Annotated in this window: 98 protein-coding genes, 7 tRNA genes, 3 rRNA genes, 1 other RNA gene and 1 pseudogene (2 of these 110 only partly in view); 22 read left to right on the top strand and 88 right to left on the bottom strand. The window is 40.1% G+C overall.

From position 1 onward, the window contains the following. On the bottom strand, positions 1 to 48 hold the beginning of the coding sequence (gene trhA / locus BQ5903_RS04390) for a PAQR family membrane homeostasis protein TrhA (protein WP_056972500.1). The gene continues 582 nt to the left of window position 1, outside the view; 48 of the gene's 630 nt are visible here — the first part of the coding sequence; its start codon is at positions 46 to 48; the stop codon falls past the left edge of the window. Between the two features lie 134 nt (positions 49 to 182). Between trhA and BQ5903_RS04385 the strand changes: the two genes are divergently transcribed. Next, positions 183 to 704 (top strand): DUF1836 domain-containing protein, encoded by a 522-nt coding sequence (locus tag BQ5903_RS04385; protein WP_035631262.1) that lies wholly within the window; start codon positions 183 to 185, stop codon positions 702 to 704. Positions 705 to 771: 67 nt separating this feature from the next. Here the strand turns inward: BQ5903_RS04385 and BQ5903_RS04380 are convergent, their stop codons facing one another. From BQ5903_RS04380 to BQ5903_RS04335, 10 genes are all read right to left on the bottom strand, one after another. Continuing rightward, a complete protein-coding gene (locus tag BQ5903_RS04380) occupies positions 772 to 2,151 on the bottom strand; it encodes an IS4 family transposase (RefSeq protein WP_010499958.1) in 1,380 nt (459 codons plus the stop codon). Between the two features lie 137 nt (positions 2,152 to 2,288). Further along, entirely contained in the window at positions 2,289 to 3,968 is a 1,680-nt protein-coding gene (locus BQ5903_RS04375; protein ID WP_010498065.1) for an IS1182 family transposase, read from the bottom strand. A 171-nt stretch (positions 3,969 to 4,139) separates the two neighbouring features. Further along, positions 4,140 to 5,003: a class II fructose-1,6-bisphosphate aldolase gene (fba, locus tag BQ5903_RS04370; RefSeq protein WP_010498063.1), complete on the bottom strand. Its 864-nt coding sequence runs from the start codon at positions 5,001 to 5,003 to the stop codon at positions 4,140 to 4,142. 167 nt (positions 5,004 to 5,170) lie between these two features. Continuing rightward, positions 5,171 to 5,836, bottom strand: coding sequence for a phosphate signaling complex protein PhoU (gene phoU, locus BQ5903_RS04365; protein ID WP_010498061.1), 666 nt, complete (start codon positions 5,834 to 5,836; stop codon positions 5,171 to 5,173). Between the two features lie 14 nt (positions 5,837 to 5,850). Then, on the bottom strand, positions 5,851 to 6,606 hold the full coding sequence (gene pstB / locus BQ5903_RS04360) for a phosphate ABC transporter ATP-binding protein PstB (RefSeq protein WP_010498059.1): 756 nt from the start codon (positions 6,604 to 6,606) through the stop codon (positions 5,851 to 5,853). Positions 6,607 to 6,626: 20 nt separating this feature from the next. Then, positions 6,627 to 7,436, bottom strand: coding sequence for a phosphate ABC transporter ATP-binding protein PstB (pstB, locus tag BQ5903_RS04355; protein ID WP_010498057.1), 810 nt, complete (start codon positions 7,434 to 7,436; stop codon positions 6,627 to 6,629). A 97-nt stretch (positions 7,437 to 7,533) separates the two neighbouring features. Next, positions 7,534 to 8,424 (bottom strand): phosphate ABC transporter permease PstA, encoded by an 891-nt coding sequence (pstA, locus tag BQ5903_RS04350; RefSeq protein ID WP_010498056.1) that lies wholly within the window; start codon positions 8,422 to 8,424, stop codon positions 7,534 to 7,536. Next, positions 8,424 to 9,341, bottom strand: coding sequence for a phosphate ABC transporter permease subunit PstC (gene pstC, locus BQ5903_RS04345; RefSeq protein WP_010498055.1), 918 nt, complete (start codon positions 9,339 to 9,341; stop codon positions 8,424 to 8,426). Before pstC ends, pstA begins: the two co-directional genes overlap by 1 nt. Positions 9,342 to 9,387: 46 nt before the next feature. Then, positions 9,388 to 10,251, bottom strand: a complete 864-nt coding sequence (locus tag BQ5903_RS04340; protein WP_010498053.1) for a phosphate ABC transporter substrate-binding protein — start codon at positions 10,249 to 10,251, stop codon at positions 9,388 to 9,390. Between the two features lie 322 nt (positions 10,252 to 10,573). Then, positions 10,574 to 10,882: a hypothetical protein gene (locus BQ5903_RS04335; RefSeq protein ID WP_029605467.1), complete on the bottom strand. Its 309-nt coding sequence runs from the start codon at positions 10,880 to 10,882 to the stop codon at positions 10,574 to 10,576. Positions 10,883 to 11,281: 399 nt separating this feature from the next. Between BQ5903_RS04335 and BQ5903_RS04330 the strand changes: the two genes are divergently transcribed. Next, complete coding sequence (locus BQ5903_RS04330; protein WP_010499933.1) at positions 11,282 to 12,592, top strand: IS1380 family transposase; 1,311 nt, start codon at positions 11,282 to 11,284, stop codon at positions 12,590 to 12,592. 252 nt (positions 12,593 to 12,844) lie between these two features. Here the strand turns inward: BQ5903_RS04330 and BQ5903_RS04325 are convergent, their stop codons facing one another. From BQ5903_RS04325 to cdaA, 4 genes are all read right to left on the bottom strand, one after another. Then, complete coding sequence (locus BQ5903_RS04325; protein ID WP_079578752.1) at positions 12,845 to 13,873, bottom strand: IS30 family transposase; 1,029 nt, start codon at positions 13,871 to 13,873, stop codon at positions 12,845 to 12,847. A gap of 555 nt (positions 13,874 to 14,428) precedes the next feature. After that, positions 14,429 to 15,787: a phosphoglucosamine mutase gene (glmM, locus tag BQ5903_RS04320; protein ID WP_079578954.1), complete on the bottom strand. Its 1,359-nt coding sequence runs from the start codon at positions 15,785 to 15,787 to the stop codon at positions 14,429 to 14,431. A gap of 66 nt (positions 15,788 to 15,853) precedes the next feature. Beyond that, complete coding sequence (locus BQ5903_RS04315; protein ID WP_154022012.1) at positions 15,854 to 17,005, bottom strand: CdaR family protein; 1,152 nt, start codon at positions 17,003 to 17,005, stop codon at positions 15,854 to 15,856. Beyond that, on the bottom strand, positions 17,002 to 17,844 hold the full coding sequence (gene cdaA, locus BQ5903_RS04310; protein ID WP_010498036.1) for a diadenylate cyclase CdaA: 843 nt from the start codon (positions 17,842 to 17,844) through the stop codon (positions 17,002 to 17,004). The genes BQ5903_RS04315 and cdaA overlap by 4 nt, the downstream gene beginning before the upstream one ends. A gap of 324 nt (positions 17,845 to 18,168) precedes the next feature. Here cdaA and BQ5903_RS04305 point away from each other — a divergent pair, with 324 nt between their 5' ends. Next, entirely contained in the window at positions 18,169 to 18,867 is a 699-nt protein-coding gene (locus BQ5903_RS04305) for a DUF1361 domain-containing protein (protein WP_010498034.1), read from the top strand. Positions 18,868 to 18,934: 67 nt separating this feature from the next. Here BQ5903_RS04305 and murB read toward each other — a convergent pair whose 3' ends face one another. Continuing rightward, positions 18,935 to 19,843 (bottom strand): UDP-N-acetylmuramate dehydrogenase, encoded by a 909-nt coding sequence (gene murB, locus BQ5903_RS04300; RefSeq protein WP_079578952.1) that lies wholly within the window; start codon positions 19,841 to 19,843, stop codon positions 18,935 to 18,937. Positions 19,844 to 20,025: 182 nt separating this feature from the next. On the opposite strand from murB, the gene BQ5903_RS04295 reads away from it, so the two are divergent. Further along, positions 20,026 to 20,559 carry a 3'-5' exonuclease gene (locus BQ5903_RS04295; RefSeq protein WP_010498027.1) on the top strand — a complete coding sequence of 178 codons (534 nt, stop codon included), beginning with the start codon at positions 20,026 to 20,028 and terminating at the stop codon, positions 20,557 to 20,559. Positions 20,560 to 20,634: 75 nt separating this feature from the next. On the opposite strand, the gene tsaE is transcribed toward BQ5903_RS04295, so the two are convergent. From tsaE to BQ5903_RS04280, 3 genes are all read right to left on the bottom strand, one after another. Continuing rightward, complete coding sequence (gene tsaE / locus BQ5903_RS04290) at positions 20,635 to 21,099, bottom strand: tRNA (adenosine(37)-N6)-threonylcarbamoyltransferase complex ATPase subunit type 1 TsaE (RefSeq protein ID WP_010498021.1); 465 nt, start codon at positions 21,097 to 21,099, stop codon at positions 20,635 to 20,637. Positions 21,100 to 21,125: 26 nt separating this feature from the next. Continuing rightward, on the bottom strand, positions 21,126 to 22,115 hold the full coding sequence (gene pta / locus BQ5903_RS04285) for a phosphate acetyltransferase (RefSeq protein ID WP_010498019.1): 990 nt from the start codon (positions 22,113 to 22,115) through the stop codon (positions 21,126 to 21,128). Positions 22,116 to 22,250: 135 nt separating this feature from the next. After that, entirely contained in the window at positions 22,251 to 22,946 is a 696-nt protein-coding gene (locus tag BQ5903_RS04280) for a uracil-DNA glycosylase (protein WP_010498017.1), read from the bottom strand. Positions 22,947 to 23,144: 198 nt separating this feature from the next. On the opposite strand from BQ5903_RS04280, the gene BQ5903_RS04275 reads away from it, so the two are divergent. The 3 genes from BQ5903_RS04275 (at position 23,145) to ltrA (BQ5903_RS04265) (ending at position 26,645) form a co-directional block, all read left to right on the top strand. Further along, on the top strand, positions 23,145 to 24,017 hold the full coding sequence (locus BQ5903_RS04275) for a Cof-type HAD-IIB family hydrolase (RefSeq protein ID WP_056971806.1): 873 nt from the start codon (positions 23,145 to 23,147) through the stop codon (positions 24,015 to 24,017). Positions 24,018 to 24,063: 46 nt separating this feature from the next. Next, positions 24,064 to 24,597, top strand: coding sequence for an LURP-one-related/scramblase family protein (locus BQ5903_RS04270; protein WP_010498013.1), 534 nt, complete (start codon positions 24,064 to 24,066; stop codon positions 24,595 to 24,597). A gap of 662 nt (positions 24,598 to 25,259) precedes the next feature. Next, positions 25,260 to 26,645, top strand: a complete 1,386-nt coding sequence (gene ltrA, locus BQ5903_RS04265) for a group II intron reverse transcriptase/maturase (RefSeq protein ID WP_079578950.1) — start codon at positions 25,260 to 25,262, stop codon at positions 26,643 to 26,645. Here the strand turns inward: ltrA (BQ5903_RS04265) and BQ5903_RS04260 are convergent. The 4 genes from BQ5903_RS04260 to secG all read right to left on the bottom strand — a co-directional run bounded on the left by BQ5903_RS04260 (position 26,625) and on the right by secG (position 31,464). Then, complete coding sequence (locus BQ5903_RS04260) at positions 26,625 to 28,022, bottom strand: ISL3 family transposase (protein WP_231920918.1); 1,398 nt, start codon at positions 28,020 to 28,022, stop codon at positions 26,625 to 26,627. The two genes, ltrA (BQ5903_RS04265) and BQ5903_RS04260, sit on opposite strands and share 21 nt — an antisense overlap. Positions 28,023 to 28,176: 154 nt before the next feature. After that, positions 28,177 to 28,641, bottom strand: a complete 465-nt coding sequence (gene smpB, locus BQ5903_RS04255; protein ID WP_010498008.1) for an SsrA-binding protein SmpB — start codon at positions 28,639 to 28,641, stop codon at positions 28,177 to 28,179. Between the two features lie 98 nt (positions 28,642 to 28,739). Beyond that, a complete protein-coding gene (gene rnr / locus BQ5903_RS04250) occupies positions 28,740 to 31,142 on the bottom strand; it encodes a ribonuclease R (RefSeq protein WP_010498006.1) in 2,403 nt (800 codons plus the stop codon). Between the two features lie 85 nt (positions 31,143 to 31,227). After that, entirely contained in the window at positions 31,228 to 31,464 is a 237-nt protein-coding gene (secG, locus tag BQ5903_RS04245; protein ID WP_010498005.1) for a preprotein translocase subunit SecG, read from the bottom strand. A 325-nt stretch (positions 31,465 to 31,789) separates the two neighbouring features. Between secG and BQ5903_RS04240 the strand changes: the two are divergent. Continuing rightward, positions 31,790 to 33,088, top strand: a pseudogene (locus BQ5903_RS04240) (ISL3 family transposase); the annotation flags it as partial. Positions 33,089 to 33,166: 78 nt separating this feature from the next. Here BQ5903_RS04240 and ltrA (BQ5903_RS04235) read toward each other — a convergent pair. The 6 genes from ltrA (BQ5903_RS04235) to rpoN form a co-directional block, all read right to left on the bottom strand. Next, entirely contained in the window at positions 33,167 to 34,552 is a 1,386-nt protein-coding gene (ltrA, locus tag BQ5903_RS04235; protein ID WP_079579652.1) for a group II intron reverse transcriptase/maturase, read from the bottom strand. A gap of 630 nt (positions 34,553 to 35,182) precedes the next feature. Next, on the bottom strand, positions 35,183 to 35,938 hold the full coding sequence (tpiA, locus tag BQ5903_RS04230) for a triose-phosphate isomerase (RefSeq protein ID WP_010498002.1): 756 nt from the start codon (positions 35,936 to 35,938) through the stop codon (positions 35,183 to 35,185). A gap of 80 nt (positions 35,939 to 36,018) precedes the next feature. Continuing rightward, positions 36,019 to 37,212, bottom strand: coding sequence for a phosphoglycerate kinase (locus tag BQ5903_RS04225; RefSeq protein ID WP_056988119.1), 1,194 nt, complete (start codon positions 37,210 to 37,212; stop codon positions 36,019 to 36,021). Positions 37,213 to 37,374: 162 nt separating this feature from the next. After that, the gene (gene gap / locus BQ5903_RS04220; protein ID WP_079578948.1) at positions 37,375 to 38,388 is read right to left on the bottom strand and encodes a type I glyceraldehyde-3-phosphate dehydrogenase; all 1,014 of its coding nucleotides are present in this window, start codon (positions 38,386 to 38,388) and stop codon (positions 37,375 to 37,377) included. 61 nt (positions 38,389 to 38,449) lie between these two features. After that, the gene (locus tag BQ5903_RS04215) at positions 38,450 to 39,478 is read right to left on the bottom strand and encodes a sugar-binding transcriptional regulator (RefSeq protein WP_079578946.1); all 1,029 of its coding nucleotides are present in this window, start codon (positions 39,476 to 39,478) and stop codon (positions 38,450 to 38,452) included. A 292-nt stretch (positions 39,479 to 39,770) separates the two neighbouring features. Further along, on the bottom strand, positions 39,771 to 41,096 hold the full coding sequence (rpoN, locus tag BQ5903_RS04210) for an RNA polymerase factor sigma-54 (protein ID WP_079578944.1): 1,326 nt from the start codon (positions 41,094 to 41,096) through the stop codon (positions 39,771 to 39,773). An 88-nt stretch (positions 41,097 to 41,184) separates the two neighbouring features. Between rpoN and BQ5903_RS04205 the strand changes: the two genes are divergently transcribed. Both BQ5903_RS04205 and BQ5903_RS04200 read left to right on the top strand, forming a co-directional pair. Continuing rightward, positions 41,185 to 41,256: transfer RNA gene (locus tag BQ5903_RS04205), tRNA-Arg, on the top strand. Positions 41,257 to 41,558: 302 nt separating this feature from the next. Continuing rightward, positions 41,559 to 42,152, top strand: a complete 594-nt coding sequence (locus BQ5903_RS04200) for an ATP-dependent Clp protease proteolytic subunit (RefSeq protein WP_010497992.1) — start codon at positions 41,559 to 41,561, stop codon at positions 42,150 to 42,152. A gap of 153 nt (positions 42,153 to 42,305) precedes the next feature. On the opposite strand, the gene whiA is transcribed toward BQ5903_RS04200, so the two are convergent. From whiA to hpf, 23 genes are all read right to left on the bottom strand, one after another. After that, positions 42,306 to 43,250 (bottom strand): DNA-binding protein WhiA, encoded by a 945-nt coding sequence (gene whiA, locus BQ5903_RS04195; protein ID WP_079578942.1) that lies wholly within the window; start codon positions 43,248 to 43,250, stop codon positions 42,306 to 42,308. Positions 43,251 to 43,300: 50 nt separating this feature from the next. Further along, positions 43,301 to 44,320: a gluconeogenesis factor YvcK family protein gene (locus BQ5903_RS04190; protein WP_079578940.1), complete on the bottom strand. Its 1,020-nt coding sequence runs from the start codon at positions 44,318 to 44,320 to the stop codon at positions 43,301 to 43,303. After that, a complete protein-coding gene (rapZ, locus tag BQ5903_RS04185) occupies positions 44,317 to 45,201 on the bottom strand; it encodes an RNase adapter RapZ (RefSeq protein ID WP_079578938.1) in 885 nt (294 codons plus the stop codon). The genes BQ5903_RS04190 and rapZ overlap by 4 nt, the downstream gene beginning before the upstream one ends. A 130-nt stretch (positions 45,202 to 45,331) precedes the next feature. Next, on the bottom strand, positions 45,332 to 46,213 hold the full coding sequence (sdaAA, locus tag BQ5903_RS04180; RefSeq protein ID WP_079578936.1) for an L-serine ammonia-lyase, iron-sulfur-dependent, subunit alpha: 882 nt from the start codon (positions 46,211 to 46,213) through the stop codon (positions 45,332 to 45,334). A 14-nt stretch (positions 46,214 to 46,227) separates the two neighbouring features. After that, entirely contained in the window at positions 46,228 to 46,887 is a 660-nt protein-coding gene (locus BQ5903_RS04175) for a serine dehydratase beta chain (RefSeq protein ID WP_079578934.1), read from the bottom strand. Positions 46,888 to 47,086: 199 nt separating this feature from the next. Further along, on the bottom strand, positions 47,087 to 47,560 hold the full coding sequence (locus tag BQ5903_RS04170; RefSeq protein ID WP_010497972.1) for an S-ribosylhomocysteine lyase: 474 nt from the start codon (positions 47,558 to 47,560) through the stop codon (positions 47,087 to 47,089). 91 nt (positions 47,561 to 47,651) lie between these two features. Next, complete coding sequence (gene uvrA / locus BQ5903_RS04165; RefSeq protein ID WP_079578932.1) at positions 47,652 to 50,486, bottom strand: excinuclease ABC subunit UvrA; 2,835 nt, start codon at positions 50,484 to 50,486, stop codon at positions 47,652 to 47,654. A gap of 52 nt (positions 50,487 to 50,538) precedes the next feature. Beyond that, a complete protein-coding gene (gene uvrB / locus BQ5903_RS04160; RefSeq protein WP_079578930.1) occupies positions 50,539 to 52,536 on the bottom strand; it encodes an excinuclease ABC subunit UvrB in 1,998 nt (665 codons plus the stop codon). A 359-nt stretch (positions 52,537 to 52,895) separates the two neighbouring features. Next, positions 52,896 to 54,623: a phospho-sugar mutase gene (locus BQ5903_RS04155; RefSeq protein ID WP_010497966.1), complete on the bottom strand. Its 1,728-nt coding sequence runs from the start codon at positions 54,621 to 54,623 to the stop codon at positions 52,896 to 52,898. Positions 54,624 to 54,768: 145 nt separating this feature from the next. After that, entirely contained in the window at positions 54,769 to 55,947 is a 1,179-nt protein-coding gene (locus BQ5903_RS04150; RefSeq protein WP_079578928.1) for an IS256 family transposase, read from the bottom strand. Positions 55,948 to 56,869: 922 nt separating this feature from the next. Beyond that, on the bottom strand, positions 56,870 to 57,814 hold the full coding sequence (trxB, locus tag BQ5903_RS04145; protein ID WP_079578926.1) for a thioredoxin-disulfide reductase: 945 nt from the start codon (positions 57,812 to 57,814) through the stop codon (positions 56,870 to 56,872). Between the two features lie 78 nt (positions 57,815 to 57,892). After that, complete coding sequence (gene lgt / locus BQ5903_RS04140; protein ID WP_079578924.1) at positions 57,893 to 58,741, bottom strand: prolipoprotein diacylglyceryl transferase; 849 nt, start codon at positions 58,739 to 58,741, stop codon at positions 57,893 to 57,895. A gap of 98 nt (positions 58,742 to 58,839) precedes the next feature. Next, on the bottom strand, positions 58,840 to 59,775 hold the full coding sequence (gene hprK, locus BQ5903_RS04135; protein WP_079578922.1) for an HPr(Ser) kinase/phosphatase: 936 nt from the start codon (positions 59,773 to 59,775) through the stop codon (positions 58,840 to 58,842). A gap of 109 nt (positions 59,776 to 59,884) precedes the next feature. After that, entirely contained in the window at positions 59,885 to 60,232 is a 348-nt protein-coding gene (locus tag BQ5903_RS04130; protein ID WP_010497945.1) for a phage holin family protein, read from the bottom strand. After that, a complete protein-coding gene (locus BQ5903_RS04125) occupies positions 60,229 to 60,564 on the bottom strand; it encodes a PspC domain-containing protein (protein ID WP_010497943.1) in 336 nt (111 codons plus the stop codon). Before BQ5903_RS04125 ends, BQ5903_RS04130 begins: the two co-directional genes overlap by 4 nt. A 161-nt stretch (positions 60,565 to 60,725) precedes the next feature. Then, complete coding sequence (locus BQ5903_RS04120) at positions 60,726 to 62,117, bottom strand: sensor histidine kinase (RefSeq protein WP_079578920.1); 1,392 nt, start codon at positions 62,115 to 62,117, stop codon at positions 60,726 to 60,728. Beyond that, complete coding sequence (locus tag BQ5903_RS04115) at positions 62,095 to 62,817, bottom strand: response regulator transcription factor (RefSeq protein WP_079578918.1); 723 nt, start codon at positions 62,815 to 62,817, stop codon at positions 62,095 to 62,097. Before BQ5903_RS04115 ends, BQ5903_RS04120 begins: the two co-directional genes overlap by 23 nt. A 14-nt stretch (positions 62,818 to 62,831) precedes the next feature. Then, on the bottom strand, positions 62,832 to 63,977 hold the full coding sequence (locus BQ5903_RS04110) for a PDZ domain-containing protein (protein ID WP_079578916.1): 1,146 nt from the start codon (positions 63,975 to 63,977) through the stop codon (positions 62,832 to 62,834). Positions 63,978 to 64,227: 250 nt separating this feature from the next. Further along, positions 64,228 to 65,121, bottom strand: a complete 894-nt coding sequence (gene ftsX, locus BQ5903_RS04105; protein ID WP_079578914.1) for a permease-like cell division protein FtsX — start codon at positions 65,119 to 65,121, stop codon at positions 64,228 to 64,230. Then, positions 65,114 to 65,797 (bottom strand): cell division ATP-binding protein FtsE, encoded by a 684-nt coding sequence (ftsE, locus tag BQ5903_RS04100; RefSeq protein WP_010497933.1) that lies wholly within the window; start codon positions 65,795 to 65,797, stop codon positions 65,114 to 65,116. The genes ftsX and ftsE overlap by 8 nt, the downstream gene beginning before the upstream one ends. Before the next feature lie 130 nt (positions 65,798 to 65,927). After that, positions 65,928 to 67,047 (bottom strand): peptide chain release factor 2 gene (gene prfB, locus BQ5903_RS04095; RefSeq protein WP_191976421.1). Its coding sequence is split into 2 segments (ribosomal slippage): positions 65,928 to 66,974 and positions 66,976 to 67,047, totalling 1,119 coding nucleotides; the frame shifts between segments, so codons are not numbered across the junction. 130 nt (positions 67,048 to 67,177) lie between these two features. Beyond that, entirely contained in the window at positions 67,178 to 69,541 is a 2,364-nt protein-coding gene (secA, locus tag BQ5903_RS04090; protein WP_010497931.1) for a preprotein translocase subunit SecA, read from the bottom strand. Positions 69,542 to 69,783: 242 nt separating this feature from the next. Continuing rightward, complete coding sequence (gene hpf, locus BQ5903_RS04085) at positions 69,784 to 70,338, bottom strand: ribosome hibernation-promoting factor, HPF/YfiA family (RefSeq protein WP_010497928.1); 555 nt, start codon at positions 70,336 to 70,338, stop codon at positions 69,784 to 69,786. Between the two features lie 384 nt (positions 70,339 to 70,722). On the opposite strand from hpf, the gene BQ5903_RS04080 reads away from it, so the two are divergent. Next, positions 70,723 to 72,033 carry an IS1380 family transposase gene (locus BQ5903_RS04080; RefSeq protein WP_079578780.1) on the top strand — a complete coding sequence of 437 codons (1,311 nt, stop codon included), beginning with the start codon at positions 70,723 to 70,725 and terminating at the stop codon, positions 72,031 to 72,033. A 199-nt stretch (positions 72,034 to 72,232) separates the two neighbouring features. On the opposite strand, the gene BQ5903_RS04075 is transcribed toward BQ5903_RS04080, so the two are convergent. Further along, positions 72,233 to 72,925 (bottom strand): ComF family protein, encoded by a 693-nt coding sequence (locus BQ5903_RS04075; protein WP_010497927.1) that lies wholly within the window; start codon positions 72,923 to 72,925, stop codon positions 72,233 to 72,235. Then, positions 72,918 to 74,252, bottom strand: coding sequence for a DEAD/DEAH box helicase (locus BQ5903_RS04070; protein ID WP_010497926.1), 1,335 nt, complete (start codon positions 74,250 to 74,252; stop codon positions 72,918 to 72,920). Before BQ5903_RS04070 ends, BQ5903_RS04075 begins: the two co-directional genes overlap by 8 nt. 58 nt (positions 74,253 to 74,310) lie before the next feature. Here BQ5903_RS04070 and BQ5903_RS04065 point away from each other — a divergent pair, with 58 nt between their 5' ends. After that, the gene (locus BQ5903_RS04065) at positions 74,311 to 74,967 is read left to right on the top strand and encodes a YigZ family protein (RefSeq protein ID WP_010497925.1); all 657 of its coding nucleotides are present in this window, start codon (positions 74,311 to 74,313) and stop codon (positions 74,965 to 74,967) included. Between the two features lie 59 nt (positions 74,968 to 75,026). Here the strand turns inward: BQ5903_RS04065 and BQ5903_RS04060 are convergent, their stop codons facing one another. From BQ5903_RS04060 to groES, 3 genes are all read right to left on the bottom strand, one after another. Next, positions 75,027 to 76,859, bottom strand: coding sequence for an APC family permease (locus BQ5903_RS04060; RefSeq protein WP_010497924.1), 1,833 nt, complete (start codon positions 76,857 to 76,859; stop codon positions 75,027 to 75,029). 291 nt (positions 76,860 to 77,150) lie between these two features. Beyond that, positions 77,151 to 78,779 carry a chaperonin GroEL gene (groL, locus tag BQ5903_RS04055; RefSeq protein ID WP_010497920.1) on the bottom strand — a complete coding sequence of 543 codons (1,629 nt, stop codon included), beginning with the start codon at positions 78,777 to 78,779 and terminating at the stop codon, positions 77,151 to 77,153. A gap of 48 nt (positions 78,780 to 78,827) precedes the next feature. Continuing rightward, a complete protein-coding gene (gene groES / locus BQ5903_RS04050) occupies positions 78,828 to 79,112 on the bottom strand; it encodes a co-chaperone GroES (protein ID WP_010497918.1) in 285 nt (94 codons plus the stop codon). A 182-nt stretch (positions 79,113 to 79,294) separates the two neighbouring features. On the opposite strand from groES, the gene BQ5903_RS04045 reads away from it, so the two are divergent. From BQ5903_RS04045 to BQ5903_RS04035, 3 genes are all read left to right on the top strand, one after another. Further along, the gene (locus BQ5903_RS04045; RefSeq protein WP_010497916.1) at positions 79,295 to 79,921 is read left to right on the top strand and encodes a CPBP family intramembrane glutamic endopeptidase; all 627 of its coding nucleotides are present in this window, start codon (positions 79,295 to 79,297) and stop codon (positions 79,919 to 79,921) included. A 123-nt stretch (positions 79,922 to 80,044) separates the two neighbouring features. After that, complete coding sequence (locus BQ5903_RS04040) at positions 80,045 to 81,424, top strand: IS4 family transposase (protein WP_010499958.1); 1,380 nt, start codon at positions 80,045 to 80,047, stop codon at positions 81,422 to 81,424. 202 nt (positions 81,425 to 81,626) lie between these two features. Further along, positions 81,627 to 83,006 (top strand): IS4 family transposase, encoded by a 1,380-nt coding sequence (locus tag BQ5903_RS04035; protein WP_010499958.1) that lies wholly within the window; start codon positions 81,627 to 81,629, stop codon positions 83,004 to 83,006. Positions 83,007 to 83,161: 155 nt separating this feature from the next. Here the strand turns inward: BQ5903_RS04035 and BQ5903_RS04030 are convergent, their stop codons facing one another. Next, a complete protein-coding gene (locus BQ5903_RS04030) occupies positions 83,162 to 83,803 on the bottom strand; it encodes a redox-sensing transcriptional repressor Rex (protein ID WP_010497907.1) in 642 nt (213 codons plus the stop codon). A 176-nt stretch (positions 83,804 to 83,979) separates the two neighbouring features. Between BQ5903_RS04030 and BQ5903_RS04025 the strand changes: the two genes are divergently transcribed. Continuing rightward, on the top strand, positions 83,980 to 85,932 hold the full coding sequence (locus tag BQ5903_RS04025; protein WP_056988200.1) for an ABC-F family ATP-binding cassette domain-containing protein: 1,953 nt from the start codon (positions 83,980 to 83,982) through the stop codon (positions 85,930 to 85,932). A gap of 105 nt (positions 85,933 to 86,037) precedes the next feature. Here BQ5903_RS04025 and tsaD read toward each other — a convergent pair whose 3' ends face one another. The 3 genes from tsaD to tsaB are packed head-to-tail and all read right to left on the bottom strand — an operon-like array spanning position 86,038 to position 88,353. Continuing rightward, complete coding sequence (tsaD, locus tag BQ5903_RS04020; RefSeq protein WP_056988204.1) at positions 86,038 to 87,069, bottom strand: tRNA (adenosine(37)-N6)-threonylcarbamoyltransferase complex transferase subunit TsaD; 1,032 nt, start codon at positions 87,067 to 87,069, stop codon at positions 86,038 to 86,040. A 14-nt stretch (positions 87,070 to 87,083) separates the two neighbouring features. After that, positions 87,084 to 87,650, bottom strand: coding sequence for a GNAT family N-acetyltransferase (locus BQ5903_RS04015; protein WP_050955736.1), 567 nt, complete (start codon positions 87,648 to 87,650; stop codon positions 87,084 to 87,086). Next, positions 87,625 to 88,353, bottom strand: a complete 729-nt coding sequence (tsaB, locus tag BQ5903_RS04010) for a tRNA (adenosine(37)-N6)-threonylcarbamoyltransferase complex dimerization subunit type 1 TsaB (protein WP_010497893.1) — start codon at positions 88,351 to 88,353, stop codon at positions 87,625 to 87,627. The genes BQ5903_RS04015 and tsaB overlap by 26 nt, the downstream gene beginning before the upstream one ends. 229 nt (positions 88,354 to 88,582) lie before the next feature. Here tsaB and BQ5903_RS04005 point away from each other — a divergent pair, with 229 nt between their 5' ends. Together BQ5903_RS04005 and BQ5903_RS04000 are read left to right on the top strand one after the other, a co-directional pair. Further along, on the top strand, positions 88,583 to 89,761 hold the full coding sequence (locus tag BQ5903_RS04005; protein WP_057785074.1) for an IS256 family transposase: 1,179 nt from the start codon (positions 88,583 to 88,585) through the stop codon (positions 89,759 to 89,761). 147 nt (positions 89,762 to 89,908) lie between these two features. Next, a complete protein-coding gene (locus BQ5903_RS04000; protein WP_056988218.1) occupies positions 89,909 to 90,883 on the top strand; it encodes an asparaginase in 975 nt (324 codons plus the stop codon). Between the two features lie 88 nt (positions 90,884 to 90,971). Here BQ5903_RS04000 and BQ5903_RS03995 read toward each other — a convergent pair whose 3' ends face one another. The 14 genes from BQ5903_RS03995 to BQ5903_RS03930 all read right to left on the bottom strand — a co-directional run bounded on the left by BQ5903_RS03995 (position 90,972) and on the right by BQ5903_RS03930 (position 100,688). Then, a complete protein-coding gene (locus BQ5903_RS03995; RefSeq protein ID WP_079578910.1) occupies positions 90,972 to 91,931 on the bottom strand; it encodes an IS30 family transposase in 960 nt (319 codons plus the stop codon). Positions 91,932 to 92,066: 135 nt separating this feature from the next. Next, positions 92,067 to 92,807, bottom strand: a complete 741-nt coding sequence (locus tag BQ5903_RS03990; RefSeq protein WP_010497874.1) for an acyl-[acyl-carrier-protein] thioesterase — start codon at positions 92,805 to 92,807, stop codon at positions 92,067 to 92,069. 109 nt (positions 92,808 to 92,916) lie between these two features. Then, positions 92,917 to 93,795 carry a 16S rRNA (cytidine(1402)-2'-O)-methyltransferase gene (gene rsmI / locus BQ5903_RS03985; protein ID WP_079578908.1) on the bottom strand — a complete coding sequence of 293 codons (879 nt, stop codon included), beginning with the start codon at positions 93,793 to 93,795 and terminating at the stop codon, positions 92,917 to 92,919. Then, a complete protein-coding gene (locus BQ5903_RS03980; RefSeq protein ID WP_029605439.1) occupies positions 93,795 to 94,139 on the bottom strand; it encodes a DNA replication initiation control protein YabA in 345 nt (114 codons plus the stop codon). Before BQ5903_RS03980 ends, rsmI begins: the two co-directional genes overlap by 1 nt. A 16-nt stretch (positions 94,140 to 94,155) precedes the next feature. Next, complete coding sequence (holB, locus tag BQ5903_RS03975) at positions 94,156 to 95,142, bottom strand: DNA polymerase III subunit delta' (protein ID WP_010497869.1); 987 nt, start codon at positions 95,140 to 95,142, stop codon at positions 94,156 to 94,158. A 12-nt stretch (positions 95,143 to 95,154) separates the two neighbouring features. Further along, the gene (locus BQ5903_RS03970; RefSeq protein ID WP_010497867.1) at positions 95,155 to 95,484 is read right to left on the bottom strand and encodes a cyclic-di-AMP receptor; all 330 of its coding nucleotides are present in this window, start codon (positions 95,482 to 95,484) and stop codon (positions 95,155 to 95,157) included. Between the two features lie 48 nt (positions 95,485 to 95,532). Continuing rightward, positions 95,533 to 96,162: a dTMP kinase gene (gene tmk, locus BQ5903_RS03965; protein WP_079578906.1), complete on the bottom strand. Its 630-nt coding sequence runs from the start codon at positions 96,160 to 96,162 to the stop codon at positions 95,533 to 95,535. Positions 96,163 to 96,254: 92 nt separating this feature from the next. Further along, the gene (locus BQ5903_RS03960; RefSeq protein ID WP_010497863.1) at positions 96,255 to 96,494 is read right to left on the bottom strand and encodes a YaaL family protein; all 240 of its coding nucleotides are present in this window, start codon (positions 96,492 to 96,494) and stop codon (positions 96,255 to 96,257) included. 17 nt (positions 96,495 to 96,511) lie between these two features. Then, a complete protein-coding gene (gene recR, locus BQ5903_RS03955) occupies positions 96,512 to 97,111 on the bottom strand; it encodes a recombination mediator RecR (RefSeq protein WP_056971745.1) in 600 nt (199 codons plus the stop codon). Between the two features lie 24 nt (positions 97,112 to 97,135). Beyond that, a complete protein-coding gene (locus BQ5903_RS03950; protein WP_172823858.1) occupies positions 97,136 to 97,447 on the bottom strand; it encodes a YbaB/EbfC family nucleoid-associated protein in 312 nt (103 codons plus the stop codon). A 17-nt stretch (positions 97,448 to 97,464) separates the two neighbouring features. Further along, positions 97,465 to 99,255, bottom strand: coding sequence for a DNA polymerase III subunit gamma/tau (gene dnaX / locus BQ5903_RS03945; protein WP_010497856.1), 1,791 nt, complete (start codon positions 99,253 to 99,255; stop codon positions 97,465 to 97,467). A 210-nt stretch (positions 99,256 to 99,465) separates the two neighbouring features. Then, positions 99,466 to 99,563, bottom strand: an RNA gene (gene ffs / locus BQ5903_RS03940) — signal recognition particle sRNA small type. A gap of 35 nt (positions 99,564 to 99,598) precedes the next feature. Beyond that, positions 99,599 to 100,081, bottom strand: a complete 483-nt coding sequence (gene tadA, locus BQ5903_RS03935; RefSeq protein WP_010497854.1) for a tRNA adenosine(34) deaminase TadA — start codon at positions 100,079 to 100,081, stop codon at positions 99,599 to 99,601. A gap of 1 nt (position 100,082) precedes the next feature. Further along, on the bottom strand, positions 100,083 to 100,688 hold the full coding sequence (locus BQ5903_RS03930; protein WP_010497853.1) for a class I SAM-dependent methyltransferase: 606 nt from the start codon (positions 100,686 to 100,688) through the stop codon (positions 100,083 to 100,085). 274 nt (positions 100,689 to 100,962) lie between these two features. Between BQ5903_RS03930 and nrdH the strand changes: the two genes are divergently transcribed. From nrdH to nrdF, 4 genes are all read left to right on the top strand, one after another. Then, positions 100,963 to 101,193 (top strand): glutaredoxin-like protein NrdH, encoded by a 231-nt coding sequence (gene nrdH / locus BQ5903_RS03925; RefSeq protein ID WP_010497851.1) that lies wholly within the window; start codon positions 100,963 to 100,965, stop codon positions 101,191 to 101,193. Then, positions 101,190 to 101,561: a class Ib ribonucleoside-diphosphate reductase assembly flavoprotein NrdI gene (gene nrdI / locus BQ5903_RS03920; RefSeq protein WP_010497849.1), complete on the top strand. Its 372-nt coding sequence runs from the start codon at positions 101,190 to 101,192 to the stop codon at positions 101,559 to 101,561. The genes nrdH and nrdI overlap by 4 nt, the downstream gene beginning before the upstream one ends. After that, on the top strand, positions 101,551 to 103,722 hold the full coding sequence (nrdE, locus tag BQ5903_RS03915; RefSeq protein ID WP_079578902.1) for a class 1b ribonucleoside-diphosphate reductase subunit alpha: 2,172 nt from the start codon (positions 101,551 to 101,553) through the stop codon (positions 103,720 to 103,722). The genes nrdI and nrdE overlap by 11 nt, the downstream gene beginning before the upstream one ends. A gap of 102 nt (positions 103,723 to 103,824) precedes the next feature. Then, entirely contained in the window at positions 103,825 to 104,787 is a 963-nt protein-coding gene (nrdF, locus tag BQ5903_RS03910) for a class 1b ribonucleoside-diphosphate reductase subunit beta (RefSeq protein WP_010497836.1), read from the top strand. A 174-nt stretch (positions 104,788 to 104,961) separates the two neighbouring features. On the opposite strand, the gene BQ5903_RS03905 is transcribed toward nrdF, so the two are convergent. The 13 genes from BQ5903_RS03905 to BQ5903_RS03845 form a co-directional block, all read right to left on the bottom strand. Further along, the gene (locus tag BQ5903_RS03905; RefSeq protein ID WP_010497835.1) at positions 104,962 to 105,663 is read right to left on the bottom strand and encodes a GntR family transcriptional regulator; all 702 of its coding nucleotides are present in this window, start codon (positions 105,661 to 105,663) and stop codon (positions 104,962 to 104,964) included. A gap of 46 nt (positions 105,664 to 105,709) precedes the next feature. Continuing rightward, on the bottom strand, positions 105,710 to 106,846 hold the full coding sequence (gene nagA / locus BQ5903_RS03900) for an N-acetylglucosamine-6-phosphate deacetylase (RefSeq protein WP_056988088.1): 1,137 nt from the start codon (positions 106,844 to 106,846) through the stop codon (positions 105,710 to 105,712). A gap of 94 nt (positions 106,847 to 106,940) precedes the next feature. Then, on the bottom strand, positions 106,941 to 107,738 hold the full coding sequence (gene proC, locus BQ5903_RS03895) for a pyrroline-5-carboxylate reductase (protein WP_079578900.1): 798 nt from the start codon (positions 107,736 to 107,738) through the stop codon (positions 106,941 to 106,943). Between the two features lie 156 nt (positions 107,739 to 107,894). Then, a tRNA-Gln gene (locus BQ5903_RS03890) sits at positions 107,895 to 107,966 on the bottom strand. Positions 107,967 to 107,970: 4 nt separating this feature from the next. Continuing rightward, positions 107,971 to 108,056, bottom strand: a tRNA-Tyr gene (locus BQ5903_RS03885). Positions 108,057 to 108,209: 153 nt separating this feature from the next. Further along, positions 108,210 to 109,676, bottom strand: coding sequence for a peptide MFS transporter (locus tag BQ5903_RS03880; protein ID WP_010497832.1), 1,467 nt, complete (start codon positions 109,674 to 109,676; stop codon positions 108,210 to 108,212). Positions 109,677 to 110,900: 1,224 nt separating this feature from the next. Then, a tRNA-Thr gene (locus BQ5903_RS03875) sits at positions 110,901 to 110,973 on the bottom strand. A gap of 19 nt (positions 110,974 to 110,992) precedes the next feature. After that, positions 110,993 to 111,064, bottom strand: a tRNA-Glu gene (locus BQ5903_RS03870). Positions 111,065 to 111,092: 28 nt separating this feature from the next. Beyond that, positions 111,093 to 111,165 (bottom strand) — tRNA-Asn (locus tag BQ5903_RS03865). 14 nt (positions 111,166 to 111,179) lie between these two features. Continuing rightward, positions 111,180 to 111,296, bottom strand: a 5S ribosomal RNA gene (gene rrf / locus BQ5903_RS03860). Between the two features lie 95 nt (positions 111,297 to 111,391). Continuing rightward, a 23S ribosomal RNA gene (locus tag BQ5903_RS03855) occupies positions 111,392 to 114,314 on the bottom strand. 171 nt (positions 114,315 to 114,485) lie between these two features. After that, a tRNA-Ala gene (locus tag BQ5903_RS03850) sits at positions 114,486 to 114,558 on the bottom strand. 76 nt (positions 114,559 to 114,634) lie between these two features. Then, positions 114,635 to 115,343 (bottom strand): 16S ribosomal RNA (locus BQ5903_RS03845); it runs 855 nt beyond the window's last position. Together the 16S, 23S and 5S rRNA genes with 4 tRNA genes alongside form the textbook arrangement of a ribosomal RNA operon.

Raw genomic sequence — 115,343 nt, 5'->3', positions numbered from 1 at the left:
TGTAATTGCACTCCAAACTTCATTTATGACCTGACTTTTTTTATCCACATGACTCAGTCCTTTCACTATTTAATAGTATAGCATATATGTATTCATTTTCAATATTAACTAGACTTTAATTCTAGATAATCTATGTTAAAATAAGAAGGACTTAGACTAGATCCTTAAAATAAAAATTGGATGTGTTTAAATTGAAAACAATAAAAAACTTAGAGTTGCCTTCCTGGGAAGATTTTCCTGATATCGACTTATATATGGATCAATTAGTTAGCTTGGGGAATCGCTATTTAATTGAATTGTCTACCAATCAAATTACAGCTTCCATGGTAAACAGCTATGTTAAAAAGGGATTGATTACTCGACCAGTTAAAAAGAAATACCAACGACAGCATATCGCCGAATTACTCATGGTTTCCCTTTTTAAAGCTGTCTATTCATTGGAAAGTGTTAAGCAAGTTATTCAGCAAATATTTGCAGAAGAAAGTGCTCAATCAGCATATAATAACTTCGCAGCACTTTTTAACTATGATCTGCGTTTGATTAACGGTGAAAATATCCCTGATGTTACAAAGGTAGCTAATACAGAGCCAGTGATCAATAAGATCGAGGAATACACAATACGAGCTTCTATTTACCAAATGCTTGGTCAAAAAGAAATAGCCTTACAAGCACCACCACGCGCTAAAGAACAAAAGAAACACTGACTAAAGGTTGAAAGTTAATTTTTAGTGCCTTTGCCTGTCAGCTCAAGCTATAAATGTCTTTAATTAGTCAACTGACCAGTTCGTTGCTGTGAAAGATTTCTTGCAGATCATTGGGTAAAGAATTGATAAATCGACTGCATAATCCCGTGATAAAAAAATCAGCGGTTTTTTCACAATGTTCTGCTAAAGCAAAAAGCAACTGTTTTACAGCTTGTAAAAGTGGGATGTCCGCGAGAAACTGATTGGCCGCATAGAAAATGCCGCCTAAGGTTTTCGGATCGTTCTCCTGTCGCTGGATCATAGCCAACAGATCGTAAGCTAAAAATGTCAGCGCCACATGGCCGCACAAGCCATCATAACTTTGCGTTTGGGTCTGGTCATACTGCAGGTATTGTTTTAAAGTCTTGAAACCACACTCGATCTGCCATCTCCGGGCATATAATTGAATGACCGCTTCCGGTGTCAGACTAAGTTTAGAAGTTGCCAAAGCAATGTAGTGTCCCTTGTCCGTGCGATTTTGGATAAAGACTATTTTTAAGCGCAGGTGGTCCTCGTTATCGGTCTCAACGACCGTACTGTAGAGATAGTTATCATGGATCCGATATTTTGAACCTTTAAAGCGTTGAAACAGCATTGGAACACTGTAACGGCGCCCGCGATATTTAAAATAAGTTTTTGAAGTGTTTTTTAACCGACCAACAGCAGCGAGACCTAATTCTTGAAATTGCTTGAAAGCTTTGGGATAGGCGTACCAACTGTCAAAGAGGACATAGCTGGCCTTGACCCCGGTTTTTAGAACTTGAGCTACTAATTCAACGGCGACTTCATTCATGTGCCGTTTAGCCTGAGCATAACGTTGGGCCGCTAAGGTCCGCTGATCAGTTGTTTGTGGTTCACGGCCGATCCGATTCTTAGCTTTGTCTGATGACATCAAAGCGAAATTCAGGGGCAGGAAAGTATTGCCGTCACTCCAACCGATCGTCAAGCCGCGAAAACCCTTGACATAGCGCGGCTGTCCTTGCGGTGCAGCATGATCATAAACATTCGCCAATAGTTCAGTCTTTTTTGAATGAGCTCGTTTGAATAAAGTGTCATCAATGATCAAGGCCGCTTTTCGGCGTAAGTCGATAAAAGGACTGAGTTCCGCGATCTGGTTCCGTCCGGCCAAGCTGACCAGCCGCTGCCAGTTGATATGGCGGTCATTTAAAAAGTTGCGGACCGTTTTCTTCGAAAAAGCAGTCGGAGTTGCGGATCGGTTCAAGGTCAAACGTTGGAACAAAGTCAGTAAGATCCAGCTGACAAGTTTGGTCAGTTTGATCCCACGGACACGATAGGCATTGGACTGACGTAATACCTGGGCGAAATCGATCACCTGCAAGAATTTGTGAAAACGTGCCATTAAAGTGGTTTTATTTTGAGTTGATTGTTGTATACTGGAAGTGGACATAAATTACTCTCCTTTATTAGTTTTTGACGACTCAATTATAGGACGCAGAGTAAATTGTGTCTATTTTATTAACAAAAACCCGTGATACAACAAGCAGCACAAGTATTCTTTAACTTTCAACCTTTAGACACTGATATTTAGATACAAAAAACGGGACTGGGACAAAACGTTTCCAGTTTAATAAAAATAACACGGAATTTTCTGATTTTGGAAAATTTCGTGTTATTTCTTTGTGCTGATTTTTTCTCTGTTTTAAAGAAATAATTTAGCTGCTTAAACTTGGCCATTTTGGTCAAGTTCAGTGCCATTAACATCAATCCAAGTTCGTTTGAAACTGCTGCTTGCCCGCGAACATGAACTCGATGGAATGCAAAATTACCTTTTAGATTTCCGAAAACTGATTCAACATCTATTTTTCGCTGTTCATAACTGTCTTTCAGTTCAGGATCTGAAAGTTTTTCTTTAGTGTAATTTTTAAAGTATTCCCAAGTCGGATTATAGTAGATCTTTCGTTGTCGTCGCGTAGGAGTTTTAGCTAGCTGATCCAGTTCAGCCGTTGGCTGGTTTTTATCAGCTTCATAGATTTTGAATTTACGTTCGAAGCCATATTTGTCATGTCGGATACTATAATTTTTAAAGCTGAAAGAGACACCTTGATGATCAACATAAAAATCATCTGACGCATTATAAGCCCAATTTGCCGACTTGGTCGGATCATTTTTAAATTTCCGCTTTTGTTCTTTAAGCATCATCCCATAAGGAATTAAAGGCGTTTTTTCTAAATCATCTATGATCGTACTGTAGTTGCTTTCACTGCCGTATCCAGCATCAGCTACGACATATGAGAAGTCGTTTAAAACAGCTGTTGCTTTTAAAAACGGGATCAAAGTCCTGGTATCCGTCGGGTTAGGGAAAACTTGATAGTTCAAGACATACTGATTATTGGTGGCGATTTGCAGATTATACCCGGGTTTCAGTTGACCGTTCATCATGGGATCTTCTTTCATCCGCATAAAAGTGGCATCAGGATCTGTTTGGGAAAAGCTGTTTCTACCTTGAAAAGTTGCATCATAAATAGTATATTTTTGCTTTCTCGGTAAGAAGTCTGTGGTGATCTTGTGGCGATACTTTTTAAGTTTGCGCCGCCGGCGCTTACTAAGAGAACCGCCAGGCTGTGGCGTTTTTTCTTGGGCGACTTCCTCGTCCAAATCAGCCGCTAACTGCTGCAGTTGTTGGGTCGAAAGTCCTTCTTCCGCTTTGATTGAAGTATCAACACCTGCTTGAATCATTTCATCATATAAGTCGCTCGTTTTTTGATCCAACTTGGCCTCGTTTTTTTCAGTCGCTTTACGCCAAACAAAAGAATATTTATTGGCATCAGCATTAATTTTAGTGCCATCAACAAAAATTGCTTCATCTGAAACTAAATCTTGTTCTTTCAATTGAGCGTAAAAAGAGAGATACATTTGCTTAATCAAGTCTTGCGTCGAAGAAGCAACGCGAAAACGATTGATAGTCCGATAACTAATTGAGGTGTCTTGAGTTAGCCATTTCATCGGCAAGTTCTCTTCATTCATTTGTGGAATTTTTCGCCCTGAGGTTTGTCCTTGGGAATAGGCAAAAAGCGTCATTTTAAGCAGCATTGCCGGGTGAAAAGCTTTGCGACCAGTTTGAGGAGTGTTTTTTAGTAACATGTCTGATGGCAGACTGTCAATGAAATTACTGATGATCCTCACAATATGATCTGGACGAATAGTATAAGTATATGGGATTTGGACCTCTAAAGATTCCTGATTCATGTTATAATTTTTATACACGGAGTATCTATCCTTTCTGTCTTGGGATTGGACACTTATAGAATAGCAGGGTTAGAGACTCTGTGCTACATAAAAATGAAAAAACAGGCTGAAGAAATCAAAAATCGATTTCTCCAGCCTGTTTTCTCTTTATCAAGACTAGTTTTGTCCCAGCCCCGTTTTTTAATTAAATTATTTGATTGCTGGTGTACCCATCCAGTCAATGATTTCTTTAACTGTATCTGTGATTGCTTCTGTACCAGGTGCAAGAAGTTTACGTGGGTCAAAGCCCTTTCCTTCTTGATCTTTACCTGCTTCAATATATTTACGTGTTGCAGCAGCAAATGCTAATTGACATTCAGTATTGATGTTAAGTTTAGCAATACCCATCTTGATAGCTTTAACAACTTGTTCTTGAGGGATACCTGAACCACCATGCAAAACAAGTGGTGTCTTGATAACGTCAGCTAATTCTTGCAAACGACCGAAATTCAAGCCTTTCCAGTTTGCTGGATATTGACCATGAATATTACCGATACCACATGCAAGGTAATCAACGCCTAAGTCAGCGATCTTCTTTGCTTCTTCAACGTCAGCTAATTCGCCTTCGCCGATAATTCCATCTTCTTCGCCACCAATTGAACCAACTTCTGCTTCAACAGAAATGTTCTTTGAGTGTGCTAATTCAACGATTTCCTTAGTCTTAGCGTAGTTTTCATCAAATGGCAGATCATGACCATCAAACATAACTGAAGTATAACCAGCAGCAATAGCTTCTTTGGCTGCTTCGTAGTTACCATGGTCCAAATGCATGATAACAGGAACTGTGATACCCATAACACGCATTTCTTGTTCAACTAAATTTCTAACCAATTCGTAATCGCCCATGTACTTAGCAGCGCCCATTGATGATTGGATCAAAACTGGCACATTCTTCTCCTGAGCACCCTTCAAAATAGCACGCGTCCATTCAAGGTTGTTAGTGTTGAAAGCACCTACAGCATAATGTCCTTTACGAGCGTCTGCAAAGATTTTATTACCATTAACGAATGACATAAAATAGCCTCCTATAAAGTTTACGTTTAAAATTACTCTTCTTGAGCACAAAATAATTTTAACACATTTTTAGTAAAAAGCGAACTCATTTTGTGGTTTTTTTCACGTTATTTACATAACTTTATGGAAACTGAACGAAAATATCCATGATCACTAAGACATCACGCCTAATAATCGCTATTTCCTAGTTCGGTGATCCGTCCACGTTCAGTGTATACGATCCATTCTGCAATATTTGTTACGTAATCACCAATTCTTTCAAAGTGATTGCCTAACTTCATATAATCCATAGCCTCTAAAGCAAAATCAGGCTGTTCTTTGATTCTCTGAATAATGATTTGGTTAACTTGTTTTAAATATTCATCAGTTTGATGATCTTTTTCAGAAATTTTGACTGCAGCATCGTCATCCAGGTCAGAATAAGCCTGTAAAATATCTGTTAACATTTGTTTATCATTTTCAGCCATTTTTAACAATAAGTCAGTCAGTTCTGAATCGCTTGGCGCCTTTTGTTCTCTTCTTGCTTTTTTAGCAATATGAATAGCGTGATCAGCCAAACGTTCTAGGTCTGAACTAGCTTTTAAGATAGCAACGATTTTGCGTAAGTCACCAGCGACCGGCTGTTGTAAAGCAATTATTTGTGCTGACTTGCCCTCTAAGTGCGTCTCTTGCTCATTGATCTTTTCATCACCATCGATCACGGTTTGTGCTAAAGTCAGATCGTTATTACGCCATGCGTCTACTGCATCACTCAAGGCCGTAGATACATTCAATCCCATTGTAATAAAATTGAGTTTAAGTTTTTGAATCTGTTGGTCAAGTAGTCTACTCATTTATTTCACTCCTCCTATCCGAACCTACCGCTCAGATAATCATCTGTTTGCTGCTTTTTTGGTTCAACAAAAATATCCTTCGTCCGACCAGTTTCAATTAAATCACCTGTCAAGAAAAAAGAAGTTGTATCCGAGATACGTGAGGCTTGCTGTAAATTATGCGTCACGATAATGCAAGTATAGTCTTCTCTTAAGGTCAACAACATCTCTTCGATCAAATTACTGGAAACCGGATCAAGAGCACTAGTGGGTTCGTCTAACAAAATAACCGAGGGCTGCACTGCTAAAACTCTAGCAATACAGACCCGCTGTTGTTGCCCACCAGATAGAGATAAAGCACTTTTACCCAGGTCATCTTTCACTTCATCCCAAACTGCTGCTTGTTTTAAACTCGTTTCGACACGTTCATCGATCAATTCCTTGTCTTTTTTCCCGCTTAGTTTCAATCCATAAGAAACATTATCATAAATCGAAAAAGGAAATGGATTAGGTTGTTGGAAAACCATGCCGACTTGTCGTCTTAATTCAACTGTATCAGTTTTTGGACTATAAATGTTTGAACCGCCAATCTCTATATTACCAGTAATTTTAACATTTGGGATCAAATCATTCATTCGATTTAAACACCGTAAATAAGTGGACTTACCACAGCCCGAAGGACCGATCAAAGCATGGATCCCGTTATCAGGAAAGTTTAAATCGATCCCTTTTAGTGCTTCATTTTCACCGTAATATAAGTGAACATTGCGCGTGGAAATATAATTATTCACCACATTACCCCCTTGTATTATTAACCAAAATTACCGGATACATAATCATCGGTTGCCTTTTTCTGCGGAAAAGTAAAAATATTCTTTGTCTTATCATACTCGATAACATGACCAAGATGAAAGAAAGCAGTATAGTCGCTGACTCTTGATGCTTGCTGCATATTATGGGTAACAATAATGATCGTATAATGTTTTTTTAATTCCATCATTGTTTCCTCAACCTTTAATGTAGAAATTGGGTCAAGTGCACTGGCAGGCTCATCCATCAGCAAAATATCTGGTTGCATAGCGATCGCACGTGCAATACACAGACGCTGTTGTTGTCCCCCGGATAAAGCCAACGCGCTAGAACCCAACTGATCTTTGACTTCTTCCCATAGTGCAGCTCGTTTCAAACTGCTTTCAACTATTTCATCTAACTTTTTCTTGTCTTTAATACCATTTTCTTTGACCGCAAACGTAATATTCTCTCTGATCGATTTAGAAAAGGGGTTGGGCCTTTGAAAAACCATCCCAATATGTTTTCTCATTTCATAGACATTGATCGCAGAAGAATTGATATCCAAACTTCTATACCAAATATTACCATCGACCTTGGCGATTCCATCATTCATCCGATTTAATGAACGCAAAAAGGTTGATTTTCCAGATCCTGACGCGCCGATCAAAGCAGTGATCTTATATCTTTCAAACTGTAGCGAACCGTCATAAAAGGCATGGTTATCGCCATAGTATACCTGTAAATTTTTAGTAGTCAAAGCCATTTCTTTTTCTTTTGGGTCAAACTGCATGATTGCAGTATCATTTAAATCATATTTCCCAACATCCATTTGCGACCCTCCGCTTTCTCAATTTGCTTTTTAGCGGCTGCGTTTGCAGCAACCAAACACTAAGATGTTTAACTTCTTGTTTAAATAGCAAGTTTTTTTATTTACCTGCAGCTGTAAATTTCCGATACAGCTTATTTCCAAGATACCGTGCCGACAAATTAAAAATCAAAACAACAATGATCAGTACGGCAGAGGTCCCAGCTGAAACGGCTGCAGCATCTGGCATAATTCCTTCGGAGTTGATTTTCCAAATATGAACAGCCAATGTTTCCGCGGGACGCGACCAATTCAACGGACTGGCTGCGTTAAACGGATTCCAGTTTGTAAAATCGATCGTAGATGCACTTTGCCCAGCTGTATAAATCAAAGCAGCGGCTTCACCAAATACCCGTCCGGCACCTAAAACGATACCAGTCACGATACCTGGCAAGGCTTCGGGAATAATTACTTTAATAACCGTTCTCCACTTGGAAAGTCCCAATGCCATCCCTGCTTCTCTTTGCAAGTCAGAAACACTATTAAGTGCTTGCTCAACGTTGCTTGTCAGTAATGGTAAGTTAAAGAAAGTTAAAGCAATCGCCCCAGCTATGATCGAGAAACCTAATTTAAACTGGACCACGAATAATAAGAAACCAAATAATCCGACAACAACTGATGGCAGGGAACTCAATATTTCAATTGACATCCGCAATATCTCAGTCAGCCAATTTTTAGGGGCGTATTCGGATAAAAAGATCCCTGCTCCTAATGAGATCGGAAAAGAAATCAACAGTGTCAAGACCAGCAAGTAAAATGAATTAAAGAGCTGGTACGAGATCCCCCCGCCTGAAACAAATTCTTGTGACGGAGATGTTAAAAAGTGCCACGAAATATGCGGAACCCCTTGAATCAAGATGCGACCGATCAGAAACGCTAAAATGATAACTACCAGTCCGGCAATGACTTTAATAGTGTTCAAGGCGAACTTATTTATTGTTTTAGGATTCATTAAAAGCGCCCCTTTCTACCGATCCATTTAACTAGCAAGTTAAAGACTAATGACATCAACAGTAATACCAGAGCCAATGACCATAAAGCATTATTACCAACGGTACCCATAACTGTATTACCGATCCCCATCGTCAAGACACTTGTTAGTGTTGAAGAAGCAGATAACAGGCCTTTAGGCATCAAGGTTGCATTACCGATCACCATTTGAACAGCCAGTGCTTCACCAAATGCACGTGCCATACCAAAGATAATTGCAGTTAAGATACCCGGCAAAGCAGCACGCAAGATAACTTTATAGATAGTTTGCCATTCGGTAGCACCAAGTGCCAGAGAAGCTGATTTATAATATCCAGGTACTGCACGCAAACTATCAACAGTTAAAGAAGTCACAGTCGGTAATACCATGACAAACAAAACAAATGCACCGGATAAGATCCCGTAACCTGAACCGCCAAAGTGAGATCTAACAAATGGGACAACAACATTCAAACCAATAAAGCCATACACAACTGATGGAATTCCAACCAGCAATTCTGTAACACTTTGTAAAAAGTTGCGTCCTCTTTTGCTAGCAATTTCTGTCATGTATAAAGCAGTTCCAACTGCAAATGGGGTCGCAAATAAAACTGCTAAAAAAGTTACCCCAAAAGAACCTGCGATCATAGGCAAGGCTCCAACTAAAGGCCGCCCATCTTTTCCCTTTGCGGTCGGTGACCAATCAGTCGTGAAGAAAAAGTCCTTTAAACTAGCATGATTTTGTGTAAAAGTTGCGACCCCTTTGGAGGCAACAAAAACGAAAATCGATAAAACGACTAATAGGATCAGCAACATTGCAGAGTAACTTAAGACTTTCCCGGTCAGTTCCTGCCTAGTTTCTTTCGATTTGCTTTGAATCTTCTCCTTGATTGGATCCATATTTAACTCCCCTTTTACTTGATTGGATCCATATTTAACTCCCCTTTTACTTGGGCGTAACAAGCCCGTTTTGATCTTTTTTGACTTCCATATCTCTGATCGAAATATAATCTAATCGCGAAAGTAATTTCTCTTGAATCTTGTCAGAAGTAACCAAGTATTTAATAAAAGCATTGGTTTGTTTTGACAGGTCTTTTTTTGTATACATATGTTCATAACCCCAAAGAGTCCATTTATTCGTGGTGACATTTTTAGGAGAGGGTGTTACGCCGTTTATTTTCAAGGCAACAAAAGTATCTTTCAAATAGGGAAACGAAACATAACTAATTGCCCCCGGCGTATCAGCAACCATATGCTGAACAGAACCATTAGAATCTTGCTCTTGTGCTTTCATCCTCTTGCTATTCTTGAGCACTCCTTCATCAAAAATTGCACGAGTTCCACTCCCACTAGCACGATCGATCACCACAATATCTTGGTTAATGCCGCCTAGTTGCTGCCAGTTAGTATATTTTCCCGTAAAAATTTTTTGCAGCTGTGTCATCGTCACATTCGTCACGCCTACATCTTTATTAACTATTGGAGCAACACCGATCACAGCTAATTTGTGATCTTTCAGTTTCTTTTCATCTATCCCTTTCTGCTGTGAAGCAAAGATATCAGAGTTTCCAATATCAACAGCTCCACTTTGCACCTGACTTAGTCCTGTTCCAGAACCGCCGCCTTGCACGGTGATCTTTTGTTCAAGGTTTTCTTTCCGGTATTCATGTGCACCCATTTCAACGATCGGCTGCATTGCGCTAGAACCAACAACCTGGATCGTAGAAGAATGACTTGCTTTACTAGAACTACAACCTGTTAGAACGAAGAACATGGCTACAAAAGCCCAAAGTAAATTATATTTTTTCATAGCTGTTCCTTCCTTTCATAATTATTTTATCTAGATTATGTAAAGACCACTTCCACTTTATGTAAAGAACGTGTAAAGATTTGGCTTTTAAAACAAAAATCTTTAAGTACATCTATTAATAGTTAATTGGCCCAGAACCAAATTTACCCAGATGTTGAACAAGCTACCTGACTTGTTTTGCTGGATATTAAAACTCCCCCTACAGTTGGCTCCGGATTTTATTTCCGTATCTACTGTAAGGGGGGGCATATCATGAGCTAAAAAGTCTTGTTATCCCATAACTTTTGGCATTTAAAACTGTTGTTTGCTGCTGGTCCTGTTTTTAAGCGATATGATTTTCATGCAGGATAGACTGAACGACTTCTTCTATTTCTGGAGTTCTTGTCCATTCTTCAAAGTGATCCATTTGTTCTGTCGGCATTGTAAAATTATCATTGATATACTTTTCATATTTAATAACGCTGGAAGAACGCGGGATATTTAATTGGACTATCCTCACACTTTTAATAAAGTTTCTCGTTGCTGCTAATTCAGCCCGTCCATTTTGAACCATATTAGAAATCTCATAATAACTAGATCCATCATTTCTTGTGATTTCTTCAATTAACGTTAAAACTTCATTACTCAATATACAGACATCCTTTCTCTTTTTAAATTATATACAAGCCCACTCTAAACTGTCAAAAAAACCACCGACAGATGAGCTGTCGGTGGCGGCATAAGAGAGAAAGAGAATTGATTAGAAGGTAAATTACTAAATACCTTACCAATAAAGTATAGTCTAAAATGAAAACGGTGTCAATGAAAATAAAAAAATATTTTTATATTACATGAAATGTTGCAAGATTTAAATATTTTTAACAAAAAGTCTGTAGCCTGAATTATTCATACTTTTCCCTTAAGGACTACTTTTTGTTGTTGTCATGCTAGTTCGCATCTTTTTCGTTTTTCACCTGTTGGGTGTACAAAAAGAGCACATCCTGTGCTATTGTTAAGTCGTTGAAAACCACAAAGAACAGGAGTGCTCCTTATGTCAACTTTACATCATGAAAAACTTTTATTCAATGACCAGATCAACATTTCTAATGACGGTGGTGAGTTAGCGAACGATGCCGGAACTTTATTAATTGCTGAATTTCTGCACCAAATTCACTTTGACCAGCTCTTAGAAGATAACTTGCATTTTAAAGATGACCGTAAATATTGTACCTTTCCCTTGAACAATTTATTTAAGCAGTTGCTGTTGCAATTGCTGGCAGGATACTGCCAAGATCAGTCGGCTAATACCTTGTCACACGCCGTTGATTTTAAGCTGGTCTTGTCTCAAGCGGTCGCTTCCCAGCCGACACTTTCACGCTTTATCAATCACATTTCAGCGTCTGGGCTCTTTTCAGTCAAATCATTGCTCGGCTCGGTAGCTCACTTTGTTCTTGGGCAGCTAAATCAACATCAGCTGATCCTTGATCTAGATTCGACACATGCCGATACGTTTGGTGACCAAGAAAAGAGTGCTTATAACGGTCACTACCAGACCAACGGTTATCATCCTTTACTAGCCTTTGATGCTTTATCGGGCTGCTTGTTGAATGCTCAATTACGCCCCGGCAATCGCTATACTTCCCAAGGTGCGACTAAATTTTTATTACGGAGCTTACGGGCCTATGACGGATCTTCCCTGGATGTCTTAGTGCGGGGAGATTCTGGTTTCGCAGCTCCAGGGATCTACCATGCGTGTGATAAAAAGCAGGCTAAGTTCGTGATTCGTTTAAAAGCGAACTACCAGCTCCAAAGTCGGGCTGAAAACCTGATCCAAGTGGGTGACCAGGACTTCACCGAAGCTGAAGTCCAATGGCATGTCCTGCGAGACTATTGTCCTCAAAGTTGGTCACGACCTTATCGTGTGATTATTAAATCAACGCGGCCGGCGGGCAACTTTCTGTTTGACCATGAGTTTATCGTGACCAACTTGGAAGAATTAAGCGGTCCACAAGTCTTTGCCCTCTATCACCAACGCGGTTCCATGGAAGACTTGATCAAAGAAGTTAAACGTGGCTTTCACTTTGATAAAACGGACAGTTCTAGTTTTGAGGCCAATGAGTTCCGGATGCTGGTAGCTGGGGTCGCTTATAATATACTGCAAGCCATGAAGAACTTAGTTTTACCAACAAAGCTTAAACACGCTCAGGTCGGGACGATCCGTTTTAAATTACTCCATGTGGCAGCTAAGGTCACGCACCATGCGCGTCAAGTCTGGGTCCATTTATCTCAGACCAATGTGTTCGATAAATTATTTTGGCAGACACTGTTCAAGATTCAAAATCTAAAAATATATCCGCTGTGAACTCACAAAAAAAATGTTTTTCTTAGGGAAAGGGTGAAGTCTGTCCTTTTTTAAACAGTCCGACAACAAAACTAACAAAAAGCTGCTTTTTTTACACACTAAAGTAACTTTGCACAAAGTTTTAACTGCAACGAAAAGTATGAATAATTCAGGTGTAGCTTTTCTTTTGAATTTTTCAGTGTTCTCATAATATCCTCAATTGTCAAGTTAAGTGCAACACTAATGGCCTATTCTTATAATTGGTCTAGAAAGTTAAACCAGTTGTGGCATAACATCCGCTGGACAACTATAGCTTAAACAGCGGCGGGGACGGTGATTCAGCGTGTCTTGAACCAACTGCAGATCCACTAATGAGAGGTTTTTAAAGGAATGCCCCTTTGGGAAGAACTCTCTTAATTGACCATTCACATTCTCATTAGTGCCCCGTTCCCAGGGAGAATATGGATGGGCAAAGTAGATTTCCGTTCCTTGAACCTGATTTAAACTAGCGAATTCCGAGCCGTTGTCAAACGTGATAGTCCGAAAGTTTTCTGCACCGTAATCATCAATCGTATCTTGGAGGGCTTGCCGGCAAGTCTCTGCCCGGTAATCAGGCAATTTAACGATAATTTCCATCCGGCTAACTCGCTCGGTTAACGTCATTAAAGCTGGTTCGGACTCAACCCGTTTGGCTTTCACTAAGTCGCCTTCCCAATGGCCCAACTCCTGACGTTTCCGAACCACTGCGGGCCGGTCTTCAATGGACTGTCCAAGCCGTTTTTTATTCAGGCGGGCATGTCGGTGATTCGGGCGTTTAACGCGGCGACGTAGCTTCATGGGTAAATCATAGTTGTGAAGCTCCGGGAGCTTGCCAGCCTCGATGTACCGATAGACCGTAGCCGTTGATGGGCAGGGAAAGCCCGGGTAATGAGCTTTGAAATAGTGGACATACGTATCGACACTGAAAACTCGTGGCTTAGCTTTTAAAGCTTTCGGCAGGGACTTGAAGAACACGGCAGCCCGCTGCAGTAAACCTTTGGGGTGACACTTGGCCCGCTGTTCTCGATAGTAAGCCGCCCCGCGCTCGGCAAAGTAGCTCTGATATGACCGATGTTTCTGGGAATCAATCTGGGTGGTTAACCCGCGTTTTAATTCGCGAGAAATGGTGCTGGGACTCCGGTGAAGCCGGCTGGCGATCTGACGAACGCCAAATCCTAATCGAGTCAGGGACTCAATTTGACCGCGTTCAAAAGATTGGAGTTGTTGGTAATGCTTAGGCATGATATTCTTAGTTTGGGTCATGAAGACACCTATCCTTATCTGTTGATTTTGTCGTTAATAATAAGAATAGGCCTTCATGGCCTTTTAAGCTAGTCTAATTGGTCTAGTTATCAAGTGTTGCACTTCAATTTTAAATCGGGGGTTCTCATAATATAATGAATGCAGCAAGTTTTATTTACATAAACAAGGAGGAATCATATGATCAACAAAAAACAGCTAGTTACTAGCCAGAAAGTTGCGCTTGTCTTCATTCTTGGCCACTTTATACTTAAGCTGATACATTTTTCCTCATTGTCGGCGGGGATCAGTACCCTATTTGCTATTTTTCATATCTGGGCACTCCTAGTGATCCTAATTGGCATACTTTTTTATCATATGCTTTTGACCTGTATTTTCTATCTCAGCTTTCGTATTCTAAACTATACTTTTAATTTGATTTACCGTTAAATAAATTATTTATTTCATGTTTTTGTCCCAAAACATGAACCTGAAAGCAAAGTCTTGTAATTTAAAAAAGGACTCTGAACATGAATTACATGTTTCGGAGCCCTTTTATTTGCTGGGTAAACAACAAAACTATTTGTCTACGCCCACTTCTTCTTTCACAACATTAACGATTTCCATAACATAATCATGAACCAGTTCTGGTGTCGCCGCTTCTGCCATCACACGAAGTAGGTCTTCTGTACCACTAGGACGAACGAGCACACGACCTTCGCCAGCCATATTACCTTCAACTTCTGCGATTTTATCCTTGATATTTTGATTGTTTAAAGCTTCTTTTTTATCTTGAACACGAACATTGACTAACTCCTGCGGATAAGTTTGTACCTCAGCGGCTAATTCAGACAATTTTTTACCAGTTTGTTTCATGACGTTTAACAATTGTAAGGAGATCAACATACCATCGCCAGTAGTGTTAAAATCTAAGAAAACAACATGCCCTGACTGTTCCCCGCCGACATTATAGCCATTCTTAAGCATCTCTTCCACAACATAACGGTCACCAACTTTTGTTTTAACTGAAACTAAACCGTTTTTCTCCATGGCCTTATACAAGCCAAGATTGCTCATCACAGTCGTAACAATCGTATCTTTTTTCAAGCGACCACGTTGATCCATATATTTACCACAGATATACATGATCTTGTCGCCGTCAACGATCTCACCGTTCTCGTCTACTGCAATACAGCGATCTCCATCGCCATCAAATGCCACACCGACTTCAGCACCCTGTTCAACTACAAACTTACTCAAAGCTTCCGGGTGAGTTGAACCAACATTATCATTAATATTCAAACCATCTGGATTAGTTGCCATTGTTTCAAAATCAGCACCCAAATCAGCAAATAAATTAGAAACGATCGCACTGGTTGCACCATTGGCACCATCGATAGCAACGTGCATCCCTTCCAAATCATCTGGGATCGTCTGCTCCAAAAATTGGATATACTTTAATGCACCTTCGTGGTATTCGCTGATCATACCCAATCCTTCAGCAGATGGACGAGGGAGCTCATCAGTATCTTTAACTAACAATTCTTCGATCTCTTCTTCTTTAGCATCGGAAAGCTTGTAACCATCTCCGCCAAAAAACTTGATCCCATTGTCTGCCACAGGATTGTGAGAAGCAGAAATCATTACCCCAGCATCTGCATCTTGCAACCTAACCAAATATGCTACTCCTGGCGTAGTAATTACACCTAAAGGAAAAACCTCGATCCCCACAGAAAGCAGCCCAGCAATCAAAGCTTCCTGTAACATTTCACCAGAAATTCGGGTGTCCCGTGCTACTAAAACACGAGCTGGTTTATTCGGATCTTTTTTATGCTTAGTTAAAATATATCCGCCGCATCTTCCAAGTTTAAATGCCAATTCAGGACTTAAAGTCTCGTTTGCTATACCTCTAACACCATCTGTACCAAAATATTTCATTCTTAATTGCTCCTCACACTTCATTATAATAACTTTTTTTTAAAATCAAGCAGCAGGATCTGGCTTTTACTCAGGACTACTTGTAGAACTCGAAGAAGAAGATGACCCACTCTCGCCTGAACCTTCACTAGAACCTTTATCAGAACTCACTGCATCACTACTGGAACTGTTACTTGGTTCATATCTAGAATCGCTGCTGCTGGTGGTTTCACTCGTTGACGAAGATCCAGAACTGCTTGAAGACTTGGCATCACTTTTGACATCAATATGCACTTGAATCGTTTCCGGTGAAACTGCCGTTATACCGGAACGATCTGAAACCAATGATATTGTCCGATCTTCATCTGCATCTACCCCTGCCAAAGACACTGGGACTTTGAGTTCATCAATTTTTTTTAAAGCATCTTTCGTACCGGTCAAAGTCACATACTTGGTATCGGTCGAAAAATCATATTTTTTCCCATCAACGCCCTGTCCTCCAGAAACTAATCGAAGCGGGACTTTCTTATGGGAAGAAGCTAAATAAATCGGAACATTAACTCGTGCTGTTTCAGGAGAGATAGTAACATCCAGCTGTTTGCCATTTTCATCAATTGCACGTAACAATACATTTCGTGAAACTGATTTTTTGACATTATCACTTAAGTTAACATCCGCCACGACACTTTCGATTTTCTTAATATCAGTCCGTGCCCCAGTCACTTTAACAGATTGTCGATTTGAATTCGCAACTCCCGCGGCATACTCTTTGGCAATTTTGTTAGAATCATAACGAACTTGAACAGGAAAAGAGGCCTGCCCTTTTTTACTGATTTTTACTTTGATTTTTTCAGGGTCAGTACGCGCACTGATCTCGGAACTTAAACCTGAGGTTTTTAAATTGATCGTATGCGTCCCCGGTTTCAAGCCGTTCAAATCAGCAACCACCTGAAAGTTCCCAGTATTTTCAGCAGCCTTCACCAATCCGCTTGGCCCGATCAAAGAAACCTTGACGTTTTGTGGGACACCTGAAACGTAATATTTGTCATTATTATAACTTAAATTAGGTTCTTTTTTGATAGTTGCTCTAGTATTTTTCATCAATGAAGTACTGATTTGCGACTGATCCTCATTGCCTGACAAATGTTCTGAATTAACATATACAAACAAAAATACAGTCAATAATAGGGCAATCAAACTATACATGATCTTAGATCTAAAAATTTGAGATATTTTCAATGTTTAGCTCCCCCCTTGAACAAACCATCAAAGAACTGAGCAATGGGGTTACTCTTTCTCTCATCTTCTTTAGGGATCAGCTCATTCTTCAAGAATTTCAAATAATCTTCTTGTGATAAATCACGGATCAATTCACTGTTTTTGGTGATCGTCACTCCACCTGTTTCTTCCGAAACAACGATCGTTAACGCATCGGTTACTTCACTGATCCCAACTGCAGCACGATGTCTGGTACCTAGCTCTTTAGGGATCAAATTACTTTCTGATAACGGCAAATAAGCCGCAGCAACAGCAATTTTATTATTTCTAATAATAACAGCACCATCATGTAAAGGCGTATTTGGAATAAAGATATTGATCAGTAACTCACCAGTGACTTCAGCATCCAAATCGATCCCGGTTTCAATATAATCCTCTAAACCAGTATTCATTTGAATCGAGATCAACGCACCGATCCTTCTTTTAGACATATACTGAATAGCCTTGTCTAAAGCAGCCACTAATTTCTTTTCATCCTCATTTTGCCTCCGACTCGCCCCGAAAAGCGAACCACGACCCAGATGTTCCAGTCCACGACGGATCTCTGGTTGAAAAACAACGATAGCTCCAATAACTCCCCAATTAATAATTTGATCCATGATCCAAGAAACTGTATGCAGTCCTAGCCAAGCACTTAAAACTTTGATCAAAATAATGATCACAACACCCTTAAACAACTGAACAGCCTTAGTACCACGAATCAACATCAATAACTTGTAAAAAACAAACCAGACCACTAATATATCTAGCAGATCCGTCAAGTTACGCCATGTAATTAAATTACTCCAGTCAAAGGACACTCAGAATTCCCTCCTTTGAAAAAAATTTACCTTTTTATTATAGCACAGCCACCCGACAGTATCGAATAAAACCAAATTTATCAAATTTTTTATATTAGTATCATAAATTCTTCGGCTGTTTAAAAAAGGCAATAACCTCCCACTGCCGATTTCCGGACTAAACAGTCAAGAAATGTAGCTGTTCGAGCTACGAGCTGCATGTTTTTTACTTACTTTAGCTGTAACTTTTTAAAATCATCTAAATATCTTCTTAATTTGCGATTTTTTCGAACAATAACTGTTAGAATATTCTTAATAAATAACTTCAGAAATAAGGTGCATATTATGTCACGAAAAATTAAATGGTTGATCAGGCTTTCTTTTTTAGCCTATATGATATACATCTATTTAACTGTTTTTCGCCAAGGCGGATATTTTAGTTTTCTACTTTTAAACACTTTTTTGGGTTATCTGCCGATCGAAGCAGCAATGCATATCGATCACAAACAACCAACGATCTTCTTTGTTTTACTGATCATTTTATGGTTGCTTTTCTACCCTAATGCTCCTTATTTATTGACTGACCTCTTTCATCTATCTAGTATCGACCCGTACAATCATACGACTGGACTGATGACATTTAATCTGCACATGTGGTTAACTTTTACCAATTTATTAGTCAGTTCATTATCTTGTACGATTTTAGGAACTTGGAGTTTAGAATATGTTGCCGACCAAATCATGCTGAAAATAAAGTTGAACCACACGTGGATGCGCAACATCTTAGTTGTTATTTTCATTACAGCATCTTCCGTTGGCATCTATATTGGCCGTTTCTTACGTTTACACACAGCCTACCTTTTTTTGAGCCCCAACTGGGTCATTAATGACTTGGTTAAAATGTGGAACCCTCGAATGATGATCTTTGTGATATTTATGACGATCATCCAAATGGTAGACTGGATCACTTTACGATGCTATTTAAAAGCAAATTCAAAAATTGAAGAACTGCCGCAAAAAAAGGTTAACAATGATGTTGCCTAATTGCACAAAAAGGAGGGCTTTCAACCAGAAAAGTCCCCCTTTTTTGTGCAATTATTAAAAAATGCTGCTATCGTTCTTCGCCTAAGATCCTGACTTCGGTCTCTAGATCTACGCCAAATTTGTCCTTGATCACAGCTTGTACATGCTGAATAACGTTTAAATAGTCAGTTGCGGTCGCTGTGCCCTTATTTACAATAAAACCTGCGTGCTTAGTTGAAATTTGAGCTCCACCAATACTGTATCCTTGTAAATCTGCATCATGGATCAGTTTGCCCGTATAATATCCTTGTGGTCGTTTAAAAACACTGCCACAAGAGGGGTACTCTAGTGGTTGTTTAGATGCACGTAAAAAATTCAACTGGTCCATTTGCTCCTTGATTTGCTCCTTTGCTTTCGGCTCTAAAGCGAAGGTCGCTTGCACTACGATCGACTTTTCTTCTTGAATTCGACTATGCCGGTATCCAAAAGCCAGTTCTTCGTTAGAATATTTTTTTTCATTTCCTTCATAATCAACGACTACTACATCCTTGACTGCATCTTTGATCTCGCCACCATAAGCACCAGCATTCATAAAGATCGCTCCGCCAACACTTCCAGGGATCCCAGCGGCAAATTCAATACCGCTCAAACCTGCTTTGCAGGCGACTTGAGTTGTTTTGATCATTGGAGCACCCGCCTGTGCGATAACTTGATCACCATCAACAGTGATATCAGCCATACTTGTCAAAATAACCACCAAACCGCGAATCCCACCATCTTTAACGATCAAGTTGCTTGCATTACCCAAAATCGTCAGCGGAATATTTTGTTTGTTTGCCCAATGACACAAAAGTTGCAATTCTGAAAGTTTTTTCGGAAAAGCTAAAAAGTCGGCCGGCCCACCAGTACAGGTATTTGTATAATGTGATAGCGGTTCTTGCTTTAAAATTTGGACGTCTTGCAGTTCCTTTTCTATTATTTTATTTGTTACAGACATTTATTTTTCCTCACTTACTGAATTATACTATCGTCCATTTTAACATTTTTCTGCTATAATGGGTGCGATGTAAAAGTTTTTCTTTTTCAATAAAACCTGCTGCTTGAGACAAAAACTATCTTTCAAGTGATAGGCCATAATATTTTTCTACACTATTTCAGTTTAATACGAGGAGTTTTTAAATGGATTTTATAGCACTCGATTTTGAAACAGCAAGCCCTAAACGCCATAGTGCTTGTTCACTTGCACTCACGGTAGTGCGTAATGACCAAGTGATCGATGAAATGTATTCCTTGATAAAACCGGCAACCAAATTTTCACCTAACAATATCCGGATACACGGGATCACACCGCAAGATGTCGCGAATTCACCGACTTTTCCGCAACTTTGGCCACATATTTCATCTTTTTTTGGACCACAGAAATTAATAGTCGCTCATAATGCATCTTTCGATGTTAGCGTGTTACGGAAAACATTGGGTTTTTATAAGTTGCCCGTTCCTAATTTCATGGTTTTAGATACTTTAAAAACAAGCCGGCAACTATTAAATGATCTGCCAAATTACCAACTAAACACTGTGTGTGATTTTTTATCAATTTTATTAAAACACCATCATAATGCTTTGGCGGACAGCCGGGCTTGTGCACAAATTTTAATTTCCGAAGCACAACAGTACGGAACAGAGGTTTTAAAACCGTTGATTAGAGCTTACTAATTATAATATACAAAAACAGCAATTCGAATTGCAGTGTTGAGCACACTTTTAATTCGAATTGCTGTTTTTATTGTATTACTCAGCTTTTTTCAAGCTATTCAATAATTCAACATACCTAGAACCATGCGCTTCAAATGTCAGGGTCCGCTCATTATCATGGAAATCATTTTTTGCAAATGAGATCGTCAGATATTCCGCTGGTAAGTCTTCCGCTGCAAATTGCGGCCATTCAACGATCGATACACCGTCACCATCAAAATATTCTTCCAAGCCAAGATCGGCAGCTCCAGTATCTTCCAGACGATACACATCCATGTGATAAAGTGGTAAGCGGCCTTCAGTATACTCTCTGATCAACGTAAAGGTTGGACTTTTAACATTGCGTTTGATGCCCAAACCTCGAGCTATTCCCTTAGTGAAAGTCGTCTTCCCCGCACCAAGCTCTCCTTGCAATAAAATCACATCTCCGGCGTGCAACTGTTGTGCAACTTTCAAAGCAATTTGTTGTGTTTCATCTGCATTATGAGCAATAAAGTCCATTTTATTCATCTTCCTATGTCGTATAATTATTCCATCACGGCTTGAGCGGCAGTCATAATAGCAACATTATATACATCCTGCTCGTTACATCCTCGGGACAAGTCTGAAACAGGCTCATTCAAACCTTGCAAAATAGGCCCGATCGCTTCAAAGCCGCCAAAACGTTGGGCGATCTTATAACCGATATTACCAGATTGAAGTTCAGGGAATACAAATACATTTGCATGACCAGCTACGTTAGAACCTGGAGCTTTTTGTTTGGCAACAGTTGGTACAAAAGAAGCATCAAATTGTAACTCGCCATCAAGTGGTAAGGATGGTGCCTTCTTATGTGCTAACTCGGTAGCATGGGCCATCTTATCCACTTGCTCACCCTTAGCAGAACCCTTAGTTGAAAAGCTTAACATTGCAACTTTAGGGTCAATGTCAAACAAACGTGCAGTATCTGCACTAGTTACAGCGATCTCGGCTAAGTCTTCAGCTGTAGGATCAATATTGATCGCGCAATCAGCGAAAACATATGTCTCTGCACCATCGTCACGTGTCATGATAAAAGCACCACTAGTCCGTTTCAAACCTGGTTTGGTTTTAATGATCTGTAAGGCAGGACGAACAGTGTCGCCAGTCGCATGCGCTGCGCCAGAAACAAGCCCGTCAGCTTTATTCATGTAGACCAACATCGTACCAAAATAGTTAACATCTTTCAACCATTCGCGAGCTTGTTCTTCAGTATTTTTACCCTTCCTGCGCTCAACAAACTTAGCAACCATTTCATCAAAATTGCGTTGTGGATACTTCTCTGGGTCGATCAAGGTCACATTAGCCAAAACATCTTTACCTAATTCATGCGCCAATTCTTTAATTTTACTTTCGTTTCCTAAAACGATCGGCCGTAAGATACCTTCTTGCGCCAAACGTAATGCTGCACCTAAGACACGTGCGTCTTCACCTTCAGGAAATACGATTGCCTTATCTTTTCCCTTGATCTTCCCCTTTAAAGTTGTAAATAGATCCATGATAAATCTCCTCCCTATTATTTAAGCATTTTCTGTTACTAACAAATACTCAAAAGAAAAGCAGGTTTACTGCTCACTTTTATGCACTTAAATTCACTGAAAAGCCCAGTATTATTGATTATGAAAAAGTCGCACCTATGATGGAACGTTTTCCACTGTTTCTGGTAACTGCCAATCAATTGGTGTTTCACCCATTGCCTCAAGAGCCGCATTAGTTTTAGAAAACGGTCTTGAGCCGAAAAATCCGCGATGTGCAGACAATGGACTTGGATGCGGTGATTTAATGATCACATTGCGACTCTGGTCGATCAGCTTGATTTTATCCTGTGCAGCTTTACCCCATAATATAAAAATCACTGGCTTTTGACGAGCCGACAATTTTTCGATCGCGACATCAGTCAATCTTTCCCAACCCTTACCACGATGAGAATAAGCTTGACCATCGCGAACAGTTAAAACAGAGTTCAGCAGCAAGACCCCTTGTTTAGCCCATTTTTCCAAATAACCGTGATTAACAGGTTTGACTCCAAGGTCACTTTGTAATTCTTGATAAATGTTCCTTAGTGATGGCGGGATCGCTACCCCTGGCAAAACAGAGAAACTACAGCCGTGTGCCTGGCGGTATCCGTGGTATGGATCTTGTCCTAAGATCACAACCTTCACGTCAGAAAAAGATGTCCATTCAAATGCCTGAAAAATATGAAACATATCCGGATGAATCGTATAATTCCGATATTCTTCCTTTAAAAAATTATGTAACTCTTGGTAATATGCCTTTTCAAACTCTGGACCTAAAATTTCTTGCCAATCATTGTTGATCAACGTTTTCATAAAAACACCTCTCCTTTATTTTACCATATTAAAGCGCTTTAATTAAGGGAGAATAAAAAAGTTTTAGTTGGTTACAATATACTTTCTTTTATTAGTGTCGTTCATAGTTTAGCGGGCCTATTGAACTAAAACTTTCTGACTAATACTGCGATTCATGCTAGAATATAATGGAGAAAAGAAAAGTGAGGTTACACGGATATGCTACAATTAATTGCTTCTGATATGGATGGAACAATGCTAAATGATCATATGGTTATCTCTGACTACAATGTGGCTGCGATCAAGCATGCTCAGGAAAAAGGGATCCACTTTATTGTTTCAACAGGACGTGCCTTTAAAGAAGTTAAACCATTACTTGACCAGGCCGGAGTTTCCTGTCCTTTGATCACTATGAATGGCGCATTAGTGATAGACGAAAATGGCAAAACACTAAGTTCTGCCCCAATTCCAGACCAACTTGCTCAAAAAATCATCATTTTACTCAAAAAAGCAGGTTTATATTTCGAAGTCATCACATCTCAAGGAGTTTGCTCTGATGATAAAGCCGCTCGGATCGAAAACTTCGCCGAACTTTTATCCAGTATTGATGCAACCACACCATTTAAATTAGCTGTCAGTCTGGCTTCTGCTAGAATGGAGTTAATGGACATTAACTATGTCGATGATTATTATGAATTAGTAAATGACCCGCATATTCAAATTTTCAAAATAGTTGCTTTTAGTCCCCACGGACAAGCTGGACTAGAAAAAGTTCGTCAGGAGATCTCTAAATATGACTCATTGGTCATTACCTCTTCAGGTTCTGGAAATATTGAGGTCAATCATATTAAGGCCCAGAAAGGTTTAGCACTCCAATCATACGCAGACCGCTTGAACATCCCGATGGATAACGTCATGTCAATGGGTGACAATAATAATGATCTCTCAATGATAAAAATCGCTGGGATCAGTTACGCTATGGAAAACGCGACTAAAGAGATCAAAATGGCGGCTAATCACTTAACTAGCAAAAATACCGATAACGGGGCTGGAAAAGCTATCGAAGAACAGCTTACACAACTAGGACTATAAAAGTTAACTATCACAGAAGTTTTACCGGATAGGAAGTGAACCAGAAATGCAAGCATTATACGCTCAACGTATTGGTTTTACTAAAAAGGGCGTGACCACGATCAAGGATGAAGATGACAATATCGTGTACTTTATCACCGGCCGCTGGGGGCTCGTACATGATGTTTTATCAGTTTATAATGTATCAGGTACGCTGTTAGCCGAGATCAAGCAAAGCAGTCTTGGATTATTTCCAAAATTTGACTTATATTCACATCATAAAAAAGTTGGTTCACTTCGCCGTTATTATGGCGTTAGCACCGAAATGCTTTTTGTAAAAGGACTCAACTGGTTTTTAATTGGTAACTTAACTAATTTCCGCTATAAAATCTTTGCAGGTCACGAATGGGTCATGAAAACTGGAACCGTCCAAAAGAATGGTCAGGATACCATCAAGTTTGAATTCCGCTATGAAAAAGATGAAGCACTATGCTTGTGTGTCGCAGCGATCTTAGATTACTGGGCCTCTAATACAAAAAACGTTAAAAACAAGCATCATTTATTCAACTTACAAACGCATACCCGTCCTAGCTTCGACTAAAAAACATCATTCGCTTTTGAAACTGCAGTAGCAGTCTTAAAGCGAATGATGTTTTTGTTTTCGGTTCTTTATCAAGTGGTACTGATGAAATGAATTATTAAAAATAATAAGCAATTGGTCTACTTGGTCAAGCTGCTTGTTCCTGAATGGAATGAGCAGCTTTTTTAGGGACTTTGTCAAATAGTGTTGATGGTCCATAGAACTCTATCTTTATGGTAGGGTTCTTTTTTTACGTGCGCCCGGCATGGGCAGTAACTAGGCGGTGTAAGTCCGCTGTGAGCCGTAGTGGCCGGTATCACGAGTCGAAGACAAGGGTGTCTATCGTGAGGTAGAATCTGAAGGAAGTCCTAGACGAAACATCGAATCGATGAACAAGAAGTGGCTAAAAGGCTGGAAACGGTGGGATGAGATTGCTTAACAAATCGAAGTCCCTGACCACTCGAAACCGTCACAGTAAAGCCAACGGTTTGATGCGAAAGCTACTGCTCTTACCCGGGGAGGTCTGTCATGGTAGTTCTCTCAAGCTGGAAGTTATTTCTGGCAGGAACAGGCTCAATAGTAATGTTGAGTTGTCCATGACAGAAGTCAGCCGAGGCCATAGTAGCCAGTAATGGTGAAGGGCTGAACAACAATAATTTTGATTCATCCTGGAGGTGGAAACAATGCGACAATCGCAGAAAACAGAAAATAAAGCTGACTACCTGCGGAGGGTAACCCTGGAAGGGTCAGAGCAAACAGGAGCGCGTAGCGTTGTTTCTGGTGAAAAGAGAACTCAAAATGGCTTATTACGTGAGAAGGTCTTAGACCGGAATAATTTAAATCGGGCCTTTGTCCATGTCAAGCGTAATAAAGGGGCTGGAGGAATTGACGGCATGTCCGTTGAGGAACTTGGCCCATACTTGAAAGAGAATAACGTAAAACTAATCGAGGCCTTGCGAACCGAAAGCTATGAACCCCAACCTGTCAAACGAGTTGAGATTCCTAAGCCAGATGGTTCGAAACGTCAGTTAGGAATCCCAACGGTCGTTGACCGTGTGGTTCAACAGGCGTTACAACAGCAACTGTCTCCTATTTTTGAAAAAGTATTCTCAGATAATAGTTATGGTTTTCGCCCACACCGCAGTGCACAAAGTGCTGTGAAAAAGGTGGTTGCTTATTATAATCAGGGTTATCACTACGTGGTCGACCTTGATTTAAAGTCCTATTTTGACAATGTGAACCATGATTTACTAATTAAATTTGTTGAAAATTACATTAGTGAGCCATGGGTCTTGCATTTGATTCGTAAGTTCTTGACGAGTGGTGTGATGAATGGTCAACTTTTCGAAGAGTCCGTTAAAGGTACACCGCAAGGTGGCAATATTTCACCATTACTGGCAAATATTTATCTGAACGAGCTGGACAAAGAATTGACCAGAAGAGAACATAAATTTGTACGCTATGCGGATGACTGTAATATCTATGTTAAAAGTAAGCGTGCTGGTGAACGGGTTCTCAAAAGCATCACCCAGTTTTTAGAAAAGAAACTCAAAGTTGAAGTGAATGCAGAAAAGACGCAAGTCGGTTCTCCACTAAGACTGAAGTTTCTAGGTTTTTCGCTGGGTGCGGGACGCAAGGGAGCCTATTTGCGCCCACATCAGAAGTCAAAACAAAGAGTTAAGCAGGAACTGAAACGAATTACTAGGAGGAATCGAGGCGTTAGCCTAGACAAAATTCTCAAAGAAATCAAACAGAAAATGCAGGGCTGGGTTCAGTATTATTCCATTGGAAAAATGTCTTCATTCTTAAGGAATCTAGATGCTTGGTTGCGTTCGCGCATCCGTCAGTACATCTGGAAGCAGTGGAAGAATATTGGAACCCGATTCAAAGCGCTGGTCAAATTAGGGATGAGCCACAAACAAGCCAAAACCTACGCAAATACGCGGAAAGGATACTGGCGTAACGCTCACAGTAAAACACTGTTGATGACCATAACCAATAAAAGACTGACACAACGGGGACTATTAAACATGTCTCAGTTGTATCAGTCAATACAAAGTAAAGCTTAAATTGTTGAACCGCCGTATACGGTTCCGTACGTACGGTGGTGTGGGAGGTCGATAGTGTGAACTATCTCCTACCCGATTGTGACTATGAAAATTCAAACTGACATAACTATTCTTTAATTCGATGAGAAGACGTAAACGGAAGTTTTCAAAGTTCCGGAAACCGTAAGCAGTCTTTTTAATGGCTTTGATCTTGTTGTTTGTTCCTTCCACGGGTCCATTAGAAAAGGTCGTCTGAAAGCTGTTCTTGATTTCTTGTAGATGTTTACGCAAGGTACGATTAGTTTTTTTGATGGGCTCAGGCATGCCTGCAGCTGAACGTGTTAGACTTTCTAAGAGCCTTGGATCTCGCTGATGGACAGCTTGTAAAAGTGTTTGATAATAAACGTAAGCTTGTCGCAAAGCGGAGGACATGTTTAATAAACGCTCCACAATATCCTGTTCACATAACTGCATATTACGAAAGTTTCTGCTTTTACGATAGGTTTTAAAATCAAGTTTGGTCGAGTCTTTAGTTAACGATTTCCAATAATGTTTCAAAGCACGTGCGTTGTGCGAACCCTGTCCCGCCTGTTTCATGGTTTGTGTCCGAACTAAGTTTAAGGCCCGATAAGCTTGGGTTACGACATGGAAGCGGTCGGCAATGATCAGCGCTTGCGGAAAGATCTCATGGATCAAGGATCGATAAGGCGAGTACAGATCAACTGTGACCGTTTGGACTGCCCAGCGAGCTTGACGGTCATATTGTAAAAAGTAACTTCGTAAGTATGTATTATGCCGAGAACGCACGATATCTAACGTGCGGCGTGTCGCAATGTCCATGACAATGATACTCATGCCGCTACTAGAAAAGTTGCCCGCTTTAAAGTCGTCAAAAGCGATATTTTGCGGTAAGAAATGATGATTGGGCCTTAAGTAAGTTGAGAGCTCTTGCGCAAAGCGCATCACTGTCATTCCAGAGATCCCAAAATCAGCGGCAATATCTTTTTGTGAGATATTCTGGTCTAATTTAGAAATAGCCTGATATTTAACGGCTTGTGAGATTTGGTCGTTAGCCTTGACGTCCTTGATCTCCGCAAGTTTTGTAATAGTTTTAGGGCAGGCAGCTGAAGCCGGGCAGAGATATTTTTGTTTGCGGATCGAAAAAACATTTGTGATCCCACCCGAAGGCAAACCGAGCATCTCAACGGTTTTAAAACCGTTGTAGCGCATTTTTTGACCACAAACTGGGCAAGCACAAGGATAAGATTGCCGCAAATGGATCTTGCGGACTTTTTTATGTTGGTAAAATCCTGCAGCTATCACTTTATTCTTATATTTTGGATCAAATTCCAGGTGTGAGTCTTTAATTCCCAATAGATCCAGTGTACAATTCTTCATGTAGGACATTCCTTTCAGTGTAGGGATTGTTTCTTTGAGATGAAGTGTGTCTTCATCTCTATTTTTTTATCATAAAACAAAATTGGTACTGAGAGAAGATTTTTCTATCAGTACCAAATATTATAGAACCTTGTTTTCAAACTAATATATTCATTTAATAATTTTTAAGCGTTCGTTGGATCTCGCGCTCTTGATCGCGACGCTTAATAGATTCACGTTTATCATAATCATGCTTACCTTGGGCAATACCGATCAAGACCTTCGCAAAACCATGCTTGATATAGACTTTAAGAGGAACCAGAGTCACGCCCTTTTTGGAAGTTTCTTGTTCCAAACGCATGATTTCTTTTTTATGCAACAAAAGTTTACGGTTACGCAACGGATCATGATTAAATTGATTACCCTGATCATAAGGTGAAATATGCACGTTTTGCAACCATGCTTCGCCATTCCTGATTTGGGCAAATCCATCTTTTAGATTGATCCGTGCAGCACGAACCGATTTAATTTCAGTTCCAGTTAAAGACACACCAGCCTCAACGGTATCCAAAATATAATAATCATGACTGGCTTTACGATTTTGAGCCAAGGGACGTGAATGTTGTTTCTGTTTTGCCATTCAAATCATCTCCGTATTGTACAAATGTCTTAAAAAGAATAGTTTTCTTAAACATAAATGTCAAGAAATTGGAAATAAGTACAATTACACATCAGTGATCATCTATTCTTACGATGCTGCTTGTTTCCTTTGAAATTTTGGTGTGACTGGTGGGAATGTTGTCCAGACGCTTTATTAGGACGCGAACCATTATTACTGTGACGATTCCCACCTTGGTGCTTATACTTTCCTTTGTTATGAAAGTTACCATTGCGTCTTTGTTGGTCATTATGTCGTTTAGGACGACGGTCAGGTAATTCGACCCCATCAAGCAAATCAGTCTTCGGCGCATGACCTGGATCTGCTAAAGTAAAGTCGACTTCTTTTTGTTCGACATTAACATTGATCAACTTAACTCTGACAGGTTGACCGATACGATAGGTCTGCTTAGTCCGACGGCCAACCAATGCCATTTGTTTTTCTAAATACTCATAATAATCATCTTGGATCTGACTGATATGGATCAAGCCTTCAACAGTATTCGGCAAAGCGATGAACATCCCAAACTTAGTCACAGAACTGACCACAGCATCAAATTCCTCACCAACATGATCTGACATAAATTCTGCCTTTTTCATAGCGTCAGTATCACGTTCGGCAGAAATTCCCCGTCTTTCAGCATCAGAACTATGTGTGGTGATCTCATCTAATTGATCCGCATATTTTTCCTGTGCTTCATCACCGATCCCATTTTCCAAGTAAAAATGAATCAAACGATGGACCATTAAATCAGGATACCGGCGGATTGGAGAAGTAAAATGAGTATAATCAGCAGCAGCGATCCCAAAATGGCCTAAAGGTTCTGGTGAATATTTAGCCTGTTGCATGGATCGCAGCAGCATAGTCGAAACCATGGCTTCCTCAGGTTTACCAGCAACTTTTTTCAAAATGTTTTGTAACATCTTGGGTTTGATCTCTGTTTTTTTACCAGTAACTTCGACTCCCAAACCTCCAAGCATTTCAAAGAATGTATCGATTTTTTCGGGTTTAGGACTTTCATGGATCCGATAAACGAATGGTACCTTTAACTTATGAAAATGTGCAGCAACTGTTTCGTTGGCAGCCAACATAAATGACTCGACCATTCTTTCACTGGTTCCACGTTCTCTGAGCTGAATATCCGTTGGGTGCCCCTGCTCATCAACAATAATCTTTGCTTCTGTATCGTCGAATTCGATCGCGCCACGACGTTTACGCATTTTCAACAAGATTTTATGCAATTCCGCCATGTCTTGAAACATCGGTACTAAATCAGCATAACGATCCATCGTTTTTTGGTCATGTGACTCAACGATTTTATTGATGGCAATATAAGTCATCCGTTCAGTTGACTTAATAATACTTGGAAAGATCCTGTGATCAACTACATGACCATCAGGGTCGATCTCCATCTCACAAGTCATCGCACATCTTTCGACGTGTGGATTTAAAGAACAGATGCCATTTGAAAGTTTGGGCGGCAGCATTGGGATCACACGGTCTGTTAAATAAACAGATGTCCCACGCTCAAAGGCTTCACGATTTAAAGCCGTGCCCGGAGTAACATAATGTGAAACATCAGCAATGTGCACACCTAAGTGAAAATTGCCATTGTCCATCTTCCAAACATTAACTGCATCATCCAAGTCTTTTGATTCAATACTATCGATCGTAACTAAATTTTGATCAGTTAAATCTTCGCGACCAGCTTTTTCTTCATCTGTAACATGGTCTGGAATAGCCTCTGCTTCATCCATAACATCTTCGGGAAATTCATGTGGAATTTCATGCTCGTAAACGATCTGTAAAATATCCATTCCAGGATCATTCACATTTCCCAAAATTTTGACGGCTACACCCTTCAATATCCCGGGCAATGCCGCACTTGGATAAGCAGAAATATCTGCCAAAATAACTTCACCGGCCACCGGGTGAAGTCCTTTATCTTCTAGTAAAAACTTGAAATTAGACAACTTCTTGTCTTTTAAGTGAACTGTCCCAATAATACCAGCGGGCAAATTTTCATCTTCAGCAGATTGAAATTCACCAACCACCTGAGACAAGGAATGGTTTAAGATCTCAACGATTTTTCCTTCTGGACGTTTATTGATCGTTGGGTCTCCATCACCGATCTTTTCAATTTTGACTTCATCCCCATTTAAAGCAGAGAGGGTTGCCGTTGGGTTGATGAAAAAATCGGGCTCTTCAGGGTCAACAGTTACAAAACCGTAGCCGCGATCATTTGCATGAAATATTCCCATTAAGTTTTCAGAGTCAGCACTTTGTGCTAATGAAAAATTGCCTTCATCATCTAAATCTACTTTCTTATCATGTTCCATTTGAGTCAGTGCCTGAACAACAAACTTAAACTGTCCTGCACCTTCCATACCGAGTTTTTGAACCAGTTCACCAACTGCAAATTTTTTAGTTGGTTCTGCTTGAAAAAGCTCGGTTAATTTTTCAATAATCTTTTCTTTATTCATCTAAATCCCCGTATCATAACAATTTTGACTTTTACCAAACAAAAAACCCTCCTGTTTCATACTGTGCAGGAGGTTTACTTCAAAGTTAGTGTGAAGAAATATATACCAAAGCCAGCGCCAAAGCGAAAAATAACACTCCTAAAACAACTGTAACTCTCTGCATAAAAGCTTCAAAACCACGTGGCTTTTGTTTACTAAATAGGTCTGTTGCTCCGCCGGACAATGCCGAAGCAGCATTATCATTCTTTGCTGGTTGCATCAAAACAGCGATGATGATCAAGACTGAGTCGATCAGCAATAGGGTCAATAATGTATTGTACAAACAAGTTTCCTCCTTACCTATCTAGGTGTAACCTACATCCATTCTAATTTAGCACAAAACAGCCGATAAAACAACCAGAGTATCACTAATATGGCTATATTCAACTGTCATTATAGCAAAAACTTTATTAGGATGTATACAAAAAACCCGTACCTAAACAGTCGGGCCAAATCGATCTGGTCTGTGTTTAAATACGGTTCTATAATATTTGGTACTGATAGAAAAATCTTCTCTCAGTACCAATTTTGTTTTATGATAAAAAAATAGAGATGAAGACACACTTCATCTCAAAGAAACAATCCCTACACTGAAAGGAATGTCCTACATGAAGAATTGTACACTGGATCTATTGGGAATTAAAGACTCACACCTGGAATTTGATCCAAAATATAAGAATAAAGTGATAGCTGCAGGATTTTACCAACATAAAAAAGTCCGCAAGATCCATTTGCGGCAATCTTATCCTTGTGCTTGCCCAGTTTGTGGTCAAAAAATGCGCTACAACGGTTTTAAAACCGTTGAGATGCTCGGTTTGCCTTCGGGTGGGATCACAAATGTTTTTTCGATCCGCAAACAAAAATATCTCTGCCCGGCTTCAGCTGCCTGCCCTAAAACTATTACAAAACTTGCGGAGATCAAGGACGTCAAGGCTAACGACCAAATCTCACAAGCCGTTAAATATCAGGCTATTTCTAAATTAGACCAGAATATCTCACAAAAAGATATTGCCGCTGATTTTGGGATCTCTGGAATGACAGTGATGCGCTTTGCGCAAGAGCTCTCAACTTACTTAAGGCCCAATCATCATTTCTTACCGCAAAATATCGCTTTTGACGACTTTAAAGCGGGCAACTTTTCTAGTAGCGGCATGAGTATCATTGTCATGGACATTGCGACACGCCGCACGTTAGATATCGTGCGTTCTCGGCATAATACATACTTACGAAGTTACTTTTTACAATATGACCGTCAAGCTCGCTGGGCAGTCCAAACGGTCACAGTTGATCTGTACTCGCCTTATCGATCCTTGATCCATGAGATCTTTCCGCAAGCGCTGATCATTGCCGACCGCTTCCATGTCGTAACCCAAGCTTATCGGGCCTTAAACTTAGTTCGGACACAAACCATGAAACAGGCGGGACAGGGTTCGCACAACGCACGTGCTTTGAAACATTATTGGAAATCGTTAACTAAAGACTCGACCAAACTTGATTTTAAAACCTATCGTAAAAGCAGAAACTTTCGTAATATGCAGTTATGTGAACAGGATATTGTGGAGCGTTTATTAAACATGTCCTCCGCTTTGCGACAAGCTTACGTTTATTATCAAACACTTTTACAAGCTGTCCATCAGCGAGATCCAAGGCTCTTAGAAAGTCTAACACGTTCAGCTGCAGGCATGCCTGAGCCCATCAAAAAAACTAATCGTACCTTGCGTAAACATCTACAAGAAATCAAGAACAGCTTTCAGACGACCTTTTCTAATGGACCCGTGGAAGGAACAAACAACAAGATCAAAGCCATTAAAAAGACTGCTTACGGTTTCCGGAACTTTGAAAACTTCCGTTTACGTCTTCTCATCGAATTAAAGAATAGTTATGTCAGTTTGAATTTTCATAGTCACAATCGGGTAGGAGATAGTTCACACTATCGACCTCCCACACCACCGTACGTACGGAACCGTATACGGCGGTTCAACAACTTAAGCTTTTGCTTGAATAGACTGGTACAGTTTGGACAGATTTATTAGCCCACGCTGTGCCAGTCTTTTATTAGTTATGGTCATCAACAGTGTTTTACTGTGCGCGTTGCGCCAGTATCCCTTACGAGTATTGACGTAGATTTTCGCCTGTTTGGGTGTCAAGCCTAGTTTAATCAATGCTTTATAACGGGTTCCGATATTCTTCCACTGTTTCCAGATATACTGGCGGATGCGCGAGCGCAACCATTTGTCTAGTTGTTGGAGAAAGGTTTTCATCTTCCCAATGGAATAATATTGGATCCAGCCCTGCATTTTCTGCTTAATTTCATGCAGAATCCTATCAAGGCTGACGCCTCGGCTTCTCTTGGTGATTCTTGTCAATTCCTGTTTAATTCTCTGTTTAGGTTTTTGATGAGGACGCGGGTAGGCGCTATTGCGTCCCACACCCAGCGAAAAACCTAGAAACTTCAGTCTTAGTGGAGAACCGACTTGCGTCTTTTCTGCATTCACTTCAACTTTGAGTTCCTTTTCTAAAAACTGGGTGATGCTTTTGAGAACCCGTTCACCCGCACGCTTACTTTTAACATAGATATTACAGTCATCCGCATAGCGTACAAATTTATGTCCTCTTTTGGTCAATTCTTTGTCCAGCTCGTTCAGATAAATATTTGCTAGTAATGGTGAAATATTGCCACCTTGCGGTGTACCTTTAGCGGACTTCTCGAAAAATCGACCATTCATAACACCACTCGTCAAGAACTTACGAATCAAATGCAAGACCCATGGCTCACTAATGTAATTTTCAACAAATTTAATTAGTAAATCATGGTTCACATTGTCAAAATAGGACTTTAAATCAAGGTCGACCACGTAGTGATAACCCTGATTATAATAAGCAACCACCTTTTTCACAGCACTTTGTGCACTGCGGTGTGGTCGAAAACCATAACTATTATCTGAGAATACTTTTTCAAAAATAGGAGACAGTTGCTGTTGTAACGCCTGTTGAACCACACGGTCAACGACCGTTGGGATTCCTAACTGACGTTTCGAACCATCTGGCTTAGGAATCTCAACTCGTTTGACAGGTTGGGGTTCATAGCTTTCGGTTCGCAAGGCCTCGATTAGTTTTACGTTATTCTCTTTCAAGTATGGGCCAAGTTCCTCAACGGACATGTCGTCAATTCCTCCAGCCCCTTTATTACGCTTGACATGGACAAAGGCCCGATTTAAATTATTCCGGTCTAAGACCTTCTCACGTAATAAGCCATTTTGAGTTCTCTTTTCACCAGAAACAACGCTACGCGCTCCTGTTTGCTCTGACCCTTCCAGGGTTACCCTCCGCAGGTAGTCAGCTTTATTTTCTGTTTTCTGCGATTGTCGTATTGTTTCCACCTCCAGGATGAATCAAAATTATTGTTGTTCAGCCCTTCACCATTACTGGCTACTATGGCCTCGGCTGACTTCTGTCATGGACAACTCAACATTACTATTGAGCCTGTTCCTGCCAGAAATAACTTCCAGCTTGAGAGAACTACCATGACAGACCTCCCCGGGTAAGAGCAGTAGCTTTCGCATCAAACCGTTGGCTTTACTGTGACGGTTTCGAGTGGTCAGGGACTTCGATTTGTTAAGCAATCTCATCCCACCGTTTCCAGCCTTTTAGCCACTTCTTGTTCATCGATTCGATGTTTCGTCTAGGACTTCCTTCAGATTCTACCTCACGATAGACACCCTTGTCTTCGACTCGTGATACCGGCCACTACGGCTCACAGCGGACTTACACCGCCTAGTTACTGCCCATGCCGGGCGCACGTAAAAAAAGAACCCTACCATAAAGATAGAGTTCTATGGACCATCAACACTATTTGACAAAGTCCCTAAAAAAGCTGCTCATTCCATTCAGGAACAAGCAGCTTGACCAAGTAGACCAATTGCTTATTATTTTTAATAATTCATTTCATCAGTACCACTTGATAAAGAACCTTAAATACGAGCTTTTTCAGGATCTACTGCTTATTTGTTGAAGTTAACTAATTGCAAGTATGATTCAGGAACTAATGAAGCACCACCGACTAAACCGCCATCGATATCTTCTTTAGACATTAATTCTTTAACGTTAGCAGGTTTAACTGAGCCACCGTACTGAATGCGAACTTTATCAGCAACTGTTTGATCATACAATTTAGCAACTGTTTGCCGAACGATCGCGCAAACTTCTTCAGCTTGGTCGGAACTAGCTGTTTTGCCAGTACCAATAGCCCAGATTGGTTCATAAGCAATAACAAGAGAAGAAACTTGGTCAGCTGTCAAATCTTTCAAAGCAGCTGTAACTTGTCCTTCGACCCATTCTTGATATTTACCAGCTTCACGAGTTTCAAGAGTCTCACCACAGCAAATGATAGGTGTGAGACCATTTCTGAAGATCGCATGAGCTTTTTTGTTGATGTCTTCATCTGTTTCATGGAAATATTCACGACGCTCTGAGTGGCCGATGATCACATAGTCAACGCCCATTTCAGCCAAAACTTTTGGTGAAGTTTCACCAGTAAAGGCACCTTCGTCTTCAAAATAACTGTTTTCAGCAGCCACTTTAAGACTTGAACCCTTAGCATTTTCAAGCAATGCAGGCAAGTCAACAGCCGGTGCGCCGATCACAGCTTCAACGCTGCCGTCAGTAGGCAGTTGATCCTTAACAGCTTTAACGAATTCAGCAGTTTGTTCTGGATTCATGTTTAATTTCCAGTTACCTGCGATAATTGGTGTACGCATAAAATATACCTCTCCTTCAAAAAAATAATTGCGGGCAAAACCAATACTCGCAATTATAATAAATTTTTTATTTTCCTAGATTATTTGTTGGAAACTGCAGCAATACCAGGTAATTCTTTACCTTCAAGATATTCAAGTGATGCACCGCCACCAGTAGAAATATGAGTAAGCTTGTCGCCTACACCAAGTTCCTTAACAGCAGCAGTCGAATCGCCACCACCAACGATAGTAGATGCGTCAGTTAAAGTACCTAAGAATTTACCTACTTCAAGAGTACCTTTAGCAAAGTTGCTCATTTCGAATACACCCATTGGGCCATTCCAAACAACTGTCTTAGCATCTTTCAAAGTATCCTTGAACAATTCGATTGACTTAGGACCGATATCTAAAGCCATTTCACCATCAGGAATGTCTCCTTCTACAACTTCACTAGGAGCGTCATTCTTAAATTCAGGTGCAACAACATTATCAACTGGTAATACTAACTTGTCGCCAGCTTTTTCAATAATTTGCTTAGCAAGATCGATCTTATCTTCTTCAACAAGAGAATTACCGATCTTGATACCTTTAGCAGCATAGAATGTATAAGTCATCCCACCACCGATAACAACTTTGTCAGCTTTTGATAACAAATGATCGATGACACCGATCTTATCTGAAACTTTAGCACCACCCAGGATAGCAACAAATGGATGTTTAGGATCATCCACAGCATTACCCAAGAACTTGATTTCTTTTTCTAACAAGAAACCAGCAGCGACTTGGTCCATGTTACTTGCAATACCAACGTTAGAAGCATGTGAACGGTGAGCAGTACCGAAAGCATCGTTGACATAAACGTCACCAAGTGATGCCCAGTATTTACCAAGTTCAGGATCGTTACCTGATTCTTTTTTGCCGTCTAAATCTTCGAAACGAGTATTTTCAACTAACAAAACATCGCCATCAGATAATTTGTCGATTGCTTCTTCTAATTGAGGTCCACGTGTTACAGGAACGAAAGTAACTGGTTTGTCGAGTAATTCAGCCAAATGCTGTGCAACTGGACGAAGAGTTAATTCTTTCTTGTCTTCTTCCTTCTTAACACGGCCAAGGTGTGAGAACAAGATAGCCTTTCCGCCATTTTCAGTAACATATTTAATGGTTGGAAGTGCAGCTACCATTCGGTTATCATCACCGATTTTGCTGTCTTTCAAAGGGACATTAAAGTCAACACGGATCAAGACTTTTTTTCCTTTAAGATCTTTCAGATCTGAAACTGTTAATTTAGCCATTGAAAACCCTCCATTGATTTTTCTCGGAAACAAGAGTCGCACTGATACTTAAAAAGCTAGCCCTAGTTCCCGTGCTTATTTCAAAGAAAAAGCGGAAGGAGTTTTGCCTCCCCCGCCTTAATTAGCGCCACACAGGCGTAATATTCAATTTAAAATCGAATATTAAAGCATGCTAGCAAATTTTTCAAGTGTACGGATCATTTGAGCTGTAAAGCCAGATTCGTTGTCATACCAAGCAACTGTCTTAACAACTTGGCCTTCACCATCACCAACAACTTGTGTTTGTGTTGGGTCAAAGACTGAACCAAATGTTGTACCGATGATATCTGAAGAAACGATGCCGTCAGCATTGTAACCAAATGATTCGTTACCATCAGTAACTTTCTTAACTGCTTCGTTAACTTCGTCAGCTGTTACAACTTTGTCCAAAGTTGTTACTAATTCTGTCAATGAACCTGTGATAACTGGAACACGTTGTGCATGTCCATCCAATTTACCGTTCAATTCAGGAACAACCAAGCCAAGAGCCTTAGCAGCACCAGTTGAATGAGGAATTGTGTTTTGAGCAGCAGCACGAGCGTTACGAACGTTGCCCTTCTTGTCAGGACCATCTTGTAATAACTGTGTAGCTGTGTAAGCATGAACAGTTGTCATTGTACCTGCTTTGATACCAAATGCATCGTTAACAGCCTTTGCAAGAGGTGCCAAGCAGTTTGTTGTACATGAAGCAGCTGAAACGATCTTGTCGTCTGCTGACATTGTGTCATCATTAACGCCATAAACGATTGTCTTCATGTCGCCAGCTGGTGCAGAAACAAGAACACGTTTTGCGCCTGCATCCAAATGAGCAGTTGCTTTTTCTGTAGAAGTATAGAAACCTGTTGATTCAAGTACTAATTCTACGCCGTCATTCTTAACCCAAGGAATGTTGTGTGCATCTGCTTCAGCATATACAGGGATAGTCTTGCCATTAACAACAAGTGCGTTGTCTGTTGCGGAAACTTCAGCGTCAAATTGACCATGAGCTGTATCGTACTTCAACAAATGAGCGAGCATTGCAGGTGAAGTTAAATCATTAATTGCAACAACTTCCAAGTCCTTTGATGTTGCAGCAATACGACGGAATGCCAAACGGCCGATACGGCCAAAGCCATTAATACCTACTTTAGTAGTCATACTAAAATTTTCCTCCTTTAGGAAATAAAAAATTTATTTTAAAAAGTAATGCGGCTAAACACTACCCTTTTAAAATCATGTTAGCAGCTCCTTGGTCAGTAATCAAATATGTCTGACTGGGAGCAAGTTTCATATATGCTGCGATCGCATGACCTTTAGATGATCCGCCGGCCACGGCAACAACACATTTCATCGAAGCGAGATCCTCTAGTTGCAATCCAATTCGGGAAAGCTTTTGGACCACTTCTCCTTTTTCATTGAAGAAATAACCAAATGCTTCACCGACAGCACCTTTCTGTTTAAGTGAATCAATGGCAGTTTGCGACATCGAACGTCTCTTTGCCATCGGAATCGCCTCACCGATGCTATGGATCACCGCATTACTCTGCCTGATCATCTCGATCACTTCTCGAACGGCAGGTTCGCGCAATAACGGCTCATAAGTTTTCTCGCTAACATGTTCAGGAACATAAAGTGCTCTATGTTGGCCCTTGGTTCTTTCGGCCATCTGAGCAGAAATATTGTTAGCCTGAACATCCACTCTTTCTCCGATCCCGCCACGAGCAGGAACGAACATCAAATCGCGCCCGGTTGTTAGTTCTGAGTCCAGCGACTGTGCAACGGCGGCCATTGTTGTGCCGCCCATCACAGCGATTATATTGTGCCCTTGTGGTAACAAAGCCTGCAAAATCTCATTAACAGTCTGCCCCATCGAACACGTCACTGCTTCATCCTCATCACTATCGCCAAAGACCACCAAACAACGAATACCGCCAAATAAGGCAGTTAACTCTTTCTCAGTTGCTTGTAGTGTCAGCATCTGATCCATAAATTCACCCAGACTACGAACGACCAGTGCACCATTTTCGGTAAGAGTCATCCCTGATTTGCTTGAATCGATCAGGCCCTGCTCTTTCAAAAAATCAGTTTCGGTACGAAGGGCTCGCTCACTTAACTTGAGTTGAGCAGCTAAAGTCCTTCGTCCTACTGGCCGATCTGTCTTAATTTTTTTTAAGATCAAAAACCGGCGACTTAAGACATCGATCATATCGGGAACGACAGTTTGAATCCACTCGAGTTCACGGTTCATCGGTCGTCTCTCCCCTGGGACTGATAATGTCCAACAATCTATTTAAATAAGAATCACAATTAAACTGAAAATCCAGCAAACTGTTTCCTTATTTACAAGTGAATTATAACAACAATATAAAGGTATTGCAAGTTTTGTGAAGCAATTTTTTCAAACTCTTCTCGTTCATTTTCATGAAATTATTGCTTTTATACTCAATTGCAGCAACCATATCAACGATATTTGTGAAAATACGAATTATTATTGTGAAAAGGTGAAGACAACTATGAAATTTGTGAACTTTTATTTTTCACTAATATTTTTTTCTTTTAGAAGAGCTGGGAATATTTAACTGTTCACGATATTTTGCAACTGTTCTGCGGGACAATTCTAGTCCCTCTTTTGCCAAAAGTTGACTAATTTTTTGATCCGATAGTGGTTTAAGCTTATTTTCGGCCATTATTGCGGCCTTTATCCGTGCTTTGACATCACTTGCAGTCAAAACTGCCCCTTCTGTACTATAATTTACAGCTTGTGTGAAGAAATACTTTAATTCATATACACCATGTTTCGTTTGCAGATACTTACCATTTACAGTCCGACTGATCGTCGATTCATGCAACTGTAAAGAATTCGCCACATCCCGTAACAACAAAGGTACCAACGCTTGCTTAGGGTCTAGTAAAAAATTTTTTTGCCGTTTAATTATCTCACGACCTCCCCGCAAAAGAGTCGAGCCTCTTTGCTCAATATCGCGATAGATCTCTGCAAATTCTTTTTTCTTATCTTCAGCGTATTTTTTAACTTGCGGATCGTTAGTCTTTAGCATCTCATTAAAATAATTTTCCCTAAAAACGACTTTCGGCAAGGTCTGTTTAGTAGCCTTAACATCTAACTTGTCATCAGCAGCTTCTTTTAAAACGAGATCTGGTTGGATATACCCGATCTCATCTTGGCTATACTCTGAACCGGGAGTAGGAGAAAGTGTTTGGACATAATCTAAAATATCTTGTACTTGAGTCAAAGTGATCTCATATTTTTGTGTCAGTGCTTTCCAATGACGATCAATAAAATCTGAAAAATCATTTTGCAAAATTTCTTCGGTATGTTTTGGAGCAAAATCGTCGTTTCTAGTTTGCAAGATCAAACATTCTTGTAAGTTTCTGGCCCCTACACCCGGCGGATCTAAATTTTGCAAAAGCGTCAATGCATCGATCAGCATCACCTTATCGATCAATTCACTTTTTACCAAAGTCTCTAGATCCAAGTCTAAATATCCATTTGAATCTAAATGATTTACTAAAAAAATGACCCACCCCCGCAGAGGAGTTTTTCTCATGGTCAAATGCACTTGATCTAGCAGATAGTCAAAAAGCGAGCGGCTTTGTTTAGAAGTTGCGAATTCAGTCCAATCCGTTTCATTGTTGGCCGCCTTAGAAACGCTGACGACATTTGAACTAGCATTTGAATTTCGCGGATTGATCACCATAAATGGGTTTTCCAGTTCCTGTTGTTTCAAAAAATTCTGGAGCTCATCCGAGCTAAACTTTAGCATCCTGATTGACTGCTGCATTCTTTGAGTCATTGCCAGTTTTTGAATTTGATTTTGTTGTTGACCAAGTCCTTGTTGCAGTGTCATGCTGACTTCCCCTTTTAAAATTCAATAAGTGGTTTTCAATAAATTTATCTTGTAATTTAATAACATTTAAGTTACTATATATAAGTACGCGCCGGTAGTGTAATGGATCGCACACAAGATTCCGGTTCTTGTAATCAGGGTTCGACTCCCTGCTGGCGCATGGATACTTGACCTAATGTAGCATACGGTTTAAAGCCTTTGATTTCAAAGGCTTTTTTCTTTGCTTACATTTGACTTTTGCCAAGCCAATAGTCAACTTATCGTCCTTTCTTCATCCATCATTATACATTATATATCCAATTAATATCCACTAACGAAAGCGATAAGAAATTAAAATCCTGCACTAAACAAAAAATAATGCTTCAAGTTTGACCTTTTTTGACCTATAGGGTAAACTATAAATCAAAGTCATGAAAAAAGAATTTCATGCAATCAATTAACGAGCAGGAGGTATTTATTACTATGAATTTAGTACCCACAGTTATTGAACAGTCTCCACAAGGAGAACGTGCTTATGATATCTATTCTCGTCTCTTAAAGGATAGGATCATTATGGTTTCTGGTGAAGTCACAGATGACATGGCAAATGCCGTGATCGCGCAGTTGCTTTTCTTAGATGCACAGGACTCTGAAAAAGACATCTATATGTACATCAACTCACCTGGTGGCTCTGTTTCAGCTGGATTGGCCATTTATGACACGATGAATTTCGTAAATTCCGATGTTCAGACTATCGTCTTGGGCATAGCTGCTTCAATGGCATCTATCTTGTCTACGGCAGGTGCTGATGGCAAGCGTTTTGCTCTACCAAACTCTGAAATATTGATCCATCAGCCATTAGGCGGTGCTCAGGGTCAATCAACTGAAATTCAGATCGCTGCTGAGCATATCTCGAAGACACGTAACTTGATCAACAAGATCTTAGCCGAACGCACAGGCCAAGACATCGAAACGATCAACCGCGATACCGAACGTGATAACTTTATGACCGCTGAAGAAGCCGTTAAATATGGTTTGATCGATGGTATTATGAAGAACAAGAAGAAAGCCGAATAAGCTTTAATTTCTAATAACAAAGAACTGTAACTCTACATTGTGAGCTATGGTTCTTTTTTTGGCTTAAAACATAAAAAAGAGCCCTACCTAAAAGATAGAGTTCTCATGGACTACCGAACATTATTTGAAAAAATACCTTTTTGATCAAGCATTTTAATCAGCAAATGTTCCGGTCTTGATTTTATTAGCATATTCATTTATTTTACGTAGACGGTGATTTACACCTGATTTAGAAATCGGACCGCCTTCCACTAGGTCACCCAATTCTTTCAAACTAACTTCCGGATGGGCAACCCGAGAAATAGCAACTTGTTGCAATTTAACCGGCAACTTGTTTAAACCAACAACATCATCGATCAGCTTAATATTTTCGATCTGCTTAGTGGCTGCGTCAGCAACTTTGTTCATATTAGCATTTTCGCAATTCACGATCCGGTTGACCGAATTACGCATATCACGCATAATGCGAATATCCTCAAACTTTAGCATTGAACTTGTTGCCCCGATCAAAGACAAAAAGTCAGCAATCTTTTCTCCCTCTTTTAAATAAGTGATATAGCCGCTACGCCGTTCAGTTTTGCGTGCATTCAAATGATAGTGATTCATCATTTCGCAAATAGAATCATTATGTTCCTCATAGAGTGAATAAATTTCCAAGTGGTAACGACTCGTTTCGGGATTATTCACGGAACCTGTTGCTAAAAAGGCACCGCGTAAATAAGAACGGACAGGGCCATCCGTAGTCAAGAAATCATTGTTCACAGTTTGTTTGATCTGCAAGCCATCAATTATATTCAAGTCATGTAAAACCTCGCTGCTGCCGGAGCGCAGACGAACAATGTATAAATTATTTTTCTTTAACTTCATTTTACGTCTAACGATCAATTCACTCTTGATACCATAAAATTTTTCTAACAACCAATAGATCCTCCGTGCAGTTGCAGGATTTTCGGTTTGAATACTCAACACAAATTGATGATCGATCAAACTTAACGCACCGTTCATACGGATCAATGCCGTCAATTCAGCCTTACCATTTTTAAGATGATTGACCTCTAAAGTAGTCAACTCTTTTTTTACATCACTAGCATAAGACAATACTCCGACCTCCCTTCATTAAAGTGAATAAACTGACTAACAGATTTACCTTAGTTATATCTATCAACGACCCAGGAATTTGGACGACCTGTCAGTCGTATCAGCTCTTCAACGACTTTTTTTCCATTATGAAAAACGCCATGATCTCTGAGTTTCAAAAAATTATCTGAGATCACACGACAATTTTGCTCGCGCAAGCCGGCAAAGTCATATTTGACCTGGTCTAAGATCTCATTATATTTTTGATAATCCATATAATCTTGCGGGACTTCTTCAGTATTTACCAGTACAGTATCCACGAAGTTATCACCCAAATGATTATTTAAAACGCGGACATGATCAGCATCCGTAAACTTCTCAGTTTCACCCTTTTGCGTCATAATATTGCAGATATAGACAACTTCCGCTTGAGTTTCACAAACAGCACGACCAACATTTTCGATCATTAAATTGGGTAAGATACTCGTGAATAAACTACCTGGACCTAATACGATCTGATCTGCCTCCATAATGGCTTTGATCACTTCAGGGCGAGCTTCAGGTTTAGAGCCGTCATTGCTCGTGACCCAGACTTTTTTTATATTTTTCTCAGCAGCAGTGATCTCGGCTTCTCCAGACAAACAAGTGCCATCGCTGAACTCAGCATTCAAAGCCAAGGGAACGCTGGCTGCCGGATAGACCTTGCCGTCGATACGCATCATCTGTGACAGCTTTTGCACGGCGGAAAATATGTCATCACCATTCATCTCTGATAATGCCGCAATAATCAAATTTCCGATCGCATGCCCCGAAAAAAACTGATCTTTGGTATCAAAACGATATTGAAAAATATCTTTATAAATCTGAGGGATATCAGACAAAGCTACTAGAACATTTCTAATATCTCCAGGTGGGACAACATTGATATAATCCCTGATCACGCCAGATGACCCGCCATCATCAGCCACAGTTACCACCGCAGTAATATCAGCATTTTTCTTACGCAGTCCATGTAATACGACCGGCAAGCCAGTTCCTCCCCCGATCACTACTATTTTAGGGCGCTGACCATTTCTATTACAATTACTCATGACCGGTTAACAGTCTCCTTCCGCTTGTTCATGTCGCGGTGTGAGATCCGCACCGGATATTTTTTCTTTAACCGTTTGCCGATCAAGTTAGTCAGTGCCACTGACCGATGTTGACCGCCTGTACAGCCTATCGCGATAACTACACTTGATTTGCCTTCTTTAACATAACCTGGAAGGATCGATTCAAGTAAGTGCGCAAATTGTTCGTAAAAACTTTGGGCACCGATTGAATTCATGACATAATCCTCAACAGGTTTATCCAAGCCCGTTTTACCCTTTAGTTCTGGTACATAATAAGGATTAGGCAGGAAGCGAACATCCATAACGATATCGGCATCGATCGGCAAACCATATTTAAAGCCGAATGACAAAACTTCAATATGAAAAGGAGTTTCCTTGCCGCTTTCAAACGTATGGAATATTTCTTCACGCAACTGTCGCGGAGACAATTTAGTTGTATCAATCACCAGCTGCGCCTGCGTTTTGATTTCAGCCAGTAGTTCCCTTTCCTTAGCAATCCCATCTAACAACCGACCTTCACGAGCTAAAGGATGTGCTCGTCTGGTTTCTTTATACCGAGAAACCAGTTCTTCATTAGATGCATCAAGAAAAACAATTTTTACATTGACAGCTCTTTGATCCTCAATATTATGCAATATCTCAATGATCTGATCATAAAATGAACGCGAACGTAAATCGATCCCCAAAGCAACTTTTTGAATTTTACCAGTATCTTGCAGCAACTCATAAAACTTTGGAATCAATGTCGGTGGCATATTGTCAATGCAAAAATAACCTAAATCTTCAAAACTTTGCATTGCAACTGTCTTACCAGCACCACTCATCCCTGTTAAAATTACTAGTTCAAATTGTTCACTCATTATCGATCCTCCAATTTCAAACATTCTTTCCTAGAATACCACAACAATCCGGGCGTGTCATTAAATATAATCACTTCTTAAACTATTATTTCTTTGTATTTCGCCCGGCAACACAAATTGCATGATAAAATTAAGCCTCTATACCGAAAATATTGAATTTGATTTGATTTCCCGTCGGGGTTGCAGCCAATCCTCCTAGCCCAGTTTCACGAAGTTCTCGCGGCATTCTTTCACCAACATCTTTCATTGCCATGATAACTTCATCAGCTGGGATCGTGTTAGTCAATCCTGCTAAAGCCATATCAGCGGCAGCCAAAGCATTGACTGCACCAACAACATTTCGATCCACACATGGTACTTCAACCAAACCTGCAACCGGATCACAAACCAAACCCAACAAATTACTTAACGAAAATGCAAAAGCCTCCGCAGACTGTTGCGGTGTCCCACCACTAACTTCAACTGCAGCAGCGGCAGCCATTGCAGAAGCACTGCCGACTTCAGCCTGACAGCCGCCTGTCGCGCCAGCGATCGTGGCATGATTAGCCACGATCAAGCCAAAACCGCTAGCACACAATAAAAAGTCGATTTCATTCCTCCGACTTAAATTCAACTTTTTTTCTAATGCAAACAAAACACCCGGCAAAGTTCCAGAAGATCCCGCTGTTGGAGCAGCACAAACAACTCCCATAGCGGCATTGACCTCATTTGTGGCGATCGCATTTTCCATCGCCGTCAAGACTATGTCGCCAGAAAGAGTTTTCCCTCGTTGATGATACTTGGCCAATTTTGCCGCCTGGTGTCCAGTCAAACCCGTTTTTGACGCAACACCGTTTCCAGTCAAGCCTTTACTTGCTGCCAAGCTCATTGCTGTCAACTGTTCGCTCATTTGCTTTATGATCTCTTCGGCCGTTTTACCAGAATATGTACTTTCTTGTTCGAGCATCAGCTTTGCGATGGTTACACCGCGTTGTTGAGCAGTTTGCACTATTTCAGCAATACTTTGATACATTTTTTTCTCCTTACTCATAAACAAATTAAATTGTCACAATATTTTTGAATTTTTCTTTCGAGATCATTAACTGGCATTTCTTTTAAATTAAGGGCATATAAATTTTCCCATTCCGCAAAATGACAAAAGTTTTGTGCAGTGACGATCGATCCCATATCAGATAACTTTTCTAAGATCTTGACTAGTGATCGAGGAGAACACTTAAACAAGATGACTGGAAGTGAACCAGGCAATTCAATGTTATATCCATCAAGTTCGATCTGCTTGACCTCGATTTTTCCTCCCCCAATAGAACAACCACAAAGAAAAATCTTGTTTTTGCCGTCACTCAATGTAATTGCAGCCGTGTTCGGGTGGCCGATCGGACTTGGTTCACTTAATTCATTGATCTGCAAAGAGATGGCTTGTGCTTTGATTATTTCTAGGGAGTTCGCAAGTGCCGGATTATCTGCATCCATTCCAAGGATCCCTCCCACTATTGCAAGATCAGTTCCGTGGCCGACATGTGTTTTGGCAAAAGATTCATAGTAATCAATTCTTATTTTTTGTGGTCTATTCTTTAAAAGCTGCCCTGCTTTCTTGCCAAGTTTAGCCGCTCCTGCTGTATGCGAACTTGACGGTCCGACCATGACCGGCCCCACTATATCAAAAATACTCTGATATTTTTCCTCCATTTTTACACCTCTGGCAACAATTATATTCATGGTATATTTTGTTCATGATGAGCTCAGTTACTCAAGCTCCGAAAACGAACTTTTTCACAGCTTGAACGTTCTTCTCAATTATATATTTTTTGCGTTCATTAGAAAACCTTCGCTGCAAAATCAGAAATAAAAAAAGACTCAGGAGATCCCTTGAGTCAAATTTTACTTGTTATTCAACAACTTTACGTTCATATGGATCTGAAGAAATGCCTTCAGATAAGATTTTTTTAGCCCACTCTTGAGCTGAGAACAAGGAATGGTCACGATAGTTCCCACAGCTCTTAATATCAGTTCCTTGAACATCATCCCATGATGCTTGAGAAATATCTTCCAAGGACTTCTTCAAAGCTGTTGCCACTTCAACGGTGTCATGTTCACCCCAAGTAATCAAATGAAATCCTGTCCGGCAGCCAAATGGAGAACAATCGATCACACCATCCATATAGTCACGCAAGTAGCCTGCTAACATGTGCTCGATAGTATGCAATCCTGCAGTAGGAATAGCATTTTCATTAGGTTGAACCAAGCGCAGATCGTAATTAGCGATCTTATCACCTTTGGCGCCTTCTTCAGTAGTGATCAAACGAACATAGGGAGCTTTAACAGCTGTATGGTCCAATGTAAAACTTTCAACTTTTGCCAAAATGATCTCTCCAATCTTCAAATAAATATAAATCAACTTTAGCAGTTTCACTGTAAAATGCAAGTTATCTACCTGCAAAAGTATCAATTAGCTATTCATGCTTGCTCTTTTCTAAAACGCCTTTTAAATACTGACCGGTATAACTTTCTTTACAATCAGCAACCTCTTCTGGCGTACCGGTCACAACGATTTGACCTCCGCCTTCTCCGCCTTCAGGTCCCAGATCGATAAGATGATCAGAAGTTTTGATCACGTCTAAATTATGTTCGATCACTAAAACGGTGTTTCCTTTATCAACCAATCTTTGTAAAACGGTCAACAAATTTTTAACGTCTTCTGTGTGCAGACCAGTTGTAGGTTCATCTAAAATATAAAATGTTTTGCCGTTTGATTTACGGTGTAATTCAGATGCAAGTTTCATTCGCTGAGCCTCGCCGCCAGATAAGGTAGTGGCCGGCTGGCCCAGTTTCACATAGCCTAATCCAACATCCATAATAGTTTGCAGCTTACGTTTGATCTTAGGAATAGGTTCAAAGAAAGCCAAGGCCTCTTCCACAGTCATATCTAAGATCTCAGAAATATTTTTACCCTTATACTCGATTTCCAAAGTTTCCGAATTAAAACGTGTACCATGGCAAACTTCACATGGCACATAGACATCTGGTAAGAAGTTCATCGCAATTTTAATGATCCCGTCACCTTTGCAAGCTTCACAACGTCCGCCTTTAACGTTAAAACTAAACCTGCCCTTACTATAACCGCGCATTTTTGCCTCGTTTGTTTGAGCAAACAAAGCTCTCACATCGTCAAATACACCGGTATAAGTGGCCGGATTACTCCGTGGTGTCCGTCCGATCGGTGACTGATCAATATCGATAACTTTTTCCAACGAATCAAAGCCAGAGATCTTCTTGTATTTCCCTGGTTTTTCAGAATTACGTGTTAACTTTTGTGCTAAAGCACGTTTTAAAATCATGTTGACCAAAGTTGATTTACCAGAACCTGAAACACCAGTCACAGTTATAAACTTACCCAAGGGAAAGTCAACTGTGATGTCTTTTAAATTATTTTCACTGGCACCAGTAACCGTAACAACTTTGCCATTACCTTGCCGGCGTTTTTTAGGAACCGAGATATAACGTTTGCCAGCCAGATATTGTCCCGTAATTGATTTAGCAGATCTTTCGACCTGTTTAGGTGTCCCGCTAGCCATAACTTGTCCGCCGTTAACACCAGCACCAGGGCCAATATCCACAATATAATCCGCAGCACGCATCGTATCCTCATCGTGCTCAACTACTATTAAAGTATTACCCAGATCACGCATTTTTTTCAGTGAAGCGATCAAACGGTCATTATCTCGTTGATGCAGACCGATCGAAGGCTCATCTAAGATATACATAACCCCTGAAAGGTTAGAACCGATCTGAGTTGCCAAGCGGATCCGTTGCGCTTCACCACCAGACAAAGTCCTGGCCGACCGACTCAAAGTCAAATAATCCAAACCAACGTTTTGCAAAAATGACAGCCGATCTTTAATTTCTTTCAGGATCGGCTGCGCGATCTGCTGATCTTGCTTTGAGAAGGTTAATCCAGCAAAAAAGCCCAGTGAATCGCCAATCGCATAATCAGAAACCTCACCAATATGCTTGCCACCGATCTTGACTGACAGAGCTTTGCGGTTTAAACGATAGCCATGACAAGTCTGACAAGTTAAACTTGTCATATATTTTCTCATAACATCACGGGTAAAATCACTGTTCGTTTCACGATAACGACGTGAAACATTGTTGACTACACCCTCAAATTGCATGTCTAAGTCACGCTTACCGCCAAAGTCATTTTCAAAGGTAAAATGGAAAGTTTTGCTACCCGCTCCATACAAGACAGTCTTTTGTTGCTTTTTTGGCAACTTTTTGAATGGAGTATCCAAATCGATCCCAAATGTTTCGCAAGCTTCAGCCAGCAAAGTCGGGTAATATTGGGAGCTGATCGGATTCCAAGGTGCTAAAGCGCCCTCCCTTAAAGTTTTGTCTTTATCTGGCACTACCAAATCAACATCCACTTCAAGTTTAACGCCTAATCCGTCACAATCAGGGCAAGCACCAAATGGAGCATTAAAAGAAAACAAGCGTGGTTCTAATTCACCGATCGTAAACCCACAATAAGGACACGCAAAATTCTCTGAAAATTGAATGGTCTCACCATCGATCACATCAGCGTATGCATAACCCCCAGACAAGCGCAACGCCGATTCAAATGAATCAAAAAGCCGGGACCTGACAGTTGGTTTGACAACGATTCGATCCACAACGACTGAGATAGAATGCTTAATGTTCTTATCCAGCTCCAATGTTTCTTCAACATCATGGGATTCTCCATCAACGATCAGTCTGACAAAACCCTCACGCTTGATCTTTTCGAAGACCTTTTTATGTTGCCCCTTTTTTTCACGAACGACAGGTGCCAAGACCTGCAGCTTAGTTCTTTCTGGTAGAGATAATACCCGATCCACCATTTGTTCAGGTGATTGGCTGGTGATCTTATGACCATCATTTGGACAAATCGGTGTCCCAACACGTCCCCATAAAAGACGCAAATAATCATTGATCTCAGTCACAGTTCCCACAGTTGACCGAGGATTTTTAGAAGTTGTCTTTTGGTCGATCGATATTGCCGGAGATAAACCGTCGATCGAATCAACATCTGGTTTGTCCATTTGTCCTAAAAATTGCCTAGCATATGCTGACAGACTTTCCACGTAACGGCGTTGTCCTTCAGCGTATAAGGTATCAAAGGCCAGTGAACTCTTACCTGAACCAGACAGCCCAGTCATAACGACCAATTTATTTTTGGGAATAGCAACATCAATGTTTTCTAAATTATGCGCCCGTGCGCCATGGATCACAATTTTATCCTGTGCCAATCTCTCTCCCTCTTTCAAACATTTATCTATTAACAGCAAATAAGCAAACTATCTAACTGATCTGTGCTTTTAATTCCAAAATAGTATCACGTAAAGTTGCTGCGTCTTCAAAGTTAAGCTGTTTTGACGCTTGCCTCATTTGATTTTCTAAGCTCTCGATCATTTCTTTTTGGTCTGACTTCTTCATGTTTGAGAAATCAACTCCCTCAGATTCCTTCTTCTTATCATTAACAGGCAATACTCCAGAGATCGAAGCCCGAATATCTTTTTTAATGGTCTGAGGAATAACACCATGATCTTTATTATATTTTTGTTGGATCTCACGACGTCTCTGAGTTTCATCCATCGCTCTTTGCATTGAATCAGTCACATTATCTGCATACAAAATAACATGTCCATGCTCATTTCTAGCAGCCCGTCCGATAGTTTGGATCAAAGATCTTTCATTACGTAAGAACCCTTCTTTATCTGCATCTAAAATAGCTATCAAAGAAACCTCAGGAACATCGATCCCTTCACGCAGCAAATTAATTCCTACTAAAACATCAAACTTACCCAAACGCAAGTCACGAATGATCTCAGTTCTTTCTAAAGTCTTGATATCCGAATGAAGATATTTGACCTTGATCCCTAATTCCTTAAAGTAATCAGATAAATCTTCAGCCATTTTTTTAGTCAAGGTAGTTACAAAGACACGTTCTTTTCTTTCAACCCGTTTATTGATCTCCGCGACCAGATCTTCCATTTGCCCTTCAGTTTTTCGCACCTCAACTTCTGGATCCAACAAACCAGTTGGCCGAATGATCTGTTCGACCACATCATCAGTCTGTTCATGTTCATATGGACCTGGAGTCGCAGACATGTAAACGATTTGGTTGACATGTTTTTCGAATTCAGCTAGTTTTAGCGGTCGATTATCAAGCGCACTTGGTAATCGAAAGCCATAATCGACCAGCATTTGTTTCCGAGAACGGTCACCATTATACATACCACGCACCTGTGGCATAGTAACGTGAGATTCATCAACAACGATCAAAAAATCTTTTGGAAAGAAATCAAGCAGTGTAAATGGCGGCTCTCCAGGTTTGCGTCCATCCATATGGCGTGAATAATTCTCGATTCCTGAACAATAACCCATTTCTTTCAACATTTCAACGTCATAAGTAGTCCGTTGTTCCAAACGTTGAGCTTCCAACAATTTATTGTCAGCCTTCATCTCGGCGGTCCTATCTTTTAATTCCTCTTCAATACCACTAACGGCTTCTTCCATTCGTTCCTCGTTAGTCATAAAGTGGGTAGCCGGAAAGATGGCTACGTGATCACGATCACCCAATATCTCACCAGTTAATGGATCGACCTCACGAATTCGATCGATTTCGTCACCAAAGAACTCGACTCTTAAAGCACGCTCATCGTGAGAAGCTGGGAAAATTTCCACAACATCACCACGAACACGAAAACGACCACGTTGAAAATCGATGTCGTTGCGCTCAAATTGAATATCCACTAGTTGACCCAACAAACGGTCACGTTCTATCTCTTGACCAACACGTAACGAAATCGTGTGAGCTTTATATTCCGACGGATCACCTAATCCGAAGATAGAAGAAACTGAGGCAACAACGATCACATCGTTTCTTTCTAACAAAGAACTTGTGGCTGAATGCCGCAACTTATCGATCTCGTCATTGATACTTGAGTCTTTCTCAATATACGTATCACTTGAGGGCACATAAGCTTCCGGTTGGTAATAGTCATAATAACTTACAAAATATTCGACAGCATTATTAGGAAAGAACTCTTTAAACTCACCATATAATTGCCCCGCTAATGTTTTATTGTGCGCTAATACCAGTGTTGGCTTATTAACATTCTTAATTACATTTGAAATAGTAAAAGTTTTACCTGTCCCTGTCGCGCCCAATAAAATCTGTGCTTTTTCGCCATTCTTGATTCCAGTGGTCAATTCATCGATTGCTTGAGGTTGGTCACCAGTCGGTTGATACTTTGAAACAAGTTCAAATTCATGATCATCTTGTCTTTCGATCACCATAGATCCCCCCGATCATTCTCCGTTTCAGGCCAAAGCCAGCAATGTATATTGTAGCATACCGAACATGTTTTCGCTATATTTTTGATTGACTTTACTTGTTTTATAGTAGACTTGCAAATAGCAGAAGGCGGCGCTTGCTCAACTTCCACGTTGCAAAGTTAAAAGCGTCTTATACCGTGAAGATCCGTGGCCTTCTCCTTCTATACGCCATGATTTGCTCTTCATGTATAAAAATAGAGATGAAGCAACAACTCCACCCCTAAAGTTTGGCTCATCAAAATAACAAACTAATGACTTGCTGTTGTTTTCCTCTCAAGTCAATCTATCCTAAATCGCCAAGCTATTAAATTTACTGATCATTCATTAACAAATTGATCAATTGCTTTTTCAAAATCAGCCCGTTTTTGTTGAGCTTTTTCATTTGTATCTGCTTGTGTACCAATATAAAACTTGATCTTTGGTTCAGTACCTGAAGGACGAATAGCGATCCAAGTTCCATCTTCTAATAGGTACTTCAGAACATTAGCTTCAGGAAGTTCGATCGTTTCGATCGTTCCATCCGCAAATTTCTTTTCAGACTTAGCAAAATCTTCCATCGCGGTAACTGAATAACCTGCAAACGAAGTTGGTGCTTCATCACGAAACTTAGCCATCAAGCTTTCGATTTGAGCAGCACCTTCTATCCCATCAAATGTCCGTGAGATAGTCTTTTCAGCGAAATACCCGTACTCTTTAAATAAATCTTGCAAGCCGTCATAAAGATTTTTACCTTGTTCACGATAGAAAGCAGCAACTTCCGCTAACATTACCAAAGATTGAATAGCATCTTTGTCGCGCACGAAGGGTTTGATCAAGTAGCCATAACTTTCTTCAAAGCCAAACATGAAGTTCTGACTATTATTTGCCTGAAAATCCTTGATCTGTTCAGCGATAAATTTAAAGCCTGTCAGCACATTGATCATTCGTGCATGATGTTTTTCAGCAATTTTTGTTGCAAATTCGCTAGAAACGATCGATTTAACAACAGCAGCATTTTCTGACAAACTACCATCTTTTTCATGTGCGATCAAAATGTAATTCAACATTAATGCGGCAATCTGGTTACCAGTCAATAATTGATATTCACCATCCGGCTGACGAACAGCTGCACCTAAACGGTCTGCATCTGGGTCAACAGCGATCAAAAGATCAGCATTTTGTTCTTGACCTAACTTGATCGAAAGGTCAAAAGCTGCAGCATCTTCTGGGTTGGGCTTTTTCACTGTTGGGAAATCACCATCAGCAATAGCCTGTTCCGGAACCATCGTGAAATTTTTGAAACCTGCTTGGCGCAAAGCTTTTTCGCCGAGCATTGCCCCTGTGCCATGTAAGGGGCTAAAAATCAATTTCATGGTTTGGCCCTCTTTTTCGACTAATTCATTATTGATAGTAACGTTTTTGATTTCAGCCAAGTATGCCTGGTCAACTTGGTCACCGATCACTTCTAACATCTTATCAGAAATCAATTTGTCTTTATCAGCAACCTTGATCGCAAAAAGATCATCAGCCTGACGAATATACTTGGTGATCAAGTCAGACTCTTTAGGAGGCATTTGTGCGCCATCTTCTCCATATATCTTATAGCCATTATATTCTTTGGGGTTGTGGCTAGCAGTGATCATGATCCCGGCATAAGTGTGTAAGTGCCGGACCGTAAAGGATAGTTCTGGTGTTGGACGTAAGCTTTCAAACACAAAAGATTTGATACCATGTGCACCCAAAACCTTAGCCGATTCATATGCAAATTCTTGTGAATGATGTCTAGAATCATAACTAATAGCAACTCCGCGTTTCTTAACGTCATCGTTTAATGTGTCCATAAAAGATGCTAATCCTTCAGTTGCCTGGCGTACTGTGTAGATGTTCATGCGGTTGATTCCTGCGCCCAAAACGCCACGCATCCCGGCAGTCCCAAATTCAAGCGGGGCATAAAAAGCGTCTTCCAACGCATCCTTATCTCCAGCCAAACCATCTAATTCTTTTTTTAAACTTGATTCTAAATCATTATTATTTTTCCAGACTTTATAAGTGTCTTCCCAGCTCATGCTTTCCACTCCTTGTAAAAATTATGTCTTTCAAGTATAAGTATAACTATTCACGTCACTTATTACCACTCAAAACTAAGGCGTTTTCTGGGAGTGTCAAGAAGTTTGTGTAAATGAAAATCCCTTCTCCTGGCAAAATAAAGTATTAATCGAAAAGTGATTCTAACGTGTCTTTGACTTGACCAAATCCGCGATGGCTACGATTGAAGTACTTTTCGTTATAGCTTATGACTTGAACTCCAATGAAATTGTCTAAAGATTTTTCGTTTGGAAATTGTTCCTTTGGTTTGGTCTTGCGTTTGATTCTTTTGTTCAGTGATTCTAAGATATTGGTTGAATAAATTGTTGGTCGAATGGCCGGGGGAAAACTCAGGAAAGCTAATAGTTCATTTTCAATGGATTTAAGTTGCTGGATCAGATTGGAATACGATTTCCCCCATGCACCATAAAAATCATTTAAGATCTTGTGTGCTGCAGTTACATCGGTCGCTGAATGCAACTCTTTAAAGTCATTTAAGATCGCCTCACGATCTTTTAAACGCACATGCGAACCAATATTGCGCATAACATGTACTAGGCATCTTTGAAATTTAGCTTTCGGGAAAGCGTGCAATAATGCTGGCTGCAGACCAACCATTCCATCTGCAATGATCAACTGGACTTGTTCTAATCCACGTTTTTTAAGATCTTCTGCCATTTCTGACCAAACTCCTGTATTTTCACTTGGAGCGATTCGATAATCAAGAACTTCTTTGATGCCGACAGATGTAATACCTAAAGCAATATAGACCGCTTCTCTTTGAACTGAATCGCGGCGCAAAGGTAAGTAAGTTGCATCTAAGAAAAGACAAACATAGTTTGCCTTAATAGTTCGTTGATGAAAAGCTTCAATCTGTTTTGTTACCTGAGCAGTGATATTAGAAACAGTACTAGGTGAATAATAAGAGCCATACATTTTTTCAATCAAATCTGCAATTTCACGGGTCGTAACGCCCTTGGAATAAAGCTGAATGATTGTTGTTTCTAAAGCGTCCTGACGACGAGAATAAGCTGGAAGCAGGTGGTTATGAAAATGGCCTTTACGGTCACGCGGCACAGCAATTTTCAACTTACCATATTCAGAGTCAATTAAACGATAATACTGGCCATTACGAGAATTGCCAGTATTAAAGCCACTGCGGTCATAAGGATCATAACCAAGTAAGGCAGTCAGTTCAGCTTGCAAGATGTGATTAATAGCCGTTTCGAGTTGTTGACGAAAAAGTTCTTTAACATCGCCATTTGACAATAGAGTTTTGGTTAGATTTTTGGTAAACTGATCCATGGGGAATCCCTCCGTTTTGGTTTGATTTGGATGATTTAATCATACGGGGAAGGGATTCCCTTTTCAACAGGACTTTTATTCATTTACACAAACTATTTTATACTCTCCGTTTTCTCCTTAAGTCCGCCAATTATATGAGTTTTGCTAACTTAAATCTTGTATTTAAAAGCTGTTTTTCAATCTTAACTGTAACACACTGCATGAATTTTGAAGCAAATTTTTCAAGGTTTACCAAAAAATAAAACCTAGAAGTTGGACACAAAGCGGATCTTTGATTTCAAAAATATATATTTCTGCTCCTCTTGCGGGCTGTATTGTTATCTGGAAATTTAAACATCTTGTTGTCATTATTAGTTTGCTCGACTTTGCGTCACATTTCCACTTGTGTGACTTACTTTGCCCGACTTTGCGTCTCATTTCCACTTGTAACACTTACTTCACCCGACTTTGCGTCTCATTTCCGCTTGTGTGACTTACTTTGCTCGACTTTGCGTCACATTTCCGCTTGTAACACTTACTTCGCCTGAGTTTGTGTCACATTCCCACTTGTAACACTTACTTCGCCTGAGTTTGCGTCACATTTTCTCTTGTGTGACTTACTCCGCTCGACTTTGCGTCACATTCCCACTTGTAACACTTACTTCGCCTGAGTTTGCGTCACATTTCCACTTGTAACACTTACTTCGCCTGAGTTTGCGTCACATTCCCGCTTGTAACACTTACTTCACCCGACTTTGTGTCACATTTGCCAAATCTACTAGGATAACACAATGATCCTAATAAAAAACGACCGCACCCCATCATCAAATGAGGCACAGCCGTCCTAAAAATAAGCTGGAGAAAGCGCTGATTAACTTCTCTAGCTCATTTTCACACTAAGAACTAACTTTATCCAAGCTCTCAGGAATTTCTTTTGCTCATATTATTTAGCAGGAACCTTATCTTGCAATGATTGGAGATAATTAAAGGCTTCTTGTCCAGCGATACCACCATCGCCAACCGAAGTAGTGATCTGACGAAGATCCTTCTGCCGAACATCACCAACTGCAAAAATTCCCGGCACACTCGTCTTCATTTTTTCATCAGTCTTGATCCATCCTTTATCGTCAGTAATACCTAAGTCTAAGAAAGGTTGGGTCATTGGCTGATTACCAACATAAATAAAGACCCCATCGACATCTTTAACACTATCCTCGCCGGTTTTTTTGTTGTGTGTCTGAACTCCAGTGACCTTTTGTCCATCACCTAAAATTTCTGTGACAATTGTATCCCAAGTAAAACCGATTTTATCGTTAGCAAATGCGCGATCCTGTAAAATCTTTTGGGCACGCAATTGATCTCTGCGATGAATAATATTGACCGCCGACGTCATTTGAGAAAGATCCCCGCCTTCTTCAACAGCAGAATCTCCCCCGCCAATCACAGCAACTGGTTTGTTCTTAAAGAACGCACCATCACAAACTGCACAGTATGAAACACCGCGACCACTATAATCATCTTCACCCGGAACTCCCAGTTTTCGATATTCTGAACCCGTAGCAATGATCAATGCCTGTGTTTCATAGACATCACTATCTGTGGTGATAGTCTTTAAACCGTCGGCTGCAACAGAAACACTTTCAACACTTCCATAGGCATATTCCGCGTCAAACTGGGTAGAACTTTGGTACATTTTTTCAGCCAGATCTGGTCCTAGAATTGACTTAAAACCAGGGTAATTCTCGACCTCTGCCGTATTGTTCATTTGACCGCCATAAATGCCACGGTCTAACATCAAAACAGATAAATTAGCCCGAGAAGCGTACAAAGCAGCTGTCATTCCACCTGGTCCAGCACCGATAACTATCACATCATAACTTTTTGCCATTAGCCATTCCTTCCTTCTCTTTTACCATGTATCCATATTAGCTTACTTTTTGTAAGCTGTCTAGTAAAACACTCACTTTTATTTTTCTTGGTCTTGTTTTGCAAAAGACTGTTGTCCATCAAGATACCATGGAGCATAAGGCTGCCAATATCTACGGTGTAATAACCATAAAATTGAACCAATAAACAGTGCAAGCGATAACCACTGAGAAACACGCAACGGGCCGAGCATCAAACTATCTGTCCGCATTCCTTCTACAAAAAAACGGCCAAATGAGTACCAGATCACATAACCGAAAAAGACTTCTCCTTGTTTGAACAAGTGGTTTTTTCGTCTTAATAGTATTAAGATAACAAATCCTAAAACATCCCAAACCGATTCGTACAAAAATGTCGGCTGGTAATAAATACCATTAATGTTCATCTGATCAATAATAAAATGAGGTAAATGCAAATTTTGTAAAAAATTCAAACTTGTAGCTCTTCCGTGAGCTTCCTGATTCATAAAGTTACCCCAGCGGCCAATTCCTTGCGCTAAAATCACATTGGGAGCAATCACATCCAAAAAAAGCCAACTTGAGATCTGCTGATGGCGGCAATAAACTAGCAGGACTAACACAGCTGCGATCAAACTACCATAAATCGCGATCCCGCCATCCCAGATCCGATAAATTTCGCCTGGGTTAGCCAGATAATATGGCCACTCAAAGATTACGTAATAAAGTCGCGCACCGATCAAGGAAAACGGTAAAGCCCACAAAAGAAAATCATAAAAATAGTCATCTTTCAAACCGCGTTTCTGACCTTCTTTAACAGAAAGTGCCGCAGCCAAAATAACTCCACAAGCAATGATCACACCGTACCAACGGATCTCAAAAGGTCCAAATTTTAGCGCAATCGGATTCAAGGCACCCAACACAAGATCCATACATTAATTATCTCCTTACATTAGATTAAGACCAAACTACTCTGAAGCTCAATAATTTAGTCTTGCCATAAATATTTTAATTTCAATTGGACATTAACTTAATTATTGAGCGAATTTTTTTTGATCAACCGATTTAGATTATCCTCAAACTTCTGTGTTGCATCATACCCCATTGATTTTGCCCGGAAGTTCATAGCGGCCGATTCAATTATAATGGCCATATTCCGACCAACTTTAACCGGAATATTGATCTTAGGCAGGGATACACCGAATAGTTCATATTGCTGTTCACCACTACCCAAGCGGTCATATTGCTTATCAGCGGACCAGTTTTCCAAATTAACGATCACCGAGATATTAGAGTTTTGTCGTACTGAGCCGGCACCAAAAAGATTCATGACATCAATAATACCAACTCCGCGGATCTCAAGCAAATGATTGAGAATTTCAGGGGCTTCACCGACCAAAGTACGCTCATCTTGCTGGTAGATCTCCACACGATCGTCCGCAATCAGGCGATGTCCACGCTTGATAAGTTCCAGAGCAGTTTCAGACTTCCCTACCCCAGAATCTCCTGTGATCAAAACTCCCAAGCCATAAATATCCATCAAAACACCGTGTACTGAACGACGTTCTGATAACTTCGCCTGCAAAAAATCAGTCAAACGTGAAGATAAACGAGTAGTAGATAACTTGGATCTTAAAATCGGAATACTGTGTCTTTTACTGGCTTCTTCCAGTTCAAGCGGCACAGGCAAAAAACGAGACACCAAGAAACACGGGGTATTTTTACCGCACATCTTGTCCATGATCCGAGCTCGTTCGTCTTTCTTCATTTTATGTGAATAAGAGATCTCAGTCATTCCTAACAGCTGGATCCGTTCGGCTGGATAATAATCAAAGTATCCTGTCATTTCTAATCCTGGTCGTGAGATATCACTAGTCACAATATAGCGCGAATCCAAATTAACTCCCCCACTATAAACTACCAGGTCACATTCCTCGACTAATTCTTGTACACTGACTTTATTCAAATTGAAACCTCCCACAGACATCTATTATCTTATGTAAAAATAAGGGAAAGACCATTGCTTCCCCTTATTGAAAATAGACTAATTCTTTTCTACAACCATTATACAGTTTTTATAGTGAAAAGCGATCAGTCACGATCAAGTTTACTAAACTAACGATCAGCGAAACCAGAAAGGCACTACCAAAGCTTGAAAAGCTAAAAACTGTACTCCCCACAAAATAAGACGTCATTTCCAAGATAAAAGCATTGATAAAAAGATAGAAAAAACCCAAAGTCAACATAGTGATCGGAAGTGACAAAATCACAAGAATGGGTTTCACAAAAGCATTTAACAAGCTTAAAACTACCGCTGCCAGCACTGCGATCCATAAATTAGCGACATGAAACTGATTTGGAAGCAATCCTGCTGCAGCAACAAATATCAAAGCATTAACTAAAACACGTTTAATGAAATTCAATTGCTCTTCCTTTCATGTGCATCATGTAATACTTTTCGCCCAGTTTGCGACTGAGTGGAATGCGAGTTATTCCTCATCTTTGCACCAGGATCAACATTGTGGAAAAATGAGGACCATGTCCCTCCCGCAGTTTCTTGCGGTATTGCCAAATATAATATCAAGTAGATCCCAACAGGTAAAATTGCCAGTCGGGGGATCAAAGAACAAATCAAAGTAAAGATCAAATACCCGATCCGTACGTATTTTGATTGAATATCAAAATATTCGGCAATTCCTCCACAAACACCTGCCAAAAAGCGATCAGACGATGAACGGCGTATTTTTTTCTTCAAAAAATCATTCCTCCAAAAATTATTAATGTCATTTTTACAGTACTTACAAAATAGCTATTTATCTAAATTCAGCTTTTACGGGTACTCTAACATAAATTTTACATGCTTATGATTTTGACTGCAATATTTGTGTTTCTACTACGTTTAGATTTAAGAAATAATTAGTTATTTTCGCTAATTAGCGGCAAAATAACTGTGAATGTTGTCCCAATATTCAACTGGCTATCAACTTTGATTTGTCCAGACAAAACCTCAACATACTCTTTGACGATCGCCAAGCCTAGACCAGTACCATCCACCTCTTTACTGCGAGAAGTATCAGCACGATAAAATCTCTCAAAAATACGTCCTTGTTGTTCACTGGTCATACCGATCCCTGTATCCGAAACTTGAAACTGCCATTTATTTTCAAGAGTTTTTGCCGTGACAGTTATTTTTCCACCAACTTTGTTATATCTGACTGCATTTTGCACCAAATTACTCAATATATATTTGAGTTTGCCGGGATCAGCCTGCACTTTCATTTTTGCCGGCACCTTATTCAAAACAACAACTTGTCGTTCATCGAGCAAAGAATCATAAGCTAGAGCACATTCAGAAACAAGTTGTGAAAACTGAATCTCTTTAAAGTCCACTTCCATATTTGTCCCGATCCGTGAAAGTGACAAAATATCATTGATCAGATCCTTTAGTCTTAAACTTTGATTATAAATTATGTCTACAAATTTATTAGCTGCGCCAGGATCTTCAAGCGCACCGTTTTTCAAAGTTTCACTAAAACCAGCGATCGAGGTAACTGGGGTTTTTAGTTCATGGCTAACATTGCTGACAAAATCATTTTGCATACGTTCGATCTGCTTTTGTTCAGTAACATCATCGATCATTAACATCACAAAAAAGTGATGGCCACTGACCGGTATGAAAACTACATTAACATTTAAAATCTTCGTTTGTTCAGCCAAATTGACCTTGATCTCGGCTCGTTGATCTTGTTTAGTCCGAAACGTTTCTTCTACGGTTTTTACAATATCAAATTCCGCCAAAGCCGAGTAATATAGTTCGTGGACCATATCAAGCTCGTGTTCCATAATATCATCCAAATAATGATTACTAAGGTAAATTTCACGATCCTGATCAATGACCATCACACCGATCGGTACATATTCTAACAGGCCTAAATAACCCCTCTTTTGCCGATTATAATCTTTAAAAAGACTTTGTGTCATGCTTTGAACGTGGTTAACGGCCTGACCTAAGTCGTAAAGTTCACTTTGTTTATCCACCAGAACGTGACCAGTCTTTTGTTCTTGAGTAACTTCCTCTAATTTCTTAGTAAAAAGTTTGAGTAAGTTATTTTCACGCCGTCTTTCCAAATATTCAACTATCAGAATCAACAAAATGACCAGCAAAACAGCGAAAATTATCCAGGCCAAATGTAAATCATCCGCTGCTTTTCTTAAAGTCTTTCCTGCAAATTTTGCATAAAGACTCCAAGTTAACAGTACAGCTGATCCACCTGCTATTAAACGATTAAAAACTTGTCTGATCCTCATTTAGTTTCCCTTCAAATTTGTAACCAAACCCCCGAACAGTTTGAATGTTAGTCGGATGACTAGGATCATGTTCTATTTTTTCACGTAAATGGCTAACGTGCATGTCAACCATTCTTGTTTGTCCAACATAATCGTAACCCCAAACTCCGTTTAATAGTTTTTCCCGACTTAACACACGATCTGGTCGCTTCACAAAATATGCCAACAACTCAAACTCCTTGGGCGTCAAAGAGATCTGTTTGCCTGCAACACTGACAGTGTAATTGGACAGGTCGATCGAGAAATCTGTAAATTGATATAGTTCACTTTGTTCATCATTTTTTTCGTTCTGTGCAGGTTCGACCCGTCGACCGATCGCTTTGATCCGTGCAATCACTTCTCTAGGTGAAAAAGGTTTAGTAATATAGTCATCCGCACCAAGCTCAAGGCCGATGATCTTATCTGTTTCTTCATCGCGCGCAGTCAGCATAATGATCGGAGTGGCAACCTTTTCTTGTCGTAGTTTCTTAGTAACTTCGATCCCATCAAGTTTAGGCAACATAATATCTAATAAAATCAGATCAAAAGTAGAAGAAAGAGCAAGGTTAAACGCTTGTTGCCCATCTGTTGCAGTTTGCACTTCAAATCCTTCTTTTTTCAAATTATATTCTAGTAAGGTTAAAATGGCTTGGTCATCATCAACAACTAATATCTTTTTCAATTAAGCTCTCCCTTTCATTGAAACAATATTAACCCAATTTCATGTGGGCCATCTTCGTATATCGCGCTTTCTGTAATTTTTAAGTCGCCTTCAAATGTTCTGATCCGCAAATGACAATAAGCAGAATTTTTTTGCAGTGCTGCATATAATTCCGACTCATTTTTTACCTCTTCATCATTACAATCTAAGATTATGTCTCCCTTTTGGACCCCCATCTTCGCAGCTGGAGTATCAGGTATCACAGCAATCACCCTAACACCATCGTTAGTTTCAACATACCAGCGTTTGCCTTTTGCGTCCAAACGTTGGCGCTGAAAATAATAGTAAAGAGCCAGGCCCCCGATAAAAAGCAACCCCAGCAGTGAAGCTATCGGATAAAACGCACTTATAACCGCCACAATGATACTACAGATCCCTAATGTAATAGATTGTTTATAGAAATTATCTAAAATAACTTGAGGCTCTTCTTTAAAGACTTTCAAAGAAGCCGCAACCAACAACGGCAAAATAAAAAGCCCAAATGAATGCCCGTTAAATGATAATACCGGCCAAAAACTCCACTGGCTCTCAAAGACATTTGTCGGTACAAGAACTATTAAGGGAATAACGCTAAATTCTTTCCAGTTATAAAAAGCAACTCTTCTGCCTCTTTTACCACTTTTAACTTTGGGTGTAAACCATGTACTTTTATTGTAATGTAATAAAAATGCTCTAATAATAAAATATATGCCCAACAGCAATAAACCACTAGCAGACAACATACTTCCAGAAAATGAGAGTGCGAAGGTACCTAAAGAAAAACTGGTTAAATTTGTTAAATTCAAAAGATTGGTCAGTAAAACCGCAAGCCACAGTGCAGCTAAACTTAAATCGCCCAGTGGTAACAATAACACTGCCAAAATTGCCACTGCTTCTATGAATACGATCGTGCCAAATGTCAACATCAAACCAGCTAGTAAAGAAATAATACTTCCGACCACTAAACCAAAAATAGCGGTTTTCAAAAAATGGCGTCCTTCATAAAAATCACGATCGATCGCTATTCTAAAGAAACGCCGCTCTTTGGCCAATCGTTGCCGATAAACAATGACTGCCATTATTATCCCTACCCAAACTAAAGGCTGTATTAAATACGTCAAAATGATCTTCCAAAATTCCACGATCAGGCCTCCCCATCTTCAAAAAAGTATATTAGGTGCTTTGAAGATTTTTTGATCCTTTGCTTCAAAATTTAGATGTTAGTCCTAGACTGACTATTAAACTCAAATACACTATGTACTATCCTTTAAGTATATCAATTTAACCTAATTAAAACAAAAAAGTATGCACTAAATTGCCTCAGAACTTCTTTCTACCAAAAAAGAACTTGACTCATTGCTTTTAAACAAGCCAAGTTCTTTAAAATAGATATTAATTTTTTAGCTTCAAAAAACGTCCCATTGATAATCCAGCACCAAGTGCACCGATCCCAATACCGATCACAGCCAATAGTAAATCGATCTCTACCAAGAAAGTATGTGGTGTTAGCAAAGCCATATTTGTACTACGCAATGATCCTGAAATCACCTTATACATCCAACCGTAACTGAAATCAACTATTAAAATCGGGATAATAGAGCCAAAAAGCCCTGTCCAAGCTCCCTCTAAAATAAACGGCCATCTGATATAGCTGTTAGTTGCTCCAACAAGGAGCATGATCGAGATCTCATTTTGCCGTGATAAGATAGTCAGCCTGATAGTGTTAGAAATTAAGAAGACTGCAACAAACAACAGTAAGATACTGATGATGACACCCCAACGCCTGATACCTGAAACTATATTAAATAGCTTTTTAGCCGATGCACCACCATATTGGGCTTGATAAACATGTTGATATTTTTCAGCAGTTTTAGCGACGTTGATCGTATCTTTTGGTTCGTTAGTTTTTACAATATAAACGTCATACAACGGATTGTCATCCCCTGAAAACAAGCGGAATTCTTTCCCATAAGCACCAACCACGTTGTTTAATTCTTTTTTTCGGCTAGAATAACTAATGCTATCCACACCATCGATCTTAGCTAACTTCTTTTTAAGACCTTGTTGTTCTTGACTAGATGTTTTGCGGTCAATAAAGACCCTGACTTCAACATCGTTTTGAACATCGTTAGCAATTTTATTCACATTAAGTAATACTGAAAGTAAAACTCCGACTAGCAGCAAGGTCACAGTAACAGCAGCGATCGCAGCTGTTGTCATCCAACCATTTCTTTTTAAATTGCGCAAACTTTCAGTAATATGACGCTTAAAAGTTAACTTACTCATTCTCGTAACCTCCCCCTTCTTGATCACGAATAATCTTTCCAGCAGAGATTTCTAAAACTCGATGCTTATGTTCATTGACCATATTACTATTATGTGTCGCCATCACGACAGTTGTCCCATCGGAGTTGATCTTTTCCAAGATCCTCATAATTTCTTCAGATGTATCTGGATCTAAGTTACCAGTTGGTTCGTCGGCAATTAAGATACCAGGTCTGTTTGCGATTGCCCGTGCGATCGCCACACGCTGCTGCTCACCACCAGAGATCTCATTAGGAAAACTTTGGGCTTTTTCCGTTAATCCCACTTCTGCCAAGATCTCATTGACACGTTTTTCAACATCCTCTGGTTTTTTTTCGATAACTTGCAAGGCATACGCAACATTTTCAAAAATAGTTAATCGAGGCAACAATTTAAAGTCTTGGAACACGATCCCTAGTTCGCGACGCAAAAAGGGAATCTCTTTATTTGTGATAGAACTCACATTATAATTGTTGACACGGATCTCACCTGATGTTGCACCTACTTCATGATACATTAGCTTGATAAAAGTGGATTTTCCTGCTCCACTTGGTCCTACAACATAGACAAACTCGCCCTGGTTGATCTTCACAGTTAAATGATCAGCACCCAGGACTTCATTGCCATAGTCTTTCACTACATTTTTAAATTCGATCAAGAGAACTTCTCCTCCAAAATATTTTTCATACTAAATTAGTATAACATTACTTAACATTCGATTAACAGAACATTATTGTTACAAAAAGATTGCGAAAAAAATAACAGGCCAGCTTGACCTGTTATAGAGTTTATTGTGGATTATCCTGCTGTAATTTCCATTGAAGGTAGGCATTGATAAAACCATCAAGCTCACCATCCATTACCGCAGAAATATTACCTGTTTCATAGTTAGTCCGATGGTCTTTGACCATTGAATAGGGATGGAAGACATACGAGCGGATCTGAGAACCCCAGCCGATATCCATCTGTTCTCCTTGAATATCAGCTTTTTCTTGCTCCTTTTTCTCCATTTCCATCTGATACAATTTAGCCTTCATCATTTTTTCAGCAGTAGCCTTATTTTGAAACTGTGAACGCTGTGCCTGGCTTGAAGTTACTATTCCTGTTGGAATATGGATCAAACGAACTGCAGAAGAGGTCTTGTTGATATGCTGACCACCAGCACCAGAAGAACGGAAAACCTCCATTTTAATATCTTCCGGGCGTAATTCTATTTCAACATCATCTGACAATTCCGGCATCACATTGACTGAAGCAAATGAAGTATGACGACGTCCAGCAGAGTCAAAAGGAGAGATCCGCACTAAACGGTGGACACCTTTTTCACTGCGTAAATAACCATAAGCGTTTGTACCGGAAATCAACAACGTCACGCTTTTGATCCCCGCTTCGTCTCCTTCTTGATAGTCTACAGTTTCGACTTTAAAATCATGTTGTTCTGCCCAACGGTCATACATCCGTAACAACATTGAACCCCAGTCTTGCGATTCAGTTCCGCCAGCACCGGGATGAATCTCCAAAATCGCATTATTCTTGTCGTACTGGCCATTCAAAAGCAAAGTCAATTGATATTGCTCCATTTGCTTTTGGATCGCTGCATATTTACTAGCCAGGTCTTCGGTGATCTCATTGTCACTTGGATCTGCTTCTGCAAGTTCTAATAACACTTCAAGGTCGTCCACATTTTCCTGTAACGAATTAAAATTATCATACTTAGTTTTTAAAGTATTGTTTTCATCAATCACAGTTTGTGCTTTTTGACTATTATCCCAAAATGAAGGTTCAGCCATTTTTAATTCATTTTCTGCAATTGATTCTTTCAGACCTTCGAGGTCAAAGAGACCCCCTAAAGTCTGCCAATTGTTGTTTCAAATGCTCAATTTCACGATTATAATCGCTCATTTCCATTTTGATTTCCTCCCAGGAAATAGTTACACTTTTAACTTCATAAAATATTTCTAACATATGCAACTATTCAATTCAGCAAAAAACAGGCGCAGGCCTGCAAATATTAGTAGCCTCGCCCGTTTCAGACTTATTAACGTTTAATATTTTGACGGATCTCTGCTTTCAAGAACAAACGAGTCACATCATACTCGATATTACCGACCATTTCTTCAAACATGCGATAACCATCTGACTGGTATTCGACCAATGGATTCAACTGTCCATAGCCTCGCAAACCAATCGACTGCCGCAGCTGATCCATTTCATCAATGTGGTCAGTCCAACGAGAATCAACCACTCGTAAGATAACAACTTTTTCGAATTCCAAGATCTGACTAGGATCATATAGTTGTTTTTCTTTCAACCGATAATTAGCTTCAGCTCTAGACATCAAATAATCCACGATCTCGTCTGGTTTCTTACCGGCTAGATCATTCACGGAAATGCTGTCTTCATTGACCATTACAGCAATCGCAAAATCTAAGATGGCCTGTAGATCCCAATCTTTTTTCTCACCTTGAGTATGGATCTGCACATTATGCTCAACGGTCCGCTTGATCATCGGCATAATGACTGACTTCAAAGAATTTTCTTCCATGATCACTTGCTGACGCTGCGCATAGATAACTTCACGTTGTGCACGCATCACATCATCATATTGTAAAACCTGTTTACGAGTATCATAGTTATTACCTTCAACTCGTTTTTGAGCAGATTCGACCTGCTTAGAGATCATTTTCGATTGAATGATCGCTTCATCATCTTCAACTTTCATACGATGCAATAAATCTTTGATTCGATCTGAACCGAAACGTAACATCAAATCATCTTCAAGCGAAAGATAAAATTGCGTTACACCAGGATCTCCTTGACGTCCTGAACGGCCACGTAACTGATTGTCGATCCGCCGAGACTCGTGTCGCTCTGTCCCGATCACAGCTAAACCGCCAACATCAGTGACACCGGGTCCTAATTTAATATCCGTACCACGACCGGCCATGTTAGTAGCGATAGTTACGGCTCCACGTTGGCCAGCATTTGTAATAATGTCAGCTTCTTTAGCATTGTTTTTAGCATTTAAGACTGCATGTGGAACACCAGCTTTATCCAATAAGTTCGAGAGATATTCAGACGTTTCAACTGCCACCGTTCCGACCAAGATCGGTTGTCCAGATTCATGACGAGTTTTAATATCTTCGACGACTGCATTAAACTTGCTGACTAAAGTTGGATACAATAAATCAGGACGGTCATCACGAATAACCGGTTTATTTGTTGGGATCCCAATAACTTCCATATTATAGATCTCACGAAACTCTTCTTGTTCCGTTTTAGCTGTACCAGTCATACCGGCTAATTTCTTGTACATCCTAAAGAAGTTCTGATAAGTGATATTAGCCATAGTCTTGGTTTCTTCTTCGATCTTAACTCTCTCTTTAGCTTCGATCGCCTGATGCAAGCCGTCAGAATAACGACGTCCATCCATGATCCGGCCAGTAAACTGATCAACGATCAAAACCTCACCATCACGGACAACGTAGTCCTTGTCGTTGATCATAATATAATTGGCACGCAAAGCATTATCCAAATGATGGTTCAATGCAGTATTGTCTGGATCAAAAAGGTTAGTCAAACCAAAATATTTTTCACCCTTTTGAATCCCCTGTTCAGTTAACGAAACAGTTTTGGACTCTAAATCAACTTTAAAATCTTCATCCTTAGTTAATGTCTTAGCGAAACGATCGGTCCTGATATATAGCTTCGTAGACCCTTGGGACTGACCAGAAATGATCAGAGGAGTCCGCGCCTCATCGATCAAGATCGAATCGACCTCATCAACGATAACAAAATTCAACGGACGTTGAACCATGTCCTCCTTATAAACGACCATGTTATCCCGCAAGTAATCAAAACCCAATTCACTATTGGTAGAATACGTAATATCAGAGTTATATGCTTCACGTTTTTCCTCTGCTGAGATCCCATTAACATTTAAGCCGACTGTTAAACCGAGCCACTTGTACAACTCACCCATTTCAGTTGCATCACGGGAAGCCAAATATTCGTTAACAGTAACTACGTGAACGCCTTCTTGGCCCAAAGCATTCAAGTAAACCGGCATAGTTGCCGTCAAAGTTTTACCTTCACCAGTTTTCATTTCCGCAATATTACCTTCATGGAGAACGATCCCCCCAATAATTTGCACATAAAACGGATATAGGCCTAAGACACGTCGTGCTCCTTCACGAGCAACGGCGAATGCTTCGGGTAAAATATCATCTAAAGTGGCGCCTTCTTGGATCCTAGTTTTAAATTCAGGAGTTTTAGCCTGTAGCTCTTCGTCAGACATGGCCTCCATATCAGACGCAAATGCTTCGACCTTATTGGCGATCTTATCAAGCCTCTTTAATTCTCGCTTATCGCTTTCAACCCATTTTTTCAGGACATTTGCCATGAAATAATTCCCTTCTTTAACAAAATACTTTAATTTTTAACTTTTTTATCTGCAAGATATAGTACACTAATTTATATTTTAGCATTCTTAATTACAAATTAAAACAAAAAGCTGACCCAAAGCTTGAACTAATCTTAACACTCGCAGACAGTTCTCTTTAGTCACTGCGAATTAGTTTAAACCCAAAAGTAGGAGCAAAACAAACGTTTTGCTCCTACTTTAATGAGATTTAAAAAAATCTGTTATTGTCCAGCTTCGATCAAGCCATACCGTCCGTCGCGACGCCGGTACACTATATTAACTCCCTGAGATTCGGCATCTTCATAGATAAAGAAGTTGTGTCCTAACATTTCCATCTGCAAAACAGCCTCTTCACTATCCATTGGTTTCAAAGCGATGTTTTTAGTCCGAACGATTTGAATATCGTCATCGTCTTTTGATTCATCTTTCTCTGAAACCGGAGATGCGAATTCCAATCCCTTATATCCTTTTTCACGGGATTTCCGGTTGATCTTAGTCTTATGTTTTCTGATTTGACGCTCAAGTTTATCGGTCACCAAATCAATACTTGCGTACATGTCAGGCGATGTTTCTTCTGCCCGTAAAACCAGGTAAGGTAACGGAATAGTTACTTCGACCTTAGCGTTTTTATCTGAATAAACTTTCAAATTGACATGAGCAGTTGAATTGGAGGTATCTTCAAAATACTTTTCAAGTTTTGCCAATTTCTTTTCGACATAACCCCTCAAAGCAGCTGTTACCTCAATATTCTCACCACGTACGTTAACTTTTAACATGGTTAACCTCTCCTTTCACAACCAGAACTTATTGTCCTGGGGGGTGGATATTTAATAAATTAAATATCTCATCTACAATTCAATTATAATAGAAAGCGGTTAAATAAACAAATTTTTCTATTCTTTTTACTAAAGAAACAAATAAGATGTTCTGCATTGCCCCATTTCCAATTATGTTATTACAGCATATGTGAAATTTTAGCGCCAATCAACTAATTCAACTTTTTATCCTGAATTATTCATACTTTTCCCTTAAGGACTACTTTTTGTTGTTGTCATGCTAGTTCGCATCTTTTTCGTTTTTCACCTGTTGGGTGTACAAAAAGAGCACATCCTGTGCTATTGTAAAGTCGATGAAAACCACAAAGAACAGGAGTGCTCCTTATGTCAACTTTACATCATGAAAAACTTTTATTCAATAACCAGATCAACATTTCTAATGACGGTGGTGAGTTAGCGAACGATGCCGGAACTTTATTAATTGCTGAATTTCTGCACCAAATTCACTTTGACCAGCTCTTAGAAGATAACTTGCATTTTAAAGATGACCGTAAATATTGTACCTTTCCCTTGAACAATTTATTTAAGCAGTTGCTGTTGCAATTGCTGGCAGGATACTGCCAAGATCAGTCGGCTAATACCTTGTCACACGCCGTTGATTTTAAGCTGGTCTTGTCTCAAGCGGTCGCTTCCCAGCCGACACTTTCACGCTTTATCAATCACATTTCAGCGTCTGGGCTCTTTTCAGTCAAATCATTGCTCGGCTCGGTAGCTCACTTTGTTCTTGGGCAGCTAAATCAACATCAGCTGATCCTTGATCTAGATTCGACACATGCCGATACGTTTGGTGACCAAGAAAAGAGTGCTTATAACGGTCACTACCAGACCAACGGTTATCATCCTTTACTAGCCTTTGATGCTTTATCGGGCTGCTTGTTGAATGCTCAATTACGCCCCGGCAATCGCTATACTTCCCAAGGTGCGACTAAATTTTTATTACGGAGCTTACGGGCCTATGACGGATCTTCCCTGGATGTCTTAGTGCGAGGAGATTCTGGTTTCGCAGCTCCAGGGATCTACCATGCGTGTGATAAAAAGCAGGCTAAGTTCGTGATTCGTTTAAAAGCGAACTACCAGCTCCAAAGTCGGGCTGAAAACCTGATCCAAGTGGGTGACCAGGACTTCACCGAAGCTGAAGTCCAATGGCATGTCCTGCGAGACTATTGTCCTCAAAGTTGGTCACGACCTTATCGTGTGATTATTAAATCAACGCGGCCGGCGGGCAACTTTCTGTTTGACCATGAGTTTATCGTGACCAACTTGGAAGAATTAAGCGGTCCACAAGTCTTTGCCCTCTATCACCAACGCGGTTCCATGGAAGACTTGATCAAAGAAGTTAAACGTGGCTTTCACTTTGATAAAACGGACAGTTCTAGTTTTGAGGCCAATGAGTTCCGGATGCTGGTAGCTGGGGTCGCTTATAATATACTGCAAGCCATGAAGAACTTAGTTTTACCAACAAAGCTTAAACACGCTCAGGTCGGGACGATCCGTTTTAAATTACTCCATGTGGCAGCTAAGGTCACGCACCATGCGCGTCAAGTCTGGGTCCATTTATCTCAGACCAATGTGTTCGATAAATTATTTTGGCAGACACTGTTCAAGATTCAAAATCTAAAAATATATCCGCTGTGAACTCACAAAATAAAAAATGTTTTTCTTAGGGAAAGGGTGAAGTCTGTCCTTTTTTAAACAGTCCGACAACAAAACTAACAAAAAGCTGCTTTTTTTACACACTAAAGTAACTTTGCACAAAGTTTTAACTGCAACGAAAAGTATGAATAATTCAGGTTTTATTTATTTTTCTTAATTTCTGAATATCTTGAACGTCAGATCAACGGGCCAAAGTCAGTGATCTGACCTGACTTGCCCCATTTTGTTGTAAGACATGTTTTGCATGATAAAGTGTTCTTCCAGTAGTATAAATATCGTCTATCAAGATCACTTTTTGCCCAGTCAATCTTTTTTTGCCGCAATATTTAAACGGTTGAGCAGTTTCCATCCGCGCTTGACGTGTCTTAGTAGATTGTTTGATATGGGCTTTAGTAGTTTTAAATGCAAGCAGGTTGGAAACTTTAACATTCTGCAATAAACCGGCAACTTGGTTAAATCCCCTTGTTTTATAAGTTATCTGATCAACCGGGATCAAAACATAGAGCACATTTTTGCAGTAACTTTTCGTCACAAATTGGCTGAAGTTATCTTGAAAAATTAACCGCCACTGATAATCGCCATTAAATTTATACCGCTGCATGTATGACTTCATTGCCTCATTATAAACGTATAATGCCCGATTGCCCAACAGAGCGGCCTCACCCATTTTTGACCATCTTTGGCAATCTTTACAGGGAAGTTGATCATCTTGAAGTCTTCCACAACCAGGACAAGTTTGTTTGTCGCTGATCGCTTTAAAGTTTTTTTCGCAATTATGGCAAATTACTGGTTCTTTGAACGGCTGTAAAGAAAAAAGCCACTTGAGATCCAAGGCCACTTTTATTTCTCTGCCGCAAATCAAACATTTATCCATTCAGCAAGTGCTTCCCCTTTTTGTTTAATTCTCTGATCTGCTTAACTGCTTTGCGTACATTTTTGACCTGGTCAGTGCACACAAAAATCACATCACCATTAGGTCGTTTCTGACTGCGACCCGCACGTCCAGCAATTTGCACTAATGCTGTTGTCGAAAAAGTCTTCTCATCAGCACCTAAGACCATGACATTCAACGAGGGAAAAGTCACCCCTCTTTCCAAAATGGTCGTAGTCACCAGATAATTTAGTTTATGATCACGCATTTCTTGCACCTTGTTAATACGTTTAGGGTCAGCAGAAAAAACCGAGTCCCCCTTAGCTTTGGCAGGCAAGTTAGCTTCAAGTGCTCTTAAAACCGGAGCCAGTGACTCTAACCGCGAAACAAAAACCAAGAATGGAAAACCTTCATCGATCCATCTATTCAACTCACTTTTCAATTTTACCGGTAATTTTTGACAATACATTTTATCCTGCCACCTACCACAAAACCAGACCTGCGGAACTGGCAGTAAATGCCGATGAAAGCGCAACGGTAAATAACTAGCCGCTAACTGATGCCGCTCAATTTTCCCAAGCAGTTCTTGTGTAGGAGTCGCTGTTAAAAAAATTAGAGTTCCATTGGGCTTGAGTGCTCTTCTCGCTGCCTGCTTTAACATCTCATTATTTGTAAAAGGAAAAGCATCAACTTCATCAATTATTAAAAGATCAAAAGCACCTAAAAAGCGTAAAAGTTGATGTGTTGTACAGATCGTTAATTGACTGTAATGATAAGATTTTTTACTATGTCCATGTAAAAGTACAGGATCTATTGCTGTAAATGCCGTACAAATTCGCGGATAAAGCTCATTACACACATCAACTCTAGGAGAAGCTAAACAGGCTCGCTTTCTTTGAAGTAAAACTTTTTCTAGTGTTGGGAATAGCATTTCAGTTTTGCCTGCTCCAGTCACAGCCCACATCAAATATTCACCACTTCGATCTACTGCTTTTCTCAGCTGATCAGAACATTGTTGTTGAAACAATGAGAGTTTTCCCTGCCAGACTAACGGGCTGCACTCTAAACTAGAAAATAAGTTTTTTTCTGGAAGATGGTATAATTTATTGTTAGAAGCAACTCTTCCAAGTAAAATACATTTCGGACAATAATATGCACCATTTGGCAAGCGCGCCTTATTCTTTAGGGTTTTTGACAAGCACCGTTGACATTCGATATAGTTTTCATGTTGAATCAGTGCAGGACGTGAATTCTTGATCAGCTCTTTTTTCAGATCAGCTGGGACCTCCGTATCTAACAATAATCGACCGTATAATTCATTAAGTTCCATCTATTTCACCTCATACGTATATACGCAAAATATTTTATTTTTAGGGAGGAAATCTTTAATGGAATCATATTTAACTATCAAACAGGCAGGAAATTACGAAATTGACATAAAAAAATCACAATTTATTTGCAATATTGCACGAACTGAAAGCAAAGAAGAAGCTGAAGAATTTATTGCCCAAATCAAAAAGGAACATTCTTCTGCCACACACAATTGTTATGCCTATGTTTTAGGTATGAAAAATGAAGTGATGAAACAAAACGACAATGGTGAACCCTCAGGCACCGCTGGAGCTCCGATCTTAAATGTCTTAGAACAATTAGAAATAAGGAACGTAACTGCGGTAGTGACCAGATATTTTGGCGGCATCAAATTAGGTGCAGGCGGCTTGATTCGTGCCTATAGTAATGCCACATCAAAAGCAGTTGAGCACATTGGTGTGATCAAACGACAGCCACAGACCGAGGCGCTCGTAACCATCGCATACCCATTGCAAGGTAAGCTGGAACACTTCTTAGAAGAACAAAAAATTGCTACGATAGACACCCAATATACAGATAAGGTTGCGCTTAAAATTGTTTTGAACACCCCAGAATATGAAGAAAAAGCTGCACTGATCAATGACTTTTTGAACGCGCAAGCCACTATTGATAAAGGACCGCAAGTTTACCATGAACTACCTTACGACCTTGGTAATAAAAATGCTCGTTACTAAAAAAAGCTATGCAGCTAGTGAACACGTTAAACGTGCCAGCTAGTTGCATAGCTTTTTTTCTATTTTTTCAAATGGTAATTGTAGGTAGCGACAATAATATTCTCTCTAGTGTTCAATGAGTTTCTCAATCTCAATGCGGTTTGATTATGCAAGAAATTTTGCCATGGTTTACGCGGTACAAATTGCGGAACCAGAACCGTCACAGAATCATTGCGTTCACCAGAATTTTTCGCGATCACATCACAAAAACGAATAACTGGGCTAACAACAGAACGATATGAAGAATGAAGATCGACAAACCTGACCTCTGGAAAAGCTTGTTTGAATTCCTTAGCTGTCTTATGTTCCTTCTTCGGATCTGTATCAAAGGAAACATGCATTGCGATCACGTTATCCCCAATAGAACGAGCATAATTGATTGCACCAGTCGTAACGTGAGTCACTGAACTGACTAAGACGATCACAGTCGATCCGCTATAATCATGCAGCTGCTGAACCTGTGAATTAACACGGAGCTGTTCTGCTACCTGCTGATAATGTTTTTTTATTCGGTAGAACGTAAACAGCAAAACAGGCATGATGATCAGATAAGGCCAAACATTTGAAAAATGCAGCCAGAACAAAAAGATGACTAAAGCCAATGAAATTATTGCTCCTAGAAAATTAAAAATAGTGTTTAAAATCCAATTTTTACCACGTTCTCGGAACCAATGGATAATCATTCCCGATTGCGATAAAGTAAACGGCACAAAAACACCCACAGCATATAATGGTATCAATAAGTTAGTTTGACCATGGAAGATAAAGATCAATACGATCGCCCCAACTGCTAAAGCAACTATCCCATTGGAATAGCCTAAGCGGTCACCTTTATCCATGAACATACGCGGCATATATTTGTCCTTCGCTAAGTTATAAGCCAAAATCGGAAAAGCAGAAAACCCAGTATTAGCAGCAACTGCTAAAATCATTGCGGTTGCTAATTGTAATAGATAATACATCACTCCATGCCCAAAAATAGTCTCCGCGATTTGTGACAAAACTGTTTCGTGGCTGTTCGGCAAGATCCCCAAATAATAACTTAAGAAAGTAATACTTGCAAAAAAGACAGCTAAGATCAATGCCATGATCGCCAAAGTGTTGGCAGCATTTTTTCTTTTTGGACGGTTAAAATTAGGAACTGCATTACTGATAGCTTCAACACCAGTCAATGAGGAAGAACCTGCTGAAAACGCGCGTAAGAACAAAACAAGCGTCATTCCTTTGACAGGTGCACCTAGACTAGCAGTAGCATGATAGTCAATGTTGCCTGTAGCAATATTGACACCCCCCCAAATGATCATTACAGCGATCATCACCACAAACAAATAAACCGGCACAGTGAGGAAAGAGGCAGACTCACGCATTCCTCTTAAATTCAGCGTCATAATAAAAAGAACGATCAACACTGAAATCAATATTGCATGCGGTCGTAAAACAGGAAGCGCAGAAGTTATTGCTTCTGTTCCTGAGGTCACTGAAACGGCAACCGTCAACATATAATCGACTAACAAAGAGCCCCCAGCAACTAGACCGGCACTTGAACCCCAGTTTTTCGTTGCAACCACATATGCTCCACCACCTGATGGATATGCATGAATGATCTGTCTATAAGACATCGTAATAGCGAATAATAAAATTAAAACGATCGCAGCCGCAGGCACTGAATACCAAACTGCAGCTGCAGATAGAACAATTAAAGTTGTCGTTATCTGTTCAGTCCCGTATGCCACTGAAGACAACGCATCAGAAGAAAGCAAAGCCAGTGCTTTAAATTTGGTCAATGATTGGACACCTTCATCGGCTGTTTTTAAAGGTTTACCGATCAACAGCCGTTTTAAGTAACGCCACATAATTTTTACTCCTTTAAACGTTAAGAAATTTTATTACTGATCTAAACGCCCTAATTCTACAACAAATCGTTACGGAATATCACCATCATCCACTAACTTTTATTTTCAAATGGTCATTTTAGCAAATTTAATATTACTCCATTCTCCATATAACTTGCAAGCAAATTTTTAAAAAAAATTTGCTCAATTTAATAAAATATCAAAAACCGCTTCATGAAAGGATCTGAGGAATTTTTTCATTAAAAAAAGCCAAGGAAAAAATTCCTCAGCTTTAAAATAATTTTTAATGATTTACATCATTCCGCCCATACCGGCACCTGGTTGTGGTGCGGCAGCAGAATCATCTTTTGCTTCTGGCTTATCAGCAACAACTGCTTCAGTAGTTAAAAGTAAAGCAGCAACGGAAGCGGCATTTTGCAAAGCATAACGAGTGACCTTAGTTGGGTCAACGATCCCGGCTTTGATCATGTCTTGCCATTCGCCTGTAGCAGCATTGAATCCGATACCAGGCTTTTTACTCTTCAATTTTTCTACAATGACAGAACCTTCTAAACCAGCGTTAAATGCGATTTGACGAACTGGTTCTTCCAAGGCGCGCTTGACAATGTTGATACCAGTCTGAACATCGCCGGATTCCTTTAAAGCGGCAACTTTATCAATAACGTTGACCAAAGCAGTACCACCACCAGGTACAAAGCCTTCTTCAACAGCGGCACGCGTTGAGTTCAAAGCATCTTCGATCCGGTATTTACGTTCTTTCAATTCAGTTTCTGTTGCGGCACCGACTTTAACTACAGCAACACCGCCAGACAACTTAGCCAAACGTTCTTGTAATTTTTCACGATCAAAGTCAGATGTTGTTTCACCGATCTGTTTTTTGATTTGTGCAACACGTTCTGCGATCTGATCTTTATCGCCAGAGCCTTCAACAATAGTTGTATTTTCCTTATCTACAGTGACTTTGCCTGCAGTACCTAATTGGTCGATAGTAGTATCTTTAAGCTGTAAGCCTAAATCTTCAGTAATAACTGTACCACCAGTTAAAACAGCAATATCTTGCAACATTTCTTTACGTCGGTCACCAAAACCAGGAGCCTTAACAGCAACTACGTTAAATGTTCCGCGGATCTTGTTCAAAACCAATGTCGGCAATGCTTCGCCTTCGATGTCATCAGCAATGATCAACAATGGACGGCCTTGTTGTACGATATTTTGTAACAATGGCAAGATGTCTTGAATATTTGAGATCTTCTTGTCAGTGATCAAAATGTATGGATTGTCCAAATTAGCTTCCATCTTATCTTCGTCAGTTACCATATATTGTGAAAGATAGCCGCGATCAAATTGCATACCTTCAACAACATCTAAGGAAGTTTCGATACCCTTTGATTCTTCAATAGTAATAACACCGTCATTACCAACTTTTTCCATAGCTTCAGCAATCAAATTACCGGTTTCTTCACTTGCAGATGAAACGGCGGCGATTTGGCTGATGTCACTCTTGGAAGAAACATCATGAGACATTTCATGCAAAGCTTCAACAGCAGTCTTAGTAGCTTTATCGATACCGGTTCTGATCCCAACAGGGTTGGCACCAGCTGTCACATTCTTCATACCTTCTGTAACGATTGCTTGAGCCAAGACGGTAGCTGTTGTAGTCCCGTCACCAGCAATATCATTTGTCTTGGATGCAACTTCCGAAACAAGTTTAGCTCCCATGTTTTCGAAATGATCCTCTAATTCGATGTCTTTAGCGATCGTAACACCATCATTAGTGATAGTTGGAGAACCGTATGTTTGTTCCAAAACTACATTCCGGCCTTTTGGTCCAATAGTTGATTTTACTGTATTTGCTAATTTATCTACACCAGCAAGCATTTTTGCTCGTGCGTCTTCTGAAAATTTAATTTCTTTAGCCATTAATTTCACCTCATCAAAAAATTAGAGTTCTACGCGTTAACTAAAAGTCTAGTCGATCACAGCAACAATATCGTTGGCACGGACTACTAAATACTTGCTGCCTTCATATGTTACTTCAGTTCCTGCATATTTATCATAGATCACTGAGTCCCCAGCCTTTACTTCTGGTACACTCTTTTCGCCGTTGTCAAGAACACGACCAGCGCCCACAGCAACGACTTTACCAGTTTGCGGCTTCTCTTTAGCATTGCTTGCTAAAACGATCCCACCAACTGTTTGTTCTTCTTCTTCTTGAACTTCAAGAATAACTCTGTCTCCTAATGGTTTCAGCACTCTAGATCCCTCCAATATATTTTTAGCACTCAGCACATCCAAGTGCTAATTAAATTACAGTTATTATAATAAACACTTTATTTTTAAAATGCAAGTACTTTTTGTCACTCTCTTGCTTCGAGTGCTAATTTGCCAAAAAGATTATGCTATAATGACTGAAGCATCAAAAAGGAGACCTATAATTGAAACTAAAATCCAATTCATTAAGTCTATTGCTGGGGTATTTTATTTTGATCCTGCTTCAGCAAATAGCTTTTCAATTTATCCACAATAATGATCTTTTGTATCCAGTTCAGACTATTCTAAATCTTTTGGGAGCAATTAGTTTGATTTGGCTGACACTCCACTTTAAATACAAAAACAAATTAGAAGAAAAGAAAGCAGTTATTTGGCAGTCACTTTTATGGATGCTTGGCGGTGTGATCATCGTTTTGACCGTACAGCGAGTTTTGCTGTGGTTTGAAACTGCGTTTTTGCAACAACCTGTTATTTCTGAAAACACCAGTCAATTAATGGCGGTTGCCGGTAAATACCCGTATTATCTGCTAGTTATTGTGTTCACCGAACCAATTATCGAAGAATTAATTTACCGTAAAGTATTATTCGGCAATTTTAGTTATTGGTTCAAACCGTGGCAGACAGCTCTTTTTTCCAGCCTTCTTTTCGCACTAGGACATGGAGACGGTCACTTTTTAACGTATACAGCCATCGGTTTAATATTTTGTTTAGTCTATGAAAGAACTGGTAAGATCCAAGGCTCTATGGCGACTCATATTTTGATGAACTTGCTAGTCTTGTTACTTAACTAAAGGTTGAAAGTTAAAGAATACTTGTGCTGCTTGTTGTATCACGGGTTTTTGTTAATAAAATAGACACAATTTACTCTGCGTCCTATAATTGAGTCGTCAAAAACTAATAAAGGAGAGTAATTTATGTCCACTTCCAGTATACAACAATCAACTCAAAATAAAACCACTTTAATGGCACGTTTTCACAAATTCTTGCAGGTGATCGATTTCGCCCAGGTATTACGTCAGTCCAATGCCTATCGTGTCCGTGGGATCAAACTGACCAAACTTGTCAGCTGGATCTTACTGACTTTGTTCCAACGTTTGACCTTGAACCGATCCGCAACTCCGACTGCTTTTTCGAAGAAAACGGTCCGCAACTTTTTAAATGACCGCCATATCAACTGGCAGCGGCTGGTCAGCTTGGCCGGACGGAACCAGATCGCGGAACTCAGTCCTTTTATCGACTTACGCCGAAAAGCGGCCTTGATCATTGATGACACTTTATTCAAACGAGCTCATTCAAAAAAGACTGAACTATTGGCGAATGTTTATGATCATGCTGCACCGCAAGGACAGCCGCGCTATGTCAAGGGTTTTCGCGGCTTGACGATCGGTTGGAGTGACGGCAATACTTTCCTGCCCCTGAATTTCGCTTTGATGTCATCAGACAAAGCTAAGAATCGGATCGGCCGTGAACCACAAACAACTGATCAGCGGACCTTAGCGGCCCAACGTTATGCTCAGGCTAAACGGCACATGAATGAAGTCGCCGTTGAATTAGTAGCTCAAGTTCTAAAAACCGGGGTCAAGGCCAGCTATGTCCTCTTTGACAGTTGGTACGCCTATCCCAAAGCTTTCAAGCAATTTCAAGAATTAGGTCTCGCTGCTGTTGGTCGGTTAAAAAACACTTCAAAAACTTATTTTAAATATCGCGGGCGCCGTTACAGTGTTCCAATGCTGTTTCAACGCTTTAAAGGTTCAAAATATCGGATCCATGATAACTATCTCTACAGTACGGTCGTTGAGACCGATAACGAGGACCACCTGCGCTTAAAAATAGTCTTTATCCAAAATCGCACGGACAAGGGACACTACATTGCTTTGGCAACTTCTAAACTTAGTCTGACACCGGAAGCGGTCATTCAATTATATGCCCGGAGATGGCAGATCGAGTGTGGTTTCAAGACTTTAAAACAATACCTGCAGTATGACCAGACCCAAACGCAAAGTTATGATGGCTTGTGCGGCCATGTGGCGCTGACATTTTTAGCTTACGATCTGTTGGCTATGATCCAGCGACAGGAGAACGATCCGAAAACCTTAGGCGGCATTTTCTATGCGGCCAATCAGTTTCTCGCGGACATCCCACTTTTACAAGCTGTAAAACAGTTGCTTTTTGCTTTAGCAGAACATTGTGAAAAAACCGCTGATTTTTTTATCACGGGATTATGCAGTCGATTTATCAATTCTTTACCCAATGATCTGCAAGAAATCTTTCACAGCAACGAACTGGTCAGTTGACTAATTAAAGACATTTATAGCTTGAGCTGACAGGCAAAGGCACTAAAAATTAACTTTCAACCTTTAGTTACTTAACTAAAGGTTGAAAGTTAAAGAATACTTGTGCTGCTTGTTGTATCACGGGTTTTTGTTAATAAAATAGACACAATTTACTCTGCGTCCTATAATTGAGTCGTCAAAAACTAATAAAGGAGAGTAATTTATGTCCACTTCCAGTATACAACAATCAACTCAAAATAAAACCACTTTAATGGCACGTTTTCACAAATTCTTGCAGGTGATCGATTTCGCCCAGGTATTACGTCAGTCCAATGCCTATCGTGTCCGTGGGATCAAACTGACCAAACTTGTCAGCTGGATCTTACTGACTTTGTTCCAACGTTTGACCTTGAACCGATCCGCAACTCCGACTGCTTTTTCGAAGAAAACGGTCCGCAACTTTTTAAATGACCGCCATATCAACTGGCAGCGGCTGGTCAGCTTGGCCGGACGGAACCAGATCGCGGAACTCAGTCCTTTTATCGACTTACGCCGAAAAGCGGCCTTGATCATTGATGACACTTTATTCAAACGAGCTCATTCAAAAAAGACTGAACTATTGGCGAATGTTTATGATCATGCTGCACCGCAAGGACAGCCGCGCTATGTCAAGGGTTTTCGCGGCTTGACGATCGGTTGGAGTGACGGCAATACTTTCCTGCCCCTGAATTTCGCTTTGATGTCATCAGACAAAGCTAAGAATCGGATCGGCCGTGAACCACAAACAACTGATCAGCGGACCTTAGCGGCCCAACGTTATGCTCAGGCTAAACGGCACATGAATGAAGTCGCCGTTGAATTAGTAGCTCAAGTTCTAAAAACCGGGGTCAAGGCCAGCTATGTCCTCTTTGACAGTTGGTACGCCTATCCCAAAGCTTTCAAGCAATTTCAAGAATTAGGTCTCGCTGCTGTTGGTCGGTTAAAAAACACTTCAAAAACTTATTTTAAATATCGCGGGCGCCGTTACAGTGTTCCAATGCTGTTTCAACGCTTTAAAGGTTCAAAATATCGGATCCATGATAACTATCTCTACAGTACGGTCGTTGAGACCGATAACGAGGACCACCTGCGCTTAAAAATAGTCTTTATCCAAAATCGCACGGACAAGGGACACTACATTGCTTTGGCAACTTCTAAACTTAGTCTGACACCGGAAGCGGTCATTCAATTATATGCCCGGAGATGGCAGATCGAGTGTGGTTTCAAGACTTTAAAACAATACCTGCAGTATGACCAGACCCAAACGCAAAGTTATGATGGCTTGTGCGGCCATGTGGCGCTGACATTTTTAGCTTACGATCTGTTGGCTATGATCCAGCGACAGGAGAACGATCCGAAAACCTTAGGCGGCATTTTCTATGCGGCCAATCAGTTTCTCGCGGACATCCCACTTTTACAAGCTGTAAAACAGTTGCTTTTTGCTTTAGCAGAACATTGTGAAAAAACCGCTGATTTTTTTATCACGGGATTATGCAGTCGATTTATCAATTCTTTACCCAATGATCTGCAAGAAATCTTTCACAGCAACGAACTGGTCAGTTGACTAATTAAAGACATTTATAGCTTGAGCTGACAGGCAAAGGCACTAAAAATTAACTTTCAACCTTTAGTTACTTAACTAAAAAATCGTAGGAGTTTACCAAGATCGGTAAATTCCTACGATTTTTTATCAATTAGTTCAACCATAAATAGTCTCACTTATCCATCCTGTTGATCAACATGATTTAAAAAATAGATCAAAGTTTGTAATTCGTTAGTCAAATCAACGTTTTGAATGCGAACTCCGTCTTGAACAGTCACACGCAAAGGTGTAAAGTTCAGGATACCCTTAACACCGGCAGACACAAGTTCGTCAGTAACGCGCTGTGCAACTGGAGATGGAACAGTCAATATCACAACTTCAATTTGCTGTTCAACTAATTGCTCCTTCATTTGACTCATAGGATAAATCGGTACACCACTCTGAATAGTTCCAGTGATCCTCTCATCAATATCAAAAGCGGCACTGATCCGTACATTGTTACTGCCATGGAAGTTATAATTCAACAATGCATGTCCTAAATTACCTACCCCGATCAAACCAACGTTAGTCAGCTTATCTTGATTCAATGTCTTTTTAAAGAAATCCAGCAGACTTTTAACGTCATACCCGTATCCCCGTTTACCCAATGCACCAAAATAAGAAAAATCACGTCTAATCGTTGCAGAATCAACTTTAACTGCTTCCGCTAATTCAGTTGAAGAAATTCTTTTCTTACCTGAATTAAATAAGATACCTAAATAGCGATAGTAAATCGGCAACCTTTTAGCCGTTGCTCTAGGTATTTTTGCATTCACCATTTTTAAGCCCCTTTCACAAATGCTCACTCAAATCATTTTACCATATTAAAATTCACAATAAAATAAAAAGTTCATTAGTTCACAACTTAATTGAAAAAATTTAAATTTAAGGCGATGTATTGCAGGATATGCTAAAATAGTTTAGTAGACTAAAAAATTAGGTAGGTGAAATTTTTATGCTTTTATTACAAGTCCAACAGGCAGCTCGTATTTTTGCTGGAGATCCACTTTTTCAAAATGTAAATTTGAATATCCAAGACAATTCACGGATCGCTCTTGTCGGACCAAATGGAGCTGGTAAATCTACCTTGATCAAAATGATCATCGGTGAAAATGAACCTGACGAAGGACAAATTGTTAGTCGTAAGGGACTAACGATCGGTTATTTAGCTCAAGATACCGGTTTAGAATCTGAAGACAATATTTATAATGAAATGTTAAAAGTCTTCGCAGGCTTGATTAAAATGGAACAGCAGATCCATGAGCTTGAAAATAAAATCGCCTCAAGTCAGGATCACGAATCAACTTCATATCACTCACTGCTAAAACAATATGACCAATTGATGCATGATTTTTCTGCACAAAACGGTTACGGTTATCAAGCAGAGATTCGTTCCGTGCTTCATGGCTTTAATTTTCAGGAAGAAGATTTTAATAAAAAGATCTCTTCATTATCAGGTGGTCAAAAGACACGCCTCGCGCTTGCCAGATTGCTCCTTGAAAAAAGAGATCTGCTGATTTTAGACGAACCGACTAACCATTTGGATATTGAGACCTTGCAATGGTTGGAAAGTTACTTCCAAAGTTATCCAGGAGCTTTGTTACTTGTTTCCCATGATCGCTATTTTCTTGACAAAATCGTCACGGAAGTCTGCGACATTAGTCACAAGCGTGCCAAGACATACCCAGGAAATTACACTTCATTTGTGAAGCAGAAAAAAGAAGATCAAAAACAAGCTTGGAAAGAATATGAAAAACAGCAAGTAGAGATTGATAAATTACAAGATTTTGTCAACAAAAACTTAGTCCGAGCAACGACAAGTAAACGAGCTCAAAGTCGGCAAAAGCAATTAGATAAAATGGACCGTATTCAGCGACCGGAAGGTGACGAAAAAGGACCGCATTTTTCTTTCACACCATCCTCCAAAAGCGGCTCAGTTGTCCTAACAGTTTCAGATGGATATATCGGCCATGATGAACAAACTATCTCTGGGCCAGTTAATTTTGAATTGCGTAAAAACAAAGTTTTAGCTGTTGTCGGTCAAAATGGGATCGGTAAGTCGACTTTATTGGAAAGTGTTATCGGGCAGATCCCTTTTATCTCTGGATCAGCCAAATTCGGTGCTAACGTTCAATACGGATATTATGATCAAGAGCAACAAGGACTCCATCCCCAAAAAACTGTTCTCAACGAAATTTGGGATGAGCATCCTACTACACCAGAAAAAGATATTCGTTCCCTTTTAGGCAGCTTTTTATTCAAGGGCGACGATGTAAAAAAAATCGTGCATAACTTGTCTGGTGGTGAGAAGGCGCGGCTACTTTTAACTAAATTGGCGATGCAACATGATAACCTCTTGATTTTAGATGAACCGACTAACCACTTGGATATCAACAGTAAAGAAGTCCTAGAAAAAGCGCTCCAAGACTTTACTGGAACAGTTCTCTTTGTTTCTCATGACCGTTACTTTATCAACCAAACTGCTGATGAGATCATTGAAATCTCTCCATCAGGCAGTACCTTATATTTGGGTGACTATGATTACTATATTGAGAAAAAAGAGGAGCAACGGTTAATTGCAGAACAAAAAGCTCAGGAAGCTGAGGACGAAAAACAACCAGCTTCCCCAAATACTTCATCTGCTAAGAGTAGCTACACGCAAAGTAAAGCCAAGGAAAAACAGCAACGCAAATTAAAACGTGAAGTTGCACAATTAGAAGAAAAAGTTGATAACTTAGACCAAGAAAAAACTAGGATAGAAAACAAAATGTCTCAACCGGATATCTTCAATGACCTGACTAAAATGCAAAAATTACAGCAAAAACTTACGTCAGTGAGTCAAGAGCTCAACGCAACTGAAGAACAATGGGAACAAAGCTCGGTTGAATTAGAAGAGTTTATGGCATAATTTGCGATTCCTCTTCATAAATCAAAAAAACAGCAGACATCTACTCGTAATTCGAATAGTTATCCGCTGTTTTTATTTACACTTTTTCACTGAGTAAGCTGTAATTTAAACTGAGAGCCACGGAAATTCAAGACCCGGCTCAGCGTTTAGTGTCATGCCAGCTCTATTTCCATGCTTGAAGCCAACATAACCAGCCGCACCGATCATGGCTGCATTATCACCACAGTATTTAAGAGGGGCCTCTAACAAGTCCACTCCTTGAATTTGAGCACATTCTTTTTCTAGACGTGTACGTAAACCACTGTTAGCTGCGACTCCACCCGCTAAGATCAGCTGTTTGACTGGAAAGTTGTGCAGTGCCCGCACTGTTTTTTCTGCCAAAACATCAACTACACTCTGTTCAAAACTAGCCGCCAAATCGTCATGTGAAAGCTTTGTGCCAATTTGATCTGCATGATGAACCGTATTAATAAATGCGCTTTTAAGACCACTAAAACTAAAATCATAGTTATCTTCTTTTTCCATTGCTCGTGGAAAGTTAAATGTATCTTTCCCCTGATGAGCCAATTCGTCGATTTCTTTACCAGCCGGGTAATTGATCCCAAGCACTCGTCCGATCTTGTCGAAAGCTTCACCACACGCATCATCGCGCGTTTCACCAATAATTTGATAATCATTTTCCTGAGGCATATAAACCAGTTCCGTATGCCCTCCAGAAACCAACAAAGCCATTGCAGGAAATTCGATCGGAGCTGTATAACGCGCAGCATAAATGTGGCCTGCCATATGGTTTACGGGTACCAAGGGCAAATTGTGTGCAAACGCCACAGCTTTTACTGCTGAAACTCCAACCAAAAGAGCACCTACCAATCCAGGACCGTAAGTAACTGCAACCGCGGCGAGGTCTGTATAACCAAGTCCAGTTTGTTGAAATACATCATCCAAACAGCCAATGATCTGCTCAATATGGTGCCTGCTGGCAACTTCAGGAACAACGCCTCCAAAGCGTTGGTGACTCTGAATCTGAGTAGCAGTCGATTGAGCTAAAACCTGTGCCCCGTTTCTTACAAGTGCGACGCTTGTTTCATCACAACTCGATTCAAACGCTAAAATTATTGTATCTTTTTTTTCATTCATTTTTTATCTTTTCCTTATTTCTCGCTAACTAAAAATTGATACTTGATAACTTCATTGTTGAGCTCACTATTCTTCGCTGTTTCAGCCTTTTTAAAACCGATATTACGATAAAATTCACCCAATCTTTCTTGGCCGGTCCGCACTTGTACAAAAACGGAACGAACCCCAGTTTCTGCCGCCTTGTCAAACAAAGTATTAACCAAAGTAACAGCGACTTTTTCTCTATCGGGATACGGTAAAACAGACAATCTCATAATGCGCATCCGAGTCATCGATGCATTGACCCGACATCCAATAAAACCGATCAATTGGTCATCTTGACGTAAGCCAAAATACAAAGCTTTCTTTTGATCCCGCATGCAGAGCTGAAAGGTATTATAGTTCCAGATATCTTCTTCTGATTGTGACCGTTGCTCGACTGCTACCATTTCAGGAATAGTCGAGATCACATTTCGGCACAAAAAATAATCAACTCCATTGATCACAATATCTTTATTGTCAAAATCAAGTGACTTGTCTTGAAAAATCACTTTTATCTTATTAGCTAATCGTTCTTTAATATTTTTTAACGTATGGGCCATGCTTTTTCCCTTCTTGCGGATTTCTTTTTAACCATTGCGATTCAGCTTGTGTTATTCGCAAATAGCGAGGTACAAAATCATTTACATTCTCCGCTTCTTTTAAAAGGCCTAACGTTCCTAAATTAAAGGCACGAGGGACTGCTGATTCCGCTGGAGCGATCCGGTAGTCTTGACCAGCCATCAATTCTTTCAATTGATCGGCAAATTTTGCTACGTCAGCTCCTATAAAGCAGACTTCTTTTCCCATTATCTGTTTACATAACTTTGAAAAAGAGATGTGTTGATCTGGCAAAACATTTTTTAATTGGCCATCATCCCACATATAGCCTCCAGCAAAAACATTATCCCTCCGTGCATCAAACACCGGCACAAGCAATGTCTTAGCATCAGCCTGGACTCCCTTAGCTAAGACGGCAAGGCTTGAAACACCAACTAACTCTTTATTTAAACTATATGCTAAAGTCTTAGCAGTAGTTACGCCGATCCGTAAACCCGTATAAGAACCTGGTCCTTGAGCAACCACAACACGGTCGATTTCTTCTGGCTTTAACTGACTCTGTTTAAAAATCTCCTCGATTGCCGGCATCAGAGTAACACTGTGATTTTTGCTGACAGTGGTAGTGTTTTCTGCTAGTAAAGTTTGATCTTCTAAAAGTGCCACACTTAACGGACGATTGGAAGTGTCAATTGCAAGAATTTTCATTATTTTGTTCATTCCTCTTTTTACGCTGTATTCTACTTAACTTAGTTTAACATAAACCCCAACACACTTTTCACAAAAAGAAAAAATGACTTATATTTTCATGAAAATCGATGCTGAAATATTGGAGAGTATAAAATAGTTTGTGTAAATAAATAAAATCCTATTGAAAAGGGAATCCCTTCCCCGTATGATTAAATCGTCAAACCAAACCAAAACGGAGGGATTCCCCATGGAACAGTTTACCAAAGATTTAACCAAAACTCTATTATCAAATGGCGATGTTAAAGAACTTTTTCGCCAACAACTTGAAAAAGCTATTAATCAAATCTTACAAGCTGAGTTAACTTCGTTACTCGGTTATGATCCTTATGAACGTAATGGTTTTAAGGCTAACAATTATCGGAATGGTCAATACTTTCGGTTAATTGATTCCGAATATGGTAAGTTGAAAATTGCTGTGCCGCGTGACCGACAAGGCAAGTTTCATAATCATTTACTTCCAGCTTATTCTCGTCGTCAAGATGCTTTAGAAACTACAATTATTCAACTTTACTCTAAAGGTGTTACCACTCGTGAAATCGCTGATTTGATTGAGAAAATGTATGGTTCTTATTATTCAGCTACAACTGTTTCTAACATTACTGCTCAAGTAACTGAGCAGATTGAAGCTTTTCATCAACGAACCATTAAAGCAAACTATGTTTGCTTATTCTTAGATGCAACTTATTTACCTTTGCGTCGTGACACAGTTCAAAGAGAAGCGGTTTATATTGCCTTAGGAATTACACCCACTGGAATTAAGGAAGTTCTTGATTATCGCATTGCACCCAGTGAAAATGCTGAAGTCTGGTCGGAAATGGCAGCAGATCTTAAGCAGCGAGGGCTTAAACAGGTTCAATTAATTATTGCGGACGGAATGGTCGGACTTCAACCAGCGCTGTTACATGCTTTTCCTAAAGCAAAATTTCAAAGATGTTTAGTTCATGTTATGCGTAATATTAGTACACATGTCCGTTTAAAAGACCGTGAGGTCATTTTAAATGATTTCAAACAGCTTCATTCGGTAACTAATAAAACTGAAGCTCATAAAATGCTTGCCGATTTTTATAGTACTTGGGAAAAGCAATACACAAATCTGATTAGTCACATTAGGTCAATTGAAAAGGAATTATTAGCTTTTTTGGCTTTTCCAGCCGCAATACGCCCAACCATTTATTCAACAAATATTATAGAATCGCTAAATAAAAAGATTAAACGCAAGACTAAAGCAAAAGAACAGTTTCCCAATGAAAAATCATTAGACAATTTCATTGGAGTGCAAGTAATTAGTTACAACGAAAAGAACTTTAATCGAATTCATCGTGGATTCGGACAAGTTAAGGATACATTAGAATCACTTTTCGACTGAAAAGATTTAATTTTATGGAGAAAGGGCAATTCCTTTTTACACAAACTTCTTGACACTCCCAAATATTGTAATACAATACCAAACATCATTATAATTGTTAAGTAGTTAAATTCAAGTGACTAAATACAAGCATCCGGAGTGAAAAATATGAAAACAATTTTAGTATTACATACTGGCGGGACCATTGCGATGTCTGAGGGCAAGGATGGCGCAATAATCCCTGGGAAGCAAAACCCGCTCAACAGTTTCAATAATCCCTTTACTGGAAAAATCAGGCTAGATATCAGGAATCCATTCAATCTTCCCTCGCCTCACATGCGACCAACAGAAATGTTAGCCTTAAGAAATGAAATCATGCAGGCTGAAAGTGAAGGGATCGATGGCGTTGTTATCACTCATGGAACCGACACACTAGAAGAGACAGCTTTTTTTCTAGACCTAACACTACCAGCAGAAATTCCAGTTGTTGTGACCGGTGCAATGAGATCTGCTAATGAGATCGGGTCTGATGGATTACATAATTTTCAGACCGCAATTCAGACTGCAGCAAGTGATGAAGCTCATGACAAGGGAGTTTTAGTTGTCATGAATGATGAGATCCATACAGCACGCTATGTAACTAAAACTCACACAACAAATGTGGCTACTTTCCGCACACCATCTTTTGGTCCAGTTGGTTCGGTTTCAAAAGAACGGGTGACCTTTTTTTCTAAATTGATCCGCCAAACCTATGTCCCGCTTGATCATGTCGTTGATAATGTTTACTTGTTAAAAGCTTTTGCTGGAATGGGACCAGAGCTATTCGAAACGTTAGCCTTGCAAAAAACAAATGGTCTTGTAATAGAAGCACTAGGTGCCGGCAATCTACCCCCCGCAACTTTACCCGGCCTGCAAAAACTCCTTGACCAACATATTCCAGTTGTAATAGTCTCTCGCTGTTTTAATGGTACGGCCGAAAGTGTCTATGATTACGAAGGCGGTGGCATTCGCCTTGAAAAAATGGGGGCAATTTTTTGCCATGGATTAAACGGACAAAAGGCACGAATCAAGTTATTAGTTGGATTAAGTGCACAAATGTCCGCAAAAGAACTGGCTTCATTTGTCAATGACGCAGTTTCTTGATTTTTGCAATTAAAACTTAAATAATTCACAACACATCGATCCAATTACAGACCGATGTGTTTTTTATCTCTTGAAATGTCAAATTAAGTTAGAAATAACATAGCTGTTTATCTGTGATGTTTTCCATGAATACCTCAATTGGTGTTTTATAATTTAATGATTTTCTTGGAATATGATTACGCCGGCTACTGACTTGTTGAACTAAAGCATTTAGTAAATTGCGAAAATCCATGCTCTTGTTGAGACCATCTCGTCTAATTAGTCCATTATTATTTTCGTTTAAGCCACGCTGGTTAGGAGCCCCAACTTCGGCAAAATAAGTACTAATATCATGCTTATTTGCGATTTCTTTCCAACCAGTGAATTCTTTACCATTATCAAAAGTAATTGACTTGAAAAGGTGTTTTGGCTGTTGGGACAACCATTGATTAAGATGTTTATTAACGCATTCAGCCGATTTTTGTTGGATGTTTAAAATGATTTCAACTTTGGAGAGACGCTCAACTAAGGTCATAACTGCACCTTGATGTGCTTTGCCTTGGACGGTGTCTGCTTCTAAATGACCAAATTCATGTTGAAAATGAGGATAATCCTGATAGCGTTGATAAATACTTCTGCCGAGTCGGCCAGCTTTACCACGCCGTTCAACGTAACCATTTGGATGCCTTTTACCTTTCATTGGCAACAATTTCACATTGAAAACACCTCTTTGAAAAAGTCGGTATAAGGTTCTCATACTACAACTGATCTGTATCTCAGCTCGACCAATAATCGTATCAGGGGTCCAACCTAATGCGAGTTTCTGCTTAATGTATTTGGTTTCATCTTCTGGTAATTCAATTGCTTTTCGACCGCAATGAGTTTTATTAACTCGATGATTTTCTTGAAATTGACTAATTGAATTACCAGCATCTAGAAACCGGTAAACACGATAAACGGTTTCGCTGGAACGTTTAAGAGCTTTAGCGGCATGATAGGCTTTAATATCTTGCTTCCAAAAATTATATATAAAGGTTAATTCACGTGTGGTAAGATGTTTATAAGTCATTTGTGGTTACCTCTCTTTTGATTAGGGATATTCAAAAGTCTACCACAAATGGCTTTTTTATTTCTAACTTAATTTTACAAACGACGTCTTCTAAAACAAAAAAGCGCCAGCAAAAAAATTACTAGCACTGAACTTTTATTTAATTTCTGCCCACTCACATTCAGCCAAGCAATTTTGCTGTTCTCCTGTCATGATCGTGTGTCTTGTTAGCAAATTGTCCTCATCTATTTCAACTGCACTATTCACTTGGTCACCATAATAGACTTCTCGCCGGTATGCAATATTCATTTTGATCAGCCTGTGTGACAGTAAAAATTCAGCTGGCAAAGCATCTAGCATCCAGTCAAAATAGTGTACATTATTAACATGATGATTAGCATCAATGTCCATAAAGCGAACCCTATAATTCTTTTGACCACTAGCGTTTTCAACCGTTAGCGGCATAGGCAGACGCTCGATTTTTTTTGTGTATTCCGATTCGTATGGAGTAATTATGTCTTCAGGTAAACGAACCATCTTTCTCTTAGAGCGATCCATTAAAACAAAAACACTATGCATAGTGACTAATTCGTTTTCCGCTTGATCATAGACTGCAAAATCACGATAACAAAAAAAACGGTTATAACTCTTCGCCTGAGTTGAAAGGGTAATAATTTCATCGACCTTAGGCAAACGTTTGATATTGATAATATGTTGAGTTACGACCCAACCTAAGCCACGTTCACCAACCTTTTCATTAGTGATTCCTAATTTATCACTTTGATCTTCCGATGACAGCATCATTAGGTCTACTAAGCGGCCAATACCCAATGAACCAGTTACATCTGTTTCATAATAAACAACACGATGATCTTCACTAAATTTTTTTGCACTCATTTTTCACTAACCTCTGTTTTATCTCAAATCTCACTGAATAAATAAAAACGAAGCCTGATGACTTTACATCAAAGCTGCGTTCATTACTTAAACAAACTAAGTCGTTGCCCTATTTCAAATGATGGTACTCGTTATAAACGACCTGTTTTTTCAATTTATTTTGTTTGGCAATTCTTTTGATTGCATCGTTCGTTTTTAAATTTTCACTTTTGATCAATAAATCGACCTGTTCTTCTAAGGGCAAGACCGCCTTGGGTTCTTCTGGAAGCGGTGCTTGATTTCCTTCAACGATCAAAACAAATTCACCTTTAATTTCAGAGTCATTGGTCCACTCTATTGCATCAGCGATCGTTCCACGTAAAAACTCTTCGTAGCGTTTAGTCAGTTCACGACATAAAACGATCTGTCGTGTTGTGCCAAAAGCTTCACCCAAACTTTTAAGCGTTTTTAATAAACGGTGCGGTGCCTCATAAAAAATCAAAGAAATCGTTTGCTGGGTCAACCCTTGTAACTGCTCTTTACGTTCAGTATTCTTGCGTGATAAAAAACCATAAAACAAAAAAGGCTGTGGACATAGGCCAGATGCAATCAAAGCAGTCAACGCAGCATTTGGTCCGGGAATAGGAACGACCCTAATTCCCCTCCCTACACATGCTTGAACTAACTCCGCACCTGGGTCACTGATAGACGGCATTCCGGCATCACTGACCTGCGCAATATCCAAACCTTGCTGCAGCTTTGCAACTAACTGCGGCAAACGCTCTTTTGTATTATACTCATGAAAACTGATCTGCTTAGTATTGATTTCAAAATGATTCAGCAATTTTTGAGTATTACGAGTATCCTCAGCCGCAATCAAATCAACCTCTTGCAAAGTCTTGACTGCTCGCGGACTCATGTCGCCTAAATTTCCAATTGGTGTTGGTACTAAAAATAAAGTTCCGTTAGTATTTTCACCCTGAAAATTGCTGGTGATCTGAATACCCATTAGCTTCTCTCCCCGTAAATAACATCTTGACAAAATACACAAGGTTCATCATTGATCCGCCTTGAACCATACATATTATCCACATTGCAAACATGGAAACCTTCTTCATAGAGTTTTTCTAAATTTTGCCGTGACTTTGATAACCCTGCCGTTCCATTTTTGGATGTTGCTTTATCTTCAAGTTCTCGCAACCGTTCACGTAGATGCTGGTTTTCGATTTCGAGTTCGGCATTTTTTTCAACCAAAGATGTCAATGAATCTTGTGTATTACCTATTAACAAACGCAATTCATCGGCTTTTTTGCCTAATTGATCAAAATTGTCATACAATTCACGTTTCTCCAAAACAATTCACCTTCGCTTATCGATGATAACAATCACATAACTCCAACGTTAACGACTCTAAAATATTCTGGATCGAAACGTTGCTAGACAATAAACGCCATTTTTTTAATACAGCTTCACAAGCATCTGTTGCTGCGACTGCAGAAATATTGGCCATTTTTGAACTGAAATCTTTTTCAAACATTGTAAACACAAATTTCTGGCTTGGATCATTTGCAAAAAGCATCAGATCTCGAGCTAAAAGAGCTATCAAAAATAACAACTCATCTTGCTTTTCCCGGCTATCAACTAAGGGTACTAAGTCTGCCTGCACTTTAACAAAAGATATAAGATCATTTCGCAAAACGGCACTATACCAGTCCCATAATTTAGTGAGTAACTTCTGGAAATCTTCATCGGTGCCGATTTTTTCGGCTTGATCAGCATCTTTGGTTAAGTTAGACAGCAAAATTGCCTGATCCTGTGAAATCCCCTTGGCTTTCAATTTTTCCACCAGATAAGAAAGAGCAGGCGCGTTCAACTCTAGCAACTGACAACGTGAGATGATCGTCGGCAATATTTTATTTTGCTCACTGGTAAGTAAAAATGCAGTCACTGTTCCACTTGGTTCTTCTAAAAATTTTAGCAAGCCATTAGCAGCACTAGTTGACATTTTCTCAGCGTCTTCAATTATAAAGACTTTCTGTGCACCTTCAACTCCGCTTTTGGCAAACTCAGACTTTAAATAGCGGATCTGATCGATCTTAATAGACAGACCAGTCGGTGAAACTTCGACAACATCAGGATGTTCATGTTCACTGATCCTAGTACATTCAGAGCAATGATCACATGGACCGTCAGCACTTAAGTGTTCACAAAATAATAACTTAGCGATCCACAATGCTAACTCTTTTTTCCCAGAGCCAGCCGGTCCTGCCAACAAGTATGCATGCGCCAATCGGTTCTGCCTGACAAGATCACCAAAGTGAGCCGTGAGTTGTGGCTGCGCTTCTACAATATTCATTGTCTTTCACACTTAGAATTGATGGAAAGCATCGATCGGCAAAACAAACACAGTTGCTCCGCCAACTTGAACTTCGACCGGATATGCTCCAGCAGCTTCCATCGGAGAATCTAGATTAACAGGCGGTGCCATAAACTGTTTCCGAGTTTTCGAAGTTGTTTTGATCAGATCCAAAACATCTTCTACTTTTTCATCTTCAACACCCACTAAAAATGTTGAATTTCCTGACCGAAGAAAGCCACCGGTCGAAGAAAGTTTAGTTGCTCGAATATCTTTTTCTATAAAAGCATTACTTAGTCGGTTACTGTCTTTATCTTGAATGATCGCAATAATCAATTTCATGGTCTCTACCCCCAAAATTTCTCTGCCAAAATACTTCGCTTACATTTACTATAAATATTTTTTCAATTGAGAAAAAACCTCTGCTTCTACCTGCAGCTCAGACTGAGAAGCATCAATAGTTTTGATTCTGACTGGGTCCTGACGTGCTAATTCCAGATATTGTGCCCGTACCTGCTGGTAAAAGCTAAGTTGTTCTTCATCCAGACGATTAACTTCATCTTGTCGATTTTTTTTGATACGGTTTAACCCGATCACAGGATCTAAATCAAAATAAAATGTGAGGTCTGGGCTTAAGCCAGCTGTCGCAAACTGATTGATCGCGGCAACTTCTTTTACCCCAACACCACGTCCAGCTCCCTGATACGCTAACGAACTATCAACAAAACGATCGCACAAGACGTTTTTGTCAGCTGCTAAAGCTGGAAGTATCTTTTCAACTAAATGCTGACGTCTAGAAGCCGCATAAAGTAAGGCTTCAGTTTTTTGATCCATTTCAGTATTTTTTTTATCTAAAATGACTTCGCGTATCGCCTCCGATATCCGACTTCCGCCAGGTTCTCTGGTAACAAGATATTTATCATGCAGGCCAATTTGATCCAAACGAGCGAGCAATCCCTTGATGACACTAGTTTTACCTGAGCCATCCGTTCCTTCAAATGTTACAAACTTTCCAGCCACTTACAAAACCTCAATTATATTTAATTAATTATATTGTACTTAAAAAATAGTTCACTGTCCATGTTTACGCCATCTCAAACAATTACCAAAAATTAGCGGCTGATCACAGACGACTGCACATGACCTTTAACTTTTCGTCGACGTGCTTCACGATATAAAAGCTCGTATTGTGCTTTGGACACTTTGGTTTTTGCCGCCATTTCTTCATCGGCTTCAAAAACAGTTTCTTGATTCTTTTTATCATTAGTCCATTCAGAAAACGCACGGTCAATATCTTCTAATAAGGCTTCGTCAAATTGCTTTTTCAAATTATTTTTCTTTTTACCAAACATTTTTAAGCCACCTTGATTTATATTTCTTGGCGCCCTTCGATTGCTTTGAACAGCGTCATTTCATCTGCATATTCAATATCACTGCCTACTGCTAAACCAGATGCTAATCGAGTAACCATGATGCCAGCTGGTTTGATCAAGCGAGACAGATACATCGCTGTTGCTTCCCCTTCTGGTGTCGCATTAGTAGCAATGATCACTTCTTTGATACTATCATTTTTTTGCAGTCGCTTGACCAAACTTTTAATGTTGATATCTTCCGGTCCTTTGCCTTCAATAGGAGATAAAACACCATGCAAAACATGATAAAGTCCATGATATTCACGCATCTTTTCCAGCGACATGACATCTTTGGGTTGTTCTACTACGATCAACTGTGATTGATCACGCGCCTTGTCTGCACAGATAATGCACGGATCAGTTTCAGTAATATTTCCACAAATACTGCAATAATGCAGGTCTCTTTTAGCTGCCAACAATGACGATGCAAAATTAGCAACATCTTTTTCGTCCATATCTATAGTATAAAAAGCTAAGCGGATCGCTGTTTTATTACCTATTCCAGGTAATTTCATATAACTATCGATCAATTTTGCGATTGGTTCTGGATATTGCATGCCAAAAACTCCTCTTGCTTTTAATTACATCCTAGGCATTCCCTGTGAGTATTTACCTAATGTCGATTGCGTTTTCTTATCGATTTGATCCACTGCATCGTTAACAGCCATAATAATTAAATCTTGTAACATATCAGGATCATCAGGATCAATTGCTTCTGCTTTGATCGCAATATCCTGCATTTTTTTATCTCCTGTGAATTTAACGACTACCTCGTCGTTTGAAGCTTTACCTGCAAACTCAGTCTGATTAAGCTCTTCTTGATCCTTTTGCATCTGTTTTTGCATCTTCTGAACTTTTTTCATCATACCCTGCATATTTCCTGGCATCATAATAAATTTCTCCTTTTATTTTAATCATTTTTAATATCTACTACTTCGTTCCCGAATAATTTAAGCGCAGTATCTACCACTGGATCTTTTGGCGCTGGCTGCTTTGGGTCACCTGAAGTTTCTTGTTCAGTTCGTTGTCCATCTTCACCTGCCGTTAGATGTTTCTGTGCTTTTTGACCATTCAAATATTCTTGTCTGATTTGCGGCCACTGTTCTTGCGGCATAAAGATCAAACGCGGAACATGACCGATCAGACGGTCAAGACCATTTTCTAATGTATCTTTTAACGGCTGATCCGTTTGCGCACGTTGACACAAAAAATCAAACTGAAAAGTAACGATTACTCCATCTGGACTGGCAGCAACTGGTGAACTCACATGCATCACTGCTCTTTGCGCAACGGTCAGCATGTTTAATAGATCGTCCCAGATTTCACGTAACTCATTGAGACTTGTTCTGGTTGCGTCACTTAGTACACCATATACTTGCTGAAGATCAACTTTGGCAGGCGCAGTAGTTTTTCGTACTTGTGTTTTATTGTAACTGGTCGTCTTGGGCCGACTTGAATTTGTCGCAGTCACTGATTGACCATTTGACTGATTTTGCAGTAATTGCTCGACTTGTTGTTGTAATTGCTTAACTTGGCGAGTCAAATTTTCTACTTTAATGGTGTCTTTAGGATCCAACTTTTCCCCAGCTGCTTGTGGTGTCTTGGGAGAAATCGTTGTTTGTCTAGTCGCTAATTTGACTGTCAAAACTTCCAAATAAATCGAAGCGTGGGAGGTGAACCGCATATTTTCTTGCTGTTCATTTAAAAGGTCGATCATTTGATAAATTTCTTCTGGCTTGATTTTCTGCGAAAAATTTCGAAAATCATCATTAACAACATTGAGCTCGTCATTTTCAACCTTTTCCGGCATCTGCTGATACAATAGCAGATCACGACAAAAGCTGATCAAATCTTCAATAAAACGCGCGGCATCTTTACCATCATTTAAAATTTGATGTAAGATCTCTAGTGCTTTTGCCGTATCCTTTTGCGTGACTTGCTCCAAATATTGCAGTAATTCATCATTTTGAACACTACCTGTAACCATCAACGCATTATCCAATGTGACCTCATCATTTCCAAAGGAAATAACTTGATCTAGAATGCTTAACGCATCCCGCATCCCGCCTTCTGCAGCTTTAGCAATTAATTTTAATGCAGCCGGTTCACATTTGAGCTGTTTTTGAGATACGATATATTGCATCCGTTGCAAGATCGTGTCTGGTTGGATCCGCCGAAAATCAAAACGCTGTGTTCTTGAAATGATCGTGGCCGGAATTTTATGAGGTTCTGTTGTTGCTAAAATAAAAACAACATTTTCCGGCGGTTCTTCCAACGTTTTTAACAATGCGTTAAACGCACCTGTTGAAAGCATATGCACTTCATCAATAATATATATTTTATAATCACATTCGGTCGGGGCGTACTTGACCTTGTCACGAATATCACGAATCTCTTCTACCCCGTTATTTGAAGCAGCATCGATCTCGATCACATCATTTTGTCTGCCAGCAGTGATCGATGTACAAGTATCACATTCATTACAAGGCTCACCATCTTTTTGAAAATGGCAATTGATCGCTTTTGAAAAAATCTTGGCAGCAGAGGTCTTGCCTGTTCCCCGTGGCCCGGTAAATAAATATGCATGAGACGTTTGCTTAGTCATTAAAGCATTTTTAAGAGTTTTAGTAACTAATTCTTGTCCAACAAGATCATCAAACTTTTGCGGACGCCAAGCACGATACAAAGCTTGGTAACTCATTTCCGTCTCCTCCTTAATAATTACTGTGTTACAAAAAAAGAACCTATCGATCTAAAGAAACCTCTTCTCACAACACTGATGGACTACACATTTACGTCGTCACACTGCTTAAATAATCAATTTAGTTAAAAGAATATATGACGACTTTAAGTTACTTCATTAACTTTTATAAAAAAAATCCCCGATCTCAAAAGAAGACCGGGGTTCAATATCATAAAAACTTAAGGCACATGCCGAACCGAACTTAGTGCTGCTTCCTTCCGGACCTGACACGCTTCGTAAGGACAACATTGCCCCAAGGCCTTGCGGCACCTACTATAATACATGAAATTACCCCAAAATGCTAGTCTTTTTCTTGTTTTTCTCTAATTTTCGTAAAAAATTCATTCAATAATTGACTACATTTAACTTGACATAACCCCTTTTCTACCTTGACTTGATGATTAAAACGCGGTTCAGTTAACAAGTTCATTAATGTGCCGGCACAACCCGCCTTAAGATCTGCACAACCATAATAGACAGCCTTGATCCTAGCATTAACTATTGCTCCAGCACACATTGGACACGGTTCAAGCGTGACAAATAAAGTCGCATCTTGTAAACGCCAATCTCCCATTGCTTGATCAGCTTGTTTGATAGCGAAAATTTCTGCATGCGCGGTTGAATCATGACTGCATTCACGCAAATTATGCCCTCGACCAATAATTTTTCCACCAGCTACGATCACACAACCGATCGGGACTTCCCCCAGACGTGCAGCTTTTTCGGCCTCTATCAGGGCCTCATTCATAAAGAGATCCAATTGCTGTTGTGAGTATTCTTCCATCTTAATTTTTCACACTTTTTAAAATAAAGTATCCTTTTCTTTTTAAAAGCACTTCACAATTGCCGAAGACTTCTTCCATCTTAACTTGTGCAGACGGAGCGCCCTGTTTCTTTTGAATGACCGCAATCAAAGATCCCCCGGTCATCAAGTGATCTTTTGCTCCAGCAAGGATAGAGTGTACGATTTTTTTGCCTGCGCGTATCGGCGGATTTGTAATAACCGCAGCATACTGTGTTTCTACTACATCCATATAGACATCCGAACTATAAATGTTAACATTTTTGATTTGATTTTCAGCGGCATTTTTTCTCGCTAAGTCAAGCGCCCTTTCGTTGACATCCACCATATCCACTTGTCGTTTCGGATAATGATAAGCAATAGCTAAACCAATTGGACCATAACCACAACCAACATCTATTATCTTACCTGCAGGAAATTCTGCTTCTTCAAGTGCATCTAACAATGTCCGTGAACCAAAATCAACTGTGTTCTTAGAAAAAACACCACTATCTGTATTAAAATTAAAATCATGTCCATATAGGGAAAATGTCCAAGATTTCTCAGCGTGCTTCGCGCTTGGGTCTTTTGTGTAATAATGATCTGCCAAAATTTTTCCTCTTTTTCTTAATTAGGATCCATTAAATTTGTCTGTTTTTTTATATCCACTCCCTATCTTAAATGAAGATCAATAGACTATCAAATACTTTATTTGGCCTTCTCAAAATTATTTAGAGCAGTTTTTTTTAAAAATTTTTTCCTGCCACAACACCATATATCGACAAGTTTTGCAAAACTTTACACTATATCTGGTGTTTTTTATTTGAAATCGGCAAATATTGTTGTATACTTAGTCAAGTAAATTAATCTAGGAGGTCCTCGAAATGAGCTTAGAACTTTATACTAAAAACAACTGCATTCAATGCAAAATGACAAAGAAATTTTTAACGGAACATAATATCAGTTTTGGAGAAAAAAACATCACTGAAACTCCCGAATATATCGACTATTTAAAAAACAAAGGCTTTCGCAGTGTACCTGTTTTAGAAGATGGCAATCAACCGATCATCAACGGCTTTCGTCCAGATCTCTTGAAAAAGCTGATTGCACAATGAAAATAGTTTATTTTAGCGTAACTGGACAAACAAAAAGATTTGTCAAAAAGCTTTCATTAAAGGACACATATGAGATCGATCCGATCGATCCCGAAATCGAAGTTGGTGAACCCTTTGTCCTGATCGTACCAACGTACGAAAAAGACATTACTGAGCCGGTCACCGACTTTTTATATTATGGGAGCAATCAGGAACAATTACAGGGGGTTGCTGGAACTGGCAATCGTAATTTCGCACAATTGTTTGTTTTCACAGCTAAAGATATCTCAAAAGAATTCAACGTTCCCCTGCTATATACTTTTGAATTTAACGGTACTACAAAAGATGTTACAAATTTCGAGAAAGCGGTGAAGAAAATTGAGTCTTAAATTACTAGATAGCAATAATGTTAGTTATTATGACCTCAACAATCAGGTCAACATCCCTTTGAATGATAAGATTCAATTAAATAAAGATAAAGATGCGTTAGCTGCATTTTTAAAAGAAAACGTTGAACCCAACATGGTCAAATTCACTTCGTTGCAAGAAAAATTCAAGTATTTGATCGCTAATGATTATTTGGAAGAAGAGTTTGTTTCTAAATACAAGATGTCGTTTATAGAAAAACTTTATCAACAACTTGAAAACGCACATTTTCACTTTAAAACATTCATGGCAGCCTATAAGTTCTATGCTCAGTATGCTTTAAGAACTAACGATAACGACGCATATCTGGAAAGTTACATAGATCGCGTTGCAGTTAACGCATTGTACTTTGCCGATGGAGATGAAGAACTTGCATTAGACTTGGCAGACGAAATGATTCACCAACGCTACCAACCAGCGACCCCCAGTTTCCTAAACGCGGGACGCAAACGGCGAGGAGAACTAGTATCTTGTTTCTTGCTCCAGTTGACCGATGATATGAATTCTATCGGGCGCGGTATCAACTCTGCTTTGCAATTGTCACGGATCGGCGGCGGTGTTGGAATCACTTTGAGCAACTTGCGTGGCGCTGGCGCCCCAATCAAGGGTATTGAGGGAGCCGCCTCAGGTGTTGTACCTGTTATGAAGTTGCTTGAAGATAGTTTTTCTTATTCCAACCAACTCGGGCAGCGTCAAGGCGCAGGTGTTGTTTACCTGAATGTTTTTCATCCTGATATTATTTCATTTCTCTCGGCTAAAAAGGAAAACGCGGATGAAAAAATCAGGGTCAAGACACTATCACTAGGCATCATCGTTCCTGATAAATTTTATGAGCTAGCTAAAAATAATGAAGACATGTACCTTTTTGATCCTTGGGGTGTTGAACGTGTGTACCACACACCTTTTTCTTATGTAGATATTACGAAAGAATATGACAATCTAGTTGCTGATCCGAATATCCCAAAGAAAAAAATCAAGGCTCGGGAACTGGAAGAAGAAATTTCTAAGTTACAACAAGAATCTGGCTACCCATATATCATCAACGTGGACACTGCAAACAAGGCCAACCCGATTGATGGCAAAATCATTATGAGCAATCTTTGTTCGGAAATCATGCAGGTCCAAAAGCCTTCAGTTGTGAATAACCGACAAGAATATGAACAGTTGGGAACCGACATTAGCTGCAATTTAGGATCCACGAATATCGCAAACTTAATGGACTCACCTAACTTTGGTCGTTCCGTCAAAGCAATGACTCGCGCATTAACATTTGTTACAGATAATTCTTCGATCGACGTTGTCCCTTCGATCCAACACGGCAACGATCAAGCGCACACTATTGGTTTAGGCGCCATGGGCTTGCATGGTTATCTGGCTAAAAACCATATCGAATACGGGTCAAAAGAAGCAATCGACTTCACCAATGTTTATTTCATGTTGTTAAATTATTGGACACTAAAAGCTTCTAACGAGATCGCAAAAGAACGACAAGAAACCTTTGCTGGTTTCTCTAAAAGTAAATACGCAAACGGTTCGTATTTTGATCAATATTTAGAAAAAAACTTTGGTCCAACAACTAAAAAAATTCAGGAATTATTTAAGGACAATTTTGTTCCAGGTCCTGCAGATTGGAAAGATCTCAAAGAAGCTGTTCAAAGGGATGGTCTCTACCACCAAAACCGGATGGCAGTGGCTCCAACCGGCTCGATCTCTTATATTAATGATACAACTGCCTCACTGCAGCCGATCATTAATCGAATCGAAGAACGACAAGAAAGAAAGATCGGTAAGATCTATTACCCAGCTCCTTATCTTTCAAACGATACGATCAATTACTACGCTTCGGCCTATGACATGGACATGCGCAAAGTGATCGATACCTATGCAGCAGCCCAAACTCATGTTGATCAGGGATTAAGTATGACTTTATTCGTACGTTCTACTTTACCAAAAGGAATGTATGAGTGGAAAGATCCTGAATCAGACAAATTGACAACACGAGACCTTTCAATCTTAAGAAATTATGCTCATGCAAAAGGAATTAAATCTATCTACTACATTCGCACGTTTACGGACGATAACGGCGTCATTGGTGCAAATGAATGTGAAAGTTGCTCAATTTAATTTGTCTTTCGCAAAGTGAGTAACTTGAGAAGAAAAGAGTGACTCAAATAAAAATATTTTTATTTTTAAGTTGAGTGCTCTTTATTTTAAGGAGTAAATGCAATGGATAATAATAATTACACAGCAATTAATTGGAATGTGTTGGAAGATCAGATTGACAAAGCAACCTGGGAAAAATTAACTGAACAATTTTGGTTAGACACGCGGATCCCCCTTTCCAACGACTTGGGTGATTGGCGTTCACTCTCAGAAAACGATAAAGATGTTGTTGACAAAGTTTTTGGTGGTTTAACTTTACTAGATACCTTACAATCACAAGATGGCATGTCTTCTTTAAAAAAAGATATTAGAACTCAACAAGAAGAAGCTGTTTTAAATAATATTGAATTTATGGAATCAGTCCATGCTAAAAGCTATTCTTCTATCTTTTCGACCTTAAACACGCCTAAAGAGATCGACGATATTTTTGAATGGACAAATCAAAACGAATTTTTGCAATATAAAGCACAAAAGATCAATGATATTTACCATAATGGGACCCCTCTCCAAAAAAGGGTCGCTTCTGTCTTTTTGGAAACTTTCTTATTCTATTCGGGCTTTTATACCCCACTGTATTGGTTGGGGCATAATAAACTACCCAATGTTGCTGAGATCATCAAATTGATCCTACGAGACGAATCAGTACACGGAACTTACATCGGTTATAAATTTCAACTTGGCTTTAATGAATTAACAGACAAAAAGCAAGAAGCTATGACCGGCTGGATGTATGATCTTCTCTATGATCTATATGAAAATGAAGAAAAATATACTCATCTTTTATATGACAAAGTGGGCTGGGCAGAAGACGTTTTAACGTTCTTACGTTACAACGCTAATAAAGCCTTGATGAATCTGGGAATGGATCCCCTTTTCCCAGACACTGCTGAAGATGTTAATCCGGTCGTTATGAACGGTATTTCTACTTCGACGTCTAACCATGACTTTTTCTCCCAAGTCGGTAATGGATATTTGCTAGGGAATGTCGAAACTATGAAAGACAGCGACTATGATTTTAAATTTTAATATTATTTCTGCTAGAAAACAGCTTGTTGACAGAAACGAGCTGTTTTTTTAGATACCGTTCACTTCAAACAAGAATAAGATCCGAGGGTATCCAAAAATTTCCATGTAAAAAATCAGCTAGGTTGGCTAACAACTTAACTGATCCTTCGTACTTGACTTTCAATTTTTAAATGCTTATTTTGCCAAATAAAACTCGAAACGCTCACCAACATACTGGGTCCGCACATACTCAAACGGCCGTCCATCGTTTAAACTAGTTGTCTGGCGTAAACGCAAAATAGCTGCACCTCTTTTGACTTCCAGATAATCAGCAATACGTTCAGGAGCAAGAGTTGCAGAAACAGTTTGCTCGGCGTGCCCGATCGTTAAACCGTGCTCTTCTAGCGTCCGATACAGGGAAGTAGAGATTTGCGACCTGGCGTAATCTTTAACGAGAGCATAAGGTAAAGTTGCCACTTCAAAACAGATCGGCAAATCATCCGCATACCTGATCCGCTCCATTCGTAAAACTTTCTCTCCATCAGCAAGTTCTAATCTCTCACTTTCAGAGATCGAAGGAGTGGTCACCAAATAAGAAATAGTTTTACTAGAAGCTTTTTTCCCTTGGGATTCAATGATTTCTGTAAAACTAGTGACCCCAGAAGACATTCTTTCCTGGACCTTCTGGCGCGCGACAAATGTTCCAGAGCCAACATGACGCTCTAAAATCCCTTCATCGACCAGTGTCTGAACAGCCTGACGCAAAGTCATACGGCTAACACCAAACTGTACAGCCAGCTCACGTTCAGCAGGGATACGATCCCCTATTTTCCATTTGCCAGATTGGATAGTCTGTTTAATTTTGTTATGAATCTGGATATATATTGGCGAACCCACTTGGCAACCCTACTCCCTCTATAATTTTATCTTTTAATAACAGTGATTATTTTTTAAAAAGGCGTCCAAAACTATATGTTTCCTGCAAATGTAAGTCTGCATCAAAGACATTCAAATCAGCATCCTTACCAACTTGCAAACCGCCCTTAGAAGTCAAACCAAATTCTTTAGCTTGGTTAACAGAAGACATCTTAACTGCTTCTTCAATACCGCAGACGGTAAACTTCATAATATTAACAAAGGCATCTTGATATTGCAAAACTGACCCAGCCAAATTACCAGCTTCCAGGCGAGCCTGTTTGTCTTTAACGATCACTTTTTGACCGCCAAGTTCAGAGATACCCTCAGGCATTCCTTTAGCTCTCATTGAATCAGTAACGAGTTCTAACTTATCTGGCCCCTTTAGTTCATACGCTAATTTGATCATATCTGGAACAACATGAAAACCATCAGCAATCATCTCACAATAAATATTATCTTCTAGCAAAGCATGCCCTGTAACACCAGGCTCACGATGTTTAAATTCGCGTTGGGCATTGTATAAATGAGTAACATGGCTTGCTTTTGATTTCTTCATTTGTGCTCTTGTAGCGTTACTATGACCGGCAGAAGGAACAATATTATGGGCCAAACAATAATCTTCAAATTCTGCTGTCCCTTGATGTTCAGGTGCATACGTGATCATCTTGATATGACCCCCGGCTAGTTCATTCCAATGTGCTAATAATTTTGCATCAGGATCTTTAATATATTCAGGTGGTTGTGCCCCCTTGAAATCCATGGCAACGAATGGTCCTTCCAGATGAGCCCCTAAAATAACTGGATTGACCTTCATGGCGTCATTAACAGCGACCATTGCTTTGTCGATGTTTTCATTTGACTGAGTCATAGTCGTGGCAAAATAGCCTGTGATACCCTCATATACCATGTCTGTGACCATTTCATCAAGTTGAGCAGCATCACCATCCATCGCATCAAAACTATAACCACCATGACTATGAACATCAATAAAGCCGGGAACTACGATCTGACCTTCAAGATCAACGATCTCACTATCACCGGCTTTTGGACTAAATTCAGCCATTGGACCAACATCTTCAATTTTATTGGAAAAACGAAGATAACCATCATTTATTTTTTCTTCACCTGTATAAATTACTGCGTGTTTAAGTACTTTACTCATCTTTACACCTCATTTGGATTCAATACTTCTATCATAATCGGTATATACCAAAAAAGCAAGTCTCCTTGTCCAACCAGTTCCATTTAAGGTCTGATCATTCTTTGTCTTTAGCGATCGTCGCATCAATTCCTTCAATAACTGCTCTGGTAAAACCGGCTTCTTCCATGGCTAACAAACCAGCAATTGTCGTTCCACCCGGAGAGCAGACATCATCCATCAGGTTCCGTGGGGCCTTTTCACTCTGCAAAACATTGGCGGCACTGCCCATTACTGCTTGCGCCGCAATTTTGACTGCAGCATTTTTGGTTAAACCATACTTAACTCCTGCATTAGCCATCGAATCAATATAATAATAAACAAAGGCTGGAGAACTACCTGCTAAAGCAACAAAAGTACTAAAATACTGTTCATCTAAAGAAATAGTTTGCCCCAAATCGCTTAACAACGACTGAGCTTGTTGAAGATGAGCAGAACTTAAAGAACCATTGCCGACCAATGCAGTGATTCCCTGATTTATCGCTACATTAACATTTAGCATGATCCGTAAGATCTCGACATTTTTAGTCCCAATAAATTGTTCTAACTCTGCGAGGCTAACACCGCTTAACATCGATACTACGACTGGATGAGCGGTTATGATCGTCTTTTTAATATCCGATAGTACTTCCCCAGCCATTAAAGGTTTGACTGCTAAAAATAAAAGATCAGCTTGCTGAGCAACTTCATTGTTATTAGCACAAGCTGTTAATCCCCACTTTTGTGCATACTGCTCATAATTTGCAGGATGAGCGCTGTGAATCAAAATATCACTGGCAGGCACATTTTCCGCTGCTAAAATACCTTCAATAATTGCTTTAGCCATACTTCCAACACCGATAAAACCTATTTTCATAAATTTGCTCTCCTAACCTTTGGTTGCTGACATAAATATGCAAGATGTTTCGACTCTTATTTAAATTATAACAAAAGAATGAAACTTTAAAACACAAAAAATCTCCCAAATCAATGAATTCAAAGATTTGGGAGATAAGACTGTTCGATCATATAATTGGGATAGCTGGATTCGAACCAGCGAATCACGGGATCAAAACCCGATGCCTTACCGCTTGGCTATACCCCAATAATGGTGGAAGGGAGTGGATTCGAACCACCGAACCCGAAGGAGCGGATTTACAGTCCGCCGCGTTTAGCCAGACTTCGCTACCCTTCCAAAAGATATGTCTCAAACATCCGACTTAATTATGATAACCTCTTTGGACCTAAAATGCAACATTTATTTTAAATAAAATATAAAAAATTATAAATCCACTTAAAAAAGCTTTATGTCACCATCATCGATCAATGATAATATAAAGCCTTTTGGCTACTTAACACCAGCCATGAATTTTTCGATTTTAGGAACAAAGAATAATAGGACGAAGCCAAAAATAACAGTAATGCCACCGATCAAACCGAAATACATCATCTCATTAGACGGCGTAAAGAAACGAACGATTTGAGCATTGATGGCCTGTGCGGCTGCGTCACCTAAGAACCACATACTCATCATTTGTGACTGAAAGGCCTTAGGGGCAAGTTTAGTCGTAACAGATAGACCAATTGGTGAGATCAACATTTCACCGATAATAACAAGTGCCCAACTAGCGATCAACCACCATGGACTGACTCTTGTATCAGTACCATGGATAAACAACGGGATCATCATCCATAAAAATGATGCACCAGAGAAAAATAGACCATAAGAAAATTTCTTACCTGATGAAGGCTGTTTCTTACCAAGTTTATTCCACAACATTGAAAAGAACGGTGTGTATAACATAATAAACAAAGGATTAGCACTCTGGAACCAACTAGCGGGGAAATTAAAACCAGCAATCGATAATCTTGTCTGATCTTCAGCAAACAAAGCAAGAACAACCGAACCTTGTTCTTCAATTGACCAGAATAAAATCGAAGCAATGAATAATGGCACATAAGCCCAGACACGAGAACGTTCAACTTTATTGACCTTACCGCTAGTCAACATATTGATGAAGTAAACAACAGGTATTAAAACGGCACAGATACTTAAAATGTTGATAACGTTATTAACATTGAACATCTTGAATAAGGCCATGATCACAAAAATCAAAATAATTGCGACAACACCGATTGATACCTTCTTAATCAAAGCTTTTGTTTCTTCAGGCTGAATTGGATCAGAAGCATACAGACTATCTTTAGGAAGATATTTCTTACCATCAATAGTATATTGAACTAAACCAAAGAACATTCCGATCGCAGCAAGAGAAAATCCAAGATGGAAGTTAACGCTTTGACCCATCCAACCAACAATATAAGGAGCAATAAAGGCACCCATATTAATTCCGAAAACAAAAATACTAAAACCAGAGTCACGACGCGTGTCCTCTTCAGAATACAAACCGCCGACCATTTCGGAAACATTTGGCTTTAATAAACCAGTCCCAATAACTATCAAGGCAATTGAAATATATAACGCAGCACTGCCAAATGGAGTTGACAAAACAATATGACCAAACATGATCAAGATGCCACCAATAAAGACAGTCCGACGTGGTCCCCATAAACGATCACTAATAAACCCGCCAAGAACACTAGAAAGATAAACTAGTGAACCATAGATCGACATGATCGATGCTGCAGTAGGCTTGTCAAAACCAAGCCCTCCCTTACTAACAGCAAAATACATATAATACAGCAAAATGGCACGCATACCATAGTAACTGAATCTTTCCCACATTTCAGTAAAGAACAGCGTAGATAACCCACGTGGGTGCCCAAGAAATGATGGTTCTTTACTACCACTCATTAGATATGATTCCTCCATATTTTTACCCTGAAAGGGCTTTTTATTCATTTAAATAAATTAAATAACGATAACTATTATAAAATTCAAAGATTTATGCGTCAATGACACTCACTGATTATTAATAAATCCGGTGGCAGTTTATCATTTTTAGTTAACTTTATTTTTATTTTTTTATAATAATTATCAACATTTAGCCATTTTTTCTTTATTCGAATAATATTTTTTTAATTGAGCTCGTTGTTCTTATTGCGACTTTCTAGTGTTCATTAGTATATCTAAGAAAGTTTTTAAACTATTTTACTTATTTTTTACTGCGTAAGTTTACTTTTTCATTAGAACCCTGACAACAGACTCCCTTTTCTTACCTTCATCATAGTAAATCTTGATTCTAAGATCACATAATTGTGATCTTAGAAAATTTTCTTGCACAGTAAATAACATTAATGGCTATGAGCGGCTATGTTGTACGGCATTCGTAAGCATTTGCATACAACAAAGGATGACATATAAGAAACAAGCAAAAAGATGATCCATGTTAACTAAAATAACAAAATAAAGTAATCATTCTTAATTTTCACTTGTTTGTGTTCGAATGCAAATGACTCGGAAAACTAAAATGGTCATGATAGAAATCTCTAAAATAAACTCTATTACATTCATAATAGAGCCACATTCATTAGAAAAATTAAAAAATGGCAAATACTGTCAGCTCTAATCCAAAGATCTCTTCAAGATAAAAGATATTTTCCCTGCAAAACTCAGATTTCCACCTCATATTTTCCGATAGCCAAAACTTGATTTGGTCCCATATAATATCTTTTTTCTAAAAATAAAAAGCAATTCAGAAAATCTTATTTGAACAGATATTGATTCAGTGATCACTGGGGCATTCTGACACTCTCTGCATAATTATTTCACTAAAGCATGCTTTCGCCTGGTACCAAATTAAAATTCTAAACCAAACTATCATATTAAAACGCTTAGAGAGATTTTAAAAGAATGCAGTACAGGTACATTTGCTGCAACTAGCAAATGTTTGGACACAGTATGGCAAAACAACATCCAAACCTCATTGAGGGTATAAAGCTAAATCTGATACCTATCTTGAATAGCTTACTTTGAGATGGGATCAAGATACAAACAATTACCCACGATCCTCAAAATAAGAATTGTGGGTAATTGTTTTTTAATGTTAACATATCAATGTTTATCTTCGTTAAATTATGCCGGCTGCAGGAGTCGAACCTGTGACCCTCGGTTTACGATACCGATGCTCTACCAACTGAGCTAAGCCGGCAAAATAAAATCCAGCTAAGTGACCCGTACGGGATTTGAACCCATGTTATCGCCGTGAAAGGGCGGTGTCTTAACCACTTGACCAACGGGTCAAAACAGTGTTGTACACCATTAATAAAACTCCGGCAGGCGGACTCGAACCGTCGACACCCTGATTAACAGTCAGATGCTCTACCAACTGAGCTATGCCGGAATAACAAAAACAAAGCGCGGCAGCTACCTACCCTCACAGGGGGCGATCCCCCAACTACTCTTGGCGTGACGAAGCTTAACTGCTGTGTTCGGCATGGGAACAGGTGTAGCCTTCGTGCTATCGCCACCGCACTTGTGTTTTTTTCTTTGAGAGATCCATTCCCTCAAAACTGACTAACATTCATTTCTTGCTGCTTTTATCTGACCGAGCCCACACACGCGACTCGTTGGTTAAGTCCTCGACCGATTAGTAATGGTCCGCTCCATGCCTCACGGCACTTCCACTTCCATCCTATCTACCTGATCATCTCTCAGGGGTCTTACTTCCATAAAGGAATGGGAAATCTGATCTTGAGGCGAGTTTCGCACTTAGATGCTTTCAGCGTTTATCTCAGCCACACTTAGCTACCCAGCGCTGCCTTGGGCAAGACAACTGGTACACCAGCGGTGTGTCCATCCCGGTCCTCTCGTACTAAGGACAGATCCTCGCAAATTTCCTACGCCCGCGACGGATAGGGACCGAACTGTCTCACGACGTTCTGAACCCAGCTCGCGTACCGCTTTAATGGGCGAACAGCCCAACCCTTGGGACCGACTACAGCCCCAGGATGCGATGAGCCGACATCGAGGTGCCAAACCTCCCCGTCGATGTGGACTCTTGGGGGAGATAAGCCTGTTATCCCCAGGGTAGCTTTTATCCGTTGAGCGATGGCCCTTCCATACGGAACCACCGGATCACTAAGCCCGACTTTCGTCCCTGCTCGACTTGTAAGTCTCACAGTCAAGCTCCCTTCTGCCTTTACACTCTGCGAATGATTTCCAACCATTCTGAGGGAACCTTTGGGCGCCTCCGTTACCTTTTGGGAGGCGACCGCCCCAGTCAAACTGCCTACCAGACACTGTCTCCCGCCGGGATCAACCGGCGCGGGTTAGAGTGTTCATACAACGAGGGTAGTATCCCACCACTGCCTCCAACGAGACTAGCGTCCCGTTTTCTACGGCTCCTACCTATCCTGTACAAGTTGCACGAACACCCAATATCAAGCTACAGTAAAGCTCCATGGGGTCTTTCCGTCCTGTCGCGGGTAACCCGCATCTTCACGGGTATTATAATTTCACCGAGTCTCTCGTTGAGACAGTGCCCAGATCGTTACGCCTTTCGTGCGGGTCGGAACTTACCCGACAAGGAATTTCGCTACCTTAGGACCGTTATAGTTACGGCCGCCGTTTACTGGGGCTTCGATTCTGAGCTTCGCTTGCGCTAACTCATCCTCTTAACCTTCCAGCACCGGGCAGGCGTCAGCCCCTATACGTCATCTTACGATTTTGCAGAAACCTGTGTTTTTGATAAACAGTCGCCTGGGCCTATTCACTGCGGCTGGTCTGTCGACCAGCACCCCTTCTCCCGAAGTTACGGGGTCATTTTGCCGAGTTCCTTAACGAGAGTTCACTCGCTCACCTGAGGATACTCTCCTCGACTACCTGTGTCGGTTTGCGGTACGGGTGATCAGATCCTCGCTAGAAGCTTTTCTCGGCAGTGTGACATGACTTCCTTCGCTACTTAAATTTCGCTCCCCATCACAGCTCATCTACCACCAAAACAAGCCTTTCACTCGTTTTGCGACTCGCTGCTTGGACGTGCAATTCCAGCTGCACGCTCCGTTAGCCTCCTGCGTCCCTCCATTGCTCAAACAGATCTGATCAGTACAGGAATCTCCACCTGTTGTCCATCGCCTACGCCTTGCGGCCTCGGCTTAGGTCCCGACTAACCCTGGGAGGACGAGCCTTCCCCAGGAAACCTTAGTCATACGGTGGGTCAGATTCTCACTGACCTTGCGCTACTCATACCGGCATTCTCACTTCTAAGCGCTCCACCGGTCCTGACGGTCCGGCTTCTTCGCCCTTAGAACGCTCTCCTACCACCCGACCTGACGGTCGGATCCACAATTTCGGTAATGTGTTTAGCCCCGTTACATTTTCGGCGCAGGATCACTCGACTAGTGAGCTATTACGCACTCTTTGAATGGTGGCTGCTTCTGAGCCAACATCCTAGTTGTCTGTGCGATCCCACATCCTTTTCCACTTAACACATATTTAGGGACCTTAATTGGTGGTCTGGGCTGTTTCCCTTTCGACTACGGATCTTATCACTCGCAGTCTGACTCCCGGAACAAGATCAGTGGCATTCGGAGTTTATCTGAATTCAGTAACCCAAGACGGGCCCCTAGTCCAAACAGTGCTCTACCTCCACGATCCTTAACTTCCGAGGCTAGCCCTAAAGCTATTTCGGAGAGAACCAGCTATCTCCAAGTTCGTTTGGAATTTCACCGCTACCCACACCTCATCCCAGCATTTTTCAACATACACGGGTTCGGTCCTCCGGTGCGTTTTACCGCACTTTCAACCTGGACATGGGTAGGTCACTTGGTTTCGGGTCTACGTCAACGTACTCGTGCGCCCTGTTCAGACTCGCTTTCGCTGCGGCTCCGGTCTTTCCACCTTAACCTGGCACGTTAACGTAACTCGCCGGTTCATTCTACAAAAGGCACGCCATCACCCCTTAACGGGCTCTGACTACTTGTAGGCACATGGTTTCAGGAACTGTTTCACTCCCCTCCCGGGGTGCTTTTCACCTTTCCCTCACGGTACTGGTCCACTATCGGTCACTAGGTAGTATTTAGCCTTGGGAGATGGTCCTCCCGGATTCCGACGGAGTTTCACGTGCTCCGCCGTACTCAGGATCCTGGACTGAGGAAAAACTGTTTCGTCTACGGGGCTGTCACCCTTTCTAGCCGGCCTTCCCAGGCCGTTTGCTACAGTTTTTCTTGGTAACTCAAATGTCCAGTCCTACAACCCCAAGAAGCAAGCTTCTTGGTTTGGGCTGTTCCCCGTTCGCTCGCCGCTACTGAGGGAATCGAAATTTCTTTATTTTCCTGCAGGTACTTAGATGTTTCAGTTCCCTGCGTCTGTCTTCCACCGGCCTATGTATTCAGCCGGCGATAATAACTCGTTACAGTCATTGGGTTGCCCCATTCGGAGATCTCCGGGTCATTGCTTACTTACAGCTTCCCGAAGCATATCGCAGTTAGTCACGTCCTTCATCGACTCCTAGTGCCAAGGCATCCACCATGCGCCCTTCCTAACTTAACCTCTCATTTATCAAAGATAAATGGGTCATGAGTTTGCGTTTAATACTTAATAATTGAATTCTTGTTTGAAACTCTTTCAAACGCGGTGTTCTCGGTTTAATAAAATTATTGATCAAGAAATAAATGTTATTCAGTTTTCAAAGAACGGATCCATGATGACTAACGTCATCAATGGAGGTTAGCGGGATCGAACCGCTGACCTCCTGCTTGCAAAGCAGGTGCTCTCCCAGCTGAGCTAAACCCCCATTTTGAGAGTAGACCTCTCAAAACCAAACAAAGTTTCATGTAACAAATCGTGTGAGTTTCCGTAATTTTCCTTAGAAAGGAGGTGATCCAGCCGCAGGTTCTCCTACGGCTACCTTGTTACGACTTCACCCCAATCATCTGTCCCACCTTAGACGGCTGGCTCCAAAATGGTTACCGCACCGGCTTTGGGTGTTACAAACTCTCATGGTGTGACGGGCGGTGTGTACAAGGCCCGGGAACGTATTCACCGCGGCATGCTGATCCGCGATTACTAGCGATTCCGACTTCACGTAGGCGAGTTGCAGCCTACGATCCGAACTGAGAACGACTTTCAGAGATTAGCTAAACCTCGCGGTCTCGCGACTCGTTGTATCGTCCATTGTAGCACGTGTGTAGCCCAGGTCATAAGGGGCATGATGACTTGACGTCATCCCCACCTTCCTCCGGTTTGTCACCGGCAGTCTCGCCAGAGTGCCCAACTGAATGCTGGCAACTGACAATAAGGGTTGCGCTCGTTGCGGGACTTAACCCAACATCTCACGACACGAGCTGACGACAGCCATGCACCACCTGTCATTTTGTCCCCGAAGGGAATTCTGATCTCTCAGATGGTCAAAAGATGTCAAGACCTGGTAAGGTTCTTCGCGTTGCTTCGAATTAAACCACATGCTCCACCGCTTGTGCGGGCCCCCGTCAATTCCTTTGAGTTTCAATCTTGCGATCGTACTCCCCAGGCGGAATGCTTAGTGCGTTAGCTGCGGCACCGAAGGGCGGAAACCCTCCA

Origin of the sequence: Ligilactobacillus acidipiscis, from assembly GCF_900116935.1 — a bacterium.
In the GTDB taxonomy this organism is placed as follows: Bacteria; Bacillota; Bacilli; order Lactobacillales; family Lactobacillaceae; genus Ligilactobacillus; species Ligilactobacillus acidipiscis.
The sequence above is the reverse complement of the archived record's forward strand: the minus strand, read 5'-3'. Positions and strand labels throughout refer to the sequence as shown.

Bases quoted from the DNA above. Each gene is read 5' to 3' on its own strand.
- BQ5903_RS04380 (WP_010499958.1), bottom strand. From the start codon at position 2,151: ATGTCCACTTCCAGTATACAACAATCAACTCAAAATAAAACCACTTTA.
- fba (WP_010498063.1), bottom strand. From the start codon at position 5,003: ATGTCATTCGTTAATGGTAATAAAATCTTTGCAGACGCTCGTAAAGGA.
- phoU (WP_010498061.1), bottom strand. From the start codon at position 5,836: ATGAGTAGACTACTTGACCAACAGATTCAAAAACTTAAACTCAATTTT.
- pstB (WP_010498057.1), bottom strand. From the start codon at position 7,436: ATGGATGTTGGGAAATATGATTTAAATGATACTGCAATCATGCAGTTT.
- pstA (WP_010498056.1), bottom strand. From the start codon at position 8,424: ATGAATCCTAAAACAATAAATAAGTTCGCCTTGAACACTATTAAAGTC.
- pstC (WP_010498055.1), bottom strand. From the start codon at position 9,341: ATGGATCCAATCAAGGAGAAGATTCAAAGCAAATCGAAAGAAACTAGG.
- BQ5903_RS04340 (WP_010498053.1), bottom strand. From the start codon at position 10,251: ATGAAAAAATATAATTTACTTTGGGCTTTTGTAGCCATGTTCTTCGTT.
- BQ5903_RS04330 (WP_010499933.1), top strand. From the start codon at position 11,282: ATGTCAACTTTACATCATGAAAAACTTTTATTCAATGACCAGATCAAC.
- BQ5903_RS04325 (WP_079578752.1), bottom strand. From the start codon at position 13,873: ATGACCCAAACTAAGAATATCATGCCTAAGCATTACCAACAACTCCAA.
- glmM (WP_079578954.1), bottom strand. From the start codon at position 15,787: ATGAAATATTTTGGTACAGATGGTGTTAGAGGTATAGCAAACGAGACT.
- BQ5903_RS04305 (WP_010498034.1), top strand. From the start codon at position 18,169: ATGTCACGAAAAATTAAATGGTTGATCAGGCTTTCTTTTTTAGCCTAT.
- murB (WP_079578952.1), bottom strand. From the start codon at position 19,843: ATGTCTGTAACAAATAAAATAATAGAAAAGGAACTGCAAGACGTCCAA.
- BQ5903_RS04295 (WP_010498027.1), top strand. From the start codon at position 20,026: ATGGATTTTATAGCACTCGATTTTGAAACAGCAAGCCCTAAACGCCAT.
- tsaE (WP_010498021.1), bottom strand. From the start codon at position 21,099: ATGGACTTTATTGCTCATAATGCAGATGAAACACAACAAATTGCTTTG.
- pta (WP_010498019.1), bottom strand. From the start codon at position 22,115: ATGGATCTATTTACAACTTTAAAGGGGAAGATCAAGGGAAAAGATAAG.
- BQ5903_RS04280 (WP_010498017.1), bottom strand. From the start codon at position 22,946: ATGAAAACGTTGATCAACAATGATTGGCAAGAAATTTTAGGTCCAGAG.
- BQ5903_RS04275 (WP_056971806.1), top strand. From the start codon at position 23,145: ATGCTACAATTAATTGCTTCTGATATGGATGGAACAATGCTAAATGAT.
- BQ5903_RS04270 (WP_010498013.1), top strand. From the start codon at position 24,064: ATGCAAGCATTATACGCTCAACGTATTGGTTTTACTAAAAAGGGCGTG.
- ltrA (WP_079578950.1), top strand. From the start codon at position 25,260: ATGCGACAATCGCAGAAAACAGAAAATAAAGCTGACTACCTGCGGAGG.
- BQ5903_RS04260 (WP_231920918.1), bottom strand. From the start codon at position 28,022: ATGAAGAATTGTACACTGGATCTATTGGGAATTAAAGACTCACACCTG.
- smpB (WP_010498008.1), bottom strand. From the start codon at position 28,641: ATGGCAAAACAGAAACAACATTCACGTCCCTTGGCTCAAAATCGTAAA.
- rnr (WP_010498006.1), bottom strand. From the start codon at position 31,142: ATGAATAAAGAAAAGATTATTGAAAAATTAACCGAGCTTTTTCAAGCA.
- tpiA (WP_010498002.1), bottom strand. From the start codon at position 35,938: ATGCGTACACCAATTATCGCAGGTAACTGGAAATTAAACATGAATCCA.
- BQ5903_RS04225 (WP_056988119.1), bottom strand. From the start codon at position 37,212: ATGGCTAAATTAACAGTTTCAGATCTGAAAGATCTTAAAGGAAAAAAA.
- gap (WP_079578948.1), bottom strand. From the start codon at position 38,388: ATGACTACTAAAGTAGGTATTAATGGCTTTGGCCGTATCGGCCGTTTG.
- BQ5903_RS04215 (WP_079578946.1), bottom strand. From the start codon at position 39,478: ATGAACCGTGAACTCGAGTGGATTCAAACTGTCGTTCCCGATATGATC.
- rpoN (WP_079578944.1), bottom strand. From the start codon at position 41,096: ATGACACTGCAACAAGGACTTGGTCAACAACAAAATCAAATTCAAAAA.
- BQ5903_RS04200 (WP_010497992.1), top strand. From the start codon at position 41,559: ATGAATTTAGTACCCACAGTTATTGAACAGTCTCCACAAGGAGAACGT.
- BQ5903_RS04190 (WP_079578940.1), bottom strand. From the start codon at position 44,320: ATGAGTAATTGTAATAGAAATGGTCAGCGCCCTAAAATAGTAGTGATC.
- rapZ (WP_079578938.1), bottom strand. From the start codon at position 45,201: ATGAGTGAACAATTTGAACTAGTAATTTTAACAGGGATGAGTGGTGCT.
- sdaAA (WP_079578936.1), bottom strand. From the start codon at position 46,213: ATGTATCAAAGTATTGCTGAAATAGTGCAAACTGCTCAACAACGCGGT.
- BQ5903_RS04175 (WP_079578934.1), bottom strand. From the start codon at position 46,887: ATGGAGGAAAAATATCAGAGTATTTTTGATATAGTGGGGCCGGTCATG.
- BQ5903_RS04155 (WP_010497966.1), bottom strand. From the start codon at position 54,623: ATGAGCTGGGAAGACACTTATAAAGTCTGGAAAAATAATAATGATTTA.
- BQ5903_RS04150 (WP_079578928.1), bottom strand. From the start codon at position 55,947: ATGGATCAGTTTACCAAAAATCTAACCAAAACTCTATTGTCAAATGGC.
- trxB (WP_079578926.1), bottom strand. From the start codon at position 57,814: ATGGCAAAAAGTTATGATGTGATAGTTATCGGTGCTGGACCAGGTGGA.
- lgt (WP_079578924.1), bottom strand. From the start codon at position 58,741: ATGGATCTTGTGTTGGGTGCCTTGAATCCGATTGCGCTAAAATTTGGA.
- BQ5903_RS04120 (WP_079578920.1), bottom strand. From the start codon at position 62,117: ATGAGGATCAGACAAGTTTTTAATCGTTTAATAGCAGGTGGATCAGCT.
- ftsX (WP_079578914.1), bottom strand. From the start codon at position 65,121: ATGAGTAAGTTAACTTTTAAGCGTCATATTACTGAAAGTTTGCGCAAT.
- secA (WP_010497931.1), bottom strand. From the start codon at position 69,541: ATGGCAAATGTCCTGAAAAAATGGGTTGAAAGCGATAAGCGAGAATTA.
- hpf (WP_010497928.1), bottom strand. From the start codon at position 70,338: ATGTTAAAAGTTAACGTACGTGGTGAGAATATTGAGGTAACAGCTGCT.
- BQ5903_RS04080 (WP_079578780.1), top strand. From the start codon at position 70,723: ATGTCAACTTTACATCATGAAAAACTTTTATTCAATAACCAGATCAAC.
- BQ5903_RS04075 (WP_010497927.1), bottom strand. From the start codon at position 72,925: ATGGATAAATGTTTGATTTGCGGCAGAGAAATAAAAGTGGCCTTGGAT.
- BQ5903_RS04070 (WP_010497926.1), bottom strand. From the start codon at position 74,252: ATGGAACTTAATGAATTATACGGTCGATTATTGTTAGATACGGAGGTC.
- BQ5903_RS04065 (WP_010497925.1), top strand. From the start codon at position 74,311: ATGGAATCATATTTAACTATCAAACAGGCAGGAAATTACGAAATTGAC.
- BQ5903_RS04060 (WP_010497924.1), bottom strand. From the start codon at position 76,859: ATGTGGCGTTACTTAAAACGGCTGTTGATCGGTAAACCTTTAAAAACA.
- groL (WP_010497920.1), bottom strand. From the start codon at position 78,779: ATGGCTAAAGAAATTAAATTTTCAGAAGACGCACGAGCAAAAATGCTT.
- BQ5903_RS04040 (WP_010499958.1), top strand. From the start codon at position 80,045: ATGTCCACTTCCAGTATACAACAATCAACTCAAAATAAAACCACTTTA.
- BQ5903_RS04035 (WP_010499958.1), top strand. From the start codon at position 81,627: ATGTCCACTTCCAGTATACAACAATCAACTCAAAATAAAACCACTTTA.
- BQ5903_RS04030 (WP_010497907.1), bottom strand. From the start codon at position 83,803: ATGGTGAATGCAAAAATACCTAGAGCAACGGCTAAAAGGTTGCCGATT.
- BQ5903_RS04025 (WP_056988200.1), top strand. From the start codon at position 83,980: ATGCTTTTATTACAAGTCCAACAGGCAGCTCGTATTTTTGCTGGAGAT.
- tsaD (WP_056988204.1), bottom strand. From the start codon at position 87,069: ATGAATGAAAAAAAAGATACAATAATTTTAGCGTTTGAATCGAGTTGT.
- BQ5903_RS04015 (WP_050955736.1), bottom strand. From the start codon at position 87,650: ATGGCCCATACGTTAAAAAATATTAAAGAACGATTAGCTAATAAGATA.
- tsaB (WP_010497893.1), bottom strand. From the start codon at position 88,353: ATGAAAATTCTTGCAATTGACACTTCCAATCGTCCGTTAAGTGTGGCA.
- BQ5903_RS04005 (WP_057785074.1), top strand. From the start codon at position 88,583: ATGGAACAGTTTACCAAAGATTTAACCAAAACTCTATTATCAAATGGC.
- BQ5903_RS04000 (WP_056988218.1), top strand. From the start codon at position 89,909: ATGAAAACAATTTTAGTATTACATACTGGCGGGACCATTGCGATGTCT.
- BQ5903_RS03995 (WP_079578910.1), bottom strand. From the start codon at position 91,931: ATGACTTATAAACATCTTACCACACGTGAATTAACCTTTATATATAAT.
- BQ5903_RS03990 (WP_010497874.1), bottom strand. From the start codon at position 92,807: ATGAGTGCAAAAAAATTTAGTGAAGATCATCGTGTTGTTTATTATGAA.
- rsmI (WP_079578908.1), bottom strand. From the start codon at position 93,795: ATGGGTATTCAGATCACCAGCAATTTTCAGGGTGAAAATACTAACGGA.
- holB (WP_010497869.1), bottom strand. From the start codon at position 95,142: ATGAATATTGTAGAAGCGCAGCCACAACTCACGGCTCACTTTGGTGAT.
- BQ5903_RS03970 (WP_010497867.1), bottom strand. From the start codon at position 95,484: ATGAAATTGATTATTGCGATCATTCAAGATAAAGACAGTAACCGACTA.
- BQ5903_RS03960 (WP_010497863.1), bottom strand. From the start codon at position 96,494: ATGTTTGGTAAAAAGAAAAATAATTTGAAAAAGCAATTTGACGAAGCC.
- recR (WP_056971745.1), bottom strand. From the start codon at position 97,111: ATGCAATATCCAGAACCAATCGCAAAATTGATCGATAGTTATATGAAA.
- dnaX (WP_010497856.1), bottom strand. From the start codon at position 99,255: ATGAGTTACCAAGCTTTGTATCGTGCTTGGCGTCCGCAAAAGTTTGAT.
- tadA (WP_010497854.1), bottom strand. From the start codon at position 100,081: ATGGAAGAATACTCACAACAGCAATTGGATCTCTTTATGAATGAGGCC.
- nrdH (WP_010497851.1), top strand. From the start codon at position 100,963: ATGAGCTTAGAACTTTATACTAAAAACAACTGCATTCAATGCAAAATG.
- nrdI (WP_010497849.1), top strand. From the start codon at position 101,190: ATGAAAATAGTTTATTTTAGCGTAACTGGACAAACAAAAAGATTTGTC.
- nrdF (WP_010497836.1), top strand. From the start codon at position 103,825: ATGGATAATAATAATTACACAGCAATTAATTGGAATGTGTTGGAAGAT.
- nagA (WP_056988088.1), bottom strand. From the start codon at position 106,846: ATGAGTAAAGTACTTAAACACGCAGTAATTTATACAGGTGAAGAAAAA.
- proC (WP_079578900.1), bottom strand. From the start codon at position 107,738: ATGAAAATAGGTTTTATCGGTGTTGGAAGTATGGCTAAAGCAATTATT.
- BQ5903_RS03880 (WP_010497832.1), bottom strand. From the start codon at position 109,676: ATGAGTGGTAGTAAAGAACCATCATTTCTTGGGCACCCACGTGGGTTA.